The following is a 111706-nucleotide window of genomic DNA, read 5'->3' on the forward strand; positions in this document are numbered from 1 at the left end:
GTCCGTCCTCGGAACGGCGCGGAATCGGTTGCCTTTCGAGGTGCTCGTGTTGACGCGCCAACCGCTGCGGGCGGACACCCCCCGACACGGCCCCTTGCCGCCGTACGCCGGTGCGGGAGCGTACGCCTTGCGACGCCGGTCGCGGCCGGGCGGGGGGGCCACCTCTCGACCTACCGAGTCGGGTGGTGGGGGGATGGGTTGGGGGTCTGGGGGCGGAGCCCTCAGCAGGGGCTCGTACCGGCGCCGGGGTGCTGGTCGCTCTCGAACATCCGCGCGTCAGGAGATAGCCTCCGGCCATGGCAAACGGGCAGTGGTATCCACCGGAGTGGCCCGAGCGTATCCGTGCCCTGGCGGATGGCACGCTGACGCCGGTTGGTCCCAAGCGGGCGGCCACCGTCATGCTTCTGAAGGACACCGACGCCGGCATCGCCGTGCACATGCTGCGCAGGCGCGCCTCCATGGCGTTCGCAGGAGGTGCGTACGCGTATCCGGGCGGCGGTGTGGACCCCCGTGACGACGACCGTCACGTCCGGTGGGCGGGCCCCACGCGCGCGTGGTGGGCGGACAGGCTCGGCGTGGACGAGACTTCGGCTCAGGCGATCGTCTGTGCGGCCGTGAGGGAGACGTACGAGGAGGCGGGCGTCCTTCTCGCCGGCCCGGCCCCGGAGTCCGTGGTCGGCGACACCACGGGCGCGGACTGGGAGGCGGACCGGGCCGCCCTGGTCGACCGTGAGCTGTCCTTCGCCGAGTTTTTGGACCGGCGGGGACTGGTGCTGCGCTCGGATCTGCTGGGTGCGTGGACGCGCTGGATCACCCCTGAGTTCGAAGCCCGGCGCTATGACACGTGGTTCTTCGTCGCCGCCCTGCCGGAAGGCCAGCGCACGCGCAACGCCTCCACTGAGGCCGACCGCACGGTCTGGATCCGGCCGGGGGACGCGGCAGGCGGGTACGACAAGGGCGAGCTGCTGATGATGCCGCCCACGATCGCGACGCTGCGCCAGCTGGTGGCGTTCGGCAGCTCTTCCGAGGCACTCGCCGCGGCCCCCGAGCGTGATCTCACGCCCGTCCTGGCGCGGGCACGCCTCGAGGAAGGCGAGATCGTGCTGTCCTGGCCGGGACACGACGAGTTCACCAAGCACATCCCGACCGACCTCCCGACCGGTGGAGCCCCCGCATGACGGACGCAGCAGCCCTTCCCGGCCAGCCACGGGGCGCGGTCCTGTCCGGTCCCGCCACCCCGCGCGCCATCAACGTCCTCGCGCCGAACCCGTCCGCGATGACCCTGGACGGGACCAATACCTGGATCGTGGCGGAGCCCGACTCCGAGCTGGCCGTCGTGATCGATCCGGGTCCGCTGGACGACGACCACCTGCGCAATGTCGTCGACCTGGCGGACAAGGCCGGCAAGCGCGTCGCCCTCACTCTCCTCACCCACGGCCATCCCGACCACGCGGCCGGCGCCGCCCGCTTCGCCGAGCTGACCGGCACGAACGTGCGCGCCCTGGACCCGGCGTTGCGGCTGGGGGAGGAAGGGCTGGGCGCCGGGGACGTGATCCGGGTCGGTGGCCTGGAGCTGAGGGTCGTCCCGACTCCCGGGCACACCGCGGACTCCCTGTGCTTCCATCTCCCGGCCGATCAGGCGGTCCTGACCGGTGACACGATCCTGGGCCGCGGTACGACCGTCGTGGCGCACCCGGACGGTCGCCTCGGCGACTACCTGGACTCCCTGCGGCGCCTCAGGTCGCTCACGGTCGACGACGGGGTCCACACGGTGCTTCCCGGCCACGGGCCCGTCCTGGAGGACGCCCAGGGCGTCGTCGAGTACTACCTCGCCCACCGCGCCCACCGCCTCGCCCAGGTCGAGACGGCCGTGGAGAACGGCTACAGCACGCCTTCCGAGGTCGTCGCCCACGTGTACGCCGACGTGGAGCGCTCCCTGTGGCCGGCGGCGGAATTGTCGGTTCGGGCGCAGATGGAGTACCTGGAGGAGCACGGGCTCATCTAGGGCCGGGGAGCTTTGACGCCGTGCACGCGCGCGTACTCCTCGTCGAGCCACGGCCCCAGGTCGTCCACGTACGACCGCAGGACGGCCGGGTCGCCGCTCGGGTCGTACCCGAGCACGGCTGCCGACCGCATCTGTGCGGCCCGCTCGGGGTAGTACGCGGCGAACGCCTCCGCCATCTCCCTGAGGTCGCTCGTCCAGCCGTTCCAGCGGGGCATGACGAGCGTGAATCCGGTGCGGACGAGGTGCCGGGACATGAAGCGTACGAGAGGGCGGCGGGCCTCGTCGGTGGCGGCGGTGGCGGCGATCCGCTCACGCCAGCGACGCAGGAACAGCGCGAGGTCTCCGTTGGTCTCCCGGGCCAGCAGTGAGTCGGGCCGGTAGCGCGGCAGGTACTCGGCGAGGTCGTCCCCGAGCAGCGGCGTGCAGAGGCAGGCGATGAACCACCCCAGGTCGTACCTCTCCAGGTCGCTCAGCGCTCGAGCGCGGCTCACCAGTAGGGTTCCGCCCCCGTCGATCTGCGGGAAGTCCTTGTCGAGGGTCTCGTCGATGGTGCGGGCGTCGGCCCGGTCGGCGTCGGTGGGCTCGGCGCGCAGCGCGATCAGCAGGTCGAGGTCACTGCGCCCCACGCGCGCGGTGCCGCGCGGGATCGACCCGTAGAGGTACGCGCTGTGCAGCCGGGCCCCGAAGGCGTCCAGTAGACGGTCGCGGGCAGCGGCGACCACGGGGCGGAAGGCGTGCGGAACGCGTGCGAGGGAGCCCTCGCGGGCGATGAAGCCCTGTGGGTCGAGCCCTCGGGACGGCTGCCCTTCGGCGGGGAGTGGGGCGGTTTCGGCCATGGGGTCACTGTGCCGTGAAGGGGGCGGCCCGAGCCGCTCATTTACGGGGCGCGCCTCCCGGCGGTCATGACAACGGCCCCGCCTCACCAGAGAGGAGACGGGGCCCGTCGTCGTATGCCCTGGGGTCTAGCGCGAGCGCTTGGCGAGCCGCTCCACGTCCAGGAGGATCACGGCGCGTGCCTCCAGGCGGAGCCAGCCGCGGCCCGCGAAGTCGGCCAGCGCCTTGTTCACGGTCTCGCGGGACGCGCCGACCAGCTGGGCCAGCTCCTCCTGCGTGAGGTCGTGGACGACGTGGATGCCCTCCTCAGACTGCACGCCGAAGCGGCGGGAGAGGTCCAGAAGGGCGCGGGCCACGCGGCCGGGGACGTCCGAGAAGACCAGGTCGGACATGGCGTCGTTGGTGCGCCGCAGGCGGCGGGCGACGGCGCGCAGGAGGGCGGTGGCCACCTCGGGGCGGACGTTCAGCCAGGGCTGGAGGTCGCCGTGGCCGAGGCCCAGCAGCTTGACCTCGGTCAGCGCGGTGGCGGTCGCCGTACGCGGGCCCGGGTCGAAGAGGGACAGCTCGCCGATGAGCTCACCGGGGCCGACGACGGCCAGCATGTTCTCTCGGCCGTCGGGGGAGGTGCGGTGGAGCTTCACCTTGCCCTCGGTGACGACGTAGAGCCGGTCGCCCGGGTCGCCCTCGTGGAACAGGGAGTCGCCACGTGCGAGGGTCACCTCACTCATGGAGGCGCGCAGTTCCGCGGACTGCTCGTCATCGAGCGCCGCGAAGAGCGGGTTGCGCCGCAGAACGTCGTCCACGAGTTCTCTCCTTGTCGACCTGCTCAGGGGATCTTGCTCCCCTGCGTACCAGGGGTCCGTGTTCCCCATTTTGCCGGACGGTCCAAACAGTGTGATCTGTCACAAGGATGCCGCACAGGTGTCCCGGGGTAAGCGGCAGGGGTCCAATTGGGGGCTGATCCTCAGGGTCCGGGGCGGGATGTCAGTGCCGGGCTCTAGGCTGGCCGGGTGTCCAAATCGCCGGTGAGAGCACAGGCCAAGGGGGCTGGGCGGGTGGTTGTACGTCGAGATTCCGCCGTGGGCGAACAGGGCCCCGCCGGCGGAAAGAAAACGGCAAAAGCGACAAAGAAGGTTGCGGTGAAAGCGGTGGCTCCGACCGGACCGGTGAAGGCGAATCCGGTGAAGAAGAGCGAGTCGCGTACCGCCCTGGTCCGCCGGGCCCGCCGCATCAACCGCGAACTCGCGGAGGTCTACCCGTACGCCCACCCCGAGCTGGACTTCGACAACCCCTTCCAGTTGGTCCTCGCCACGGTCCTGTCCGCCCAGACCACCGACCTCCGGGTCAACCAGACGACCCCCGCCCTCTTCGCCAAGTACCCCACTCCGGAGGATCTGGCCGCGGCCAACCCGGAGGAGGTCGAGGAGATCCTGCGCCCGACCGGATTCTTCCGGGCCAAGACCAAGTCGGTGATAGGGCTGTCGAAGGCCCTGGTGGAGCAGTTCGGGGGAGAGGTCCCCGGGCGGCTCGAAGACCTCGTCAAGCTGCCCGGCGTAGGCCGCAAGACCGCCTTCGTCGTCCTGGGCAACGCGTTCGGACGGCCCGGCATCACTGTGGACACGCACTTCCAGCGGCTGGTGCGGCGCTGGCAGTGGACCGAGCAGACCGAGCCCGAGAAGATCGAGGCCGCCGTCGGCGCGCTCTTTCCCAAGAGCGAGTGGACGATGCTCTCGCACCACGTGATCTTCCACGGCCGCCGTATCTGCCACGCCCGCAAGCCGGCCTGCGGTGCCTGCCCCATCGCCCCGCTCTGCCCGGCGTACGGCGAGGGGGAGACGGATCCGGAGAAGGCGCAGAAGCTCCTCAAGTACGAGAAGGGCGGCTTCCCCGGCCAGCGCCTGAAGCCCCCGCAGGCATATCTGGACGCGGGCGGGAAACCCGCGCCGCCGCTGGGGGCAGGATGACACGCCCTCGGGGCCGCCTGTGGGTACGTTCCCAGGAACGATCTCGGGGTCGTCGGGCGTTGGATCCAGCAGGACGACGGGGGTGGCGATGACGCGCGCGAGCAACACACAGGGCGGTTCGGTGACGCTCAGCAAGGAAGGTCTGCCGGCCTGGCTCGACCCGGTGGTGCACGCGGTGGAGACGGTCGAGCCGCTGCAGCTCAGCCGCTTCCTGCCGCCCAAGGACGGCGCGGGGCGGCAGTCCGCCGTCCTGGTCCTCTTCGGCGACGGCGACGGCGAGCGTGGCCCCGAGCTGCTGCTCATGGAGCGGGCGAGTTCGCTGCGGTCCCACGCCGGCCAGCCCTCCTTCCCCGGCGGCGCACTCGATCCGGAGGACGGCGACCCGAAGGGTGACGGACCCCTGCGGGCCGCCCTGCGCGAGGCCGAGGAGGAGACCGGGCTCGACCCGGCCGGCGTCCAGCTCTTCGGCGTGCTGCCCAAGCTGTACATCCCGGTCAGCGGCTTCGTCGTGACGCCGGTGCTGGGCTGGTGGCGCGAGCCGAGCCCGGTGGGGGTGGTGGATCCGAACGAGACCGCGCGGGTCTTCACCGTCCCCGTGGCGGATCTCACGGATCCCGGCAACCGCGCCACCACCGTGCACCCCAGCGGCCACCGAGGCCCGGCATTTCTGGTCGAATCGGCCCTCGTGTGGGGGTTCACGGCGGGAATCATCGACCGGCTGCTCCACTTCTCGGGCTGGGAACGGCCTTGGGACCGCGAGAAGCAGGTCCCTCTCGACTGGCGCGCATGACAGGGTGTCTGCCGTGCTGTGCAAAGTGATGAGGCGAGGCTCGAACCGGTGAACGTGCTGGACATCCTGTTGCTGCTCGCCGCCGTCTGGTTCGCGATCGTCGGCTACCGCCAAGGCTTCGTCGTCGGCATCCTGTCGGTGATCGGCTTCCTCGGCGGCGGTCTCGTGGCCGTGTATCTGTTGCCCGTCGTCTGGGACGCGCTCACCGACAACGCGGAGGTCAGTACGACCGCCGCCGTCGTCGCGGTGGTCGTCGTCATCGTCTGCGCCTCCGTCGGCCAGGCCCTGACCACCCACCTCGGCAACAAGCTGCGCCGGTACATCACCTGGTCGCCGGCCCGCGCCCTGGACGCGACCGGCGGGGCCCTCGTCAACGTCGTCGCGATGCTCCTGGTCGCCTGGCTGATCGGCTCCGCCCTCGCGCAGACCACGCTGCCGACGCTGGGCAAGGAGGTCCGCAGCTCCAAGGTGCTGCTGGGCGTGTCGGAGGCGCTGCCCAGTCAGGCGGACACCTGGTTCAAGGACTTCACCTCCGTCCTCGCGCAGAACGGCTTCCCGCAGGTCTTCAGCCCGTTCTCCGACGAACCGATCAAGGAGGTCCGGCCCCCGGACCCGGCCCTCGCCAACAGCGCCGTCGCCACCCGCGCGCAGCGCTCCATCGTCAAGGTCATGGGCACCGCCCAGAGTTGCGGCAAAGTCCTGGAGGGCACCGGCTTCGTCTTCGGCCGGCGCCGCGTCATGACCAATGCGCATGTCGTCGGCGGCGTCGACGAGCCCACCGTCCAGATAGGCGGCGAGGGCAAGAAGTACGACGCGACGGTCGTCCTGTACGACTGGGAGCGTGACATCGCCGTACTCGACGTGCCGGACCTGAGCGCACCCGCGCTGAAGTTCACGACCGGGGACGCGAGCAGCGGGGACGGCGCGATCGTCGCCGGCTTCCCGGAGAACGGGGCGTACGACGTCCGTGCCGCGCGCGTGCGCGGGCGCCTCACGGCCAGCGGCCCGGACATCTACCACCGCAGCACCGTGCGCCGCGACGTGTACTCGCTGTTCGCGACCGTCCGCCAGGGCAACTCCGGAGGCCCGCTGCTCACCCCCGAAGGCAAGGTGTACGGCGTGGTCTTCGCGAAGTCCCTCGACGACGCCGACACCGGGTACGCGCTCACCGCGGACGAGATCCAGGAGGACATCACCAAGGGGCGCATCGCGAACCAGCAGGTGGACAGCGACAGCTGCGCGCTCTGAACCCGGGGTTTCGGGAGAACCCGAGCCCGGGTGCAGAAAAAAGGGGGGCGTCAGCCTCGCGGATGACGCAGGCGTACCGAGACCCAGCGGGCTCGGCGACGCAGAATGCGCGGAATGCCCACCCTCAGGTCCGTGCCCGCCATTTGCGGGGGACCGCCTCGTTGGTGGGAGCTCAGGCCGCTGCCCGAGCGTCGATTGCGTGCTGCGTCACTGTAGTCGTGCGTCCAGCCCATACCCCGACGTGTGCCCCTGCCTCAAGGTCGATAACCGCCCCCAGGCCCCCCAATTGGCCTATGCGCCGGGCAAGTGGCCGTTCGTAGGACACGTGTTCAGGCCCGGACGTCCGGGTCCGGATACCGGGCGCATCGGCACGGTCACCGATCGGGTTCGGGATCCTTCAGCCAGTTGATGAGCTCGGTGGAGAACGCCACCGGATCCTCCTCGTGCGGGAAGTGCCCCAGCCCGTCGAACAGCCGCCAGCGGTACGGCGCTTCGACGTACTCGCCGGAGCCGGCCGCGCTCCGCGTCCGCATCACGGGGTCGAGCGAGCCGTGCAGGTGGAGGGTCGGTACTCGCACCGGCCGCTTCATCCGCCGGTTGAACTGGATGCCGTCGGGACGCGCCATCGACCGCACCATCCAGCGGTACGGCTCGATCGAGCAGTGCGCGGTGGAGGGGATGCAGATCGCACGGCGGTACGTCTCCACCGCGTCGTCGTCCGGCAGGCCCGGACCCGACCAGTCCCGGATGAGACGGGCGACGAGCGCGCCGTCGTCGGCGGTGAGCTGCCGCTCCGGGATCCACGGCCGCTGGAACCCCCAGATGTAGGAGCCCGCGGTCGTCTGCTTGACGTCCGACAGCATCGCCGAGCGCCAGCGCCGGGGGTGCGGCATCGAGGCGACCGCGAGCCGCCGTACGAGCTTCGGGCGCATCGCGGCCGCCGTCCACGCCAGGTAGCCGCCCAGGTCGTGGCCGACCAGCGCGGCGTCCGGCTCGCCGAGGGAGCGGATCACGCCGGTGATGTCGAGGGCGAGGTTGGCCGGGTCGTAGCCCCGCGGGGTGCGGTCGCTGCCGCCGACACCGCGCAGGTCCATGGCGACGGCCCGGAAGCCGGCGTCGGCGAGGGCGGGCAGCTGGTGCCGCCAGGTCCACCAGAACTGGGGGAAGCCGTGCAGCAGCAGCACCAGCGGCCCGTCGCCCATCTCCGCGATGTGGAAGCGCGCGCCGTTGGCGGCGACCTCCCGGTGCGTCCAGGGGCCGTCCGGTCGTACGACCGAGGCCGGCTGGGACGAGGGTGTCGCGGGATCCGTCATGAGGATGAGCGTGCCACAGCCTCGATGGCCCTGGCGTCCGGGAGCCCGTCCTCCAGGGCCGCCGGGCGGGGGTGCGGCTTGGCGTTCTGCAGCACGCCCGCCGACTCCTTCATGGAGGCGGCGACCTTCTGCGGGCCCTTGCCCTTCTTGGCCTTCTTCGCGAAGACGACGCCGATCAGGGCGAGGACGAGCGCGACGAGCACGTTCGCCGCGAAGGAGAGCAGGAAGCAGACCGCGAGGTTCCAGTCGGTCCAGGTGCGGATGCCGTACGCCAGCGCGAAGTTCAGCATGGGCAGTGAGAAGACCAGGATGGCCCCGGCCACCGTGAACGCGCCGCCGCTCGTGGCGCCGCGCTTCACGTCCCGCTTCAGCTGCGCCTTCGCCAGCGCGATCTCGTCGTGCACCAGCGCGGACATCTCGGTCGTCGCCGAGGCGAACAGCTGGCCGATGCTGCGTTCGGCGCCGACCGGGCTGCCGTCGGGTGCGCTCATCGCGTTCTCCCTTTTCTGCTGTGTGCCTGACTGATGTGCCTGACTGGGAACGGTCCTTTTGTGCCGTCCCGTCAGATCATGCCGGACGACCGTGCTCATCGCCTGCCCCGCCCGCCACTTCGGCAAGCGCGTGGCGCTCGGCGGCCTTCACTTCGGCGATCCGGCGGTGCTCGGCGGCCTTGCGGTCGTAGATCGCGGCCATCCGCAGGTGGTACTCCGGATCGTCCTCCTCGTAGATGTCCGGGATCCCGTCGAGGTCGTCGTCGCGCTCCTCGGCCTCGCACAGTCGCCGGTACTTGGCGTTCCGTATCTTCAGCAGCACGGTCGCCAGCAGGGCCGCGATGACCGATCCCATGAGTACGGCGGCCTTGACCTCGTCCGTCAGTGTCGCGTCGCCGCCGAAGGCCAGCTCGCCGATGAGCAGCGACACGGTGAACCCGATGCCCGCCAGGGTCGCCACCGCGAACACGTCGGCCCACTCGAGGTCGTCGCTGAGCGAGGCCCGGGTGAAGCGGGCCGTCAGCCAGGTCCCGCCGAAGATACCGAGGGCCTTGCCGACGACCAGACCGAGGACCACGCCGAGCGTCTCCGGCTTGGTGAACACGTCGCCCAGCGCGCCCCCGGAGAGCGAGACACCCGCGCTGAACAGGGCGAACAGCGGCACGGCCAACCCGGCCGAGAGTGGACGTACGAGATGTTCGATGTGCTCGCCGGGGGATTGCTTCTCACCCTCGCGGGTTGTGCAGCGCAGCATCAGGCCCATCGCGACGCCCGCGATGGTGGCGTGGACGCCGCTGTTGTACATCAGCGCCCAGATGACGAGCGCGAGCGGGACGTACACGTACCAGCCGCGTACGCCCTTGCGCAGCAGCAGCCAGAAGACGGCCAGGCCGACGACGGCGCCGCCGAGCGCGGCGAAGTCGATGCTGTCGGTGAAGAAGACCGCGATGATCAGGATCGCGAAGAGGTCGTCGACCACGGCGAGGGTGAGCAGGAACGCGCGCAGGGCGCTCGGCAGGGACGTGCCGATGACGGCGAGCACGGCGAGCGCGAAGGCGATGTCGGTGGCGGTGGGCACCGCCCAGCCCTGGAGCGAGCCGCCGCCGGTGACGTTGGTGAGCGTGTAGACGAGCGCCGGTACGGCCATCCCGCACAGGGCCGCCACGACGGGCAGCGCTGCCGCCTTGGGGTCCTTGAGGTCACCGGCGACCAGTTCGCGCTTGAGCTCGATGCCGGCGACGAAGAAGAAGATCGCGAGGAGTCCGTCGGCCGCCCAGTGCTCGATCGACAGGTCCAGGCCGAGGGCCGCGGGGCCGAGGTGAAAGTGGCTGACGCTCTCGTAGCTGTCGTGTATCGCCGGGACGTTCGCCCAGACCAGCGCGGCGACCGCGGAGACGAGCAGCAGGACACCGCCGACGGTCTCGGCACGCAGCGCGTCCGCGACGAAGGTCCGCTCGGGCAGGGAGAGCCGGCCGAGGGCCTTACGCGGGGCGGTGGGGCGGGGCGCGGTCACGGGGGCCTCCGGTCGGTGGGCAGCATGGAGCACTTGCCGACCAGACTTCCCGGCGCACCTGTTCCTTCAGCCTATCCAAAGTGCGCGAGGAGGAATCCGGCGATCCCTACGTTAGGTGTGAAAAGGGCACCCGGCGCGCTCGTCGCCGGGTGCCCCTGATGGCCGAGCTCAGTCCTCGCTGGGAGCGGCCGGGAGCTTCCTCTGGATGAGGTCCATGACGGTGGAGTCCGTCAGGGTGGTCACGTCACCGAGCTGGCGGTTCTCGGCGACGTCCCGCAGCAGGCGGCGCATGATCTTGCCGGAGCGGGTCTTCGGCAGCTCGGCCACCGGCAGGATCCGCTTCGGCTTGGCGATCGGGCCGAGGGTGGCGCCGACGTGGTTGCGCAGGTCGGCGACGAGGTTCTCGTCCTCGGCGTTCGCCGTGCCGCGCAGGATCACGAAGGCGACGATCGCCTGACCCGTCGTCTCGTCCGCCGCGCCGACGACGGCCGCCTCGGCGACCGACGGGTGGGAGACGAGGGCCGACTCGACCTCGGTGGTGGAGATGTTGTGGCCCGACACGAGCATCACGTCGTCCACCCGGCCCAGCAGCCAGATGTCGCCGTCGTCGTCCTTCTTCGCGCCGTCGCCGGCGAAGTACTTGCTCTCGAACCGCGACCAGTACGTGTCGAGGAACCGCTGGTCGTCGCCCCAGATGGTGCGCAGCATCGACGGCCACGGCTCGGTGAGCACGAGGTAACCGCCCCCGCCGTTCGGCACTTCCCGGGCCTCGTCGTCGACGACGGTCGCGGAGATCCCCGGCAGCGGCGTCTGCGCGGAGCCCGGCTTGGTGGCCGTCACGCCGGGCAGCGGCGAGATCATCATCGCGCCGGTCTCGGTCTGCCACCAGGTGTCGACGACGGGCGTCCGGTCGGCCCCGATGTGCTTGCGGTACCACATCCAGGCCTCGGGGTTGATGGGCTCACCCACGGAGCCGAGGATCCGCAACGAGGACAGGTCGAACTTCGCGGGGATGTCGTCGCCCCACTTCATGAACGTACGGATCGCGGTGGGCGCGGTGTACAGGATGGTCACCCCGTACTTCTGCACGATCTCCCAGAACCGGCCCTGGTGCGGGGTGTCGGGCGTGCCCTCGTACATGACCTGCGTGGCGCCGTTCGCCAGCGGGCCGTAGACGATGTACGAGTGCCCGGTGACCCAGCCGACGTCCGCGGTACACCAGTAGACGTCGGTCTCCGGCTTGAGGTCGAAGACGGCGTGGTGGGTGTACGCGGTCTGCGTGAGGTAGCCGCCGGAGGTGTGCAGGATGCCCTTCGGCTTACCCGTCGTACCGGACGTGTACAGGATGAAGAGCGGGTGCTCGGCGTTGAACGCCTCCGGCGTGTGCTCGGCGGACTGCCGCTCGACGATCTCGTGCCACCACACGTCGTGCGCGTCGTTCCAGGCGACCTCCTGGCCGGTACGGCGGACGACGAGGACGTGCTCGACGTTGTCCACGCGGGCGACCGCGTCGTCGACGGCCGGCTTGAGGGCCGACGGCTTGCCGCGCCGCCAGCCGCCGTCGGTGGTGATGACGACCTTGGCGTCGGCGTCCTGGATGCGGGTCGCGAGGGCGTCCGCCGAGAAGCCGCCGAAGACGACGGAGTGCGCGGCGCCGATCCGGGCGCACGCGAGCATCGCGATCGCCGTCTCCGGAATCATCGGCATGTAGACGGCGACCCGGTCGCCCTTCTGAACTCCCAGCTCCAGCAGGGCGTTCGCGGCCTTGGAGACCTCGTCCTTGAGCTCGGCGTAGGTGATGGCGCGGCTGTCGCCGGGCTCGCCCTCGAAGTGGATGGCGACCCGGTCGCCGTTGCCCGCCTCCACATGCCGGTCCACGCAGTTGTACGCCACATTGAGCTCGCCGTCCTTGAACCACTTGGCGAACGGCGGGTTCGACCAGTCCAGCGTCTCGGTCGGCTCGGTGGCCCAGGTCAGCCGACGGGCCTGCTCGGCCCAGAAGCCGAGCCTGTCAGCCTTGGCCTGCTCATACGCCTCCGCGGTGACGTTGGCGTTGGCCGCCAGGTCCGCTGGGGGCGCGAACCTGCGCTCCTCACGAAGCAGGTTGGAGAGGGAAGGATTCTCGCTCACTGTTCCCTCTCCTTCCTCAGCAGGTTGGCCAGGCTTTCGTTGCTCACGACATCTCCCATTCTCAGGATTGTCCGCTGTGTCCCAGGCCACAGCTCATCAGACCCGGGGGTCCGGTGACAAGGGTCGACGGAAAATTGGTTTAGACCTGTGTGTGCGTGCGGCGTGCGTGTCAGCGTGCATGTCGGTGTGCGCCGGTGTACGTCGGTTTCGGCAGCCGGGGTCACCCGTACCCACGGACGACGACCAGGCAGAGTTCAGCACTTGTAACGCCTTTCACACTCCGGCCCGAGCGCGGGTGAAGCGCCATGGAGATCGAGGGGCGGGAGACCGGGCGGAGGGATACCCGGCTGCGGGATACGGGGCAGAGGGGGGCGGCTCGCTCGGCCCGCACCTCCGCCGCACGGCGCCGCCTGGTCACGGGCGGCCGGTGGCCCTCGGCGCCGGGCCGTCGCCCCGGCGGAGTCTTCCCGCCAGTGGCAGGTCACGCTGCGTCCGGGCCATTCCCTGGGCATCGAGAACATGACCCGCAAGGACGGCACAGGGGTGTCGAGCGAGCCCTTCTGCGCCGTCAAGGTCGAGATCAAGCCCCTGCGAACCGGAGTCCGCTACTCAGGCGCGTCGCGGACGGGCGGATGTGCACCCGCCCGCGACGCGCCCCGGCGTCACACCGGCACATCCGCCGCCCGCACATGGTCGAACACCTCGTCCGCGCCCGCTCCGGTGAGCAGGTACGCCTGGGCCTCTCCCACGTGGAAGTACATCCCGTGCAGTTCCAGCGCCCCTTCCCGCAGGGCCCGCGCCACCGACTCGTGGGCGGACAGATGCTCCAACTGCTGGACGACGTTGGTCAGACAGAGCTGCTCGACCGCGTCGGCGGGCTCCCGTCCGGCCAGCCGGGGCCACGGCCGGTCGTCATCGGCCATGCGCTCCAGGCTCGGCAGCCCGTGCCGCAGCCACCGCTTGAGCGGCGTCTGGGCGCCCCCGGGTTCGGAGTTGAGCAGCGCCTGCATCGCCCCGCATCCGGAGTGCCCGCACACCGTGATGGAGCGCACCTTCAGCACGTCCACCGCGTACTCGATCGCGGCCGCCACCGAGTCGTCGCCGCTCTCCTGGCCGGGCAGCGGAACGAGGTTGCCCACGTTGCGCACCACGAAGAGGTCGCCCGGACCACTGGAGGTGATCATCGACGTGACGAGGCGTGAGTCGGCACAGGTGAGGAAGAGCTGCGACGGCCGCTGGCCCTCACGCGCCAGCCGGGCCAGCTCACCCCGCACGTGCGGTGCCGTGTGGCGCTGGAACGCGCTGATGCCACGCGCCAGATCGTGCCCGCTCGCCCCACCGGGCGTGCCGGGTGCGCCGGCTCTTCCTGTTCGCCCGTCGTGGGGTGGCGGAGCCTGCGGGCGGTCGCACTGGTGGTTGCGCCAGGGCGTCCACGGGCGACAGCGGCAGCCGGCGCCGGTGGTCGGCTCGTCGTCGGCGGCCTCGGCGCGGAGGTCGGCCGCGCTTGAGGGCTCGCCGGTCCGGACCCCGGCGCGGCGGCCGGTGAGCTCGACGGAGCCACCCCGCGCGGTGTGCGTGTTCTGCCAGTCCTGCAGTGACTCGTACGCCGCGTGGTCCATGAACGACCCGCCCAACTCCACGACGACCCGCGCGCCTTGGGGCACGAGATGCAAGGTCCGGCTGAGCCGGGGCACCGCGAGGAAGGTCAGTTGTCCTCGTACGTGTACGTGATGGACTCCTTCCTTCTCCTCGTGCGTGATGTGGGTGCGCGTGAGGCGGTGCAGGGCCACGGCGACAGCCACGGCGATGCCGAGTGTGACGCCCTCCAGGACGCCGAGGAGGACCACGCCGAGTGTGGTGACGGCGTACACCGGCACTTCTCGGTGGCGGGTCACCGTGCGGATGTGGTGCAGGGACACCATCTGGATGCCGACGGCCATCACCAGGGCGGCGAGCGAGGCGAGCGGGATGAGCTCCAGGATCGGGACCATCAGCAGTGCGGCGGCTACTACGAGAACGCCGTGCAACATCGTGGAGTTCCGGCTGACGGCGCCGGCTTGGACGTTCGCCGAACTGCGCACGGCGACGCCCGCGACCGGCAGTCCGCCGAGCGAACCGGAGACGATGTTGGCGGCGCCCTGCCCGAGCAGTTCGCGGTTCAGGTCGGATCGACCGACGCCGGCGGGCAGGCCGGGGCGGCCGGCCACCAGCTTGTCGACGGCGACCGCGCCGAGCAACGACTGCACACTGCACACCAGCGTGGTGGTGAGCACGGCGGCGACCAGGCCGAGCATCGGCCCTTCGGGAAGTCCGGCCAGGGCGTGGCTGCGCCAGGACGGCAGGTCGACCTTGGGCAGGGTGAGCCCGGCGAGCGAGGCGGCGGCGGTGGCCCCGGCGACGGCGACGAGCGCGGCCGGGATCCTGCGCAGCAGGCGCCCTGCCCGGCCGGGAATCCGGGGCCAGAGCAGGAGCAGGACCAGGGTCAGCGCGCTCACCGACACGGCGGCCGGATGCAGGCCCGCCAACTGGGCGGGCAGCGCACGCAGATTGTCGAGGACGGAACTCTGCGGGGTGCCGCCGAGAACGATGTGCAACTGGGCGACGGCGATGGTGATGCCGATGCCGGCGAGCATGCCGTGCACGATCGCGGGGCTGACGGCGAGGGCACCGCGGGCCACGCGCAGGCAGCCGAGGCCGAGTTGGGCGAGGCCCGCCAGGACGGTGATGGCGCAGGTCGTCCGCCAGCCGTAGCGCTGGATGAGGTCGGCGGTGACCACGGTGAGCCCGGCAGCCGGGCCGCTGACCTGGAGCGGGGCGCCGCCGAGCCGGCCGGCGACGATGCCTCCGACAGCGGCGGCGACGAGTCCGGCCTGCAGGGGCGCGCCGGTCGCGAGGGCGATGCCCAGGGACAGGGGCAGGGCGATCAGGAAGACCGCGATCGAGGCCGACACGTCGGCGCCCGCGACTCGGAAGCGACGGGACGGGGACGGCGGCGGGCTGTGGGGTGGGCGGGTGCTCTTCGGCCGAGTCGAGTCGGCGGCGCGAGTGGGGACGCAGGCTGACATATTTCCCGTCTCCTCCGGGGCAGCGCGGTCGCGATCTGGTGGTCCCCCGATGGCGGGGGGTCGGGTCGGCGGCCGTGGGTCACGGCGTGCAGCGGCGGGATGAATCAACGCTCAGTAAATGGATCGTAATGCAGAGTAAAGGGCGAGCATAGTTTTTCCAGGCAAATGGGTGAATAGGTAACTCAGGGGAGTGAAGCAGCCCTTTGATCGGCTTGTCGTACTAATTCCTTCTCGGTCCCGTGCGAGCTTGGCGGCCACAACACGCCCTCACCGGCGTCGGCCCGAGAGAAGGAAGAAGGTGAGCGGATCATGGCCGCCACCCAGAGGATCGCCGCGGGCGCCGTGGTCGCCGCGGTCTGCGCCGCGTCCCTCGCCGGCTGCACGATCGGCACCGACGGTTCCGAGGAGGCAGCGCCGGGGCCGCAGAAGGCGAAGCCGGTCCAGGCGCCGCCCAAGAGCGTGGTCCGCCTGATCGGCGACGGCTCCACCTCGTACACCGGACCGCAACCCCACCTGCCCAGACCCGAACGCCTCAAGCCGGGTCAGAAGCCCCCGCAGTTCGTGGTGTTCTCCTGGGACGGTGCTGGCGAGGACGGCCAGAAACTGTTCTCCCACTTCCGCAAGGTCGCCAAGGCGAACAACGCGACGATGACGTACTTCCTCAGCGGCGTGTACATGCTGCCGGAGGAGAAGCGCGACCTGTACAGACCACCACAGCACTCCCCGGGCCGCTCCGACATCGGCTTCAACGACGAGCAGGGCATCGCCGAGACCGCGAAGCAGCTGCGCATGGCGTGGCTGGAGGGCAACGAGATCGGCACCCACTTCAACGGCCACTTCTGCGGCAGCGGCGGCGGGGTCGGCGAATGGTCGGTGGAGGACTGGAAGGACGAGATCGCCCAGGCGAAGCACTTCGTGAAGTCCTGGAAGACCAATGCCGGCCTGAAGGACGCCGCCTCACTGCCCTTCGACTACGACAAGGAGCTCATCGGCGCCCGCACGCCCTGCCTGGAGGGCCAGAAGAACTTCATGAAGGCCGCCCGCGAACTGGGCTTCCGCTACGACACCAGCGGTGTCAACGACCAGGTCTGGCCGAAGAAGAAGGAAGGCCTGTGGGACCTGTCGATGCAGCTCGTGCCGTTCCCTGGGCACTCCTACGAGCAGCTGACGATGGACTACAACTTCATGGTCAACCAGTCGGGTACCAGGACCCAAGGTGACCCCGCCAAGCACGACTTCTGGGGCGACCAGATGCGCGACGGTCTTCTCGAAGGCTTCCATCGGGCCTACGACGGCAACCGCGCGCCCCTGATCATCGGCAACCACTTCGAGTCCTGGAACGGCGGCACCTACATGCGGGCCGTCGAGGAGGTCATCGAGCGGGTCTGCAACAAGTCCGACGTGCGCTGCGTGTCCTTCCGGCAGCTCGCCGACTGGCTGGACGCCCAGGACCCGAAGACGCTCGAGAAACTGCGCTCCCTGACGGTCGGCGAGGCCCCGAAGCAGAGCTGGGCGTCCTTCCTGTCGGGCGGCCGCCCGGCCCCGGCCCCCAAGGGCGTGCCGGGGGCGCCGACGGCCAAGCGGCAGTAGTCGTCGGACGGTTCGGCAGTGGTGGTCAGGCGGCTCGGCAGTAGTGGGCGGTTCGGCAGTGGTGGTCAGGCGGTTGCCACGACACTCTCACCGAGGACGAAGGAGGGGTCGACCTGCGCTGCCAGGTCGGCCCCGGTGCGCTCGTTGCCCCAGGTCTGGGCGTTCTTCAAGTGGAAGTGCACCATCTGGCGCGTGTAGCGCTCCCAGTCGCGCAGTTCGTACGTCGCGTCGGCGGCCGACCGCAACCGGCTCAGGGCGCGGCGGTTGGCGTCCTCAAGCAGCTCGAAGCGGGGCGGCCGGCCCTTCTCCAATGCGCGCACCCAGTCCGAATGCCCCACCGTCACGAGCAGGTCGTCCCCGACCTCGGCGCGCAGGAAATCGAGATCGTCGTCGCCCTGCACCTTGTTGCCGACGACCTTCAGGGTGACGCCGAAGTCACGGGCGTACTCCTTGTACTGGCGATAGACGGAGACCCCCTTCCGGGTCGGTTCGGCGACGAGGAACGTGATGTCGAAGCGGGTGAACATGCCGGAGGCGAAGGAGTCCGAGCCTGCCGTCATGTCCACCACGACGTACTCGTCGGGGCCGTCGACGAGGTGGTTCAGGCACAGCTCCACCGCTCCGGTCTTGGAGTGGTAGCAGGCGACCCCCAGGTCGGCGTCCGTGAAGGGGCCGGTGACCATCAAACGGACGGCGCCGTCGTCGAGTTCCACCGGCCGGGCGCAAGCGTCGTACACCGGGTTGTCCTCGCGCACCCGCAGCAGCCGTGAGCCCTCGCCGGGCGGGGTCGTCTTGATCATCGTCTCGGTCGAGGCGATGCGGGGGTTGGAGCCGCGCAGGTAGTCCTTGATCAGCGGCAGCCGCTCACCCATCGCGGGCAGCGCGGCCGCCTCCGCCTCGTCCAGGCCGAGGGCCGGCCCCAGGTGCTGGTTGATGTCGGCGTCGACGGCGACGACCGGCGCCCCGGTGGCCACGAGGTGGCGGATGAAGAGGGAGGACAGGGTGGTCTTGCCGCTGCCGCCCTTCCCGACGAAAGCAATTTTCATGTTCACCAAGCGTAGTGGTGCAGTAGCTGTACGTGGCAGGTGTGCGTGAAGAAGACCACTCCTTCGTGGGGTGGGCGCCCAGGCTGCGTAGGGTCGTACTTATGAGTACGTCAGGGGCGACCGCCGATCCGCTCGCTGCCCTGGGCTCGCTGCCCGGTGTGGCCGAGTCCGTGGAATCCATGCGCAAGGCCGTGGACCGGGTCTACGGACACCGGGTCATGCGACGCCGCAGCAACGAGATCACCTCCGAGGCCGCCCTGCGCGGCGCGCGCGGCTCGGGGGCGCTGTCCGGCGCGGACTGGGCCCTGGAGGAGGTGCGCCGACGCACCGACTTCAGCGGCGACGACGAGGCGCGCGTCATGGGCGGCGCCCTGCGGCTGACCGCCGAGGCGGGGCAACTGCTGTCCATCTGGCGGCAGTCGCCGCTGCGGGTGCTGGCCCGGCTGCACCTGGTGGCCGCGGCGACCACTGGCGACGAGGTCGGGCGACCGCGTCAAGCGGGCGAGTCGGTCGACGAGCCGCTCATCGAGCTGCCGCTGCCGAGCGCGGGCGAGGTCTCCGGCCGCCTCGAGGGGCTCTCCGAGCTGGTCATCGCGGGAGGTTCGGCACCCGCTCTGGTCACTGCGGCCGTCGTCCACGGCGAACTCCTCGCCCTGCGCCCCTTCGTCTCCCACAACGGTCTGGTGGCGCGCGCGGCCGAACGCATCGTCCTGGTCGGCAGCGGCCTGGACCCGAAGTCCGTCTGCCCGGCGGAGGTCGGTCACGCCGAACTGGGCCGCGCGGCCTACGTGGCGGCGCTGGACGGCTATGTCTCCGGCACTCCGGAGGGCATGGCCGCCTGGATCGCCCACTGTGGCCGGGCGGTCGAACTGGGGGCCCGCGAGTCGACGGCTGTGTGCGAGGCACTGCAGCGCGGAGCCGCGTAGGAAGTCCCTGGAAAGCCCCGGGAAATCCGGGAAAAGGGTTGCGGCGGTACGAGAATTCGTACCGCCGCTGGCATGTCCACCGGGGTACCAAGCGTCCTCGAATGTTACCCATCAGGTCGGGAACTTTGCCCGTCCCTGGTGCGGCTGGCCCGTAATCGACGGGTCGACGTCGCGTGGGTGCCCGGTGTCCATGCTCGGTCCGTGGGGCCAAATTGCGTTCTTAAGGTGATCCTTTCGGATGTCCTTGGTCTCGCGGGCCGTTAACCCCTTTGTACTCCTGGACCGGAGCAAGCGGAAGCCCGGGCAGCACTTCTTTACTTTTAGGATCAAAGAGACATTAAGCAGGTGCTGGCATGGTCAGGCCGGAGTCGCACGGCGTCGGCTGGCGTACCAGACGAGGCCGGCGGTGGCCGCCGCGGCGCCTACCGCCGCGACCGCGACGAGCGCCGGACGGGGCGGCACGGAGAAGGCGGGGAGCCGCTTCTTGAGCCGGACCGGGCGGTGGAAATCCAGAATCGGCCACCCGCGCGCGAGTGCCTCGCGGCGCAGTGCGCGGTCGGGATTCACCGCGTGCGCGTGACCGACGGACTGCAGCATCGGCAGGTCGGTCGCCGAGTCGCTGTAGGCGTAGCAGCCCGCGAGGTCGTACCCCTCGGACTCGGCCAGTTCCTTGATCGCCTCGGCCTTCGTCGGACCGTACGCGTAGTACTCCACCTCTCCGGTGAAGCAGCCGTCGTCGCCCACCACCATGCGGGTGGCCACGACGCGGTCCGCGCCGAGCATCTCGCCGATCGGCTCGACCACCTCGGCGCCCGACGTGGACACGATGACGACGTCACGTCCGGCGGTGTGGTGCTCTTCGATGAGGGAGGCGGCCTCGTCGTAGATGATCGGGTCGATCAGCTCGTGGAGCGTCTCGGCGACGATCTCCTTGACCTGCTGGACGTTCCAGCCGCGCACGAGCGCGGACAGGTACTCGCGCGTCCGCTCCATCTGGTCGTGGTCCATGCCACCCACCAGGAAGACGAACTGGGCATATGCGGTACGCAAGGCGGCCCTGCGGTTGATCAGCCCGCCTTGGTAGAAGGACTTGCTGAAGGTGAGCGTGCTCGACTTCGCAATGACCGTCTTGTCCAGGTCAAAGAAGGCCGCTGTGCGGGGCAAGGAGTGGTTTTCCACAACCATGAGCATAGGCGCAGCCCATTCGGCGTAAGGTGGGCGTGTGGGTTTGCCTGAGAGGGCTCTCGGGTACACCATGGAAGTCACGGATCGTTCGCGACCGTGCTAACCCGGTCCGACTCCTCCCCCCCCGAGTCGGCCGTGGAGACGACCCCCGCTCTCCCCCCCGGCGGGGGTCGTCGCATGTCCGGGTGGGTTTTTCCCCTTCAGTAGCGGCTGCAGGGCCGTGTCGAGGCGGCTGTGGCCGCCTCTTCCGCATGCCCGTGATCCGTCACTCTGTGTAGCCGTTGCGCTGCTCTGCGGAAGTCGCACAGCGGGTGGTACAGCGGTCACCGGTTTGGGTGACGGCGATATTCACAGCCGTTGAGTTGTCCACAGTTATCGACCAAGATCCACAAGATTTCCGGGATCCCTGCACCGTGATTCCCAGGCGCCCGGCTCGCACCGAGTTCATGGCTGGTTCCGGTTTGTCGGGCGCGTTTGGCCGGTCGGTATCGGCCGTTCATATGGAGGCCGGTTGCCGGTTCTTCACACGTTTGGGAATCGCGGGGCCGTGGTGGCTCCGCGGAAGGGGGATGGACACCGTGGCCGCAGCCGTCACACACGATCCGCCACCCGCCGCCGGAGGGCGGCAGGGCAAGCCGTTGATCGTCACGGAAGACGCCGAACTGCTCGACGACCTGCTCCGCCTGTGCGCGGCCGCCGGCGCCACACCAGAGGTCCACCACGGGGTGCCGGACAACAGAGGCAGCTGGGAGGCCGCGCCCCTGGTGCTGGTCGGCGACGACGCCGCACGGCGCGTCCGCGGAGCCGCACGCAGGCGCGGAGTGGTGCTGGTCGGCCGCGACCAGGACGACCCCGGTGTCTGGCAGCGGGCCGTCGAAATCGGCGCCGATCACGTCCTGATGCTGCCCGACGGCGAGCAGTGGCTGGTCGACCGCATCGCCGACGTCGCCGAGGGCATCGGCCGGCCCGCCCTCACTGTCGGCGTCATCGGCGGCCGGGGCGGGGCCGGTGCGTCCACGCTCGCCTGCGCGCTCGCCGTCACCTCCGCGCGCGAGGGCCTGCGCACGCTGCTCGTGGACGCCGATCCGCTCGGCGGCGGACTCGATGTACTCCTCGGCGGCGAGAGTGCCGAAGGCCTGCGCTGGCCCGCGTTCGCCGCCTCGCGCGGCCGGGTCGGAGGCGGCGCCCTTGAGGAATCCCTACCGCGCCTGCACTCCCTGCGCGTGCTGAGCTGGGACCGCGGCGACTGCGTCGCCGTCCCGCCCCAGGCCGTACGGGCGGTGCTGGCCGCGGCCCGGCGCCGGGGCGGCACGGTCGTCGTCGACCTTCCACGCCGTATCGACGACGGTGTCGCCGAGGTCCTCGCCCAGCTCGACGTGGGGCTCCTCGTGGTCCCCGCGGAGCTGCGCGCCGTCGCCGCGGCGGGCCGGGTGGCCTCCGCCGTCGGGATGGTCCTGCGCGATCTGAGGGTCGCCGTCCGCGGGCCGTACACACCCGGGCTCGACGACCGCGAGGTGGCCCGGCTGCTCGGACTGCCCCTGGCCGGTGAGGTGCCGGTGGAGTCCGCGCTGCAGCACCCGCACGGGAGCCAGACGCCTCCCGGCGCGGCCGCACGGGGGCCGCTCGCGCGCTTCTGCAAGGAGTTCTTGGAGCGGGCTTTGGCCGAGGAGGGTGCCGCGTGAGTGCGTTTTCCGGGTTTGACGGGGCCGCCCCTTGGTCGGGCGTCGGCTCGGTGGGTGGGGCGGCCGAACCGGGGCTGTCTGGCGGGTCTGCGTCCCGGCGGCGTATGTCAGGTGGGGCTGCGTCCGAGCGGTGGGCGGCCGGTGGGGCTGCGTCCGAGAGGTTGCCGGGCGGCGGGTCTGGGCCCGAGCCGGGGTCGGCCGGTGGGGTTGCGTCGGCGCGGTGGCCGGCCGATGGCACGGCTTCCGCCGGGGCGAGCGGTGCGGATCTGTCGCCGGGGCTGCTCGACGGGGTGCGGCAGTGGCTGGTCGAGAGCGGGGCCGAACCGACGCCCGCGCGCGTGGCACAGGCGTTGCGGGAACAGGGGCGGGTGCTCGGAGACGCGGAAGTCCTCGGCGCCGCGGAGCAGTTGCGGTCCGAGCTGGTCGGCAGCGGCCCGCTGGAACCGCTGCTCGCCGACCCGTCGGTGACCGACGTACTGGTGTCGGCCCCCGACCGGGTCTGGGTGGACCGTGGCGGCGGTCTGGAGCTGACCAACGTCTCCTTCCCGGACGCGGCTGCCGTACGACGGCTCGCGCAGCGCCTGGCCGCGGTGGCCGGACGCCGGCTCGACGACGCGCGGCCCTGGGCCGACGCCCGGCTGCCCGACGGGACGCGGCTGCACGCGGTGCTGCCACCGGTCGCCGTCGGTTGCACCTGCCTGTCCTTGCGGGTCGTACGGCCGCGGGCGTTCACGCTCGACGAACTCATGGCGGCGGGCACCGTGCCGCCGGGCGGGGACCGGTTGCTGAGGGCGATGCTTCGGGCCCGGCTGTCCTTCCTGATCAGCGGCGGCACGGGCAGTGGCAACCCCAATGTGTCGCTGTGACGCCTCTATAATGATCTTGCCCTGACCATCTTTCCCGCATGGGAAAAATGGCCTCTGACCTGCGGTTTTGCAAGCTAATTCCAGCCCGCGCGTGATCGCCTTCGAATCAAAGGTGAGGACATGGAGCGGCCCCGGCCGGATCGGCGTCCGGCCGGGGCCTGGTCCCGCCCGCCCCATCGGGGGCGTAGGAGCGGGCGGGGGTCAGTGGCGCCTCAGGTAAGGCGTGCTCTGGTGGGGCACCGGCTTGCACGGCACCTTGTGGAAGTAGAGCGTCGTGCCGGCGCCTGAGTTCGACGTCTTGGGGACGGCCTTGGCTTCGTCGTCACGCATCGGCTTGTCGCAGCTCCTGCAGATCTTCACTGCTGGACCTCCTCGCGCCAGAGGCCGAACCAGACGCGGTACAGCTCGCCTGCCTCCGTGCACTCGCGCTTCACCTGCGGGCGTTCCGGGTCGGGCCGGCAGTCGGGGCAGGCGACGCAGTGCTCGGAGAGCTCGACGAACGCCTCCTTCGCCGGGGTCAGTGTCAGTGTGGTCACCGGTTTCCCTCCGCCTCTCCGTCGAGCTCGGCCCAGACGGTGTCGGTCGTGTCGGTGCGGGCATGTCCGTACCGGTCGGCAATCGCGAGGGCGGTGAGGATCGCTGTGCGTGTGGTGGGGGTGAGTTCGTCGGGGAGCTCGGCTTCGATGCGGAGCGCCCCGGTGTCGGTGTGCGCGGTACGCGGCTCGCCGCCGGTGGCTGCGGCGAGCATGCCGACGAGTGCGGCAGCCTGCGCTTTCTTAGTGCGCACAGCTCTCCCCTGGTGAGCGTTCGATCACGCCTCGTGATGCTGAGTATTCAGCTTCGACCTGATGGGTTAGCTTTGTCAATGTCGATGCTCGACCCCCGGAGCGGCCCAAATGCCTCGTGAGACTCCCTACTTGCAGGTCGCCGATGCCCTGCGCGTCCGCATCCAGGCGGGCGAATGGGCAGTGGGCGACAAGCTGCCGTCCCGGGCCCGCTTCGCCGAGGAGTACGGCGTCGGGCAGAGCGTCGCCCAGCGCGCCATGGAACGCCTCATCATCGAAGGGCTCCTCGAGGGCCGCGCCGGATCCGGAACCTACGTGCGCCGGCCGCGCGAGCGCCTGCGCATGGTCCGCTCCCGACACCGCGAGCGCCGCGGCGGGTCGCCCTTCCGCGCGGACATGAAGGAGCAGGGCCGCGCCGGTACTTGGGAGTCCCGCAGCGCCGCCCGGACGCCTGCCCCGGAGCACATCGCGGAGCGCCTGGCCATCGAGCCCGGCGACCTGTGCGTGGTGACGAACTACGAGTTCCTCGCGGACGGGCAGCCGGTGCAGCTGTCGGAGTCGTGGGAGCCAATGGCCATCACGGACGGCACGCCGATCGTGCTGCCGGAGATGGGGCCGCATGCGGGCGCGGGTGTCGTCGAGCGGATGCGCTCTATCGGTGTCGTCATCGAGACGGCCGTCGAAGTGCCCCGACCCGCGAGGGCGAGCCAGGCGCAGGCTAACCTGCTCGGCATCAGCGTCGGCGACCTGATCAGTGAGATCGAGCGGACGTACTACGACACCGAGGGCAGGCCGGTCGAGACTGCGGACATCGTCGTGGCCGATGTGCGGTGGGAGATCGCCTATGAGATCGGCATCGAGCAGCCCGACGACTGAGGGGTACTCAGATTGTGAGTACCCCTGGACGCACGAAAGCGGCCCCGCCCTCCCGGAGGAGAGCGGGGGCCGCTGAGTGCCCGTCACGGGTATGTGACCGCAGAAGTGGTGCCGCCCGTTGGCTGGCCGCGGCTACGGGACGGCACCACCAGGGCTTTCCGGCCGCAGATCCGACGCAGGAAAGAACCGGAAAGCCCCAGGCACACAGCATCGCCCACGGAACCATCAAGCGGGCCAGTGACTCGCCTCCAAACGTGTGAACCCCCGCAGCACAGACGAAGGCCCCCTCCCGCCCGAAGGCGGGGCCGCTGACCGCAAGAGTGGTGCCGCCCGCTGGCGCCAGTGGCAGCGGGCGGCACCAGGGTTTCCGGCCTCAAGGCGACAGGTCAGGTACCGGAGAACCCCGTGTACACAGCGTGGCCCGCGGAACAATCCCAGGCCAGCGATGCGCATACAAACGCGTGAACGCCCCCTGCACGGCCCGTGATGGGGCCGTGCAGGGGGCGTCTTCATGGGTACTGGCGGCGGGTCGGGTCGAGGCCGGCGGAGAGCAGGCCGCCGTTGCCGTTGTCGGGTTCCGGGTCGGGTGCGCCGTCCTTGCGGCAGACGAGCGCGTCGGGGTCGTAGCTCGGGGCCTGCGGGCTGTAGCCGTCGGGGCAGGCCGGGCCGGGCGGCCCCTGCTCGCCTCGGGGACCTTGTTCGCCCTGTGTTCCCTGCTCGCCCTGTGGGCCTTGTTCACCTTGTGGGCCTTGGGCGCCTGGCTCGCCCTGTGGTCCTTGCGCGCCGTCGGTGCCGGGCGTTCCGTTCTGGCCTGGATCACCTGGGGCGCCGGTCTCGCCGTCGGTGCCCGGCGCACCCTCCTTCCCGGGGTCACCGGGGTCGCCCTTCGGGCCGGGGATCGGCACCGGTACCTCGGCTCGTGCGGGTAGGTCGTCGACCGCGTCGGATGGATCCGGTGCAACGGGCGTCTCACCTTCGCTCTTCACCTGTGTGCGTAGCTGCCGCACGTCGGTGGCGAGCGTTGAGACAGCCTCGCCGCGCCGGTCGGCTTCGGCGGCGAGGCTGTCGGCGCGGCTGGCTTCGGCGTCGATGCGCCCCCACACGATGACGACCGCGCCGGACAGGGCGATCAGCCAGCACAGCAGCGCCAGCGGGCGCCAGCGGCGGGCCAGTGCCCGTTCTGCACGGGTCTCTGCACGGGTCACGGATCGCCTCCCAAGTTGACGACTTTCACACGGAGGCGGGCGATCTCCACCTGGTCGGCGACGCGGTGCTCGAGGAGCCCTTCGATCTTCTGGTCTCGGGCGGCGAGCTGCTCGCGGAGCTTGTCGCGCTCCTCTTGGATCTGGTCAAGTTCCGAGTTCATGCGGGTGGTTGCGTTCTCGCCCCGCTTGCCGAGGTACGCCACCACTCCGCCGACAACCGCGCCCACGCCTACGAGCAGGCTGCCGATGGTGGTGGCGTCCAAGGGTGGCTCCTACAGGTCGCGCGGAGTGGGGCTCGCCTGCCGGTTGGGCACGGCCCACGTGAAGCCGAGCGCAGCCAGGACGGCGATCAGTGCCGCCCAGCCCTCGGCTGCGGTGACGGTGTCGTCGGTGACGGCGACCGACAGCGAACCGGCGCCGGCGGCCACACCCGACACGGCGGCCTTGGCGTACTTCGAAATCTTCATGGTCATCCCTTCTCCAGCGCGGTGACGCGCTTCTCCAGAGCGGTCAGCCGCTCCTCGGTCGTGGGCGGCTTCGGCTTCGGAGCCGGCGCCGGAGTGCTACTCGGCGGCGACCAGCTCGCCGCGTGCTTCAGCCGCTCGGCGACACGTGCGCGGATGTCGGGCATGCTCACCCCTGGGCCGCGCGGGTCGACCTTCCCGGGCTGCCACTCCTTGTGGCCGATCACGGACGTGTTGCCGTCCTTGCCCCAACCGTGCGCCCGGCACAGGGCGGCGGCCGCGCGCACCATCGCCTCCACCTGGACGGCCGGCCACAGGTCTTTGTTGTCGCCGAAGTTCTCGCACTCGAAGCCGTAGAAGCGGGCATTGCCGTCGGTGTTCGACTCGTTCGCAGCGGGCAGGGGCTTCTCGGCGATGACCGCGCGCAAGACGTCGTCGTCGCCGAGCCCGGCATGGTTGGTGCGGCCGTAGCCGACGAGATGGATCGTGCCGTCCTTGGCGACCACGCCGTGGCACAGGGGACCAGGCAGTTCGGAGTGCCCGTCGCGGCAGATCCTCACCGTGACGGCGGTCCCCTTGGTGACGGTGTGATGGACCATCACGCCGTGCACCTCACCCCACGCGCCCTTGCTGTTGCGGTTGTGCGTCTTCCAATTGCCGACCTCGACGACTTTGACGCCCTCGGCCTTCAGCGCGGCGAGGAACTTGGCAGCGGACAGCGGATCGGCCATGGGGCCTCCAGACATGAGGAAAGCCCCGGCCAGAAGGGCGCGGGGCGAGCAGGTGAGGGAAGGTCAGGCGGTGGGCGTCATCGACTCGGAGTATGTCGACGTGCGGCCCGCCGACCGAAGGACGAAGTCCGGCGACGAGGCGATCAGGTCGACGAACTGCTGTACGACCTCGGGCACCCCTTCCGCGTCGATGTTGTCGGTGGACACGGCGACGTCGAAGGTGACCGGGTACTCGCCGATCTTGTCGACGCTGTTCGCGCTGACCGTGTACCGGGCCTGATAGGGGCCTTCTGGGCTGCTGAGGGGCATGGATTCCTTCTGGTGTAGGGGTTAGCCGGTCGCGAAGGCGGCACCGAACTTGACCGTCTGCGCGGCGACGAGGGTGGACGTCGGGTACATCGAGGTGATCTGGCACTGGCCGTTCGTGAGGAAGCGGACTGATCCGGCCGTGACCCCGGACACCTCGAACAGCCCGGGGGTTTCCGCCCCCGGCCTGCAGTCGGCGGGCAGGGTGCAGACGGTGACGTCGCCGATGTTGCCGGTGCTGCCTGCGGTGATCGTGGCTCCGCTGTACGTCAGAATCACCGACCACTCGGTGACGCCTCCGGCCTTGCGCCCGGCGAAAGTGCTCACCGCGAAGTTCGTGCCCGCTGTCGGGCTTGAGGTCAGTGCGACGGGCGTGAAGTCGTTGAGCCGTGCCGCGGTGATGCGCATGCCGGGCTGCCACAGAGTCACAGCGGTTCTCCTTACAGGGCGACGGTGGTGGGGTCGGCCAGGCGCACGTCCGTGGCGGTGGTGTGGCTCTTGACGACGCTGTTGCGGGAGCGGACGACCGTGAACCGCTGCGGGTTGATGATCTGGAGGTTGTCGAACCGCAGCTGCGGGTTGACCGGTGTCGACCCGGTGTTGGCGAAGCACCTGATGCCGACGTTGGCGGCCGCGGTCAGGGCGGTGTCGGTGACTTCGAGGTGCCAGGCGCTCGGCTCCTGCGCGGCCGGCAGCCAGATCCGGGCTTTCAGCGCCGACCCGATGACCTGGAAGCGGACCCGGTAGAAGGCGCCGGCCGTGTGTGTCAGGCCGCTGGTGTACGTCCCGAGCTGCGTCTCCGTGCCGGTCACGCGCTTGCGGAGCGTCATCACGACGCCCGCCGAGGTGTTGAAATCGAGCCGGGCCGCGTAGTGGTTGTTGTTGTCGACCGCCCGCACGATCGGCCCCGCGAACAGGCTCGCGCCCGCGGCGAGGACGGATGATGCGACGTCGACGACCAGGTCGACGTCGGCGGTCGGCGCGGGCGCCAGGGCCAGGTGCGCGATCCCGGTGGCGGGCTGGTTGGCCGCCGCATATCCGCTGCCGACGCTGTAGTCCGCTGCGGTCCCGACAACCGTCCAGGCCTGCCCAGTGTCCGCCGTGCCCCAGCCGGACGCCACGGTGCGGTTGAAGGTGTCCGCGACCGCCGGAGTGATCGCGTTGACGGTCATCACCTCCCCGCCCGCGCGGATGTCCATCGGGAAGTCGGAGGGGCTGCCGCCTGCTTGGCGGAGGGTGATGTGGTCGCCCCACAGCAGGTCTGTAGCGGGCGGGAAGTCGGGCACGGTGGCCGCCAGGTTCGCGGTGAGCGCTGTGGCCGGGGCCGTCGCGGTGAGCTCGAACCATGTCCAGGTGTTCGCCGGGATCGTCACGTCGTTGGAGGTGGTCGACAGGTAGGCGCCCGCCGCCGCGAACCAGTTGATGTTCAGCGCGACGCCCCGGGCGGTGGCGGAGCGCAGCCAGCCCGAGGCTACGTACTGCTGGCCGACGACGACCGGCATCGTCGTGCTGCCGGCGTTGGGGAACTCGGCGATCCCGTTCGGGGTGAACAGCAGCGACCAGTCCCCCGTGAACGGGGCCGGCTGCGGGGTGGCGACGCGGGCGATGGTGCCGCCGGATCCGTTCCAGCCGGTCAGGTTCGTCTCGAAGTCCCAGTTCGAGTTGAGTGCCGGGTTGGCGGTGATCCAGGGGAGGTCGGCGGTGGTGGTCACCGTCAGGATCGTGTCGTCGCTGTCGACGGGCGCGGCGAGCTGGCTGCCGGCGGTGTCGGCCCGCCCGTAGAGCGCATCTTCGATGGCGCCGACCTGCCACGGCTGGCCCGGGGAGCAGTTGAACGTCACCTCCCACCGCTGCAGGCCGGCCTCGTGGCGGATGCCTTCGACGATCAGGTCGACGTCGCCGAACCCGACGTACTTGGGCAGGCCGGTGATGCGGATGAGGTCGCCCTCGGTGAGCGCGAGTACCTGCGGGATCAGGTTCGGTGCCTTGTGCAGCAGCACCTTCACGGTCGGATACCGGGGCCCGTCGAAGGTGCCCTGGTGCAGGCGCCAGTAGGCGATGGGTTCGGTCTGGGCGTCGTCGTGCAGGGACAGGGTGACCGCGTCGTCGTACTGGCCGATCCCGTCGGGCGGGTCCAGCACGGACAGCGGGCCCTCCTCGAGGAACGCCCGCCCTTCGCTGCCGCCGTCGCGGACGACCGTGCGGTCGTTGCGGGTGGCGGTGTCGTCGTCGACCGGCTCGAGCGGTGCGGCCAGGCCGGGCGCGCCGCTGTAGGACAGGGTCAGCTTGGGTTCCTGGCTGTACATGCTGGAGCGGTCCCGGTACAGCAGGCCGGGCCGGGTGCGGTCTTCCAGGAGCAGTCCGCCGTCGGCGTCCGCGGCGGCCTGCAGCAGTGTCAGCAGCGTGTCCGGGGTCTGCGGTCCGACGAGCTCGGTTGTCTCGGTGCCGAGGATGCGGGCCAGCGGCAGGTTTTCCTCGGTGGCCAGGCGCCGCATGCGCTGGTCGGCGCTCTCGCCGGTGAACCCGATGTCGGCGCTGTTGTAGATGAACGTGGGGGCGGTGGTGAACACCGCGAGGTGCCCCAGGGCCGTGCCGTCCAGGTCGCCGGAGTGCCCGCCGTCCGGGCCCTTCAGGCCGGAGATCCGGCCGACCGTTCCGGCGTAGCTGGTGGTGACCAGGCCGGTGCCCGCCCCGCCGATGGGGACGAACCGCAGGGACCAGTCGACGTTGGCGCCGTTCTGCACGGCGAACAGCTGCCAGCGGCACCACGTGTTGAACACGCCCAGCCCGGTCAAGTCGAGCAGCGAGGACGTCACGACTGCGTCGTCGGCGTCGTAGCCGAGCACCTGGGAGCCGTTAGTGGTCAGCATGAGCCGCCACCGCTTCACCGTGCCGGTGCCCAGCCACTGCAGCACCGTGCGGGCGGTCGCGGGCCCGCTGTTGGGCACGTTGAAGATGAACTCGGTGTGCCACTGCGTGGGGCTGCCGGACGGGGCGGGGACGGTTCCCGAGATGAGGGAGCCGTCCCGGATGGTGGGCAGCGCGGACGATCCGGCCAGGGAGTCTTCCGCGGCCATTGTCATCCCGCTGGTACGCAGCGGCCGTACCCCAGTGATGGGGCTGTAGAACTGGGTGGCCGTGCGGCCCTCTTCCAGCGGCCAGTAGGCCACCGGATTGCCGGAGGGGAGGCGGCGGCGCAGCGTGGACTGCAGGGCCTTCTTGCCCTGGCCCATGCGGCGCAGGATGCCGGCGCCCTCGATGGACACCCACGCATCCGAGCCGTCCGGGCGCCAGCTCTGCGGCCACTCGGGCACCTCGGCGACGATCAGATCCTCGCGGTCGCGGATGACGGCCGCCCCGGACAGCGTCCAGGTGCGGCCCGCGCTGTCCGCGAAGGCGGTGGTCCCCGCAGGCTGGGCGGTGAAGTCGGGGGCTGCGACGATCGTGCCATCGATGCCGTTACGGACCTCGGCCTTGTAGACGCGGCCGGCCATGGCGCGGCGCGGGATCGCAACGTCCAGCTGCTCGGGAGCGATCGTCAGCGGGGAACTGGCACTGGTGATGGTCAGCGTGCCGCTACCGGAGACGTCCTCTCCGATCTGTGTCCACGGCCCGGCGATGGACTCGGCCCAGTACAGGCGGAAGGTGTGCCCGCCCGCACCGTTGTTGACGTCCACCGTGCCGCGCAGTGCCGCACGCTTCGGCAGCGCCGGCAGTTCCCAGGACGCCACGTTCCCGAGAATGCCGTCGGTGGCGACGTGCAGGTACAGCGATCCGTCCTGGAGACGAAGGTGATAGCTGCGGATACCTGCCGCACCCCACTTGCCGATGAGGATGTGCCCATCGGAGTCGTACCAGCTGGCCTCGCCCTCCCACCGCAGATCGAGGTCGCCGGTGATGTCGAGGCTGGCGTGATCGGGAGTCGACGCGTAGTTCGCCGGGTTGCCGTCCAGCTCGAGGTAGGAGACGGTGCCGGGCACCGAGAGCCGGCCGCGGGTGTTGCGGCCGATCTTCCCGAACAGATCGCTCTCCGGGTTGCGGGGGCTAAAGCGTCCGTCACGGTTGTTGATGACCACCTGCAGGCTGCCCGGGTCGGTCTGGGATCCCATGTCCGGGCGGCCGTGCTCGACGACGATGCCGCCCCGCTCGTAGGTCGGAACCGGGATCCAAGCCCCGTCGACGAGCAGCTCGAACAGGGGGTTCAGCGGGGTGTCGGGGAACGCCACGACGGCGGCCTCCTTACTTGGTGCCGAAGGTGTCGTCGGTGTCGCCGCCGCGGCCGGTGGTCTGCACGATGCGGCGGATGAGGCGCTTCATATCGGCGGGGCCGGCCAGCTCGATCCGCAGGCCGGGCGCCTGGGCGGCGAGCTGGGTGCGGCGGCCGCTGTTGACGGCACTCAGGCCGGGCACGCTGGCCATACCGTCGAGGGCGGACTGCACGCCCGGGACGCCGTCGGTGATGCCCTGCCCGAAGGCTTCGGCGATCGCCCGGCCGGAGTACAGGGTGTAGCCCTTGCCTGCGAACGGGCCTTCTTTCGCCGGGGAGAAGGGGAAGAAGTCCCGGGCGGCGGAGACGACGGACGATGCGGCGTTTCTGACGTCGCCGATCATGTTCTTGATGCCGTTGATGAAGCCCTGGATGAGGGCGCGTCCCGCACCGGTCAGGACGTTGCCGAGGTTGCCCAGCCCGGACCTGACCCGCCCGGGGATGCCCTTCACCCAGTTGATCATCTCGGTCGCCTTGTTGACCGTGGCCCTCTTCATCGCCGACCAGTGCTTGATCAGCAGGCCGAGCGCGGTCCAGTTGAGGAACGCGTTGTAAATCCATCCGGGGATCTTCCGTACCCAGCTGACCACGGCGTTCCAGGCGCTGACGGTGGCGTCCTTGATGGCCGACCAGTGCTTGATGATCAGCCCGAGGAGCGTCCAGTTGAGGAAGAACTGCCAGATCTTGTCGGCCGCCGACTTGATGAAGGTCCAGACGGCGTTCCAGACGGCGATCGTGAAGGCCTTGATCTCGTCCCAGTAGGCGATGATCAGCGCGACCAGGGCGATGACGGCGATGATGATCCAGCCGATCGGGCCCATCGCGATCAGCCACTGAGCGGCCATGGTCGCCGCCCAGATCACCGCCCGGGCGGCCATCATCACGAACTGGCGGATGGTGACGGCGGCGATCCGCAGCATGCTGGCCAGCCACGTCACGGTCGCACGCGCGGCCGCGGCCACCCACGCGCCCGCGGTCCGCGCAGCGTTCACCGTCGCCGAGGCGGCCATCCGTAGCCCAGCCCTGACGCTCGTCGCCGCGGTGGTCACCCACCGTCGTGCGACCTGGCCGAGGCGGGAGTTCATCAGGTCGGAGGCTGCGTCGACCGCCGTCGAGGCCGCGCTGAACGCCTTGAACGCGACGACCGCGCCGAGGATCGCGAACGCCAGGGCCTGCACCACGCTGGGAGGAAGGGCGTTGATGAGCTCGGCCAGATGCAGGGCGATCGTGGCCGTGACGCCGATCAGCGGGGCGAGCGCTACGAGCAGTTTCAGGGCGGTCGTGGCGAGGGTGCTGAGGGTCTGTCCGCCCTGGCGGGCGAGGTCGATGAACTGGGCGAACCCTTCGCTGTCGCTGAGGCCTTGGCCCCACTTGGCGAACGCGGCCGTCGACTCCTCGAACCCGCCGGACATCGTCGTCGACAGCGGCAGGAACGCTTTGATCACACCGCCGATCCCGACCGCGATGTTCTTCAGGCCGAACAGGAAGCTCTTGAGGTTCTGCCCGGCGACCTTCGCCATCGAGTCGGCGAAAGTCTCCAGGCCCTTGCCCTTGGTGCTGCGGTCGATCTCGTCGACGAACTCACCGAACGCACCGGCCGCCGCCTTCACGAACGGCGTCAGCAGCGGCAGCAGACGCCGCACGACCTGCAGGCCCTTGGTGAAGACGGGCATCGTCGTCGAGCTGAGGCTGTCGGACCACTCGCGCTGGTCCTTCTTGAGGCCGATGAACTCCTTGGCCATCGCCTGCGTCGCGGGCGGGAGGTCCTTGAGGGCGTCGTTGTAGGCCTTCTGCTTCTCGGCGGCGTCCTCGGCGCCGGCCGCGGCTGCCTTCTCCGCCTCCTCGGCCAGGCCTGCAACCTCGGCGACGTCCTGCATCTGCGGGCCGACCGCCAGCTGGAACGCCTTCGCGGCCACCCCGGCGGAAGCGAACGCCGCCGCCAGGCCGCCGACCCCGGCAGCCACCGCCGCGGCGGCCGGCACTCCTATGCCGAGCCCTGCCACGGCCTTGCCCAGGCCGCCGAGGATGCCCTTGGCGCGGTCGGCGCCCTCGCGCACGGCGTCGGTGTCGATGCCCAGGCGCACCGTCATGGAGGCGAGCGTGGCCACAGGCCATCACCCCCTCGTCGGGACGCAGTCCCCTATGGAGTTGTGGTGTTGAAGGTTCCGCCGAGCGCGGCGTTCGCCGCCTGGGCGACCCGGAACAGTTCTTCCGGGCTCTTACGGACGCGGCCCTTGTCCCAGCGGGGCATGAAGTCGGAGATCTTCGGTGCCCGCTGGCCCTTGCCGCGGTTCACGCCGGCGATGACCGAGGCGACCATCGCGGCCTGGACGTCGCCGCGGGCCCCGCCGAGCGGGCCGGTCAGCTGCTCATACGCGCGCCACTCGGCGAGCTCGGCCGATCCCATGTCGGCGAGCAGGTGGCGCACGGAGCGGGCGCCGAGGTGTGCGGCCAGGCGGAAGTAGAACTGCCGTGCTGGCCGCTGCCTCAGTTTCCCGCGAGCTCCTTGACGTCCTCGTCGCTCATCTTCGACAGCCGCATGGCTACGTCGCACACCCGCTGCAGGGCCTTCGCCGACTTCTCCCCGAGCCGCTTGACCTCGGCAACGGACCGGAACATCTGCTTGCCGTCGGCGTCCACGATGGTCGCCGCGGCGAGGCGGGCGCGGAAGCCTTCCAGGCCCTCGGCGCGGACGGACGCGCCGTCCTTGCCGACGAAGTGGGACTCGAACTTGTCGCGTTCGGTGCCGGGCATCTCCCGCACGCGCACCGTGCCGCCCCACTCGGGTACCTCGACGTCCTCGTAGCCGAGGTCGTCGGTGCCCAGGATCTGCTCTGCGGACAGGTAGGTCGTCATCAGGCGGTCGTCTCTTCCTCGTTGTGCAGATAGTTGACGACGTCCACCCGGTCGGCGAACAGCGCCAGGTGGACGGTGGGCCTCTCGTCCGGGTCGACGGGCACGGTGACCGAATCCCGGGAGATGGAGAACGGAAGCGGCTCACCGTCGATGAGCACGCGGCAGGTTGCGCCGTGGCGGATGACCTCGATGCGCTGAGGACGGTGGTCCATCAGGTGCCCGGGGTCAGGACGGGCTTGCCGGACACCTTGAAAGTGGCGGTCGCGGCGAGCTTGTCGTCGTGCGGGGCCTCGGGCTCGAAGTTCGTGATCAGCGCCTTGAAGGCCCACTCTCCGAGCGTGCCGGGCCATACGACCTTGTAGTTGCGCGGGTTGGCGTCGCTGAAGTCGGAGACGAGCGAGTCGTGTTCGCGCGGGTCGTAGTTGAGCTCGATCTCGACCTCGCCGCCGTCCTTGAGGCCGCCGATGAACTCCCGCCAGGCGTCCTCGCTGTCGTGCGCCGTGACGTCGTAGGTCTCCCGCTCCAGACCGGGCGGGGTGATGTCGGTGACGTTCGCGATCGCCGTGAACGTCTCCACTCCGGCCCCGTCGCCGCGCTGCAGCTGGGTACCGAAAGCGTCCAGACCAGCCATGGCCTGTTCTCCTTTACGCCTTGGTCAGCCACACGCGATAGCTGACGTTGATGTGCCTGATGTCGGGGTCGGGGTCGCGGAGCTCGGTGTGCTGCTGGTGCGCGATCGACACGTCGGTGAAGCCGGCCACCGTGAGCGGCTGCCGGTCCAGGGCGGCGTCGAGGGCGGCCAGGATGGTCGCGGCCTCTTTGAAGCCGCGATACTTCGACCACACGTGCAGCACCACGGCGGCCTCCAGGCCGCGCTGGTTGTGGGCGTCATCGACGGTCTCGGTGACCGAGCCGAGCGTTACGTAGGGATGCGACGCGGCCTCGGGGACCTCGTCGTACACGCCGCTGACGAGGGCCATCAGCGGGGCGTTGCCGGTGAGCTTGGCGTACACGGCCTGCTGCAGCGGCCACAGAGCGGCCGTCACGGGTCACTCACCTCCGCCCACATGCCGGCGGAACGCGGCCCGGTAGGTGCGGGTGACCTGCCGTCGGTGCTCGTCGAACGCGGGCACGAGGTAGGGCTGGTCGGCCATGGAGCTGGTGCCCTTCTCGACGTACAGGGCGTACTCCAGCTCGTCGGCCTCCCACACGCCGACCTCCGCGCGCCCGTACTGCTCGCTGACACGCTGGTCGATGGCCTGGAACAGGTTGCCCTTGTCGCGTGGAGACCGGTCCTTGGCGGTGGACTCGACGCTGTCGGCCCACTCGTGGAGCGTCTCCGAGCGGGCCTCGTTCATGGCCTCGGGCACCCGCTCGATGGCGCGCAGTGCCCGCTGCAGGCCGTCCAGCCTGATGCGACCGGCCATGGGTCAGGGCAGCTGCAGGACGGCGACGGTGACCGAGGTGACCGCGCTGTAGGTGATAGCCGCCCGCCCGGTCGCAGGGTCGCGGAATGCGGCCTTGAGCGGGATGAAAGCGCTCCCGGCAGCGGGGATGACCTGCGCGGCGTCGGCGACGGCCAGGTCCCCGACGGTGCCCGAGGTGGCGACGGTGACGGTCTTGGCGCTGGCATCGCCGTTGCGGACGTGCAGCACCAGCTTCTCCCCGACCGGCGCCTGGTCGCCGCCCCCGGCGGCGCTGGCGTAGGTGGGCTGCAGCCCCGACAGGGGCGTCCTCTGTGCGGACAGGATGGCCATGGGTTCCTCAGCTTTCTGTGGGCTGGCGGAGCGTGCAGTCCGCCCGCAGGTAGGTGCCGGGCTCGGACGGCTCGAACGTGGCGATGACCTCCAGCACCCGCCCGGCTGGCCGCAGTTCGTCGCCGCGGCGCACGTCGGTGCCGGGGTGGAAGTACCAGGTCTCGTCCAGCTGGGCGCCGGCCTGGTCGGCGGCCTGCCGCTCGCGAGCGGACGGTTGGGACCGCCGGGCGCGGGCGGTGCCGGTCTGGGACCAGGTGGATTCCTGGCCGCCACCGCCGTCGTCGACCGTGCTCAATCGCCAGATGGGGACGGATGTGTTGAGCAGGCGTCCGACGCGGCTCACCGGGTCTTCACCACCGCGACGCCGCCGCCGAACCGTGCACGGAGCTGGTCGCGCAGGTACTCGGGCAGTTCCATCTCGGTGATGCGGCCGCCGTCGCCGTACTGCACGGAGTAGTCGCCGATCCGCTCCGAGCGGACATCCTTCGCGGCCAGGCCCTCCCCGTCGGGCTGCGAGCGGGAGGCGATCAGCGCCGCAGCGGCGATCCGGCACACCAGGTCGACGATGTCGGAGGGGACGGTGGGCAGGCCGTGCGTGTAGGTCACGTCGACCTCGGAAGGCTCGAAGGGATGCGACCAGCCGCCCGCCCGCCACAAACGGCTGGAACGGAGTTTCCAGTCGCTGGTGTCCAGGGTGTCGCCGTCGAGGATCACCGTGGCCACGGACTGCACGGGCGGGCCGGGCAGAGACAGCCACTGCGACACCTCGCCCTCAAGGCTGACGGTGGACGTGACCTGGCTGATGGGGACACCGGCCGCAGTGCGGACGGCGGCAGAGGCGACGTCGAGGTAGACGTTCACCTTGGCGGTCTCAGCCGCCTCGACGGTGACGCCGCGGGCCGTCAGGTCGGCCACCGTCGCCAGAGCGGTCAGTGCCACGGTGGCCTCCCGTCACTCGTCGGACTTGGGCTTGGCCGCCGTCTTCTTCGCGGCCGGCCTGCGTGGCGCCTGCTTGGGCTGCGGCCCATCGACCGGCGTCCACTCGCCGGAGTCGATGCGGGCCTGGATGGTCCGCTCGTCGAATGCAGCCCCGACCGTCACGACGAACTCCGCCCCCGCGGGGCCACGGAAGCGGAGCGTGTCACCGGCCTTCATCAGGCGACGATGACGTCGACGGCCGCGAGACCAGTCGGGCGGACGACCTTGGAGCCGTACAGGTGCAGGCCCTTCACGATGTCCGCGAAGCCCTTCTCCTTACGGGTCGCCTCGGTCTTGTTGATCTGCTCGGCGTAGGTGACCGCACCGGAGTAGCCCGCGATGACGAGCTTGCCCGCGCCCGCGCCCGGACCGTTCGGCGCGTTGTTGGACTTGTGGATCGTGAACCCGGCGGCCTGGCCCACGACACCGTTCGTGCGGACCTGAGCGGCCTGCGCGTCGCCCGCCGCGATGAACCGGGAGTCCTTCAGCAGCAGCCCGTAGAAGGCGGGGGTGACGACCACCCAGCGGCCCTCGTCGGGCACGTTGTCGTTGTCGAGGATGACGCCCAGGTCGACGAGCTGGTCGTAGGCGCCCGCGGCGGTGTTGATGGTCTTCTCGGCGACCAGGTTGCCCGCGTCGACGCCCGCGGCCATCAGGCCGGCCACGTACTGGTCGGCGACGTCGCGCAGCTTGTACGCGGCCTTGCGGGCCTGCTCGGTGAGGACGGCGCCGCCGTTCATGGCCTGCCGCTTCTCGATGTCGTCGACCTCGAACGCGAAGTACTTCGACTGGTCGATGACGAGCGTGGAGTCGGTGTCGTCGACGTCCTCGATGGTGATGTCGACGTGCGGGGTGTAGGTGCCGACCGTCGGGTCGGCGAGGCCCACGATGTGGACGGTGTCGCCGTACTGGGCGATGTCGCCCTCGTACTCCCGGTTCACGACGCCCGGCGCTGCGTAGATCAGGGACTTCTCCAGGGTGACCAGAAGGTCGGCGTTCCAGACTTCCGGCTTGAAGGCGCTGATGGCCATGTCGTGTCTCTCCTGTCAGGGGTTACTGGGAGCGGAGGTAGTCATCGAGGCGGCCGTCGTTCCGGGCCTGGACGATCTCCGCGTGCTTGCCAGCTGCGGACAGACGCTTGACGTCCGCCTCGGTGAGCTGGGCTGGCCGGCCAGTCCCCTTGCGGGCGCCGGAGTCTGCGGTCCCTTCGAACCGCGGCTTGGGGGTGCCGCTTTGCGCGGCCAGGTAGGGCTTGGACTGGATCAGGTCGGCGATCGCGTCGCCGATCTCGTCGGCGTCGACGTTGCCGTCGTCGTCGACCTCGAACTGCGCCAGGTCCAGGAAGCGGTAGGCGTCGGCGGGGTCGGCGAGCTTGCCCGCGGCCGCGGCCTTCACCTCGGCGCGGATGATGCGGGCGTTGGCCTTGGACAGGGCGGCCTGCTCGGCCTGGCGCACGATGGCCTCGGGGTCGGGCTGGTCGCCGTCGGCGGGCTTGTCCTTCGCGGCCAGCTTCGCCTCGAGCTCGCGCCGCTTGTCGCGCTCGGACTTCCATTTGTCCTTCATGGAGTCCAGCGCGCGCTTTCCGGCGTCGCCGAGCTGGTCGGCTCCCTCCGGGTCGTCGTCGGGCTGGCCGTCGACGACCTCGCCGATGCCGTCGGCAGGCTCCAGGGCGTCGACGGGCTCTGCCGGGTTCGGGTCGGCGGGCACGTCGGAGACAGGTGTGGGCGTGCTCATGGATCTCTCCCGTTGCGGGTTGAGGGCCGGGCGTTGCGCCCGGTCAGACGATGTAGCCGTTGCGCTTGAGCAGGCGGATGGCGTGCTCGCGGTCGCCGTCGGCGAGGCGGTAGATCTCCTGCGGCATCAGCCGCACGGCCGTTGCCCGGTTGCGGGCCTTGGTGTCCGTACCGAAGCGGACGCCGGCGGCCTTCTCGAACTTCGCTCGCCGCGAGCCGTACAGGCCGCGTCGGGTGGTGCCCTCGGTGGTGGTATGCACGGTGCGCCGGTAGCGGGTCGCGGTGGTCATGCCGCGGCGGGCGTTGACCACCTGCGCGATGTCCGAGCCCTCACCGATGGCCTGCACGGCGGCCTCACCGAACGCGCGCCGCTGCTGGGCGGGGGTCATCTGCTCGAACAGCGACTCCGGGGAGGCCAGTTGCCAGGTGTCCCCGGGCCGGCGCGGGGCCAGCGTGCAGTCGCAGCGCGGGTGCCGCAGGAAGCCCTCTGACAGCGTGTACTCGCGTCCGGCGAGGATGATGCACCGGGCGCACGCGGGCAGTTCGACCACGCGCACGTAGGACACCACGCGCGGGCGGGCGATCATCCCGGCCATGTCGGCGATCCGGCCCGCGTCCGCGACGAGGGAGCGGGTGACCATCTCCAGGAAGTACGCGCCGGACAGGATCGACATGGCGGTGGTGAAGCCGCGGCCCAGCCGGTTCAGGGCGATGATCAGCGGATACAGCAGCGGAATGCCGAGGTCTCCGGCCGCTTCCACCGCCGTCTCGGGATTGACAACACCCTGACCCTGGCCGATCTCCTGGACCAGCCACGGTTCGGCTGTCGACGCGGCCGCCATCTGTCCGCCCCGGATCAGTTCAGCGACCAGCGCCGCCCGCGCCAGCCACGACGCCTCCAGCCGGTCGGGGTCGACGGTGCTCCACACCTGGCGGACAGCGGCCGCCGTGGTCGCCGCCGTCGCCGCTCGCTGCTGCTGGTGGTCCTGCGCGGTGGGCGGCGTGCTCACGCCGTCTCCTCGGCCAGCAGGTCGCCCTCGAGGGCCACCGCGTCTTCGGCGGGTGCGGGCCGCTGCGCCATCATCGCGGCGGCCGCGCCGAGCGGGTCGAGCTGGTTCTCCCGCTCGATCATGGCGAGCAGGTCGACGACCTCGGCCGGGGTCAGCCCGTAGCGCAGGGCCAGGAACTCGAAGGGGAAACCGATCTGCTTCAGCTTCAGCAGCGCGTCCGCCAGCTGCGCTTGGGAGCGGGACTCCGCATCCGCCCACAGCATGTAGCCCGAGCGTAGGTCCCTGCTCTTGCTGTCCTCGCCGCGCGCCAGCGCGATCAGGGCGAACACCTCACGGATGGCCTGGCCGTACCAGAGCTGCTTTTCCTCCACCCGCTTGACCAGACCGGTCTCGGCAGCGAGCAGCGCATCGGCGCTGAGGTTGGCCATTTTGCCGATCAGGTAGTGCTGGGGGGTGCGGGTCTGGGCGGCGATGTGCCCGACGGCGACCTCGATCACCTTCGTGTAGGCCTCCAGGTTGGCCGCCGTCCATTCGGCGATCTTGGCGTTCTCGCCGGAGAAGAACGCGATCCGGTCCGCGGCCAGCTTCTCCAGGTCGAGCGGCCTCTCCCCGACGACCTCGCCGGCGGCGTTCAGGATCGGGATCATCGGGCGTTCCGCGCCGAGGACCACCCGCTGCGGGAAAGCGGCGTAGTCCGAGGCGGTGAACAGTTGCGCCCACAGCAGGTTCACGGCGTCCTGCATCGGCACAACGCCGGCCACATCAGAGATCGGATCGTCGACCAGCAGGGGCCGGTTGAGCAGCTCCACCACCGGCACGACACCCATCGGGTTGGGCTGCGGGTTCGGCTCGTCGCGCATCTCCCGCGGCCGCCAGCCGTCGAGCTGTCTGTCGACGTCCGCCATGTCCTCGGTCTTCGTCCGGCGATCCACCGGCCGCTCGAACTTCCACACCTCGCCGGGCAGATACAACACGGCCATGTACGTGTCGCCGTCCTGCCAGCGCCGCAGGGCCGCCCGCCGCATGCGCCGGCTGCCAGGCTCGTAGGCGACGATGCAGCTGGAGGCGTCCTCGAACGTCACCACCGGGGTTTCGTCGTCGCCCGGGTCGCCCCACACCAGGGCGAACGCCCTAGCCGAGGTGACCGCGCCAAGGAACCCGAGCTGGCTGTCGGCATCCAAGCCGTTGGCCTGCCACACCCGCATCGACTCGCCGTCGGCCTTGTCCGCGCCATACGGCTTGATGCCGGTCACGGTCAGCCGCTCCACCGGGGAATCGGACACGACCTGCACCCAGTTGTCCGCGAAGTCGCGGTACCGGGCCCCGTGGTACTTACGGAACTCGTCCGAGGCGAACTTCAACGGCTGCTCGCCCCGGTAGTACGCCTTGTAGACGTCGATCGGCGAGCACCGTGCGGACAGTTCCCGCTCCAGCGTCTCGACGAGGGCCTTCGCCTTCTGCAGTTCCTGCTCGTCGGCCATGCCAGGCCCCCTCTCAAGCGCCGTAGTAGTAGTTCTTCTTCGGGGCGGCCAGGCCCGCCGCGATGGCGTCGCCAGCCGCCTCGTGCGCCAGCACGGACGTGACACAGGCGTCGATCTTCTGGGCCTCGGATGCCTTGGTCAGCACGTAGCGCTTCTGCGGCCGTGCGGCTGCACGCGTGTTCTCCACGTGCTCCGTGGTGATTGAGCAGCCGTCGTGCGTGAAGGTGGTGTCCTTCTTCGCCACGTCGGTCTTCAGGCGCTCGCAGGCCGCGTGCATCTGCACCACGCGGCGGGTGTACCAGCGGATCACCTTGCGCTCGCCGTGCTTCTCCGACCAGCCGTCGACCTCGGTCTCCCAGTACGGTGGATCCGCGTACAGCAGCACCACGTTGTAGGTCTTCATGACCTCGTCCATGGCGGCCTGGACCTCCAGGCGCGGTACCTGCCCGCCGTAGTCCGCCGGATTCCACACGGTGGGCAGCTTGTCCGGCCCGTAAGTGGGCGTGAACTGGTAGCCGTCCAGAGTCTCCAGACGGATCGCGGTGTGGTCGTCGATGTCCGAGCCGTCAAAACCGCCCACCACCGTGGTGCGCGGCTTCACCACGCGCGGCTTCGCACGGGCCTCCCACAGAGCGCCGTCCAGCCACGTCGACGTACCCGACACCACGCGGTTGCCGTAGAACCGCTCGGCCTGCGCGGGGTCGTGCTCCATCAGCTCGGCGGCCTCAGCCTCGATCGCGTCCAGGTCGACGTGCGCCGAGCCCGCATAGACGATCGTGTGGATCTTCCGGCGCTGCCGCTTGTCCTTGTACGACAGGGACTTCGGGGCCTGCGGGTGGTAGCGGAAGATGTCCCGGCGCTTGGACGCCGCGGTGGTCTGCGCTACCGAACCCTCCGACGGATCCCACGTGTTCGTCGTCTCCATCGACCGGCCGCCCATACCGGCCGCGCCGCGCCGCTGGTTCTCCGCCGCTTTCCGCAACTTGTTCGCCGCGGTGTACAGGCCGGTCTCGTCCTGCATCGCGAAGATGATCGGGTTGCCCAGCCGGGACAGCGCAGACGACGTGACCGTTTCGATCTTGCCGTCATCGCCGACCCGGGTGAACTCCTCGCCCACCTTCATCCGCTCGGACAGCGGACCGCGCTTCACCATCGACTGAAGTGGCCGGTAGATGTTGTCGACCTGCGCCTCAGACGTGGCCATCAGCTGGAGCAGCGGAGTAGGCCACGGTCGGCCCATCGGCTCGCCCGGCTCATACTCGTACCACCAGCCGCACGGGCAGTCGTGATCAGCGCACCGGTAGCGCTCTCCGCCCTTGGCCCAGCCGTTGAAGACGACAGGGCCTGCAGCCTCGGCCAGCGCGATGGTCGCCGACCACGGCCCCTTGCCCGTCTTCTGCGGTGCGACGATTTGCGAGCGGCGGTAGAAGAACGCCGGCGCGAGCTGGCCCATCGTCGCCTCGGGGCGCACGCGGTAGTGGTTGACCGTGCACCACAGCTGCCACGGGTACAGCTCCATGTCCTCGCCCGCATGGAATCCGTCCGGGACGGGGCAGTGCGCTTCGATCCAGTCCGGGACCACCCACAGGGTGGGGAAGTCGACGACGAAGCCAGGGTCAGGCGCCTTCGCCACTGGGCACGACCCTTAGCCGGTCCCGCGCGCTCGGGCGCCGCACGGGTGTGGCCGTGGGCGCGGCCTGCTCTTCCGCCTCGGCGGCCGGGGCGACCTTCCACCGGTTGCGCAGCATGCCCGCGACGCTGAGTCCGAGACTGTCGAGATAGCTGCGGACCATCTTCTTCACGTCGACCCGGCAGTCCGGGCGTTCAGCCTCCGCCAGGGTCCGACAGAACAGAGCGACCTCGAGGGCCTGCTCCAGCTCGTCCCACGCGACGGCCTGCGGCTTGGCCCACAGGTCTTCCCACAGCACCGCCTCACGGTCGGTCTGCTCGGTCAGCGGCCACTCCGGCGCCGGACCGGTGCGGCCCTCCGCCGGCAGCGTCGTCCAGCCGCCAGCCTGCACGGACTTCGCGGACTTCAGCGAGTTGGGGTCCGGCGGCGGACCGGATGCGGCGTGTCCCCCACGGGGCATAGCGATCACTCCTCCGAGCTGCGTTGCGCAGCATCGACGACCGCCACGTTGCGTGACGGCGCACAGTTGATCAAGGACCCTCTGACCCGGCGGACCTCTCAGAGCCCTCCCCGGCGTTCCGGACCCCCTAGACCGAAGGGGTCACCCCCCACCCCTCTGACCTGCGCATTTGATCTCGAAAGGGCCTCTGACCTGGGGTTTTACCTTCAGGTCACTCTGGGCGATCGTTCCAGCCTCCGGGCTGCTCCTTCGCGGTGTGCCTGGAGTGGTGGGCCTTGGTCATGGCTTGCAGATTGGTCCAGTCGTGGCCGCGTGGTCCGAGGGGGCCGAGGCCGTCGCGGTGGTTGACCTCGGTGGCGCGGGGGCGAAGCAATGGAGGCATGGCCTCGCACTCGTCGCACTCGCAGTAGGGGTGGGCTCGGAGGTAGGCGGCTCGGGTGCGGGCCCAGCGGGTGTCGTAGCCCTTGGTAGCTGCGCTGGGGCGCCGGCGTTGCGCCTTGGTCTGGCAGGCGTCGCAGCGTCCGCTGGCGGTGAGGGTGGGGCAGCCAGGCGTAGGGCAGACCTGCAGGGCTCGGCTGGGCATGGGGCTAGGGGCGCCAGCCGCGGAGGTGGCTGAGGGCGATGATGCCCAGGAAGATGCACACGAGGATCTCGAACAGGGTCATGGCTTCTGTCCTCCGGGGAACGGGAGCCCTGCGTGCTGGTAGCCGAGGCGGCCGGCTTCGGTCTTGTCGACGAGCCCGGTGTTGAAGCCGCAGGGGCAGGTGGCCCAGCCGTGGTTGGTGGTCTCCTGGCAGGCCCATCCGTCCTGGGGCGGCAGGGTCTGGATCTGCCGGGCGATGGTGACGGGGTGCGGCGCGGTGTCGAGGGTCAGCATGCGTTCTACCTCCTGGACACGACGAGGCCCCAGCCGGGGGGATTGGCTGGGGCCTCGTCATGCGTCTGTGGTGCCGGTTGAGGGCACAGTTGTACACCCGGATCGTGACACGGCGCTGACCTGCGGTCAAGCCGCGTTGGTGGTGCGCCTGTCGGCGGCGAGGGCGGCGACGTCGGGGACGGCGTACCAGGGCTGTCGGGGGCTGCCGCCGGAGCGGGTGAGCTTGCCGCGCTGGACAAGCTTGCGGACGCCGCCGAGGCCGATGCCGAGCTGCTGGGCGGCCTGGTGGGCGGTGAGGTGCCCGGGCCGAATGTTGAGCGACTCCATGCCCCCATGATGCGGCAGTGAGTGAGGCCGTGGTGGATGCCGAAGAGGCCGCTTCCGGGGGCACTTGCGGGTCCCTGGAAGCGGCCTCACTGCCTCACTTGATCGCCATTTGCGCTGATCAACGCCAGTGAGGCGGGGCAGTGACCTTCGAAGTGGAAAGTCACTGCCCACTGCCGGGTCACTGAGCCTCGGCGAGCTCCTCCGCGCGCCGTTCGAGGGCCCTCTCGACGCTCTCCAACTTGACCACGGGATAGCCGTCGCTGAGTCCCGGCTCTTCCCCGTACTCGGCGAGCAGGGCCTTGAGGCGGGCGCCGTTCCAGTGCTCGTAGATCGCGTGGTTGCGCTTCTTGAGCCGGTGGATGACCTCGGTGGTACGGACGCGCTTCTCGCGGCCGACGACGGTTGCGAGGTCGGCGAGGTGGTCGACGGCCTGGACGACTTCGAGCTTGTGGACGGTGGCGACGTCCTGGCGGCGGGCCTTGGCGCGGTCGGTGAGGACGATGGCGTCCTCGCCGGAGATGAAGTGCGTGCGGACGGTCACGGACGACTCTCCGGCTTCCAGGGGGATGCCCTCGCCTGCGACGACCAGCGTGCCTCGGTCGCGGCCGCGGCGGAGCTTGTGGGGGGCGGCGCCGGCGTCGACGGGGGCCTCGCCGAGCGCCATCTTGGCCTGGGACTCGGTGCCGAGGACGAGGGAGCCGCGGATGTGGTTGCCCTCGCGGGACCGCTTGGGCAGGTTCTCGTCGGTGGGGTCCTGGGTGCCTTCCCAGATGGTGACGTTCACGGCGCGGCCCTGGTCGTGGATCTTCTTGACGGCCTGGAAGTAGCGGCTGGTGGCCTTGCTGCCGCCGTAGGGGCGTCCGTCGGGGCTCTTGGCGCCGCAGCCGTAGGCGACCTGCGCCTCGTCGACGATGAGGACGACGGGGCGGAAGCGGGGGTCGGTGCGGGCCATTTCCCTGGTCACGCCGTCGGTGGCGCCGGACTCTTCGAGCAGGGCGATGCGCTTCTGCATCTCCTCGACGCCCCACTCGACCATGTCGGTGGCCTGGGCGACGTGGTCGTCGGTGGGGCCTTGGATGAGGACGTGGGCGAGGCCGAGGAAGCCACGCCAGTCGCCGACGCCCTTGAGGTCGGCGATGTAGAAGTCGACGGTGGCGTCGAGGGCGAGCCACAGGGCGAGGGCGCGCAGGGCGGCGGTCTTGCCCTGGTTGGAGAGGCCGGTGATGAGGATGTGCCGCTGGAAGACGCTTACGCCGGCGGCGTCGCCGCGCAGGTTTTGCCCCCAGGGGGCGGAGCCGGTGTAGTAGTCGGCGGTCGCGTCCTCTTCGAGCATGAGCGGCGAGGGGCCGATGGGCTCGTCGAGGGCGCCGGAGTCGGCGATCCACAGCCGCACGGTGCGGGGCTGTGGCGGGATGGTGATGAACACTTCGTGCTCGTGCCGGTTGAGGTTCTCGGCGAGCTTGCGCCGCTTGCTCTGGATCTCCTCGGTGGAGACGCCGGAGGGCAGGTGTACGTCGACCTCGACGCCGCATCCGGCGATCTTGATGGGCGACAGCATGGCGGCGCCGATGTCGCCCATGCCGTCGATGGCCTTGCGCAGGGGGGAAATGCCCAGGTCACGGAAGGCGACGACGACGATGGACGGGGTGATGGTGTCGCCGAAGGTTCGGGCGCTGGCGGGCAGGGCCCACTGCGGGGCGGCGTGCTGGTGGCGGCCGACGGCCCACACGGCGGCGAAGCAGATCCACGGGGCGGCGAACAGGAACGGGTCCCAGATGACGCCGCCGAGGAAGGCGAGCAGCTGCACCAGGTCGATGACGGTCTCGATGGGGGTGAGGACGTCTCGGACTTCGCCGCTGCCCCAGGCGAGCAGGATGCCGAGCATGAGCAGGGTGCCGGCGGCGCCGAGGGTGGCGAGGGCGATGGCCTTGGGTGCCTGGATCATCAGCTGGAGCATGTCGAGTCGGCGGCGGTGCCGGGCGGCCCGGTAGGCGGAGGCGCGGGCCTCCCACTCCTTGACCTCTTCGAGCAGGCCGGCGGCTTCGGCGGCGCGGATCATGCGCTCGTAGCGGGAGGAGCTGCGGGAGTCCCAGACGCGGCGGGCGACGACGCGCGTCCCGCCGAGGACGTAGGACGTGTGGCGGACGGCGATGCGTCCTGTGGTGCGGACGCGTTCGTCGGCGAGGGCCGCGGCGGCGATGCGGCGGTAGCGGGCGCGGCGACGTTCGGGACGCGTCGAGGACGCTGCGAGGGTGGCGGCGTCCTGGGCGTCCTGCGGTGCGTCCTCTGGCGGTTTGATCAGGGTGACGGTCATGCTGGGGCTTCCTGCCTCTTGCTGGGGTATGGAGGCCCGGGGACGGCGAGCTGCTTGGCCGTAGGACGCCGTCCCCGGGGCGTTACTGGTAGCGGCGCAGCTCGCGTTCGATGCGGCGGGCGGCGGCCTCGTGGTCCTGCATCTCACGGCGGGCCGTGGCGCGGTCCTTGCCGCTGCTGGTCCGCATGGTGGCCTTGGCGGCCGCGGCTGCGTCGCGGGCCGCGCTGAGCTTCCGCTGCAGGGCCTGCACCTCACGTTCGCCCCGGTCGGCGGCCCGCTCCTCGATGCGGTCCATCTCCGCCTTGAGCCGCGGGTTGATGGTGTCGACCTGGCGGTCGCCGGCCATGGACTGCTTGGCGGCCTTGATGGCGAGCCAGGCGATACGGCGCTTCTCGGCTCCGGTGTACGAGCTGGGCATGGGATCCCCTTCGGTCAGCGGTTGCTGAGGTAGTCGCGCCACATCGAGCGCAGGATCAGGAAGCAGCCGGTAGCGCAGGTGCCGCCGATGGCGACCGCTACGGCGGCGAGGGCGAACGCCATGGCGAGGGCGCAGGCGACGCAGCCGCCGACGATGGCGAGGCCGCCGATCGTCCACCACTTCTTCGCGTCGAACTGCTGCTGCGGCGTGTGCTCGCAGCCCTGGTGCTGCGGCTGCTGCTGGGCGGCCTTCGCCAGCTCGACGGCGGCGAGGGCCAGTTGCACGACGGCCGTGTTGGTCTCCGCTGCGCTGACGGCGGCCTCCGCCTTGTCGAGGGCGTCGCTCATCGCGTCCACCTCCGGACGCGGCGGGCGAGGGCGGGACGCGTCAGGACGCCGAGGACGAACGCGAGGACGGCGGGCTGCGCGCACACGGTGACGGCCTGCGCGGTGACGTCGAGGGCGGCCGGCCAGAGCAGGAGGACGCCGAGCAGGGCGCCGAAGATGATCGCCTTCATGACGGCACCACCGATCCGGAGATGACGGGCAGCTGGTCGGGGTGGAACAGGTTGCGTCCTCGGCCGTCCTTGGAGTGGACGGTGAGGCGTCCTACGTGGACCCAGGAGCGGACGGTGGACGGGTCGATGCCGTAGTGCCGGGCGACGTCGTTGGACGTCATCAGGGGTGGCTCGGGCGGTGGTCCGTCGTCGGCGTCCTCGCCCGTCCCGGCTTCCAGTTCCGGCGTCCGGTCGGCGTCCTGGGCGTCCTCGCGTTCGAGGGTCACGGTGGGCCGGGGGCGAGAAATGAGGGGCAGCAGCCGGGCCCCGGCGGGTACCACCTCGGGGGTGGGGCGGACGCTCGGGACGGGCGAGGACGCGGGGGCGTCCTCGGCGTCCTGCGCCAGGCGCTCGTGCAGCTGCCGCATGAGGGCACCGAACGCTACGAGCGCGGCGGAGGGCGGGACCGCGGCCACGATGTACTCCATCGGGTCGGCCCCGTATCCGACGCCAGCGACGTTCAGCGCGATCGAGCCGAGCGACCCGAACGCGGCAAGGGCGACGGCCCACCAGTCCATACCGCGGCGGGCCAGCGACGCCCGGAGGATGAGGAGCTCCCCGGCGACGATGAACAGGTCGACGGTGGCGGGCCACGCCCAGGCGCGGGCGTCGTCGAGGCCGTTGCCGTCGGCGACATCGTGGAGGTGCTCGTAGGACAGCCAGAACGCGGCTGCGGTGAGCAGGATCGTGACGGTGGCCGCGCCGACGGCGAGGCCGTCGCGGGCGTTGAGGCGGCTCATCGGCCTTCACCTCGCAGGCGGGCGACCTCGGCGAGGGCGCGGTCGATACGGGTGGAGGCGACGCGGAGGGCGCGGGTGAGGTGCCGCCCGTCCTCCGGACCGAAGGACTCGTGGAGGTCGAGGGCGACGTACAGGGTGGGGTGGGGCTCGCGCTGCTGCACGCCGTGGGGGGCGTGGCTGATGAAGCCGCGCATGACCTCGAGCTGCCCGTGTTCGGCGGTGACGGCGGTCGCGGTGATGGCCGGCCCGTTGTGGGTGAGGTCGGCGAAGCGTCCGACTGTGTCGTCGTCGTGGCCGGTGCACCAGGCGGGTTCGCCGACCGTGACCTCGCCGTGGTCGAGTGTCTGCAGGGTGACGGTGCCGTCGCCGTAGCGGGGGTCCTGCGGCTGGTCGGGCCTGGGCTCGCGCCTGGTGTAGGCGCGGTCGATGGCGGCGTCGAGTTCTGCGGCCAGCTCCGGGGAGATGCGGGCGGTGGCCGCTTCCTGGTCCGTGCCGATGACGGCTGCGGCGGCGAGGTAGCCCTCGACTTCGCGGCGGACGTCGAGGATGTCCAGCTCGTGGAGCGGCGGCTGGCCGGCCTGCTCGGCGTGGCCGATGGCGAGGGCGGCGCGCAGCTGCTCACGGGAGACGACGAGGTCGAGGCGGACGGTCGCGAACGCCTCGTGGTCGTCGTCGCAGGGGATCGGGTCGGTGGGCCCGAACGCGGGCGGCGGGGTGCTCACTGGCCCGCACCCCGCTCGGACGCGACGGCGTCGGACAGGGACCGCAACCGCATCATGAGGCCGGTCGCGGTACGGATCATGGCCGAGTGGTCGTGGATGTTGGCGCCGCTGGCCTCGTCGAGCAGTTGGCCCGCGAGCTCCAGCTCGCTAGCCACGGGCAGCGGGATCAGGTCGTTGTCGTCCGGGGCACGCAGCGGGTCGTAGGACTTACTGGGGCTGGCCGGGCGGGGCTCGGTGTCGAGGGCCCGCAGCAGCAGGCGCAGGGCCTCGCGGAGGGGGAGCACCTGGTCGCTGTCGAGCAGCTGCCGGGCGACGCTGATCGCGACGTCGAGGTCGCTGGGCTCGGTGATCAGCGCACTTCCGGGCGCGCTAATGTGCTGGTTGTCCATGAGGAGCTTGCTCTCTCTCGTGGGAAGTGGTGGTCCCCGGCGGCCGGTAGGGTCGGCTAGCCGGGGGCTGCCCGCTGTACGGGCCTATTCGGTTGTGGTCGGGGAGTCGGGCGGCCGTAGGGTGGCCGGCCCGTACTCGCGGATGGATCTCCTGACTGCGCTGACGTCGATCCCGATCTCTCGGGCGACAGCCGACTTGCTGCCGAGTTCTCGGACGCCCTCTTCGAACGCTTCCGCTCGCCTTCGGGCGCTGGCCGCGATCTCCGCTTGCAGCTCGCGCTGCCGCCTGTTCTCGGCATCAACGCGTTCGCGCCAATTGGTGGTTGGCACGCAGACCACAGTACTAGGACCCAGTGTCCTAGGCAAGGCATTCACTCATCCCCCTTGCCGCGCCGTGCCCGCTGGAATGCCGCGTGGATGAGCCGCTGCGCCTCGGCCAGATGCCTGGCGCAGATCTTCAATTCGGCGCCCGGGTCGACGGCCTCACCGGTGCACTGGCTGCCACGCCCGGACAAGACGCGGCAGGTCACGATGCGCTCGGGCACGACTCCTCCTTCGGCTGGAAGCGCTGGAGATCCAGCCAGTCCTGCGGGGTCGCGTAGGTGTAGCTACACCAAGAGCATCGGACGCGGGTCTGTCCCGGCATCCGCTTGATGACGGCGCCGCACACCACGCCCTCGACGTCGACGGCGACGCACGTGCCGAGCCGCTGCAGACGTGGCGCCGGATCCCCGACCATCGACCGCATGCCGACCTCGAGCGTCCTCACCTCGCGGGCGAGGTCACCAGCGGCCGGATACTCGACGGCGATCCAGTCGAGTTCCATGGCCAGCCAGCGGGCCGTGACCGCCACACGGCGGGCCATGACGCCCTCGGTGGGCGGCGCCCCGTGGCTGGGCCAGCGCACCCGCTGTACGTCCGCCCGCCACAGCTCCAGCACCTCGGCCACGTGGCCGCCGTCGACCAGGTCGAGGACGTCCTCGTCGAGCGGGGACCGCGGTCCGGCTACGGCCGCCGTGACGTACTCGGCGGGACCCGACCGGCGGGGCACCAGGCATTCCGTCAGCTCGTCGAACAGGGCGGGCAGTTCCTCCAGCCGCTTGGCCAGCTGTACCGCGTCCTTCGTGCACAGGTAGCCGGCCGCGATCTCGTGCTCGCAGAGTCCGCACTGGTTCACGTCTTCGGCTCCTTGCCGTCGAGGATGTCCTCAACGTCGCTGAGGGCGGCCGCGTATCCGTAGTCGCTCCGGTCCCAAGAGTCGTAGGCGCCGACGTCTGGCCCGGCATCCACGAGGGCGCGCACGCGGTCGAGCGTGTCGAGAGCTCGGCCGAGGTCGCCCATCGCTTGCAGGTACATGGCCTCCATGACGGAGGCCATGCCGTCGATGACGGACTCGGCGGGAACCCGGGTGAAGCCACCGTCGACCCGGTTGAGCGTCGGCATCGTGTCGTCGTCGGGGTCGATGAAGGCTGCGAGCTTCAGGCGCAGGGCGTCGCTCAGCTCCTCGCCGCCGCTCATGCCCGGCTCCGGTGCTGCAGCCGGTACAGGCGGAAGCTGCTCATGAACTGGTCGCCGGCCGCGCGCTTCAAGACGGCACGGGACGCGGCCCCGCTGCGGCGGACGTCCCGCATGTCCCACACCATGTGCGTCACGGCCATGCCCTGGGCGCCGAGGGCGATGCCGACCAGGAGCATCTGAATCTCGTTCGGGGTCATGCTGCAAGTCCTTCCGTGTCGGGCCACTGGCATCCGTCGAGGCCGCGGCGGTGACTGTCAGGCGGTACAGCGAGAGGCCAGCCGAGGTGGTGCAGGCCCATCGCGAGCAGGGTGTAGGCGTCGGCCTGGTCGTACCGGCCGGGGCCGTCGCACTCGATGCCGTAGCGCTCCCGAACGGCATCGCGGACGGCGCCCTTGGAGCCGGAGCCCTTGCCGGTGGCGTACAGGGCGCGGCAGCTGGGCGGGACGACCGCGTAGGGAATGCCTCGGCGCCAGCAGGCGTGGCGGACCATGACGCGCAGCCCGGCGAGATCCTCGTGCCGGTGTGCGACGCCGCCGCCGAAACTGGGGCCTTCGATGACGACCAGCTGGGCGTTGCGGATGTGGGTGGCGACCTGCTCGACGATGAACGCGAGCCGGGGGTGGCCGCGCAGTCCGGCCTTGGGGCGGATGATGTCCGTCCAGCCCTCCCCTGCCACGCCGGTACAGGTGAGGCTCAGGTCGAGGCCGATCACCCGGGGAGCTGTTGCTTTCTGAGCAACGGCTGTGACCGTGTCGGTCACGGTCGGATGGTCGAGGAGTTGGGTGTTGACGGCGCCGCCGATGCTGACCCACAGGACGTGGGCCTGGGCGCTGGTGAAGTCGCGGCGGCGGGCCTGGTCTTCGAGCTCGGCGTAGGTAAGGCCGAGCCGGGCAAGCGAGGTACGGACCGCCGTGTGGAACTCGGCCTCCGTCACCTCGATCACCACGTCGTCCGTGTCGGCAACCGTGACCGTCTCGGTCACGGTTGTGGGGGACGCGGTGTCCTTCGCAACCGTGGTGCTCTGACCCACAGTTGTGGGCGGCTGGCCCACATCTGCGTGGCCTGCTGCACCACGCAGGTCGTGAACCGTGGGGATATCCCCGCGGCTGAAGTCGTGCTGCACGTCGAGCTCCCGGTCGTTCATGCGGCGGCCATGACGTTGAGGCGGTTGAGGATCGTCGTGAACTGGTGCACGGCCTGCAGGTCGGAAACCTCGCCGGCGGTACTGCCTGGCGGCACCGAGATGCGCGCCATCCGGCAGAAGTTGAGCTGCTTGACGCTCGCCGGCTTGTTGCGCCAAGGAGCTGCGCGGGTGGCAAGCCACCGGCTGCCCATGGTCCGGGCCTGCTGCTCCAGCCACGCCTTGGCCGGAGCCAGCGGCATCGGCACGTCGTGCTTCGGGCCGACGATGCCGTTGTTGATGTCGAAGCGGCGCAGCCAGTACGTCCGGTCGACCGGGTTGCGGACCAGGAAGACGTAGACCGCGTCGGCGACCGGTATGAACCACACCCCCGACTCGGTCTTCAACCACCGGACAGACGAGCCGTGGAACAGGTCGATCTCCTCGACCTGGACCCGGGACAGGTCCAGCTTGCGCTGCGCCTTCTCCTCCGCCTCGCGCACGGCCTCCCGCAGCGTCTGGTCCTCGTCCTGCATCACGACCTCGCGGCCCGTCAGGTCGACGATGGACGCCAGCTTGTGGCGGGTCGAGGCGCCCATCACGTCGAGGATGAGCGCGTCCTTCTTTCCGTCAAAGAGACGGAGAGCGCGCCCGGCCATCTGGCAGTACAGGCCGGCCGACTTCGTCGGGCGGGCGATCACCGCGCAGGATGTCCACGGGGCGTCGAACCCTTCGGTCAGCACCATGCAGTTGGACAGCACCTGGATGTCGCCGCGCCGGTAGGCGTCGAGGGTGGCGGCGCGGTCATCGCGCGACATGTCGCCCCAGACGGCAGCTGCGGGGATCCCCGTGGCCGTGAACGCCTCGGCCATGGACTGGGCGGTGGCCACGGTCGGGGTGAAGACGACGCCCGCCCGGCCCGCCGCGTGCTGCTGGTACGCCTCGGCCACGACCTGGGCGGCGCCGGAGTCATCGAGGGCCTGGCCAAGTTGCCCATCCTGGAGGTCACCCCCGCGGGTCTTCACGATGTCCAGGTCGAGGCCCTCGACGATGACGCGCTTGCCGCGGACGTCGCACAGGTAGCCGTCCTCGATCATCTCCAGGATGTCGAGGGTGAACACGACCTCTTCCCAGACGTCGGCGAGACCACCGTCGGTGCGGGTCATCGTCGCGGTGAAGCCCGCGACAGGCAGGCCGCGCCAGGCGCCGAAGTGCTCGAGGACCGTCATGTAGCTGCGGGCAGCTGCATGGTGGCACTCGTCGACGATGACGACACCGATGTTCTCGATGGCCTGGCGGCGGCGCTCGACGGCCAGCGTCTGGATGCTGGCGACGATGACGTCCGCCTCCTGGTGCTCGTCACGCTCGGCCTTGACGACGCCCACTCGCAGGTCAGGGCGGACGGCGCGGATCTTCGCGGCGGCCTGCTCGATGAGTTCCTCGCGGTGCGCGATGACCAGCGCTCGGCGGCCGTCCATCTGGGGCAGCAGCTCGTCGATCAGGTTGGCGAAGACGACGGTCTTCCCGGCGCCGGTCGGAAGGACCACCGCGAGCCGGTTGTTGGCGCCCTGCCAGCCGGAGATCAGGGCCTTGATGGCCTCGGCCTGGTACGGGCGGGGCGTGAACGTCTCGGGCGTATCAGACATGCCGGTCACCTCGGCTCGCAGTTGCGGGGATGTTCGGGGATGCTGCGGGGATCTCTGCGGGAATGTCGCCGGGCATCCAAACCAGCTCTGAGCTGGCGTTAAGCAGGCTTTGCGGGGTTCTCCGGAATGTTTTGGAGGTCTGCACATATAGAGACCGGAGATTTTTTGTGTGACGCACTGCGCCGTGTGTTGCACACGATGTGTGTGATGCGTCCCCTATATGGGTGAGGGGGCGCCACTCCCCGCAATTCCCCGCAACCCCGTAGACGCGCAGGTCAGCGCCACTTTTGACGCTGCGGGTAAACCCCGCGGATTGCGGGGTTTTCCTCGCCGCGGTCACCGCTCGGCCCTTCCGGTGCCCTTGTCGACGTGCTGCTCGACGCGCCAGGTGTTCTGCTTCAGGTGGCTGTCGTAGACCAGGACGACCTTGAGGTCCTCGAAGTAGCGGCCTTGTCGCGCCTTCAGCCAGTGGCCCAGCTGCTTGCCGGACGGCAGGTCACCGTTGTGTAGCTGCGGCACGGTGTCCTTCAGGCCGAGCAAAGCCTTTGTGGTGACCGGCTCGGTGCCGATCTTCCTGTGCCAGTCCGTCAGGAATGCCGCCCACTCCTGGGCCTCGTCGTCCAGTGCCGCGCTGGCCTCACCGCGGTTGGCGAGCCAGCCGGGCACCTTCAGGTAGTCGAGGATCCCGGCGATGACGGACGCCCATTGTGAGTAGTCCCCCATGCGGGTGTTGATGGTTTTGGCGCCGGCCGCGAGCCAGCCGCGGACCATGGTGACGAGGGCGGCGACGATGGTGGAGGCATTTTCGGCGAGCCAGACGCGGAGGTCGCCGACCTTGAAGTTGCCGCGCTGGTCCGGGTTGGGGCAATCAGGGTCGAGGCGAACCCAGAGGGTGCGGCGGCCGTTGTCCCCGCCGGTGCGCAAGTTGTTGCCGGTCAGAATCCACAGCCGGTCGTTCGGCATGCTGACGCTGCTGCTGCTGCCGAGGAGCCGGTCGCTCCAGATGGCGCTCGTGACGAGGGACGACAGGATGGGGCTCTTGATGATGTGCCCGTTGGGCAGGTTGTCCATGGCGATGACCGGGTCACCGCAGTCCCACATTTTGGCCGTGATGGCCTTGCGCAGCTCGGCGTCGTTCTCGGCCCAGGGGGTTTCGGCCAGTCCGTACAGGCGCCCGAACACGTCCTTCAGGAGGGTCTTGCCGGAGGCCTGCGAGGTGCCGGTGATGACGACGAGCGGTGTGGGTCCGGGAACGTAGTGGCGGATGATCGGGGAGAGCAGGGCGCCCAGGTACTGCGCCCGGTCGGAGTCGTCGACGAAGGGGAAATCGGCGAGCATCTGCCCGAGGACGATCTCCTTCGCTCGGGTTACGGCGTCGTCGGTGACCTGCGGCTGGAGTCGGCGTAGCGGCACCCGGGGGTGCATGTAGAGACCGGTGGCCTTGTCGTACTTGGGTGCCTGGATCAGGGATCCGTCCGGCCGGACGACGGGCGAGGTGACGATTCCCCGCAGCGTGAGCAGCGGCCAGTCTTTGCGGCCGAGGATCGTGCCGCAGGTCTTCGGCATCAGCAGTTCGCGGACTTCGTCAACGACCTCGGTCAGCGGATTCCTGACCATTTGATAGGTCATGACGTGGTCGGCGAGGTAGGCCCGAAGGTTGTCTGTGGCCAGCTGCTTGATGAGCGGGTTGCCTTGGTCGTCTTGGTACACCCAGCAGGGCCCGCCGGACCGCTTGTAGAGGTCTGGCAGCTGCTCGCTGGCCATGATGTCGAGGATGCCGTCGATGGCGTCGGCCTCGTTGGTGACGTTGAGCCGGGGCTTGCTGGTGACGACGCGAAGGTCAGGCCTCGTCTGCCCTTCCTCGCCCTCGTCGCTGACCGGCTCGGCGTCGAGGGCGGACGACCCGTCGCTGAAGTCCCTGGCGGCCGCGGGCGCGGGGCCGACGCGCTGGTGCTGCGTGCCGAAGCCTCGCCTGCGGAGCGCTTCCGCGGCCCGCTTGAAGGCCAGGGCGTCTGTGCCGCCCTGGGTCAGGTGCGTGTATGCGGCGAACTTGTCGTAGGGCGTCTCCGTCTCGAAGACGGTTGAGGTGCTGAAGACGTACAGCCGGTCTCGGTCGGAGGCGTGGCCGGTGGTGGCGGAGATGCCGCGCTTCTTGCCCTTGCGTCGCCAGTAGGTGGTGCTGCCCCGGGTGAAGATGGGGTCGAGTTCGTCGCCGATGATGTCCGGCCAGTCGACCTTGTTCTCGAAGTCGTCGCCGGGGCGGATGAATCCTGCGGGAAGTTCGCGCTTGGGCCGGGGGGCGGTCTTTGCCTTCTCCTTGGCTGGCAGCGTGTCGAACATGCGAAGGACATCGCGGATCGCAGTTATGACGTCCGAGTCGACCGTGGGGATCGTGGCGGGGCTGCCGGCGATGCGGACGTAGGGCTTGCCGGTGGCGTGGACGGTGCCGCCCGATGGCTCGACGAGGCCGTAGCCACCCTCACCGCGGGTCTCGGCCTGCACGCGAATGATCTGGGCGTTGGGCTTTTCGAGGAGCCGCTGGCGCTCCTCCGGGGTGTATTCGTCCTCGCGCGCCAGGCGGCTGGCGAGCTTGGTGTTGCCGGGGACGGGCGCGCCGTCCACTCGAACGCGGAAGTGGCGGCCGCCGCTGGGCGATTCGGTGGCCCAGCCGGTGAGGATGGCGTGCCATTCTTCGCCGAGCCCGGATGCTTCCATGACTTCGGTGACCTCGTCGAGGAGCCCGTCCTTGATGGCGTGGCCCTCGAACTCGTACATCTCGACGTTGCCGGAGACGGCGCCGTAGACGACGGCGAGGCCGCCGGGGCGCCCCCCGCCGAACCACTGGTCGTGTTCGGCGGGGGTGGAGCGCTGGACCTTGTAGGGGCTCCAGCTGCGGAGGGCTGCGGCCTTGCTGCCGTCCGCCTTGATCGGGATGACGCACAGGCCGGCGTCGTCCAGCTCGCGAGCGGGAGCCCGGAGGTCTGGGGTCTGCTCGTCGTTCACGAACGCTGCTCCTGGCGGAAGATGGGCCAGCCGGGGCCGGGCGGGTTTTCGGGCTTGCCCTGCAGGGCGTTCGGGCTGTGGGCGGGGCAGCGCAGGCCGGGCAGGTAGTGACGGACGCCGTCGACTTCCTTGCAGTGGCGGCCCTCGGCACCGATCCAGTGGCCGCAGGCGGGGCGCGTCTCGTCCTTCACGCTGCCTCCCGTGCTGCGGGCTGGTGGAAGGCGGTGCGGATGATCGCGCGCTGCTCGTCGCTCAGCGGGGGTGCGGCGTCGACGATGCGGTCGATGCGCGCCCAGTAGGCGGCGTTGCGAGCCGGGTCGTCGAAGCGGACGGGCCGGTTGCGGCGGGCCGGGCGGCCGGGGGTGCCCACGAGCTGCGCACCCCCGGCCGACTCGGTGCTCTGCTGGATGCTCACGCCCGGCTCCGGTACGCGGCGCGGAGCTCGATGAGCCGGCGGTGTGTCTCCCGCATCTGGCCGAGGCGCTCAGCGAACGTGTTGATGAGCGTCTCGTAGCCGTCGGGGTCGAGGCCGTCGATGAAGTGGTCGTCGATGAGCTCGACGACGGCGAACGGCAGACGCTCGGCGAGCTTGTCCGACCAGGGCTCGACCTTTATGACGGTCGAGAGGATCCGGAACTCTTCCGGGGTGCCGTTCTCGTTGACCGGCAGGGTCAGGGACTCGTCCCAGAACCAGCACCAGACGTCTTCCGGGAAGATGTCCCGGCCGATCTCGTGGGAGTGGTCGAGGGTGCAGCCGTCCATGCACGTGTAGGTGACCGGCTCGCCGGTGCGGCGGTTGATGAACGTCCACGTGCGGGGTGCGTCGGTGTTCTCGTTGCTCTGTCCGTTGATGGCAGGCGGCGTCGTCGGCGCCTCGGGCTGTACCGTTGCGTTCACGAGCGTTCTTCCGATCTCATTGCGTGGGTTCGTGGATTGCTCGACTGGCGCCGCCGGCTGGACTCCGGCGGCGTCGCCGTTTTAGGCGGCCGACCCCGACTGGACTTCGGGATCGGCGCCCTGCGCCTGGCGGTCGACGAGTTCGTCGAGGCTCAGGCCGTAGGTGGCGGCCAACGTGAGCAGCGTCTTCGTGGCTGGCGCTGCCACCCCGCGGCAGATCCGCGAGAGCGTGGTCTGGTTCAGGCCGGTGCGCTTGGCGATCGCGTAGTTGCTGTGATCACCCCTGGCAGCTGCAGCCTCACGGAGGCGTGCGCTGCGCAGGCGGTAGCTGGACATACGGTCTCCTTGCTTGCTGGCTCGGGAGCTATTAACTCCTGCCGTGCAAGCAACTTACGCCTCAAGTTGCGCGCGTGCAAGCAAGCATGCGTAACAACGCCCGTTACGCGCCGGTGACGACCCGCTCATTGACCGGTATGTGCTGGTGTGCAAGCGAGTACTTGCTTGCTAGCGTGTAGGTATGCCGACAACGGAAGCCGACCCTGCGGCGCAGATCAGCAGGGAAGCGCGGTTTGTGCGCTACGTCCGGGAGGCCGCTGGCCGCGCCGGTTACGACATTGATAGTCCGCGAGGCGGAGGCAAGAAGGCGATCGCCAAGGCGACCGGCATGTCACCGTCGAGCGTCGGCCGCATGCTGGCCGGCCAGACCATCCCGAGCCCTCCGCAGCTAGAGAAGCTGGCCGAGGCCCTGCGGGTGCCTCTCATTGACCTCCTGGTCCTATCAGGCGTGGTCTCTGAGCGGGCCAAGGGCAATGTGGGGGCTACTCAATCCGGTCCCCCCGCATCCCTCTCGATTGAAGAAGCTGCTTTCGCGCTGGGGATCCGCAGCGCCGATCGAGTCCGCATGTTCAAGGCCATGGCGTCCACACTGATCGAGCAAGAGCGACTCGATGCCGAGTCGGCGGGGAGAGGTATCTAAGTGGCTGTTCGTCCGTGGCGGGAACAAGGGCGTCCGCGAATTACTGCAGACCGGCTCTGGGGCGTCCTGGCTGGTGCTTACGTGCTGAGTGTGGCGACCCTCCTCATTATCAGCACTGCGATGACCTTGCTCGTAGCAGATAGGCAAGAGGTGATCGAGGCGCTGAAAGAGGCGGGGGTTTCCAACAGCGACTTTCTGAGGGCCCTCTTCTTGGGCACCGCAGTGGTGATATCACAGGGCTTGTTCGTGATTGTCATCGTGGCCAGGCGCAGGGCTCAAGGTCCGAGGTCGTCGGCAGGCCTCTCGACCGTCGAGCGCTTGCTCTTCGGGATATCTGACAGGCGGTTTCGTCAAAAAAGCATGGAGATGGAGAAGGACGCCTGGCGGAACCAGATCATCCGAGAGACCTACGCGCAGGTACTCGAGCAGCAGGAGCGCGGCCTCCTGTGCCCCAATTGCAAGGGGAAACCAGGCGGGTAGGACGAACGTCTTTAGCTGCCTCGCTTCCAGTTAAACGCCACCGCCTCGTAGTCGAAGTACCCGCCGTCGGGCATGCGCCCGGGGCGCGGCGTCTTCAGCGTGACCGTGACGAGGGCCCGTAGCAGGTTGCGCTTCCGGTCCAGGTCGAGCGCCTTCCACACCTTCCGCACGTCCGGTGCCCCCACCAAGTCGACGAGCGGATCCTTCGTTGCCGCCCGGGCCAGCTGCATCGTGATGCCTTCCAGCTGCTTGCGCGCGATGTCGGTGCCCTCGGTGAACGCGAGCATCTCGATCTGCCCGGCACCGAACATGCCGCCCAGATCCTTCATTCGCCGCCGCGCCTTCTCTGCCTCGGCCTGCAGGCCAGCCACGTCCACGTCGTCCGTGCCGGGCAGCAGCAGTTCGTGCGCGTCGTCCCGTGAAAGCCGCTCGACGATCGAGTCTTCGACGTACTGGTCGACGACCTCGGCGCGCCGGCCTCCACCGTGCCCGGTCTGGCACCGGTAGCTCGGGAAGGATCGGCCGCCGGACTGGGTGACGTACACGAACTGCGGGCAGTCCCCTCGCCCGCATCGGTACAGCAGCGAGCCCAGCCACTTCGGCGTCGCTCCGGGCGTCGTCTTACGCGACGGGTCCGACAGGATCGCCACGACGGCCCGGTACTTCGCCTCGTCGACGATCGCTTCCCACTGCCCGCGGCCGACTTCCTCGCCCCTATAGATGGCGATCGCGGCGTTCCTTGGGCGGATCAGCATGGCCCGCATGTCCTGGTGGGTGACCGGGTTCCCGCGGGTCGTGGTCACGCCCTTGTCGGCGCACCACTTCACGAGCGACCGGATGGACGCGCCGGAAAGGACCTCGTTCGTCCAGAACCGCAGCGCCTCGGCTTCCTCGGGCACGGCCTTCATCATGTCCAGCTCGGGCACGTCGACCTCTTCGCCGGTCTTCCGGTCGACCTTCTTGCGCATCGCCCCGGTGGGCATGCCCCACCCGAACGGGCGGATGCCGCCCATCCACTCGCCCGCCAGGGCTTTCTGCCGACGGGCGCGGGCGACGCGCTCGCCTTTGTGCTCAGACTCGTGCCGGGCCACATTGCCCAGCATCCGGGCGACCAGACGCCCGCCCGACGTGGCGAGGTCGAGCGAGCCGGCTTGGACGGTTTGCGTGGTCACTCCGCGCCGCTCGCACAGGTTGATGTACTCCTCCAGTTCGGTGGGGGAGCGATGCAGCCGGTCGGTGTGCCAGGTGATGACGACCGTGGCCTTGCCCTCGTCGAGGTCGGCAAGCATCTGCCGGTAGCGCTTGCGCAGCTTCCCGGAGAACGCGCTCACGTCGTTGTCGACGTACACCTCGACGACCTGCCAGCCGTTACGTTCCGCGAGGGCTTCGCAGTCCTCGCGCTGCCGGTCAACGCCAAGGTGGGCGCCGGTGCGGTCCTGGCTGATGCGGCAGTAGATGACCGCGCGGGTCTTCCCGCCTGCGGCAACGTCAACGGCGGAGCGGAGAGTTGGGCTCATGCCCCCGAGTTTGCACCTCTAGGGGTGTCTCTGTCTCAGGTTCGGGAAGACGACTTTGCTGAGCGCCCTGTTGGGGCTCGTCGGGCCGGACGAGCGGATCGTGCTCGCCGAGGACTCGGCGGAGCTCAGGCCGGAGCATCCGCACGTCGTACGGCTGGAGAGCAGACCCGCCAACCAGGAGGGCGCGGGCCTCGTCACGCTCGAGGACCTCGTCCGGCAGGCGCTGCGGATGCGGCCGGACCGGCTGGTCGTCGGTGAGGTGCGCGGGCCCGAAGTGGTCCATCTGCTGGCCGCGTTGAACACCGGCCACGAGGGCGGCTGCGGGACCGTGCACGCCAACGCGGCCGCCGATGTGCCGGCCCGGCTGGAGGCGCTGGGTACGGCCGCCGGGCTCGACCGGGCCGCCCTGCACAGCCAGTTGGCGGCAGCGCTGTCGGTCGTACTGCACCTCGCGCGAGACCGGACCGGGCGGCGCCGGATCGCCGAGGTGCACGTGCTGGAGCGGGATCCGTCGGGGCTGGTGCGGACGGTGCCGGCGCTGCGATGGGGCGTGGAGGGGTTCGCGTACGAGCGGGGGTGGGAGCGGTTGCGGGGGTTGATTCGGGATGAGTGCGGCTTGCGCGAGGCCGGGAAGGCGTGTGGCCCGTCCTGGGCGAGGAGGGACGGGTGCGGCGAGTGTTTCGGGCGGGGTGAGGGGGCGCTCCGAGGCGCGGATCGTCGGGTGGGTTGACGGGCGGGTCGACGGACGGGCTGTGGAGGGTGGAGGGACGCGGTGATGAACGGGATCGGTGGGATGGGTGAGATGAACGGGATGTCGACAGGGGCGGCTGTGACCTGTATCGGCGCTGCTGTCTGGCTGCTCGGTGGGCGGCACCCGGGCGCACGGCGGGCTCAGTTGCTGTTCGCGGGTGGCGGAGTGGTGGAGGCGGGGCCGCCCGCGTGGCGGCAACTCGCCGGAGGGCTGCGGCGGATTCGAGGGCGGTTGCGCGCCGAGTGGTGGGCGGTCGTCGTCGGGCTGGCGCTGGCGGTGCTGGGCTCCTCTGTGCTGCCGGTCGTCGCGGGGGCAGTCGGGGTACCGCTGCTGCGGCGGGTGCGGCTGGCCGGGGAGGCGCGGCGCGCGCGGGAGCGTCGAGGCGACGCGGTGATCGCGTTGTGCGGGGCGCTCGCCGGGGAGGTGCGGGCCGGACGGCAGCCGGGGGAGGCGCTGTTGCGGGCGGTTCAGGAGGCCGGTGGGCTTGGTGACGTGCGGGCGGGGGTGGTGCGGGATCTCGGCGGGCTCGGTGACGTGCCGGCCGGGGTGCGAGGCGTCGGCGGGCCTGGTGACGTGAGGCCGCGGGTGCGGGGTTCCACAGGGTTCGCTCACGGGCAGGCGGGGGTGCCGGACTTCGGTGGGCTCGTGGGCCTCGGTGGGCTCGGTGACGCTCAGGCGGCGGTGTTGGCGGCGGCGCGGTTTGGCGGCGATGTCCCGGCCGCGCTCGCTGGAGCCGCGCGAGAGCCGGGTGCCGAGGGACTGTTGGGGCTTGCGGCTTGCTGGCGGGTCGCGGTGGACCAAGGTGCGGGACTCGCGGCCGGACTCGACCGGCTCGAAGGGGCATTGCGCGCCGAGCGCGATCAACGGGCCGACCTGCGGGCGCAGCTGGCGGGCGCCCGGTCGACGGCGGTGATGCTCGCGGGCCTGCCGGTCCTGGGCCTCGCTCTCGGTACGGCCCTTGGTGCGGATCCGCTGCACGTACTGCTCCACACCGGGGCGGGAGTGGGGTGCCTGTTGGTCGGCGGCCTGCTGGATGGGCTGGGGATGTGGTGGGCGACGCGGATCGTGCGGAGCGCGGAGGCGGTGTGAGGGATACGGCTGAGGGAGCGGGCGGCGGGACGCACCGGATACGGCGGGCGGGAGCCGGGCGAGGAGCGCGCGAGGGCGGGCGGCGCGGCGCCGACTGGGCGGGCCGGCCGGGTGGCGGGGGTGTCTGCTGGGCCGGGGATGGGAGCCGGCTGAGGACGGACGTGATGGAAGCGGGAGTCGGTGGAGGTCTCGGAAGGGAGGCGGCGGCGTGAGTGCGGAGGTTGTCCACAGGCTGGGGGTGGCTGTGGGGATGGTGCTCGTCCTCGGGTGGCTGGTGCGGTGGCTGGAGTCGGTGCGACGGGAGCGGAGGGTGCGGCGGCGGTTGGCCGAGCTGTTGGCGACGGTCAAGGAGCCGTCCGAGGCGCCGCGCATCAACGTGCGGGACATCGCTCGACGATGGCTGCCGATGGTGGGGGTGGCGTGTGCCGGGTGGGTTCTGGTCGGTGGGGTCGCCGGTGCGGCGGTGGGGTTGGTTGCCGCGGTCGGGTTGTGGCGGTGGCGGCTCCGGCAGGCGGCCGCCGGCACCGAGACGGAGTCCGACGCCCGAGAGGCAGCTCGACAACTCCCCCTCGCCGCCGATCTCTTGGCGGCCTGCATCGCGGCGGGCGCCGGTCCGGTGATGGCGGCGCAAGCCGTCGGTGAAGCCCTCGGCGGTCCTGTCGGAGAAGGGCTGGCGCGCGGCGCGGCGGAGGTACGGCTCGGCGGCGAACCGGGCGAGGCCTGGCGAAGGCTCGCTTCGACCCCGGGCGCCGAAACCCTGGCGCGGCTGCTGGAGCGGGCCGGCGTCTCCGGGCTCCCCGCGGCCGGACCGGTAGCCAGGCTCGCCGCGGACGCTCGCGCCGACTGGACACGCGAGGCGACGGCACGGGCACGGCGGGCGGCCGTCATGGTCGCCGCGCCGGTGGGGCTGTGCTTCCTGCCCGCGTTCATCGCGGTGGGCGTGCTGCCCGTGGTGATCGGGCTGGCGGGCGGGGCGCTTGGAGGAGGTGGTGGATGAGGAGAGGCGGGATCGACGGCAAGTAGGGGGCGTGGGCCGCGAGTGGTCGACGCACAGCAGGTAGTCAGCTGGTCAACGGTACGGAACCTCACGGGGGTCGAGATGTACAAGGCGGTACGGGCGCGGCTGTGTGCCCTGGTGTGCAGGGCACGGACGGCGCGGAGGGACGCGGGGATGGTCACCTCCGAGTACGCGATGGGCATCGTCGCAGCGGTGGCGTTCGCGGTGGTGCTCTACAAGGTGGTGACGAGCGGCCAGGTCAGTGCGGAGCTGCAGAGCATCGTGCAGCGGGCCCTCGATGCGCAGGCGTGAGCGGGCGACGGACCGGGGGTTCGTCACGGCGGAGTCGGCCATGGTGCTGCCGGTGCTGGTGATCTTCGCGATGGCGCTGGTGTGGGGGCTGCTCGTGGTGGCCGCGCAGATCCAGTGCGTGGACGCGGCGCGGACCGGCGCCCGCGCGGCAGCCCGACAGGACCCGGCCGACGCGGTCGCCGAGATCACTCGGGAGACGGCACCGCGCGGTGCGAAGGTCACCGTAAGCCGGGAGGGGGACCAGGTGCGTGTCGCGGTAGTGGCGAAGCCGCCGGCGCTGCACGGACTGGCCTTCGAGGTGCGGGAGGAGGCCGTGGCGTTGGTGGAGGAGACGGTGGTGGAGGGGAGATGAGCGGCCGTTCTCAAGGGCAGGGGCAGGGGCAGGGGCAGGGACACGGGCACGGGGAGGAGGACGGGCAGGGGGCCGGCGCTTGGCGGTCCGATCGTGGTTCCGCCACCGTTTGGAGCGTCGGGATGATCGCCGTGCTGTGCGTGGTGTTCGGGGTCGTTCTCGCCATGGGGCAGGTCGTCGTGATCCGGCATCGCGCGGCCGGCGGTGCGGATCTCGCGGCGCTCGCGGCGGCGGACCACTGGTCGGACGGCGGCACGGCGGCCTGCGCTGTGGCGGACCGGGTGGCGCGAACCCAGGGCACGCGGCTTGTGCGGTGCGTGATCGTGGGCGAGACGTCGGATGTGACGGCGGCGTCGGGACGGGGTCCCTTCGCGGCGGAGGTCAGGGCGCGGGCGGGACCTGCGGGGCCGCCGGTTCCACCGACGCTCCCAGCTCCCCGAACCCCTCCGGAGCAGCACCCGCCGAACCAGCCTCCCCGGTCTCCCCTGTCCCCTCCGGAGCAGCACCCGCCGCAGCAACCTCTCCGGCCTCACCACGGCCCGCCGCAGCAACCTCCCCCGCCTCCCCAGGTGCCCCCCGCAACAGCACGGTGAGCAACCGCACAGCGCCCCTCTTGTGCAGCGGATCGTTGCCGTTGCCGCACTTGGGCGACTGGATGCAGGACGGGCAGCCGGAGTCGCACTCGCAGGAGGCGATGGCCTGGCGGGTGGCGGTGAGCCACTCGCGGGCGGTGTGGAAGGCGCGCTCCGCGAAGCCCGCACCGCCGGGATGGCCGTCGTAGACGAAGACGGTCGGGAGGAGGGTGTCGGGGTGCAGGGGGACGGACACGCCGCCGATGTCCCAGCGGTCGCAGGTGGCGAAGAGGGGCAGCATGCCGATCGATGCGTGCTCGGCGGCGTGCAGGGCGCCGCCGAGGATCTCCGGGGTGATGCGGGCGGCGTCCAGCTGGTCCTCGGTGACCGTCCACCACACGGCACGGGTGCGCAGCGTACGAGGAGGGAGGTCGAGTTTCGTCTCGCCCAGGACTTCGCCGGTGATGAGTCGCCGACGCAGGAAGGAGACCACTTGGTTGGTGACTTCGACCGAGCCGTAGCACAGGCGGCCCTCGCCCCATGGGATCTCGACGTCCGTCTCCAGGACGGAGATGGAGGTGGTGTCGCGGGCGACCGTCGAGTACGAGGGGCTCGCCTGCTCGACCAGGGCGACGGAGTCCTCCAGGTCGAGTGAGCGCACCAGGTACGTACGGCCCTGATGCAGGTGGACCGCGCCTTCGTGCACGGTCGAGTGAGCGGCACCTTCGTCGACCGTGCCCAGGAGGCGGCCGGTGCCGCCCTCGACGACCTGGATCGGCGGGCCGCCCTCCCCGCGGATGTCGGTCAGGTCGGCGGCCCGCTCCCGGCGCGTCCAGTGCCAGGCCTTCGTACGCCGGCGCAGCAGCTTCGCGGCCTCCAGCTGCGGGAGCAGCTCCTTGCACGCCGGACCGAACAGCTGCAGGTCGTCGTCCGTCAGCGGCAGTTCCGCGGCTGCCGCGCACAGGTGCGGGGCGAGCACGTACGGATTGTCGGGGTCGAGGACGGTGGACTCGACGGGTTGGTCGAACAGGGCCTCGGGGTGGTGGACGAGGTAGGTGTCCAGCGGGTCGTCCCGGGCGACCAGCACCGCCAGCGCCCCCTGCCCGGCGCGACCGGCGCGGCCCGCCTGCTGCCACAGGGAGGCGCGCGTGCCCGGGTAGCCGGCGATGAGGACGGCGTCGAGGCCGGAGACGTCGATGCCGAGTTCGAGTGCGGTCGTCGCGGCGAGGCCGAGGAGTTCGCCGGAGTGGAGGGCCTGCTCGAGGGCGCGGCGCTCCTCGGGGAGGTAGCCGCCGCGGTACGCCGCGACACGCCGGGCCAGGGAGCGGTCGACCTCGGCGAGGCGTTCCTGGGCGATCACCGAGATGAGCTCGGCGCCGCGCCGGGAGCGTACGAAGGCCACCGTGCGTACGCCCTGGACGGCGAGGTCGGTCAGCAGTTCGGCGGTCTCGGCGGTGGCGGTACGGCGGACCGGCGCGCCCTTCTCGCCCTGCATCTCGGTGAGCGGGGGCTCCCAGAGGGCGAACACCAGTTCGCCGCGCGGGGAGGCGTCATCGGCGACCTCGACCACCGGGAGGCCGGTGAGGCGGCCGGCGGCGACCGAGGGCTGGGCGGCGGTCGCGGAGGCCAGCAGGAACACGGGCGAGGCGCCGTAGCGGGCGCACAGGCGGCGCAGGCGGCGCAGCACCTGGGCGACATGGGAGCCGAAGACGCCGCGGTAGGTGTGGCACTCGTCGATGACGACGTACTTCAGCGACTTCAGGAAGGAGGACCAGCGAGGGTGTGACGGGAGTATGCCCCGGTGCAGCATGTCGGGGTTGGTCAGGACGTAGTTGGCGTACTGCCGGACCCATTCGCGTTCTTCCACCGGCGTGTCGCCGTCGTAGACCGCGGGACGCACGGAATGGCCGAGCGGTTGTGAAAGTTTTTTCACCGAACGGCACTGATCCGCTGCAAGGGCCTTTGTGGGGGCCAGGTAGAGGGCGGTGGCCCCCCGGCCGTTCGGAGCCTCGGAGCCTCCCAGAAGGGCTGACAGCACCGGGACGAGGTACGCCAGGGACTTCCCGGAGGCCGTGCCGGTGGCGACGACCACGGATTCGCCGTCCAGGGCGTGTTCGGCCGCCCGAGCTTGGTGGGCCCAGGGGTGTTCGATGCCGCAGGCCTGCACCGCGGCGATGACCTCCGAACGGATCCGGTCCGGCCAGACGGCATGGCGGCCCTCACGTGGGGGCAAGTGCTCCGTATGAGTGATGCGCGAAGCCCGGCTCGGCCCCGCGGCGAGCCGGTCCAGGACCGTGCTCGGCGAGAGCCGGGAGACGGGCTGCGCCGAGGATCGATCGGATCGGTGATTCTTGGCCATCGGCACCGAGTGTGTCACTGGCGTGACGGACAATGGGACCAAGGCGTCGTGCACGCCTGCCGGTAAGTGATTGAATGCCATCGCGGCTGGCGAACCGTCCTGGGGGCTTCAAGCCGAGGTGTCCCAAGGGGCGACCGCTCGATAGCAAGGTGCTGGAGGATCCGTGGACCTGTCTCTGTCGACCGAGACCATCGGCGATCGCACGATCGTCAGGGTCGGTGGCGAAATCGACGTATATACCGCGCCCAAGCTGCGCGAGCAGCTGGTCGAGCTGGTGAATGACGGCAGTTTCCACCTTGTCGTCGACATGGAGGGCGTGGACTTCCTCGACTCCACCGGGCTCGGCGTACTGGTCGGCGGACTGAAGCGGGTGCGTGCCCATGAGGGCTCGCTGCGCCTGGTCTGCAACCAGGAGCGCATTTTGAAGATCTTCCGTATCACCGGCCTCACCAAGGTGTTCCCGATTCACACCTCGGTCGAGGAAGCGGTGGCGGCAACCGACTGACCACCGATCCGGGTGCGGGCCCAGGTCCGCACCCGGGACGGCAGAAGTTGACAAGGGGGTCCGGGCGTTCGGCAGCCCGGTCCCCCCACAGCACGCCCGTAGTTCCGAGGGGGATGCATGGCCACCGTTGAGCTCCGCTTCAGCGCGCTGCCCGAGCACGTCCGGACCGCCCGACTGGTGGCGGCAGCGGTGGCGCGCAGGGCCGGAGTGGACGAGGCCGTTCTCGACGAGGTCAGACTCGCTGTCGGCGAGGCCTGCACCCGTGCCGTCGGACTGCACCAGAACGGTGGCATCACGGCGCCCGTGAAGGTGGTGCTGATCGAGGAGGAGAAACAGTTCTCCATCGAGGTCGGCGACGAGGCGCCACGCCACGCTCCCGGCGACCGGCCACCCGGTGCCGCCGGCGAGGAGATGGACGCCGAGATCGAGGAGGACGAGATGGGCCTAGCCGTCATCAGCGGCCTCGTCGACGACGTGGAGGTCACCGCCGGTGAGCACGGCGGATCGATCCGTATGACCTGGCCGACCACACCGTCGGTCGTGGTGCTTCCCTGACGCCACATAGTCACAGACGTCACTGACGCACCCGTAACGCTTCACTTCCGAGGGTCCTGCCGAGCAGGGCCCTCGTTGGTTTTTCAAGAGCATTCTGAATTCGTGAAGTAATTCACGATCAATTTCCGATCATCCGATCGGGTGAAAATGCTTTCGAGGCGTTACCGAGGTTTGTCAGATTCCGTTTCCCACGTACTGTTTTGATCAGGAACAGATCTCTAGAATCCGTCCACATCTTGAGCTCAGCCCAAGCGTCAAGGAGGACGAATGGCGGGGCTTTCTTCCCCAGACCAGATTGATCACTCCACAGCCCTCGCGGCGGCGGTACTGACCGACGGAAACCGAGTTCTGGTGTCGGTCATCGGCGTCGTGGCCCTGGCCGCCCTCGTGGTGGCAGGTCTCCTGGTGCGCCAGGTACTCGCGGCGGGCGAGGGCACCGAGAGCATGAAGGAGATCGCGAAGGCGATCCAGGAGGGCGCGAACGCCTATCTGGCCCGGCAGCTTCGCACGCTTGGCGTATTCGCCGTCGTCGTGTTCTTCCTGCTCATGCTGCTGCCCGCGGACGACTGGAATCAGCGCGCAGGCCGATCGGTGTTCTTCTTGATCGGCGCGGCGTTCTCGGCAGCCACCGGATATATCGGCATGTGGCTCGCCGTACGGAGCAATGTGCGTGTCGCCGCCGCCGCACGCGAGGCGACACCGGCGGAGGGTGAACCGGAAAAAGATCTCACCGCCGTATCGCACAAGGCCATGAAGATCGCTTTTCGTACGGGCGGCGTCGTCGGCATGTTCACGGTGGGGCTCGGTCTGCTGGGCGCCTCCTGCGTGGTGCTGGTGTACGCGGCCGACGCGCCGAAGGTCCTTGAGGGTTTCGGTCTCGGCGCGGCGCTCATCGCGATGTTCATGCGAGTCGGCGGCGGCATCTTCACCAAGGCCGCCGATGTCGGTGCCGACCTGGTCGGCAAGGTCGAGAAGGGCATTCCGGAGGACGATCCGCGCAATGCCGCGACCATCGCCGACAACGTGGGCGACAACGTCGGCGACTGCGCGGGCATGGCGGCCGACCTCTTCGAGTCGTACGCAGTGACCCTGGTGGCGGCGCTCATCCTGGGCAAGGCGGCCTTCGGCGACGCCGGACTCGCCTTCCCGCTGCTCGTCCCCGCGATCGGCGTGATCACCGCGATGATCGGCATCTTCGCCGTGGCCCCGCGCCGTGCCGACCGCAGCGGCATGTCCGCGATCAACCGCGGGTTCTTCATCTCCGCGGTGATCTCGCTCGTGCTGGTGGCGATCGCCGTCTTCGTCTATCTCCCGGGGAAGTACGCCGACCTCGACGGCGTCACCGACGCGGCGATCCAGGGCAAGGGCGGCGATCCGCGGATCCTCGCCCTTGTCGCGGTGGCGATCGGCATCCTGCTGGCCGCTGTCATCCAGCAGCTGACCGGCTACTTCACCGAGACCAACCGCCGGCCGGTCAGGGACATCGGCAAGAGCTCACTGACCGGCCCGGCCACCGTCGTTCTCGCCGGGATCTCGGTCGGGCTCGAATCGGCCGTCTACACGGCCCTGTTGATCGGCCTCGGCGTGTACGGGGCGTTCCTGCTGGGCGGTACGTCCATCATGCTGGCGCTGTTCGCGGTGGCGCTGGCCGGTACCGGCCTGCTCACCACGGTCGGTGTGATCGTCGCGATGGACACCTTCGGACCCGTCTCCGACAACGCGCAGGGCATCGCGGAGATGTCCGGCGACGTCGAGGGCGCGGGCGCGCAGGTGCTCACCAACCTGGACGCGGTCGGCAACACCACCAAGGCCATCACCAAGGGCATCGCCATCGCCACCGCGGTTCTGGCGGCGTCGGCGCTCTTCGGGTCGTACCGTGACGCGATCATCACGGGCGCGGAGGACGTCGGCGAGAAGCTGTCCGGCGAGGGCGCGCCGATGAGCCTGATGATGGACATCTCGCAGCCCAACAACCTCGTGGGTCTCATCGCGGGCGCGGCGGTCGTCTTCCTCTTCTCGGGGCTCGCGATCAACGCCGTGTCGCGATCGGCGGGTTCCGTGGTGTACGAGGTGCGGCGGCAGTTCCGCGAGCATCCCGGGATCATGGACTACAGCGAGAAACCGGAGTACGGCAAGGTCGTCGACATCTGCACCAGGGACGCCCTGCGCGAGCTCGCCACGCCCGGACTCCTCGCCGTGTTGGCGCCCGTTTTCATCGGGTTCACGCTCGGTGTCGGCGCTCTCGGCTCGTTCCTGGCCGGTGCGATCGGGACGGGCACGCTGATGGCGGTGTTCCTCGCCAACTCCGGAGGCGCCTGGGACAACGCCAAGAAGCTCGTCGAGGACGGTCACCACGGCGGCAAGGGCAGCGAGGCCCATGCCGCGACGGTGATCGGCGACACGGTCGGCGACCCCTTCAAGGACACCGCCGGTCCGGCGATCAACCCCCTGCTGAAGGTGATGAACCTGGTGGCGCTGCTCATCGCGCCCGCGGTCATCAAGTTCAGTTACGGCGACGACGAGAACCTCGGCGTGCGGATCGCGATCGCGGTCCTGGCGTTCCTGGTGATCGCGGGCGCGGTCTACGTCTCCAAGCGGCGCGGGATCGCCGTGGGTGACGAAGACAACGCCGAGGAGTCGCCCAAGTCGGCTGATCCGGCGGTCGTTTCGTAGCCGGTTCCACCGGGGCCCAGCTCACAGGGGCGGGCGGGAGGCGCGCGTTGGCGTGTCGACCGCCCGCCTTTCTGCGTTCACGCCGTCATCGTGAGCCTTCTCTCGCCGGTTCATAAGGCAGCAAAATGCACAAAATGGTCATCTGTTATACAGCTGATTCCCTCATGGCGTGTAAGTTCCGGGGCCGAGAGCCATGGAAGGGACCAATCCGGTGAACAAGAAGCTCGCGGCCGCACTGTCCGGCGGTGCGGTACTGGTACTGGCGCTGTCGGGATGCAGCAGTGACGACAGCAGCGAAAAGCTGAACTCCTGGGCCAAGGAGGTCTGCGACGCCGTGCAGCCGCAGGCCAAGAAGATCGAGGCCGCCAATGCCGCGATCCAGAAGGAGACCTCGGACAACAGCACCCCGGAAGAGGTCCAGAAGACCGACGCGCAGGCCTTCCAGGACATGTCGGACGCCTACAAGGCGATCGGGGCCGCGGTGACCAAGGCCGGGGCGCCGGACGTCGACAACGGCGAGAAGAAGCAGCAGGACGCCGTCAAGGAGCTCGACGGCATCTCCACGTCGTACGCCTCCCTGAAGAAGCAGGTCGACGAGCTCGACACGAAGGACCAGGGGAAGTTCGCGGACGGCCTCAAGGACGTCGCGACCGCCCTGGACAAGCTGAGCACGAGCGGGAACGACGCCCTGAAGACCCTCGAGGAGGGTGACGTCGGCAAGGCGATGGCCGAGCAGGAGAGCTGCAAGAGCGCGGCCGCCACGGCGCCGGCCACGACGAGCTGAGGTTCGCGGCGGCTCACGGGTCGCGTTTCCGCGACGGTTCGCGGGTCACAATGGGGGCGTGAGTACCTCCAGCCTGCCCGCCCTGCCCTTTTCCGATCGCCCCGACATCGCCGCCAGGCTCCGGGACGCCCTGCTCGGGGCCTCGTTCACGGCCGACGGGCTGCTCGAGCTGCTCGGTGCGCCCGCGTACGCGGCACTCGCCCGGAGCGAGATCGTGCCCGCACTCCGGGCGACACGCGGAGACACGCCGCTGGAGATGCTCGTACGGCTGTTCCTGTTGCAGCAGCCCGTGCCGCACGCGCGCGTGGAGGGCGTTCTGCCCGTGGACGCCTGCCTGGAGAGCGGGTGGCTGGTTCGTGTCGACGGGGACGAGGTGGCCGCGACCGTGGACGTGCGGCCGTACGGCGGGCCCGGTGGCGAGGACTGGTTCATCGTGTCCGACCTGGGATGTGCGGTCGGCGGGGCGGGCGGCATCGGCGGCCGAGGCCGCCAGGCGGACACCGCAGTCGTCCTGGGTGTCGGAGGCGCCTCCACGACCCTGGCCGGCATCACCGTCCGCAGGTCCGCCGCCGCCGCCCTCGACCTCGGCACCGGCTCCGGGATCCAGGCGCTGCACGCCGCACAGCACGCCACGCGCGTGACGGCGACAGACCTCAACCCGCGTGCGCTGCACATCACCGCGCTCACGCTGGCGCTGTCCGGCGTGCCCGCCGCCGACCTGCGCGAGGGGTCGCTGTTCGAGCCGGTCCGGGACGACGAGACGTACGACCTGATCGTGTCGAATCCGCCCTTCGTGATCTCGCCGGGGGCGCGGCTGACGTACCGCGACGGCGGAATGGGCGGGGACGATCTGTGCCGCACGCTCGTTCAGCAGGCGGGGGAGCGGCTGAGCGAGGGCGGCTTCGCGCAGTTCCTCGCCAACTGGCAGCACGTGGAGGGAGAGGACTGGCAGGACAGGCTCAGGGCGTGGGTCCCGCGGGGGTGCGACGCGTGGATCGTGCAGCGCGAGGTGCAGGACGTCACGCAGTACGCCGAGCTGTGGCTCAGGGACGCCGGTGATCACCGCGATGACGTGGCCGAATACCAGGCGCGGTACGACGCGTGGCTGGACGAGTTCGAGGCGCGCAAGGTCAAGGCCGTGGGCTTCGGCTGGATCACGCTGCGCAGGACGGACGCCGCGGAGCCCTCGGTGACCGTGGAGGAGTGGCCGCACCCGGTCGAACAACCGCTCGGTGACACGGTCCGGGCGCACTTCGAGCGCCTCGACTACCTGCGGGCGCACGACGACGCGGCACTGCTCGAACACCACTTCAGGCTCGCTGCCGAGATCGTGCAGGAGCAGGTCGGGCTGCCCGGCGCCGAGGACCCCGAACACGTGGTGCTGCGTCAGCACCGGGGGATGCGCCGGGCCACCAAGGTGGACACGGTCGGCGCGGGCTTCGCGGGCGTTTGCGACGGCTCGCTGAGCGCGGGCCGCATCCTGGACGCGATCGCCCAATTGGTGGGGGAGGATCCGGTGTTGCTCCGCGACCGTACGCCGGCGCAGATCCGTCTGCTGGTGGAGCAGGGGTTCCTCGACCCGGCCGAGTGACGGCCCGGCGACGTCCTCTGCGTCACGGGTGAGGCGCGCGCACGGCCCTGAGTCGCATGTGTCCGCTCTGGCAGGATTGCTCCGGAAAAGGTCTCCTGTCAGTGGTGCGGGCGAAGCTACCTTCTAGGGACGAACTTCGCGCGTTCTCGGGGGAGGCGCGCTGTCTCGGGGGAGGCGTGATGGCGGGGGAGACACCGGATCAGGGCGAAGGCAGGATCATCAACGGGCGGTACCGGCTGCTGCGGACGCTCGGAGCGGGCGGCATGGGCCGGGTGTGGCTCGCGTACGACGAGGAGTTGGCCTGCGAAGTCGCGGTGAAGGAGATCGCGCTTCCGGACGTGCCGATGGACGCGGCCGAGCCCGCGCAGCGCATCGCACGAGCCCGCAGCGAGGCCCGGCACGCGGCCCGGCTGCGCGGCCATCCGCACGTGGCCACGGTGCACGACGTGGTGGTGCACGAAGGGCTGCCGTGGATCGTCATGGAGTACGTACCGGACGCGGTCGACCTCCAGGCGGTCGTACGGCGTTCGGGGCCGCCCGCGCCCGCGCAGGTGGCCCGCGTCGGACTCGCCGTCCTCGACGCGCTCACCGCGGGGCATCGCATCGGCATCCTCCACCGGGACGTGAAACCGGCGAACATCCTTCTGGCACCGGACTCTTCGGGCGATCCGTATGCGCGCGTGCTGCTCACCGACTACGGCATCGCCCTCCAACCCGAGTCCCGGGAACCCCGACTCACCGCCACGGCCGGCATCCTCGGGACGCCGGGCTACCTGGCCCCCGAGCGGGCCCGCGGTGAGCCGCCCACCCCGGCCGCCGACATGTTCTCGCTGGGCGCCACGCTGTACGCCGCCGTGGAGGGCCGCGGCCCCTTCGACCGCCACGGCGACTACGCGACTCTCACGGCCCTGCTCGGCGAGGACCCGACCCCACCGGTGCGGGCGGGCGAACTGACCCCGGTACTGCTGGGGTTGCTCGTCAAGGATCCGGTGCGCAGGTTCTCGCCGGAAGCGGTCGCTCGGGGGCTGGAGCGGGTGGTGCGAGGGGGTGCGGCACCGGTGACACCGCCTGGTTGGGGTGCGGCTCCGGTCGCGGAGGCGGGGCAGGCGGGGTTCGCCTCGCCACCGGGAGGCTTCGGGCCACCTCCCGAGGGGTTCGGCACGGAAGCCGCGGGTGCGGGGCGGTCGCCCGAGGGTCACGGGGCGGCCCTGGGGAGTCACGACGCGACGCCGCGGGGTCATGGCGGGTCGCCGGGCCAAGACGCCTCGCCGGGAGGCGCGGCGGCTGATGGTCCGCCACCCGGGTACGTCGTGAGCACACCGCCCGGGTACGTCGCGAGCACACCGCCCGGATACGTCGGCGGCTGGGAGGGGGCTCGGCCGACGCCGGGTGCGCCGCCGACCCCGAACACTCCCCACACCCAGGCGGGCGGCCATGGCGCGGAAGGCCCGGCCACGCCGGGGTTCAGCGGCTTGGGCGGTGGAAGTGGAGGGCAGGGCTCCGGTGGTGCCGCGACGCCCGGCGGGACGCCCGGCCCGTCGCCGTACGACCCGTGGCGGCAGCCCGCCGCCCCGGCGCCGGATGCCGGCAACCCCTATGCGCGGGCGCCCGGTTCGCCGTACGAGAGCGGAAGCGGCCCGTCCCCCTATGCCGGCGGGGGTGTCCGGTCGCCTTACGGCGGCGAGCAGTCGCCGTACGGAAGCGCTGGCGCTCAGCCGCCGTACGGCAGCGGCAGTTCGCAGCCGGGCTCCGGAGGCGGCGCTCAGTCGGCGTACTCCGGTGGTTTCCCCTCGCGGTCCGGGTACGGCGGCCCGGGTGTGCCGACCGCTCCTGGTGGCCGGCCTCCACCCCCGCCGTCTCCCGGGAAGAAGCGGCTCGCTCTGGTCGCCCTCGTCGTGGCCGCCGTTCTCGTCATCGCCGGTGGTGCCTGGGGAATCGTCTCGTTGACCGGGGACGACGGGGACAAGAAGGGGGCCGCGACGAAGGGGTCGGCCTCGCCGCGCGCGAGCGCGTCGCAGGGGTCGGCGTCGCCGGCGGGGCCCGTGCTGCCGTACGGCGATGTGGTCGGCCTCGGGGATCCTCTGGAGCCGGGGGACTGTGTGCAGGCGGTGTGGTCGGGGACGCCGTTCAAGTCGGAGCCGAACCTGGGGCTGGTGGACTGCGCCGAAGACTGGCCCGACGGGCAGGTCGTGGCGATCGACACCGCCACCGACCACGCCGACGCCCGCGCACAGGGCGCGAAACGCTGCGAGAACCAGACCCGGACGCTCGTCGACGCGCTCCCGGACGCGGCCGGCTACGCCGTCGTACCGACCGAGGAGGGCTTCACCGCGGCGGGTGGCGGCACGGCATGTCTCGTACTTGGCCGCCATGCCGCGATAGGCGGTGAGGTCGGCCGTTTCCGCGACGCGGGCACGGACCTGTGGGTCGGCCAGATGAGCGTCGGCGACTGCTGGGACTACGAGGAACAGGAGGACAGCTACAACGCCCCGCTCACCGACTGCGCCAAGCCGCACACCGACCAGGTCATAGGCACCGTCCAGGCCCCCGCCGGAATGACCTACAAGAAGGGCACCGACAACGCGTCCAAGCTGTGCGGCAACAAATTCGAGTCGACCTGGGCACCGGGGCCGGAGCGGACTGTGTACGGCTGGGTCGCCGACCAGGACGACTGGGACGAGGGCTTCAACAAGATCGTGTGCACCCTCAGCCGGGCCGACAACAAGAAGACGACCGGAAAAATACCCGTGCCCGGCGCGGTCTGAGGCCGGCCGGGAGGTGCGGGCCGGGGAGGCCACCGCCGCGTCGGTCGGCCGTTCACCCGGGGTTCGCCTGTCCGCCGTCCCCGCGTGCCAGTCTCCACGGGCTGAGCACGCGGGGACGGGAGAAAAGCCATGGAAAGCGGACCAGCGATCTTCGCGGGAGTGGTGTTCGCCCTGTTCGGAGGCGGGCTGCTGGTGTGGACAGCGGCCCGGGTACGGCACCGGGAACCGGTCGCCCTCGGTGTGAGCCCTGTCGCATCGGCTACCGTCGCAAGTGGCGTCGCACTGATCGCGCTGGCCCTCGGAACCTGGTGCCTCACGCGGGTGTGAGTACCGCGCGAGAGCTGCGGTTCAGGTAACTGGGAGATCACCCTCCGGATGGGCTCGAAAAGGCCGGTGGGTACTCCGGGCGGCAGGAATGGCGGGAGTCGGGTTACCGTTCGAGTGGCCGTTGCGAGCTTTTCCCGTTTGACACGGGGGCGGGATGTACCGTCACACTCCGCAGCGTCAGCATGACCCGACCCCGGGAACCAAGGCCGGGGGAGAGACCCCAGCGCCGACCGGAGAGAAGAGCGAAGTTGTCCCCGACCAGCGAGACCGCACAGGGCGGCCGCCGACTCGTCATCGTCGAGTCGCCTGCCAAGGCGAAGACGATCAAGGGCTATCTCGGCCCCGGATACGTCGTCGAGGCGAGCGTCGGGCACATCCGCGACCTCCCCAACGGCGCCGCGGAGGTGCCGGAGCAGTACACCGGCGAGGTCCGCCGGCTCGGCGTGGACGTCGAGCACGACTTCCAGCCGATCTATGTGGTCAACGCCGACAAGAAGGCCCAGGTCAAGAAGCTCAAGGACCTGCTGAAGGACTCCGACGAGCTCTTCCTCGCCACCGATGAGGACCGTGAGGGCGAGGCGATCGCCTGGCACCTCCAGGAGGTGCTGAAGCCCAAGGTCCCGGTCAAGCGGATGGTCTTCCACGAGATCACCAAGGCCGCGATCCAGGCCGCCGTCGCCAACCCGCGCGAGCTGAACCAGAAGCTGGTCGACGCCCAGGAGACCCGTCGCATCCTCGACCGCCTCTACGGCTACGAGGTCTCGCCGGTCCTGTGGAAGAAGGTCATGCCGCGGCTGTCGGCCGGCCGTGTCCAGTCGGTCGCCACCCGGCTCGTGGTGGAGCGGGAACGCGAGCGCATCGCGTTTCGTTCTGCCGAGTACTGGGACCTGACGGGCACCTTCGGTACCGGCCGCGCCGGGGATTCGTCGGACCCCTCGTCGCTGGTCGCCCGCCTTCAGAGCGTCGACGGCAGGCGGGTCGCGCAGGGCCGCGACTTCGACTCCCTGGGACAGATCAAGAGCGCGAACACCCTCCACCTCGACGAGGCCAACGCCCGCGCGCTGGCCGTCGCCCTGGAGAACACCCAGTTCTCGGTGCGGTCCGTCGAGTCGAAGCCGTACCGCCGCTCGCCGTACGCCCCGTTCCGTACGACCACGCTCCAGCAGGAAGCCTCGCGCAAGCTCGGCTTCGGTGCGAAGGCGACCATGCAGGTGGCTCAGAAGCTGTACGAGAACGGCTTCATCACCTACATGCGTACGGACTCCACGACCCTCTCGGAAACGGCGATCACCGCCGCCCGCGCCCAGGTCACGCAGCTGTACGGCGCCGACTACCTGCCGGCGCAGCCGCGGACGTACGCCGGAAAGGTCAAGAACGCGCAGGAGGCGCACGAGGCGATCCGTCCCTCGGGTGACCGCTTCCGCACGCCTGCCGAGACCGGACTGACCGGCGACCAGTTCAAGCTCTACGAGCTGATCTGGAAGCGGACCGTCGCCTCCCAGATGAAGGACGCGACCGGCAACTCCGTCACGGTGAAGATCGGTGGCACGGCCGCCGACGGCCGCGACGTCGAGTTCAGCGCGTCCGGCAAGACGATCACCTTCCACGGCTTCCTGAAGGCGTACGTCGAGGGTGCCGACGACCCGAACGCCGAACTGGACGACCGCGAGCGCCGACTGCCCCAGGTCAGCGAGGGCGACGCGCTCAGGGCCGAGGAGATCACGGTCGACGGGCACGCCACCAAGCCCCCGGCCCGCTACACCGAGGCCAGCCTGGTCAAGGAACTCGAAGAGCGCGAGATCGGCCGCCCGTCGACCTACGCGTCGATCATCGGCACGATCCTCGACCGCGGCTATGTGTTCAAGAAGGGCACGGCCCTGGTGCCGTCCTTCCTGTCCTTCGCCGTGGTCAACCTCCTGGAGAAGCACTTCGGGCGGCTCGTCGACTACGACTTCACCGCCAGGATGGAAGACGACCTCGACCGCATCGCCCGCGGTGAGGCGCAGGCCGTGCCGTGGCTCAGGCGCTTCTACTTCGGCGAGGGCAGCGGCGGGGGCGGTGCCGCCGACGCCGGCAACGGCGACGGGGACCACCTCGGCGGCCTCAAGGAGCTGGTGACCGACCTGGGCGCGATCGACGCGCGTGAGGTGTCGTCGTTCCCCGTGGGCAACGACATCGTGCTGCGGGTCGGGCGCTACGGCCCGTACGTCGAGCGCGGCGAGAAGGACTCCGAGAACCACCAGCGGGCGGACGTGCCCGAGGATCTGGCCCCGGACGAGCTGTCCGTCGAGCTCGCGGAGGAGCTGCTGGCCAAGCCGAGCGGCGACTTCGAGCTCGGTGCCGACCCGGCGACGGGCCACCAGATCATCGCCAGGGACGGCCGCTACGGCCCGTACGTCACCGAGGTGCTCCCCGAGGGCACCCCGAAGACCGGCAAGAACGCCGTCAAGCCGCGTACGGCCTCGCTGTTCAAGTCGATGTCACTCGACACGGTGACGCTTCAGGACGCCCTGAAGCTGATGTCGCTGCCGCGCGTCGTCGGCAAGGATGCCGAAGGCGTGGAGATCACCGCGCAGAACGGCCGCTACGGTCCGTACCTGAAGAAGGGCACGGACTCGCGCTCGCTGCAGACCGAGGACCAGCTCTTCACGATCACCCTCGAAGAGGCGCTGGAGATCTACTCCCAGCCCAAGCAGCGTGGCCGGGCCGCCGCCAAGCCGCCGCTGAAGGAACTGGGCGCCGACCCGGTCAGCGGGCAGCCGGTCGTCGTCAAGGACGGCCGCTTCGGGCCGTACGTCACCGACGGGGAGACCAACGCGACCCTGCGCTCCGGCGACAGCGTCGAGGAGATCACCCCGGAGCGCGGCTTCGAACTGCTCGCCGAGAAGCGGGCGAAGGCGCCCGCCAAGAAGACGGCGAAGAAGGCGCCCGCCAAGAAGGCTCCGGCGAAGAAGGCGACGGCCGCGAAGAAGACCGCCGCCAAGAAGACGACCACGGCTGCGAAGAAGACGACCGCCAAGAAGACCACCGCGAAGAAGGCGACGGCTTCGAAGACGGCGTCCGAAGACTGAGCCGGTTCGGCTCCATCGGGTTCGCTTTCCCCGCCGCTTCCCCAAGGCGGCTTCGCAAAACGAACGCCCCGGCATCACTTTGGTGTCGGGGCGGGCGTACGTTCGGACGCGCGCCCCGGCCTGTCGGTGGGTCCCGATAGGCTGAAAGCATGACCCCAGCGGAGCAGCCAACGGCCCCTCACCCGGCCCCCGACGACGCCCTGGTCGCGGACTCCCGCGAGCGCGCCGTCCGCGCCCTGCTGCGCCGGCCGCAGCTGAAACGGCTGTGGAGCGCACAACTCGTGGGCGGTGTCGGTGACACCCTCGCTCTTTTGGTGTTGGTCGTCCTCGCCCTCCAGGCGGCGATCGCCGAGGGCTCCTTCGGCGGCGGCTACCGGGGCGTGGCGTTCGCAGTGGCGACCGTTTTCGGGGTGCGCATTCTCGCGACCCTGCTCTTCGGAGCGGTTCTCCTCGGCCCGCTGACCTCGCTCACCTCTCACGACGGCCCGCTCGACCGCCGCTGGACCATGGTCGGCGCGGACGGGCTGCGGGCCGCGGTGCTCATCGTGGCGCCCCTGTGGATCGACTGGACGCCCGACGACGCGCTGGCCGTCCTCCTGGTCACCGCCTTCGTGACCGGTGTCGCCGAGCGCTTCTGGACGGTGTGTCGCGAGAGCGCGGCGCCCGCGCTGCTGCCAGCCCCGCCCCCGGAGGGCGCGACGGTACGACCGCTGCCGGACCACATGGACGCCCTGCGCCGCCTCTCGCTGCGGACGACCTTCGTGGCGATCCCGCTCGCGGCCGCCGTCCTCGTCGTCGCGAGCCTGCTCAACAACCTGCTCGGCTCGGGCATCGCCTGGTTCGCCCAGCACCAGGCGGCCCTCGCCTCGTACGTCGCGGCCGGACTGTTCGCCGCGTCCCTGTCCGTGGTGACCTTCCTGGAGCTGCCCGACACCCGCACCCCGCGCGCGCGTTCGCCGCTGGAGGGGCTGCGCCGGCCCAAGACGGGCGCCGGCGTCGACAAGGGCCGCACCGGGGCGATCCCGCTGCTGATCCTCGCCTGCGCGGCGATCGCCGGGGCGGTGGCGGCCGCGGTCGCCGTGTCCGTGCTGCACGCCAAGGACCTGGGCGGCGGGCCGGTGATGTACGGCCTGCTGGTGGGCGCGCTGACCGGCGGCGTGGTCGTCGGCATCCGTACGGCGCCTTCCCTGCTGCCGACGCTGTCGCGGCGCCGCCTGCTGGCGCTGGCCCTCGCCTTCACCGGCGTCGCCCTGCTGGCCGCCGGGCTCGTCCCGGACGTCACCAGCGTGGTGCTGATCCTCCTGCTGGCGGGCGCGGGCGCGGGCGTGGCCGCCAACACCGGCCACACGCTGCTCGACCAGGAGGCCGAGGAGTACCGGCGGGCGCGCATGACCGAGCATCTGCACGCGGTGGTACGGGTGTCCGTGGCCCTCGGTGCGCTGGTCGCGCCCCTGGTGGCGGCGGGGATCGGCCCGCACCGCCTGGAGAACGGAAAGTTCGTGTTCGCGCACGGCGGCGCGGCCTTCACCCTGATGCTGATCGGCGCGCTGCTGCTGCCGGTGGCCGCGCTGGTGCTGGCCAAGGTCGACGACCGCTCCGGGGTACCGCTGCGGCACGACCTGCGGGACGCGCTGCTCGGCGGCGACGACCCCGTGACGGCACCCGCCGACACCGGTTTCTTCATCGCCCTGGAGGGCGGCGACGGCGCCGGGAAGTCCACCCAGGCCGAGGCGCTCGCCGAGTGGATCCGGGCAAAGGGCCACGAGGTCGTGGTGACGCGCGAGCCGGGGGCCACTCCCGTGGGCAAGCGGCTGCGGTCGATCCTCCTGGACGTGTCCAGCGCGGGACTGTCGCACCGGGCGGAGGCGCTGCTGTACGCGGCGGACCGCGCGGAGCACGTCGACACCGTGGTGCGCCCCGCGCTGGAGCGCGGCGCGGTGGTCGTCTCCGACCGGTACATCGACTCTTCGGTGGCCTACCAGGGGGCGGGCCGTGACCTGTCCCCGACCGAGATCGCGCGGATCAACCGCTGGGCGACGGACGGGCTCGTGCCTCATCTGACGGTGCTGCTGGATGTCTCGCCGGAGATCGCCCGCGAGCGGTTCACCGAGGCGCCGGACCGGCTGGAGTCGGAGCCGGCCGAGTTCCACGCACGCGTGCGGTCCGGTTTCCTGACGCTGGCCGCGGCCGACCCGGGGCGTTACCTCGTCGTGGACGCGGGCCAGGAGCCCGAGGCCGTCACGACCGTCGTACGGCACCGGCTCGACCAGATGCTGCCGCTGTCCGAGGCCGAGATCCAGGCCCAGGAAGAGGCCCGCCGGAAGGCGGAGGAGGAGGCCCGGCGCAAGGCGGAGGAAGAGGCCGCCCGCAAGGCCGAGGAGGAGCGCCTGGAGCGCGAGCGCCAGGAGCAGCTCGAACGACTGCGCGCCGAGGAGGAGGAGCGCAAGCGGCGCGAGCTGGAGGAGGCGCAGCGGCGCGAGGCCGAACGGCAGGCGGAGGAGGCCCGGGTGCGGGCCGAGGAAGCGCACCGACGCGCCGAGGAGGAGCGGGCCCGGCTGCTCGCCGAGGAGAAGGTGCGGGCGGAGGCAGAGGCCCGCCGGAAGGCCGACGAGGACCGGCGTCGCAAGCAGGCCGAGGAGGAGGCGCGACTGCGTGCCGAGGCCGAGGCGCGGCGCCTGGAGAAGCAGCGGAAGGCCGAGGAGGCGTTGCTGCGGGCCGAGGAGGCCCGGCGGCTGGCCGAGCAGGCGGCGGCCGCGGCGGAGGCGGGACCCAAGTCGACGGGTACGGGTACGGGGACTCGGCCGAAGGCCCCCGGCCCCACGCCGGACGCGGCGACCGTGGCGACGCCCATGGTGACGCCGACGAACGCGTCGGGCGGGCCGGTGGACGAGACGGCCGTACTGCCCAGGGTGGCGCCGAAGGCCGCGGACGACGAGACCACCGTGCTGCGTCCCGTACGGGATGAGCGGGCCGAGGGACGGCCTTCCGGGGAGGCCTCCAATGAGCCCGATGCCGAGGTGACCACCGAGCTGCCGCAGCCGCCGGTTCCGCCGGGGGCGGCGGACGAGACGGCGGTGCTGCCGCCGGTTCCGCCTGCTGGTGCGGCGGACGAGACGGCCGTACTGCCTCCGGTACGGGACGAGGCTCCTGGGGATCGGGTTCCGCCGGGGTACTTCCGGGAGGGTCAGGCCGGGTCCGGATCCGGGTCCGGGGCCAGGTCTGGGGCGCGGCCGGACGGGACCGAGGACCGGACGCGTGAGATGCCGCAGGTCGACGAGTCCGGGGTGCCGCGGCGACGGGCGCGGTCGGACTGGGCCGAGGAGACGCCGCTGGACGATCTGCCGACGTTGGCGGACGAGCTGCTGGGCCCGCGCGGTGACGAGGAGGCCGACGAGGGGCGGGGGCGGCGCGGGCGCGGTCGGCGGGACTGAGCTCGGTTGCTGGTTGCCGGTGGCCCGGCTGCCCGGGTCGGCGGCCGGTCAGGGTCGTACGGGCGGGTGGGTTCTGCCCGCCCGGGCTTGCGGCGGGCGCGGCCGCGGTACACGGGCCGCTTCGCCCGCGTTGTCAGTGCCGGCCTTCACAATGGGATCCGTAACGCGAAACGTGACGAAGGGGCGGGGTGAGGGATGAGCGTCTGGGACGACCTGGTCGGGCAGGAGAGGGTGAGCGAGCAGCTCGGTGCCGCCGCTCGGGATGCCGACGCCCTGGTCACCGCGGCCGCCGCCCACGTGCCGCCGCCCGAGGCGTCGAAGATGACGCACGCCTGGCTGTTCACGGGGCCGCCCGGCGCGGGGCGGAACCAGGCGGCGCGGGCCTTCGCCGCCGCCCTGCAGTGCGTCAGCCCCGACCGGGCTCTCGGCGGAGTCCCCGGCTGCGGCTTCTGCGACGGCTGCCATACGGCACTGATCGGCACCCACGCCGACGTCTCCACCGTCGCCGCCGTCGGAGCGCAGATCCTCGTCGACGACATGCGGGACACCGTCCGCAAGTCGTTCACCTCGCCGGCGAACGGCCGTTGGCAGATCATCCTCGTCGAAGACGCCGAGCGGCTGAACGAGAAGTCGGCCAACGCCGTCCTCAAGGCGGTGGAGGAGCCGGCTCCGCGCACCGTCTGGCTGCTGTGCGCCCCCTCCATCGAGGACGTCCTGCCCACCATCCGCTCCCGCTGCCGTCACCTGAACCTGTCGACGCCGTCGGTCGACGCCGTCGCCGACATGCTCGTACGACGGGAGGGCGTCGAGCCGGCCGCCGCCATGGCCGCCGCGCGCGCCACGCAGGGGCACGTCGACCAGGCCCGCCGCCTCGCCACCGACCCGGCCGCCCGCGCGCGCCGGGCCGCGGTGCTGAAGCTGCCGTTGCGGGTCGAGGACGTCGGCGGCTGCCTCAAGGCCGCCCAGGAACTCGTCGACGCGGCCTCGGACGACGCCAAGCAGCTCGCCGAGGAGATGGACGGCAAGGAGACCGAGGAACTCAGGAACGCGATGGGAGGCGGCCAGGGCGGCCGGATGCCGCGTGGCACCGCGGGCGTGATGAAGGACCTGGAGGACAGGCAGAAGCGACGCCGGACGCGTACGCAGCGCGACAGCCTCGATCTCGCCCTGACCGACCTCACCGGCTTCTACCGCGACGTCCTCGCCCTTCAGCTCGGCTCCCGCGTGGCGATCTCCAACGCCGACGCGGAGGACGCCCTGGAGCGGCTCGCCCGCGCCGGCTCCCCGGAGTCCACGCTCCGCCGCATCGAGGCGATCGCCGCGTGCCGCGAGGCTCTCGACCGCAATGTGGCTCCGCTGCTCGCGGTGGAGGCGATGACGATGGCGCTGAGAGCGGGCTGACGTAACGGGGCTTTCACCCGCCCACGCCTGACAGGCTCCACCGCAGGAAGTTGACCATGTCACTCGTACGAGCCACGACATGCACGGAGGGCGTTCGATCGGCTGCACAGAGTTACGCTCGGTCGATGCACATCAGGCGCAGCTTCCGCCCCCTCCCGGCGGGCCAGACCGATCCGCCCGTCCGGCACTCCCCGGCGCGCAGAGCCCGTACCGGCGGTGTACTCCTCGCCGCCGCACTGTTCGTCACCGCCTGCTCGCCCGGCAGCGCGACGGGTTCTGGCAGCGCGGGGGCGCAGGCGGCGCTCGCCGCGTTGCCGCAGGCCACGCCGGCCGCCCTCGCTCCGTACTACGGACAGAAGGTGAGCTGGCGTTCCTGCGGAGTCTCCGGCTTCGAATGCGCCACGCTGAAGGCGCCGCTCGACTACGCGAAGCCGGACGGCGGTGATGTCCGGCTCGCCGTCACCCGCAAGAAGGCCACGGGTCCGGGCACGCGACTCGGGTCGCTGCTGGTCAACCCGGGCGGGCCGGGCGGCTCGGCGATCGGTTACGTGCAGGCGTACGCCGGGATCGGCTACCCGGCAGAGGTCCGCGCCCGTTACGACATGGTGGCGGTCGACCCGCGTGGCGTCGCCCGCAGCGAGCCCGTCGAATGCCTCAGCGGGCGCGACATGGACGCTTACACGCAGACGGACGCCACACCCGACGACGAGCGGGAGACCACCCAACTCGTCAACGGGTACAAGGAGTTCGCGGAGGGCTGCGGCGCCCGCTCGCCTCGGTTGTTGCGCCATGTGTCCACGGTCGAGGCTGCCCAGGACATGGACATCGTGCGGGCGGCACTGGGCGACCCGAAGCTGAACTACGTGGGGGCGTCGTACGGGACGTTCCTCGGGGCGACGTACGCGGGTCTCTTCCCGGAGCGGTCCGGTCGCCTCGTCCTGGACGGCGCGATGGACCCCTCGCTGCCCGCACGGCGGATGAACCTCGACCAGACGGCGGGCTTCGAGACGGCGTTCCAGTCCTTCGCGAAGGACTGCGTGCAGCAGCCGGACTGCCCGCTGGGCGGAAAGGGCACGAGACCCGACCAGGTCGGCCGGAACCTGAAGGCGTTCTTCGAGAAGCTGGACGCCCGCCCGATCCCCACCGGCGACGCGGACGGCCGTAGGCTCGGCGAATCCCTCGCCACCACCGGCGTGATCGCGGCGATGTACGACGAGGGTGCCTGGGCGCAATTGCGCGAGGCCCTCACCTCGGCGATGAGGGAGAACGACGGCGCGGGCCTGCTGGCACTGTCCGACAGCTACTACGAGCGGGACGCCGACGGCCGCTACCAGAACCTGATGTTCGCCAACGCCGCCGTGAACTGTCTCGACCTCCCGGCCGCCTTCGACACCCCGGACGAGGTACGCAAGGACCTCCCAGCCTTCGAGAAGGCTTCCCCGGTCTTCGGCGAGGGCCTCGCCTGGGCCTCCCTGAACTGCGCGTACTGGCCGGTCGGGGCGACGGGCGAGCCGCACCGCATCGAGGCGAAGGGCGCGGCCCCGATCGTCGTGGTCGGCACCACCCGCGACCCGGCCACGCCCTACCGCTGGGCCCGAAGCCTCTCCGCCCAGCTCTCCTCCGCCCGCCTCCTCACCTACGAGGGCGACGGCCACACCGCGTATGGCCGGGGCAGCACCTGCATCGACTCCACGATCAACGCGTACCTGCTCCGCGGAATCCCTCCGACGGACGGAAAACGCTGCTCATAACCCCGCCGACCGGCCCCGGGGATCCTGCCTCCGGGGCCGGTACGGAGCACCCTCGGAAACTGTGTAGACTTTCCTCCGTTGCTGATCGCACCATGGTGCGGACGGCGTGCCGCCTTAGCTCAGATGGCCAGAGCAACGCACTCGTAATGCGTAGGTCTCGGGTTCGAATCCCGAAGGCGGCTCTGTGGAAGCCCCAGAACTCACTCGCCGTGATCTGGGGCTTTTGCTTTTACGCCGAGGCGAGGGGCCCAGCAGCCGCCGGGTCCCCTCGCTCCAGTCCGTGACGGTGCCGTGGGGCTGATAGTGGCCGTGGCGGCTCCGGTGCCCATCCGTGCTCAGTCCGCGCCGGGCGTGTCACTCATGGTCCTCAACTGGTCCTCAACGTGCCCGCCGCACATGAAACGGACAAGACGGACTTGGTCGCGTGGGCGGCGTGGCCAAGACAGGGCTCGTCAGGTGCCGATCCTTGCGGCGATGATTGGTGCGAGACGGTCGGCGATGACCCGGTGGCCCTGGTCGTTGGGGTGCACCGAGTCCGTGAGGTCGCCGGAGCTCAGCCAGCCCGTGGTGTCGACGAAGGAGACCCGGGAGTCGCCGCCCTGAACCGCCGCGCCGACGGCGGCCTCGGTCTGCGGGACGTACCGTCCGCGGAAGGTCTCCAACGCGAAGATCCAGGCCTGCGGGTAGGCGGCGCGCACCTTGCGCAGCAGGCTGGTGTAGGCCGCCTGGAACTGTGTCGAACTCACCGCGTGTCCGACGTCGTTGGTGCCGAGGTTGATGACGACGGCGTCGGCCCGGTAGCGGGAGAAGCTCCAGTCGGGTGTCGACGCGTTCGGGTTGAGCTTGGTGAACCGCTGCTCCAGGCCCACGCACCCGTCCGCGGCGGCGACGAGGCAGGCGCCGCCCTGGGCGATCTGGGTGTGCTCGGTGTTCAGCCGTTCCCCGATCAGCCAGCCGTAGGCGGTACGGGCGTTCTGCGAGGTCGTCGTGCCCACGGTGATCGAGTCGCCGACGAACTCGATCAGCTTGCCCGGGGCGGGCGGCGCGAAGGTCGTCGCGCCGCTGTCGAGGGCGAGCCCCTGGAAGACGGCGTCACCGCGGTAGGAGCCGGCGACCACCTGGTAGTTGACCTGGAGCGTGTGGCGGCCGGCCGGCAGGGTCGTCGGGGTCAGGTTCACCGTTCCCTTGACGTCGTCGTAGAACTTCACGGGCCCGTCGTCGATCCGCGCCCAGAAGTCGATCGTGTTCCGCTGCTTGAGCTTGACGGTCGTGCCGGTGAAGCCGACGCGGTAGTACGCGCCCGCCCAGTACGGCGTGTAGGCGGTGGTGGAGCTGGTGGTGTCCCAGCGTCCGACGAACTTGATGTTCGGGTCGCCGGGCTGGCCGGGAGCCGCCGCCTTGGTGGACAGGGCCGTGGCGGCGCCGATGACGGGGGCCAGACGGGCCGCGAACTTGGTGTGGCCCGCCTCGTTGGGGTGTCCGTTGCCGTCCTCGTAGTCGGCGCCGTCGGTGAGCCAGCCCGTCGTGTCGACGTAGCGCACCTTCGTGTCACCGGCGGCGGTGCGGGCGCTGACGGCCGCCCTGGTCTCGGTGACGTAGCGCTTCTTCAGGGTCTGCACCGCGAAGAGGGTCGCGTTCGGGTACTTGGCGCGGACGTCCCGCAGGAACGTGGTGTACGCCGACTGGAACGCGGCGCCGGTCACACCGTGCCCGATGTCGTTGGTGCCGAGGTTGATGACGACCGCGCTCGCCTGGTAGCGGGAGAAGTCCCAGTTCGTGCCGCCCGTGCTGGCCAGCCTGAAGAACTGGCTGCTCAGGCCCGTGCACCCGGACTGGGCGACGAGGCAGTAGCCGGAGCGGGCGACCTGCGTGTGCCGCATCCCCAACTGCTCGCCGGTCTTCCAGGCGTACGAGTCGAGCGCCAGCCGGTCGGTGAGGGCTCCGGCGGTGATGGAGTCGCCGACGAACTCGATCAGCCCGGCCGACGTGTTCGGGGCGACCGTGCGGGCGCCGGAGTCCAGGACCAGGCCCTGGAAGGCGGTGTCTCCGGAGCGGTAGGAGATCCGCAGGGTGTGGGTTCCCGAGGGGAGGGGCTGGGGGGTGAGGTTCACCGTGCCGCGCACGCCCGCGTAGAAGACGTCGGGCTTGCCGTCGATGCTCGCGTAGAAGTTAACCGCGTCTCTGGTTTTCACCTTCACCGTGGTGCCGGTGAAGGATGTCTGCACGTAGGCGCCGGTCCAGTTGGCCACGGCCGTCGTGGCCGAGCTGGTGTCCCAGCGTCCGACGTAGGCGATGTTGGGGTCGGACACCGAACCGTCGCCGGGCGCGGCGTGGGCTCGGGTGACGCCGGTCATGGACAGCAGGCAGGCGACGAGTACGGCCGTCAGGGCGGCGGCCAGGGCTCGTGCGGCTGTGCGGGGGGCGGCCGGGTGGGGGGAGGTCTGCATGGGGGTTCCTCTCGCACCGGATGTGGGAGCGCTCCCATGAACCCATCATGCCAAGTACACGTCAAGACATCGCGCAGACTGCTCTCGCCCGGTCGACGGCGGCGGAGTCGTCGGGCCACCCGCAAGGGTGACTTCGGCGTGTCTGGAAGCACCCGGACCACGACGTCCGTAATCGCTGCGCCGGGCTCGTTGTCACGGTCGTGAAGGGACCCGGTGCCGCAGGCGTACTTAAGAGGTCCTTATCGTGAACGGCTAGCATCGCGAGCGCGATTGTCGGCCGGGACGGGGTGAGGACGTGCGGGAACCGAGGATCGGTGTCGCCGTGGTGACCATGGGCAACCGGCCCGCCGAAGTGGACGCGCTGCTGGAGTCCGTGGCCAAGCAGGATCTCGCTCCGGCACGCATCGTGATCGTCGGCAACGGCTGCCGGCTGCCCGACTTCGGCGCGCGGCTCTCTCTGCCCGGCGAGGTCACCACCATCGACGTCGAGGAGAACCTCGGCTGCCCCGGCGGACGGAACGTGGCGCTGGCGCGACTGCGCGAGTTCGGGGACGTCGACGTCGTCGTGGAACTCGACGACGACGGGCTCCTCGTCGACGCCGACGTGCTGCGCCGCGTGGCGGAACTGTTCGCCGCCGACCCGCGCCTCGGCATCGTCGGCTTCCGCATCGCCGACGAGAACGGGGAGACCCAGCAGCGGCACGTCCCCCGCGTCGGCTCCGCCGATCCGATGCACGGCGGGTACGTCACCGGGTTCCTCGGCGGCGGACACGCCTTCCGCATGGCGATGCTCGCCGAGATCGGCGACTGGCCCGCCGAGTTCTTCTTCGCCCACGAGGAGACCGACCTGGCCTGGCGGGCCGCCGACGGCGGCTGGCGGATCCTGTACGCCCCCGAGCTGCTGCTCCAGCACCCGAAGACCTCGCCCGCCCGGCACGCCATCTACTACCGGGTGAACGCCCGCAACCGCGTGTGGCTGGTCCGCCGCCGGCTGCCGCTCGCGCTGATCCCCGTGCACCTGGGTGTGTGGACGCTGCTCACGCTGCTGCGGGTGCGGTCGGCGGCCGGACTGCGCGCCTGGTTCGGCGGATTCCTCGAAGGCGTACGGGAACCTGCCGGCGAACGTCGGCCGATGCGCTGGCGGACGGTCTGGCAGCTCAGCCGACTGGGACGGCCCCCGGTCATCTGACGCCGGTCGGACGGGGTTGCGCCCGGGGCACGACACACGGCGCCCACCGGGGCCGGTCACCGCCGGGCCCGTCGTCGCCTGGGCCCGTGACCGCCGGGCGCCCCGATCGCCGGGGCTCGTCACCGCGGGGCCCGCGACTACTGAACGCCGCGCCCGCCTGGGCCCGTGACCGCCGGGGCCGTGCTCGCGAGGCCCCGTGCCCGCCAGGCCCCGTCACCGCGGGGACCGCGATCGCCGGGGCCCGCCACCGTCGAGGCTCCCGCCCGCGAGGCCCCGTGCCCGCCAGGCCCCGTCCCCACCGAGGGCGGTCGCCGCTGGGGCCCGCCACCGTCGAGGCGCGTCGCCGCCTGGGCCTGTCACCGCTTGGGCCCGCGATCACCGATCGCCGCGACCGCCGACGCCCCGCACAGCCGAGCGGTGCGGCGCCGAGCCCGCGGCCGCCGGGGCTGGTCACCGCCCTCGGCCCGCCACCGTCCAGGCCGCCTCCGTTGAGCGCCGCGATCCCAGACCGCCCGCGACCGCTGAGGTCCCGCCACCGTCCAGGCCGTCACGGCCGGGGTCCGCCTCCACCGAGACCCGCGACCGTAGAGGCCCACCAAGAGCCGTCGATCACTTGGCGTCCGCATAGCACTCCACCACCGCCGTGGTGAACGGAAACCGCACCGGCGTCTCGCCGAAGGTCAGCCGACCCGCCAGGTCCGATGCCTCCCGGATCGCGGTCACGACCGTCTCGGCCTCCGCCTCGGGACAGTGCACGATCACCTCGTCGTGCTGGAAGAAGACCAGCTCGGCCGCCATGCCCGCGCAGGCCTGCCGCAGCGCGGCGAGGAGCAGCAGCGTCCAGTCGGCGGCGCTGCCCTGGACGACGAAGTTGCGGGCGAATCGGCCCCGGGCGCGGGCGTTGCTGGAGGCGTACCCGGGCACCCACTGCCGGTCCCCATCGGACTCGTCCTCCGCGAGGGGGATGCCGGCCTCCTCGGAGGCGTCGTCGCCCGTTCTCGCCGCCGGTGGGCAGGTCCGGCCGAGCCAGGTGCGTACGAGCCGCCCCTCCTCGCCCGCGCGGGCGGCGTCGTCGACGTACGCCACCGCCTTGGGGAAGCGGCGTCTGAGGGCGGCGAGGTTCTTGAGGCCGTCGCCGGAGGTCTGGCCGTAGACCGCGCCGAGCACGGCGAGTTTGGCCTGGGCGCGGTCGCCGGAGAAGGCGCGCTCGGAGACGGACTGGTACAGGTCGCTCTCCCGGCCGGCCACCTCCATCAGGCCGGGGTCACGGGAGATCGCCGCGAGGACGCGCGGCTCCATCTGGTCGGCGTCGGCGACGACGAGCCGCCAGCCGGGGTCGGCGACCACGGCTCGCCGGATGACCTTCGGGATCTGGAGCGCACCCCCGCCGTTGGTCACCCAGCGGCCGGTGACCGTCCCGCCCGCCTGGAACTCGGGCCGGAAGCGGCCCTCGCGCACCCAGTCCTGCAGCCAGGACCAGCCGTGCGCGACCCAGATGCGGTACAGCTTCTTGTACTCGATCAACGGTTTCACGGCCGGATGGTCGACCGACTCGATCTCCCAGCGCCGGGTCGACTTCAGCTTGATGCCGTCCTGCGCGAACGCCTTGACGACGTCGGCGGGCAGGTCGGGGCGGACCCGGCGGCCGAAGGCGGTGGACACCTCGTCGGCGAGTTCGGCCAGGCGGCGGGGTTCACCACCGCCCGCGTACCGATCGCCGAGCAGTTCGTGCAGCATCCGGCGGTGCACCTCGGCGCTCCACGGCAGTCCGGCCCGGTTCATCTCGGCGGCCACCAGCATCCCCGCCGACTCGGCCGCCGTCAGCAGCCGCATCCGGTCCGGGTGCGCGGTGGCGTCGTGCCGGCGCTGCTGCTCGGCGTACACCTCTACGAGGTCCGTCAGCGGCAGGTGCACGTACTGCGGCTCGAAGAGAGGGGACTGCGAGCCCGGTTCGGCGGAACGCTGCGGCGGATCCGGCGGTACCGGGCCGCCGCGCAGCCGGGCCAGGGCGGCGGCCGCCGAGCGCGGTTCGCCGGAGCGCCCCTCGTGGCCCAGCAGGAGCGTCTCCGCGTCCTCGACGTCGTAGCACCGCTCCACTCGCACCCCCGTGGCGAGCAGACGCGGATACGTCTCGGCCGTCGACCGCCACACCCAGCGCGGGACGTCCGGCAGGCTCCGGACCGCCTCGGCGGGGTCCGCCGCCCGTCGCACCGGCCCGGCGAGCAGCCCGCCGGGGCCGAGGGGGGCGATCTCCACGCCACCGTCCTCGGCCGGCGCGAGAGCCCACCGGTCGGCCATGACTGCGAGTGTGGCAGGAGGGTCTGACAACGGCCTCCGACCTGCTCGGACCGGTCCGGCCCTGCTCAGTCCTGCTCGTCGAGCTTCCCCTTGATCGTGGCGAGCGCGGCGGTGACGTTCTCCTCCGCCGCCTCCTTGGTGATTCCGAGGCCCGAGAGCACGCCCTGGCCGTTCTCGAACTCCAGCAGGGCCAGCAGGATGTGCTCGGTGCCGATGTAGTTGTGGCCGAGGCGGAGGGCCTCGCGGAAGGTGAGCTCCAGGACCTTCTTGGCGTCGGAGCCGTAGGGGACGAGTTCCGGGACGTCCTCGGCCGCAGGCGGCAGTGCGGCGGTGGCTGCCTGGCGTACGGAGTCCAGGAGGATGTCCTGCGCGGTGATCGCCTTGGCGGCCAGGCCCTCCGGTTCGGCCAGCAGGCCGAGGACCAGGTGCTCGGGGCGGCCCTCGGCGTTGCGGGCCGCGATGGCCTCGTTGTGGGCGGCCATCACCACGTTGCGGGCGCGTGGCGTGTAGCGGCCGAAGCCCTGGCTGGGATCGAGGTCCGCGGTCTCCTTGGGCACGAACCGCTTCTGTGCCGCCTGCCGGGTCACGCCCATGCTCTTGCCGATCTCGGTCCAGGACGCGCCCGAGCGCCGGGCCTGGTCCACGAAGTGACCGATGAGGTGATCGGCCACCTCGCCGAGATGGTCGGCGGCGATCACCGCGTCCTGGAGCTGGTCGAGGGCGTCCGTGTGGACCTTCTTGATGGCCGCGATGAGGTCGTCGAGGCGTACGGATGACGTGATGTTCGGGTTCGTCGTCATGCGTCAACCGTAGGTTGACAGGGAGGTGGTGTCAACCTCAGGTTGACACTACTTCGGCGTCGCCACGAGCCGGACCGCCAGCCCCGCGAAGACCGTCCCGGAGAGGACGTTCAGCCCCCGGTTCAGCCGCGCACTGCGGCGCAGCACCGACGCCAGTCGCCCCGAGAGCAGGCCCACGAAGCCGTCCCACAGGAAGCCCATCACCACGATCGTGAAGCCGAGCAGCAGGAACTGACCCTGGACGTGCCCCAGCGACGGATCCACGAACTGCGGCAGGAACGCCACGTTGAAGAGGATCACCTTGGGGTTCAGCAGATTGGTCGCCGCGCCCTGCCAGAAGGCCCGCCGCAGTCCCGAACCGGCCCCCGCGGCCCCCTCCTCGCCCGGCACCGACCGGTCCCGGAACGCCTTCACCGCCAGGTAGAGCAGATAGGCCGCGCCCACCCAGCGCAGCACGTGATAGAGCGTCGGCAGCGTCAGGAAGAGCGCCGACAGGCCGAGCGCCGCGGCCACCGTGTGCACGAGCATGGCGCAGGCCACGCCGAACGCGGCCATCACCCCGGCTGTGGGCCCACCCCGGCCGCCCATCGCCACGATGAACATCATGTCGGGACCGGGCGTGACGCAGAGCGCGAAGGCGGCGACGAGGAAGGCCGCGTAGAGAGACATGTCCACCATGCGGCCATGCTCGAAGCCCGGACACACGGCGGCGATCGAGTTTCGGGGGATGAGACGATCGCCCGGTGACCAGCACCGTCGAACGCGCCTTCCAGGCCGCCCTCTACGCCGACACCGACTCCGCCCTGGACACCGGCGCCTCCCTCCTCGCGGCCGATCCCGCGGCGGACGCCGAACTCGACCGGCGGGGCCAGGAGTTCGTGGCGACGGCCTGGCGGCGCGGCTGGCAGCCCGCCGACGTCGTACGGATCGTGCGGCGCGAGCTGGACGACCTGCACGCGCGCGTGCTGTCCGTGCTGATCCGCTCCCAGGCGTCGTACGACCGTCCCCGTGGCCCCCGCTGGACGGCGCAGCTCGACGAACTGGCCGCCGAAGCCGCCGAGGCGCCGTCCCGCACGGACCGCTTCTCCTACGCCACCACCGTCCTGGAGCTGTACCGCCTCCTGCTGAGCCTGCCAGGCATCGAGCCCCTGGAGGAGCCCGCCGCCCGGCACCACCCCACATCCGACTCCCGCATGCTCACCCGTATCCGCGCCCTCCTCGCCAAGGCGGAGGCGACCGGTTTCCCGGAGGAGGCCGAAGCGCTCAGCGCCAAGGCGCAGGAGCTGATGGCCCGGCACAGCGTGGACGAGGCGCTGCTCGCGGCCGGGGCGCCTGCGGCCGACGCGCCCGGCGCCTGCCGGGTCGGTGTCGAGCCGCCGTACGAGCAGGCCAAGGCGGTGCTGCTGGACGCGGTCGCCGCGGCCAACCACTGCCGGGCCGTGTGGAACGAGCCCCTCGGCTTCTCCACCGTCGTCGGGTTCGAACCGGACCTGGAGGTGGTCGAGCTGCTCTACACCTCACTGCTCGTCCAGGCCCAGTCCGCGATGGCGAAGGCGGAGGCGGCCCAGCGCGCGGGCGGCCGCAGGCGGACCAAGACCTTCCGGCAGTCCTTCCTCGCGGCCTACGCCCACCGCGTCGGCACCCGCCTGGCCGCGGCCGCCGGCACGCAGGTGAGCGACGACCTGCTCCCGGTCCTCGCCACCCGCGAGGTCGCCGTCACCGACCGCATGGACCGCATGTTCCCGGAGACCACCACCACCCGCCTGCGCGGCGTCAGCGACGAGGCGGGCTGGACAGAGGGCTCGCAGGCGGCCGACCGTGCCCAGGTACGGGCGCGCCGGCCGCTCGGCTGAACCGGCCTCGCGCCGGTCTGCCAGGTCAGTCGCCGACCTGCTGGAGCCCGCTCACCGAGGCGTCGAGCTCGCGCCCGTAGCTCTTGAGCGCGAGGTCTCCGTATTACTGACCCGGCCTCGCACCGTCCGCCAGGTCAGTCGCCGCCTGCTGGAACCGCTCGGCGAGGCGTTGAGTTGACGTCCGTAGCTCTTGAGCGCGACGTCGCCGTACGACTGACTTGGCCTCGCATCTGTCGGCAGGGTCAGTCGAACCCGGCCTCGCGCCGGTCTGCCAGGTCAGTCGCCGACCTGCTGGAACCCGCTCACCGAGGCGTCGAGCTCGCTCCCGCCGCTCTTGAACGCGACGTCGCCGTACGACCAGGTGAAGCCGTGCGTGGCCGTGGCCCCGGGCAGGCTGAACTTTCCGGTCTTCGCGGCCAGGCTCTTCGCACCGCCGGACTCGCCCCGGACATAGGTGATGGTGAAGGACAGGGCCTGGTCCTTCGCGAGGGTCAGCTTCTGGGAGGAGTCGGCGGCCGGGTCCGCGGGGACGTTCTTCGAGGTGTCGCCCGCGGAGAGGTCGACGGTGGGGAGGCCGTCGAGCGTGCAGGCGGCGCCGCTGTTGGTGATCGTGACGGGGACGCTGCCGGTGTCCCCGGCGGCAGGGGCGGCGTTGGCGGGACCGACCTCGACGGCCACCTCGTCGATCTTGCAGGCGGTGCTGCCCTGACTGGTCTTCGTGTCGTCCTTTTCACTGCCGCTGCCGCCGTCGTCACCGCAGGCGGTGAGGAGGAGGGCGGCGGCGAGGGCGGTGACGGCGAGGGCGGGGGCGGTGCGCATGAGGGTCCTCTGGGGAGTGTGATGCCGATGGTCCGGTGCATGGATCATCACGCATGAGAACCGTGGAGCGGTTGCCCGCCCCTCCGGGAGACGGCGGTCAGGACCCCAGGCTCGCCGTCGGCAGGTCGCTCGGCAACTGTCCGCCCTCCGACCTGGTGTACGTCTCCTTGCCGAGACCGCTCTTCCAGGTCACCTCGAGCGTCGACTCGCCGATCGAGTCCACCGTCCCCTCGGCCCGGTCCTTGCTGCCGTCCGAGCACGTGAGGCGGATCATCTCCGCTCCCGACTCCTTGCCGGCGGTGCCGCTGCACACGGCACCGCCGGTCGCGAAGAGCCCGGCCTTGGTGCCGGTGACGACCAGCGCCACGGCGTCGCCGTCGGTGGTGGCGAGCCAGCTGCCCTCCAGGCCGTCGGACGCGACCGTGGCGCCCTCGCTGCCGCCGCTCGTGCCGCCGGTGTCCGCGCTCGCGCTCGCGGTCGTGCTGGGTTCGGCGGAGCTCTCCTCGCCGGAGCCGCCGTCACCGCTGCACGCGGTCAGCGTGAGCACACCGGCCAGGGACGCGGCAGCCGCCGCGCTCCGCATCCACCGCCGCGCCGCGGTACGCGAGAAGGTCGCAGAAGTCACTGGAAGCTCCCAAGCTGTAGCCGGTCGCCCCGCCGGCCGGGACGGCCGGACGGACCGCAGCAAGCTACCAGTGCGTAACGGGGCCTACCAGGACGACTTGCGAACGCCCGGCAGGTACCCCGCGTGCGCCTGCTCACGCAGACCCACCCGGGACAGCCCGAAGGCACGGAAGTAGCCGCGGGGCCGCCCGTCCACCTGGTCGCGGTTGCGTACCCGCGTGGCGCTGGCGTCCCGCGGCTGCCGGCGCAACTCCCGCTGCGCGTCCAGCCGTTCCGCCTCCGTCGAGGACGGCCGCCGGATGATCTCCTTCAGCTCGGCCCGGCGAGCGGCGTACCGCGCGACGATCTCCTGCCGCTGCTCGTTCCTCGCGATCTTGCTCTTCTTCGCCATCAGACCTTCACTCCTCGGGCCCGGATCCGGGCCACGGCCGCTTCGACGCCGATCGTGTCGACGGTCTTGATTCCCTTGGTGCTCAGCCGCAGCCGTACGTGCCGGCCCTCGCTCGGCAGCCAGTAGCGCTTGGACTGGATGTTCGGGTCGAAGCGCCGCGAGGTGCGCCGGTGGGAGTGGGAGATGCGGTTGCCGAAACCGGGCCGGGCGCCGGTCAGCATGCAGTGGGCGGACACGGGTGATGCACCTCTCTCGAAGCGGTGATGTAAATGGAATTCATTTTCAGTAAGGTACCAGCATGGCTCGCAACGAACTCCGCCCGGTCATCAAGCTCCGGTCCACCGCCGGGACCGGTTTCACCTATGTGACCCGCAAGAACCGCCGCAACGACCCGGACCGCATGACCCTGCGCAAGTACGACCCGGTCGTCGGCCGCCACGTCGACTTCCGAGAGGAGCGCTGACCACCGCCATGCGCAACGGAATCCACCCCCAGTACGGTCCCGTCGTCTTCCGTGACCGGGCCGCGAACTACGCCTTCCTCACCCGCTCGACCATGACCAGCGAGAAAACGGTCGAGTGGGAGGACGGCAACACCTACCCGGTCGTCGACGTCGAGATCTCGAACGTCAGCCACCCCTTCTACACGGGCACCGCCCGCGTCCTGGACACCGCCGGACGCGTCGAGCGCTTCGAGCGCCGGTACGGAAAGCAGGGTTAGGAAGGTGGCTGTGCCTTCTGCGCTCCCCGTCGTGATCGTCGGCGGGCTGCACGCCGACGCCCGCCAGGCGGCCGTCGACCAGCTGCTCGCCGACGTGCCCGGCAGCGTCGTACTCCACCACGACCTGGCCACCGCCGCGGCCGGCACCGTCGTACGGACCATCCGCGACGCCTCCGGCATCCTGTCCGCCGGCGAGGCGCCGCTCGTCAACGACTGTGCGTGCTGTGCGCTCCGGGAAGACCTGGTGCCGGAGCTGCGCCGGCTCGCGGAGGCAGGTCTGACGCGCCTCGCGGTCGTCGAACTGTGGGACTCCGTCGAGCCCAAGGCCATGGCCGAGGTGGTCACGTCCGGCGGGCTCACCGTCACCGGCGTGATCACCGCCGTCGACCCGGCGCTCGTCCTGCCGTACCTCGCCAACGGCGACGACCTGGCCGAGCGCGGCCTCGCCGCCGCGGCCACCGACCAGCGGACGGTCGCCGACACGTTCGCACGGCAGCTGGAGTACGCCCCCGTCCTCGCCCTCGCCGACTCCCCGGAGGCCGACGACGAGGACCGGGAGCTGCTGGCCCAGCTGCATCCGACGGCCCGTCAGGTCGTGCTGGGCCACGGCGACCCGGCGGGCGCTCAAGGGGAGCTCGCCCGCGCCGCCCTCGCCGGCTTCGACGTGGAAGCCGCCGCGGCCGCCCAGCACCCCGCCTGCGCCCTGCTGCCCGCCGAGGCCGACGCGCACGGGGTCGCCACCCTCGTCTGGCACCGGCGCCGCCCCTTCCACCCGGAGCGCCTGTACGAAGCACTGGAGGACATCACCTGCGCCGCGGCCCGCAGCCGGGGCCGGTTCTGGCTCGCCGACAAGCCGGACTCGCTGCTGCACTGGGACGCGGCCGGCGGGGCGCTGTGCGTGGAGAGCGTCGGCCCCTGGCTCGCCTCCCTGCCGGACGCGGCCTGGGAGATGGTCCCTCCGGTGCGCCGCGCCGCCGCCGCTCTGGACTGGCACCCCGAACACGGCGACTGCTGCCAGCACCTCGTCTTCACGTCCCCGGGCCTCGACCGCCACGGACTCGAGGCGCTGCTGGAGTCCTGCCTGCTGACCGACGCCGAGTACGCCGCCGGGCGCGACGCCTGGAAGCGCCTGCCGCCCGCCTTCGACACCTTCCTGGAGGTCTGACCCGCCATGCCGCCCCGCAAGATGGACCGCAAGCCCGCCAAGAACCGGCCGAATCCGCTCGACCAGGCCGACATCACGTACGTCGACTACAAGGACACCGATCTGCTGCGGAAGTTCATCTCCGACCGAGGCAAGATCCGCAGCCGTCGGGTCACCCGCGTCACCGCCCAGCAGCAGCGACAGCTGGCCCGCGCGATCAAGAACGCGCGGGAGATGGCACTCTTGCCGTACTCCAGCCGCTGACGTCTGCTTGCCGGCACCGCTCCACCACCCACGGCCGGGCGGCGGCCCATTTCCGGCCAACGCCCGGCCGATGGAACACGAATGCCGCGGGATGCGTCTCTTTCTAAGGCAGGCCTTGGCGCATGTTCCAAGACAAGCCTCGGCGCACGCGGCATCGGCAGGACGTCCGTCAGAGCTGTAATCGCAGGAACACCCCGCGTGCACGTGCATCTGCAGATGCATCCGCCCATGCGTCTGCACATGAACAGGGCTATGATCCGGGTCAAGTTGACCACTGCATCAATGGCCTCACCAGCCAGTGCACCACCGGGGAGCGACCTGTGGACCACGACGTGTACGACGTTGAAGACGCGTCCGGCGTGTACAACGGCATGCCGGCCCCCCGACTGGACGGCGCGGCCTGGCAGAAGAGCCGGCACAGCAACTCGCAGGGCTCCTGCGTGGAGTTCGCCCGTCTTCCCGGGGGCGAGGTGGCCGTACGCAACTCCCGCTTCCCCGAGGGCCCGGCGCTCGTGTACACCCGCGCCGAGATCGAGGCGATGCTGCTCGGCATCAAGGACGGCGAGTTCGACCACCTGATAGCGAGCTGAAGCGGGCCGCGCCGGACCGTAATGTCTCGGTTGCACCCCGTAACGCGCGTAGACAACCGGCGTCAGAAAACGCCTCGGTGCGTCACTCGTGAGACGGCGGCTGGGGGAGCCGGAACAGTGCCCAGACCACCTTGCCGCCGAGCGTGCCCGCCAGCGGGTGCCAGCCCCAGCTGTCGCTGAAGGAGTCGACGAGGAACAGTCCGCGGCCGGACTCCGCCGAGAAGTCGTCGGTCTCGCGGGCGACGGGACTGTCCTGGCTGGGGTCGCGCACCGCGCACACCAGCCGCTCGGTCCACCGCATCAGGTGCAGCCGCACGGGCGGGCTCTGCTCGGGTACGCGCGGGGTGTTGGCCGGCAGCGCGTGCCGCAGCGCGTTCGTCACCAGTTCGGAGACGACCAGGCAGACATCGTCGAAACGCTCGCCCAGCTCCCACCCGTCCAGCGTCCTGCGGGTGAACTTCCGTGCCTCGCGCACCGCTTCGTAGCGGGCGGGCAGAGCACAGGAGGCGGCGCTGGACACAGCCGCGGGGTCCAGCGGCGGAAGGCCCTGCCGTAACGGCTCGAGCATGGTCGATCCATTCGTCCCCATGCGAGGCACTCCCGGGAGTTCGCGGTCGTTGCGATGCAGCGGTTGCGCGGGACCATGGTTTCGGATGCGTACAGCAGATGCAAGGGCAGATGCACGTGCAGGTGACCGAATTGGACCCTCCCGTACCGCTTGTTGGCCAATTTTTCCGCCATCTTCTCCCCCTCTTCTTGCCCAGTCCTTCCCAGAACCTGTCCATCCGCTGTGTGGATGAAGTGACTTCTTTCCATCTCTGTAATCGGACGAGTACTGCTCGGAGTGTTTTAGTGGCAGACTTCGGCCCCTGAAGACGGTTGGGGAGGCTGACGAACGTGAGCGCGGGAGAGCCCGGATCGGTGGTGCGGCGGATGCTGCTCGGCTCGCAACTCAGGCGACTGCGTGAGGCGCGCGGGATCACCCGTGAGGCCGCGGGTTACTCGATCCGCGCCTCCGAGTCGAAGATCAGCCGGATGGAGTTGGGCCGGGTGAGCTTCAAGACACGGGACGTGGAGGACCTGCTGACGCTGTACGGCATCACGGACGAGGCGGAACGCAACTCGCTGCTCTCCCTCGCCAAGGAGGCCAACGTCGCGGGCTGGTGGCACAGTTACTCGGACGTGCTGCCGAGCTGGTTCCCCACCTACGTCGGCCTGGAGGGCGCGGCGTCCCTGATCCGCGCGTACGAGGTCCAGTTCGTGCACGGCCTGTTGCAGACCGAGGCGTACGCGCGCGCGGTCGTCCGGCGCGGCATGAAGGGCGCGAGCGCGGAAGACGTCGAGCGGCGCGTGGCACTGCGTCTGGAGCGGCAGAAGTACCTCCTCGATGACGCCGCCCCCGAGTACCACATCGTCCTGGACGAGGCCGCCCTGCGCCGCCCGTACGGCGACCGCGAGGTGATGCGTGGCCAGTTCCAGCACCTGATCGAGATCTCCGAACGCCCCAACGTCCGGCTGCAGATAATGCCGTTCGGCTTCGGCGGACACTCCGGCGAGAGTGGCGCGTTCACGATCCTCTCGTTCCCGGAGTCCGACCTGTCCGACGTCGTGTACCTGGAGCAGCTCACCAGCGCGCTGTACCTGGACAAGCACGAGGACGTCGCCCAGTACGAGAAGGCGCTGAAGGAACTCCAGCAGGACAGCCCCGGCCCGGACGAGAGCCGGGATCTCCTCCGGGGTCTCCTCCAGCTCTCCTAGGGATCCAGGCCGGCTTTCCCGGTCTCCTCCGGCGGCTTTCCCGGGGTTCTCCCCAGAAGATTGCTCTCCGTCCCCAACTCGCTTGCGGCGCAAGTACGATGACGTGTGATCAGACCGTGACGTTGATCGTGTGTCTGCTAGTGATTTGGGGATCACATGTCGTCCTACTTCACCGACCTGGCTCAGCAGTACATCGACGGTGAGTGGCGCCCGGGCACCGGTTCCTGGGACATCATCGACTTCAATCCGTTCGACGACGAGAAGCTGGCGTCGATCACCATAGCCACGGTCGACGAGGTCGACGAGGCGTACCAGGCGGCCGCCCGTGCCCAGAAGGAATGGGCGGCGACCAACCCGTACGCCCGTCGCGGGGTCTTCGAGAAGGCACTCCGGCTCATCGAGGAGCGCGAGCAGGAGATCGCCGAGGTGATCATCGCCGAGCTCGGCGGCACCCGGCTGAAGGCCGGCTTCGAACTGCACCTCGCCAAGGAGTTCCTGCGCGAGTCGATCAATCTTGCGCTGCGTCCCGAGGGCCGGATCCTCCCGTCGCCGGTCGACGGCAAGGAGAACCGCCTCTACCGCGTCCCGGTCGGCGTCGTGGGTGTGATCAGCCCCTTCAACTTCCCGTTCCTGCTGTCGATCAAGTCGGTCGCCCCGGCGCTCGCCCTCGGCAACGGCGTCGTCCTCAAGCCGCACCAGAACACGCCGATCGTCGGCGGCTCCCTGGTCGCGAAGATCTTCGAGGACGCGGGCCTGCCCGGCGGTCTGCTGAACGTCGTCATCACGGACATCGCGGAGATCGGGGACGCCTTCATCGAGCACCCGGTCCCCAAGGTCATCTCCTTCACCGGCTCGGACAAGGTCGGCCGGCACGTCGCCACCGTCTGCGCCGCCAACTTCAAGCGCTCGGTCCTCGAACTGGGCGGCAACAGCGCGCTGGTGGTCCTCGACGACGCCGACATCGACTACGCGGTCGACGCGGCCGTGTTCAGCCGGTACGTCCACCAGGGCCAGGTCTGCATGGCCGCGAACCGTGTCCTCGTGGACCGTTCGGTCGCCGAGGAGTTCACCGAGAAGTTCGTCGCCAAGGTCAAGACCCTCAAGGTCGGTGACCCGCGCGACCCCGAGACCGTCATCGGTCCGGTCATCAACTCCTCCCAGGCGGACGCCCTTTCCGCCGTCGTCGAGCAGGCGATCGCCGAGGGCGCCACGGCGCTCGTGCACGGCACCACGACCGACAACCTGGTCGAGCCGTCCGTCCTCACCGACCTCCCCGCCGACTCCGCCCTGCTCCGGCAGGAGGTCTTCGGCCCGGTCGCCTTCCTCATCCCCTTCGAGGGCGAGGAGGAGGCCGTACGCATCGTCAACGACACCCCGTACGGCCTGAGCGGCGCCGTCCACACCGGTGACATCGAGCGCGGCGTGAACTTCGCCAAGCAGATCGACACCGGCATGTTCCACGTGAACGACGGCACCGTGCACGACGAGCCGCTCGTCCCCTTCGGTGGCGAGAAGCACTCCGGCATCGGCCGCCTGAACGGCGACACGTCGGCGGACTCGTTCACCACGCTGAAGTGGATCTCGGTGCAGCACGGGCGGAGCGGGTTCCCGTTCTGAGAACTGACGCTCCGCCGAGGCTGCCGCCCCGCCCGAGGCCGCCGCTCTGTCCGAGGCTGCCTGCAACTGAGGGCCGGCGTCTTGTCCGCAGGACAGCCACGGCCGAGTCGGCGACCGGGTCATGCGGCCCGCGTCGCCGGCTTCGTCGCTCAGGGCCGGCCGGCCTCAGGTGACGGCCCTGGCGATGACGTAGGCGACCAGGGCGGCCAGCGTCAGGGAGCCCGGGACGAGGAGCAGCCGGCGTCCCGTGCGGCGGGGCGGCGGCTTCAGCCGCTTGGCGAACGCTGCGAGCGAGCCGGCGGTGATGACGGTCAGACCGCCCAGGGCGAGGGCCGACCAGCCGGCGACCGCGGCGGGGCCCACGGTCTCCAGTGAGCCCAGGGGCATTACTTGGACCGGGGTCGCCCGGTCCAGCGTCAACTGCGCGCTTATGGAGGCGTACCGTGACGGCCGGCGCGGGGCGACCAGGTTGCCGGCGCAGGCGACGTGGCGGTTCTTGCCGGTCCCGGTCACCGCGCAACTCGTGGCGGTGAAGACGGCGCGGTGCCCCACCAGGCCGACGGCCCCGGCCAGCATGTAGCCGCCGCCGAGGAACGGCAGCAGCCCGAAGAACAGGACGAAGAACGCCACGGCGACCGGCGCCCCGAGCGGCGACTCCGATCTGACCAGCCGGGGAGGATTGAGCGGCTTCCTCGGCGCAGCCGGACCCTTGCCCGGCTTCTTCTTGCGCGGGTGCCGCTTCTTCGATCCCTTGCCCACGGTGTCCTCCCCTGCTGGTCTGCCGCCATGATCCTCGCCGAGCGGCGCGCATCGACCGCGGCCCCCGCTTCTCCGCAGCCCTCTCGGCCGATTGCGGACAGAAGCTGACCGCAAGGGTCCGTAGCTTGGTCGGTGTCAGGAGGCCTTCGAGGCCCCGATCCCGACGAAAGGCGGCCGGTCATGGTCACTCACGTTCGCGCGGAAGCCCAGGGCGACGAGCGCGGCGCACTGCTCTCCTTCCTGGCCGAGCAGCGCGGCGGCATCCGGCGGGCACTGCTCGGGCTGACGGACGAGCAGGCCTCGTCGCGCCCCAGCGCCAGCGAGTTGACCCTGGCCGGCCTGCTCAAGCACGTCGCCGAAACCGAGCAGGGCTGGGTGGCCCGCGCCAAGGGCGAGGCGCCGGCGGTGAAGCGCGACGAGTCGAACTGGCACGAGTGCTTCCAGCTGGTGGGTGACGAGAGCGTCGAGTCGCACCTCGCGTACTGGGAGAAGGTCGCCGCCGACACGGAGGCGTTCGTCCGCGCGGTCCCGAGCCTCGACGACACCTTCCCGCTCCCGAACGAGCCCTGGTTCCCCCCGGACGAGGCGGTCTCCGTGCGCTGGCTGGTCCTGCACCTGATCCGCGAGACGGCCCGGCACGCGGGCCATGCCGACATCATCCGCGAGTCCCTGGACGGGGCGAGTGCCTGGGACCTGGTGGCCAAGGAGCAGGGCACCTCCTGGGAGTGACCCCGGCGCGGCCTAATCTGGACCGCATGTCAGCGATCCGTCTCCTCGTGCTCGGCGCCGTGCGCCAGCACGGCCGGGCCCACGGCTACCAGGTGCGCAACGACCTGGAGTACTGGGGCGCGCACGAGTGGTCCAACGCCAAGCCGGGCTCGATCTACCACGCCCTGAAACAGATGGCGAAGCAGGGGCTGCTGCACGCGCACGAGATCGCGCCGTCCACGGCGGGCGGCCCGCCGCGTACGGAGTACGAGATCACCGAGGCCGGCACCGAGGAGTGCTTCAGGCTGGTACGCGAGGCGCTGACCTCGTACGACCAGAAGATGGACGTCAAGTCGGCGGCCATCGGCTTCATGGTCGAGCTGCCGCGCGCCGAGGCCGTGGCGCTCCTGAAGGAGCGGATCCGGCGCATCGAGGAGTGGCGCTCCGGGGTCACCGCGCACTACGTGCCCGAGGACGGCCCGGAGCAGCTCGGCCACATCGGCGAGATCATGAACCTCTGGATCCACACGGCCGACGCGGAGGCCGAGTGGACCCAGGGGCTGATCGCCCGCATCGAGGGCGGCGCCTACACCTTCGCCGGTGAGGGCGAGCCCTTCCTCGGCATCCTGGCGGAGGGGCAGGAGAACCCGTACGCGACGGGGGACCGGCATCCGGGAGATGCAAGCTAATCAAGTTTGACCAATCCGGTTTCGGGCATTACCCTCCTCGTGTAGTCAAGTTTGATTAGAGAAGGGTGGGTCAGTGGCCGACACGGCGATCACCGTCGAAGGCGCACACAAGAAGTACGGCGACAAGAAGGCACTGGACGGCCTTGACCTGCTGGTCGGGCGGGGCACGGTGCACGGCGTGCTCGGGCCGAACGGCGCGGGCAAGACGACCCTGGTCAGGATCCTGTCCACCCTGCTGCGGCCCGACGCGGGCCGCATCGAGGTGGCGGGTCACGACCTCGTGACCCAGCCCCAGGAGGTGCGCTTCCGCATCGGCTTGCTCGGGCAGCACGCGGCCCTCGACGAGGAGTTGTCCGGTCGCCAGAACCTGGAGATGTTCGGCCGCCTGTACCACCTGGGCGCCCGGCACGCGCGCGTGCGTGCCGGCGAACTCCTGGAGCGCTTCGGCCTCACCGACACCGGCCGCAAGCCCGTCAGTGCCTACAGCGGCGGCATGCGGCGCCGCCTCGACCTGGCGGCCTCCCTCATCACCGAACCGGAGGTCCTCTTCCTGGACGAACCCACGACCGGCCTCGACCCGCGCGGCCGCGCCGAGGTGTGGAACGCGGTCCGCTCCCTTGCCGGTGCCGGTACGACGGTGATGCTGACCACGCAGTACCTGGAGGAGGCCGACCAGCTCGCCGACCGCATCTCGGTCGTCGACCGGGGCCGGGTCATCGCGGACGGCACGGCGGACGAACTGAAGGCGATGACCGGGGGCGACCGGATCGACGTGGTCCTGCGCGACGCGGGCCAACTGGGCGCGGCCGTCGCCCTGTTGCCGCTCGCCGGCACCGGCGTGTCCGTCGACACCGACCGCCGGCTGCTCAGCGCCCCGGTCACCGACCGCATGGCGGCCCTGTCCGGGGTCGTGCGCGCGTTGGAAGAGGCCGGGATCGAGGCAGAGGACGTGGCCCTGCGCCGCCCGACGCTGGACGAGGTGTTCCTGCACCTCACCGGCGACGACCGAGTGGGCGACCACCGAGCGAAGGAGACCGCGTGAGCACGTACGCACTGACCGATTCCTGGACCATGACCCGGCGCGAACTCGCCCACTGGGCGCGGCAGCCGGTGCAGGTCGCGGTCAACCTGGTCTTTCCCGTGATGCTGCTGCTGATGTTCGGCTACCTCATCGGCGGCGGGCGGGAAGTCGAAGGGGGCTACGTCGACTACCTGATCCCCGGCATGCTCGCGCTCACCATGGCCTTCGGCCTGGAGGGCACCATGCTCGCCGTCACGCAGGACCTCAACAAGGGCGTGATCGACCGCTTCCGGTCCATGCCGATGGCCAACGGCGCGGTGCTGGTGGGCCGTTCGGTCGCCGACATGCTCCAGTCGGCGCTGAGCCTGACGGTGATGATCGGCGTCGGTCACGCGATCGGCTGGCGGACGCACGGCGGGGTCTCCGGCTTCCTCGGAGCCGTCGGGCTGCTCCTGCTGTTCCGTTTCGCGATGCTGTGGATCGGCATCCACCTGGCGATGGTGGCCGGCAAGCCGGAACTGGTGCAGGCCGTGCAGATCCTGGTCTGGCCGGTCGGCTTCCTCTCCAACGCCATCGCGACCCCCGAGTCCATGCCGGCGTGGCTGGGGACGGTGGTCGAGTGGAACCCCATGTCCCAGACGGCGACGGCGGTACGGGACCTGTTCGGCGGGCCGGGCGGGGAGCCGGGACATGTGTGGGCCGCGGTGGTGTGGCCGTTGGTGCTGGTGGGGGTGTTCTTTCCGTTGGCGGTGCGGAGGTTCGGGGCGTTGAGCAAGTAGGGCGGGGCGGCCCGGAAAGTCGTCGCGGGGAAAGGGGCGGTCCGGAAAGTCGTCGCGGGGAAAGGGGCGGTCCGGAAAGTCGTCGCGGGGAAAGGGGCGGTCCGGAAAGTCGTCTCGGGGATATGGGAACCCGGGCGCGGTGAGCGGTGTACCAGAAATGACAGTGCATCGCGGCCGGGCGGATCCGGTGGTCGGGGGGTTCCCATGAGTTGGGGCAGGGGCAGGGGCAGAGGCAGGGGCAGGGCGGTGGTGGCCGCCGTGCTGGGCGTGCTGGCGTTGACGACGGCGTGCGGGGACGCGGGGGCGGGCGGGCGTGCGCCCGGAAAGGCGGAGTTCACGCCTCCCCGTATCCCGTCGGCGCGGGAGCTCCCCGGCTTCGTGGCCGGCATCGGCTTCGCGTCGGACGGCAGTGGGTTCGCGCTGCTCGCGGAGTGCGGCAAAACACGGTGCCGGCAGAGAGTCGCCGTGCTCGACCGGGGCGCCGACGCGTGGCGGCTCGCCCGTTCGCCGCTGCCGGACGTGACGGGTGACCTCGGGATCACGGCGGGCCTGGTCGTCCTGGGGCCCGGCCGGGCGCTCCTCACGGACGGCACCTGGCCGCCCCCGGACGGGACCTGGTTCACGGGGGACGCGGGTCGCAACTGGCGGCGGGGCTCCAGCGAGCCCTCGGGGTCGACAGCGGTCGTGCCCGAAGGCGGTGCGCTGGTCGAGGACTGCCTGCGGACGGACCCGGAGGGGAACGGCTGCGAACGATCCCGCCTGGTCGCGGTTCTGCCGGACACGGGGGAGTACAAGGCCCTGGCCGGCCAGCCTCCGCTGGAGGGCGCGGTGCGGCCGGCGGGCGCGGTCGCGCCGGAAGCCGAGAGCGGCCTGGTCGGCGCGTCGGCCGAGGAACTGCTGTTCGCCTCCGGCAGTGACCCGGGCTCCGGTCGGCCCGCCCTCGCCGTCAGCGAGGACCGGGGGCGCAGCTGGCGGCTCTCCCGGCTGCCGGGGACGGCGGAGCACGGCTCGGGCGTGCACGTGGTCGGTGTCGCCCGGTCGACGCTGCTGTACGCGGTCCGGCCGGGCCTCCCGCCCGACGAGGACGACGTGAAGAACGGCCTGCTCGCCCTGTACCGCAGCACCGACGGCGCCCACACCTGGGAGCGGGTCTGGAAACACCGCAAGGGCGTCGAACCACGCTCGTCACTCGGCACCCCGGTCGCCGCCGCCGACGGCAGCCTCACGGTCCACGGCGAGGCCGGCGCCTGGCGAAGCGTCGACGGCGGCCGTTCCTTCACGGGGTCCGGCAGCCGGGGACTGGCCGGCTCGGTCACCCGGACGCCGCTCGGTTACCTGTGGAGCGACAGCTTCGGCGCCGGGAGCTTTCGCATATCCGCCGACGGGGTCCACTGGGCGTCCTTCGAGCTGGGCGACGGGAACTGACAGGGACGCACCGCACAGCGGACTCGGTGAGGGAAACCGGTGGCCGCCCCTTGGCGAACCAGGTCGGCGGCATGTCGGAGGTCCCGCCCGAGCACCGCCTCCCGGAGACTTTCCTGCCGCCCACGACCGCCTGGCATGGGCGGGTCTCCTTGCCTGATCGGCGGGTTCAGGTGACCGGGGTCCCGTCCTTGTGCAACTGCATCTGCGGCCGGCCCGTCACCAGCAGCCAGGCCGGCAGGGAGGCGATGCAGAGCAGGGCGAGGATCGCGGGGGAGGCCACCAGCACGGCGGCCGTGAACAGGCTCACCCAGCCCTGCCGGGTGATGGCGAGGAGCATGCCGAGGACGCCCGCGGCGACACCGAGCGCCGGATGGACGGCGGGCACCAGGGCATGGGCGCCGAGCCCGAAGGCGGTGCCGACGAACACCGCCGGGAAGATCCGCCCGCCTCGGAAGCCGCAGGACGCGGCGACGAGCAGCGCGGCCAGCTTCACCACGGTCATCGTCGCGAACTGCCCCGCCGACCAGCCGTCGGGGTCGCGGGCCAGCTCGCCGACCTCGTCCAGCCCCTTGAAGAGCGTCAGATGGCCGCCCAGGGCCGCCAGCAGGCCCAGCACCAGCCCGCCGGCCGGAAGGGCCAGTATCGGGTGGCCGAGCCGGGCGAAGGCGCCGTGGACGTACGGGAAGGCGTACACGGCGATCATGCCGAGCAGCGCTGCCGCCGAGGCGACCACCAGCGCCGCCAGCAGATCGCCCCAGCCGGGCTGCCCCAAGGCGGGCAGACGCAGGTCGAAGGTCGGTTCGTCCACCAGGGCGGTTGTCAGGGCGCCGGCCGCGGCGGCGACCAGCGGCGCGAAGACGCTGTCCCACAGCGCCCCCTTCAACTGCTTCCCGGCCAGCGCCTCGGAGATGACCAGCGCCGCCGCCACCGGCGTGCCGAACAGCGCGCCGATCGTCGCCGCTTCCGCCAGCGCCGGCCACAGGCTGCCCGGAACGCGGGGGAGCAGCCGACCGCCCAGCCAGAACGCGAGCGCCACGTTCACGGCGATGATCGGGTTCTCGGGACCGAGACTCGGCCCGCCCGCGAGCATGAGCCCGGTCGCCAGCACCAGTCCCGGCAGCACGGCGGGCGGGAGGACGGGGGCATCGAGCCCGGTGGTGGCCGGGTCGGGCCCGGCGTGCCCGGGCACCTTCCACACCACCAGCCCGACCACCACGCCCGTCGCGGTGAGCACGACGAGCATCCAGAGGACGGAGTACCGGCCGATCCCCAGCGCGTCCGGCAGGTTCTGCCACAGCACGTCCTGGAGTTCCTCGGCCGCCGCGCTCACCCCGAGGAGGATCAGACTCGCGCCCGCACCCACCACGAGAGCGGGGAGGACCAACGGCAGCAGGGCGCGCGCCGGGGTCGCCGGGGCGGTGGGCGCCTGCTGCGCGGGGTCCTGGGCCACGCGCTCACGATAGGGGGACAAAACGGACTGAACATCCGGAGGGAGCCGGCCGGGGGTCCGCCGCCCGGGCCCCGCCGGAAATTCGGCTTGCACCTCACGTCGCGTGAGGACCCACCGTGGAGGGCGTACCGGGAAGGGAGCGGACGAAGTGAGCTATTCCGTGGGACAGGTGGCGGGTTTCGCCGGAGTGACGGTGCGCACACTGCACCACTACGACGACATCGGCCTGCTCGTCCCGAGCGAGCGCAGCCACGCGGGCCACCGGCGCTACAGCGACGCCGACCTCGACCGGCTGCAGCAGATCCTGTTCTACCGAGAGCTCGGCTTCCCGCTCGAGGAGGTCGCCGCCCTGCTCGACGACCCGGCCGCGGACCCGCGCGCGCACCTGCGCCGCCAGCACGAACTGCTGACCGCCCGGATCGAGAAGCTGCAGAAGATGGCGGCGGCCGTGGAGAACGCCATGGAGGCACGCAAGATGGGCATCAACCTCACGCCGGAGGAGAAGTTCGAGGTCTTCGGCGACAAGGATCCCGAGCAGTACGCCGAGGAGGCGGAACAGCGCTGGGGCGGCACGGAGGCGTACGCCGAGTCGCAGCGCCGCGCCGCGAGTTACACCAAGGACGACTGGAAGCGCATGCAGGCCGAGGTCAACGACTGGAGCGAGCGCTACGACGCCCTGATGGCCGCCGGCGAACCGCCGACCGGCGAGGCGGCGATGGACATGGCCGAGGAACACCGGCAGCACATCGGCACGTGGTTCTACGAGTGCTCGTACGAACTCCACCGGAGCCTCGGCGAGATGTATGTCACCGACGAGCGCTTCAAGGCGTTCTACGACTCCATGCGCCCGGGTCTCGCCGAACACCTGAGGGACGCGATCACGGCGAACGCGACCCGCCGCACCTCCTGAATTCCCGGCCCGGGAGTCTCACTCCCGGGCCAGGACCACCGCCGTCCCGTAGGCGCACACCTCGGTGCCCACGTCCGCGGCCTCCGACACGTCGAAGCGGAACATCAGCACGGCGTTGGCACCACGCGCGCGTGCCTGTTCCACCAGCCGCTGCATCGCCTGGTTCCGGGTCTCCACCAGTGTCTTGGTGAGCCCCTTGAGCTCACCGCCGATCATCGACTTCAGACCCGCGCCGATCTGACTCCCGAGGTGCCGGGACCGTACGGTCAACCCGAAGACCTCTCCGAGGACCTCCTGGACCCGGTGGCCGGGCACGTCGTTCGTGGTCACCACGAGCACGTCCGGACGGGGCTCCTGGCCACCGCCGTATTCTTCGATACCCATGGTCCACAGCTTTGTCCCAGACGGACCACAGTGCATCCTGGGGGCGCCCATGGAACCTGGGCCACGACGGCTGCGTTGATACTTTTGGCAGCCAGCCCAGCCCGTCCCCCACACGCAGGAGCCACAAACCCGTGACGACCACGCTCGCGCTCGGCCCCGAGTGGATCAGCCCCGACTATCTGATCGAGACCTTCAGCCTGCCCGGCATCCTGCTGATCGTCTTCGCGGAGTCCGGGCTCTTCGCGTTCCTGCCGGGCGACTCGCTGCTGTTCACGGCGGGCCTGTTCGTGGCCGAGGGCAACTTCATCAGCCAGCCGTTGTGGCTGGTCTGCACGCTGATCGTGCTCGCCGCGGTGATCGGCGACCAAGTGGGCTACATGATCGGCAAGTTTTTCGGTCCGAGGCTCTTCAGCCGCCCCAACTCCAAGCTCTTCAAGCAGGAGAACCTGGAAAAGGCCCACGAGTTCATGGAGAAGTACGGCCCGAAGGCGATCGTCCTCGCCCGCTTCGTGCCGATCGTGCGCACCTTCGCCCCCATCGTGGCGGGCGCCGGTCGAATGAAGTACCGCACCTTCCTCACGTACAACATCGTCGGCGGCGTGTTGTGGGGCACCGGCGTCACCCTCGCGGGTTACTGGCTCGGCCAGATCGACCTCATCAAGAAGAACGTCGAGGCGATCCTCGTCCTGATCGTGATCGTCTCCGTGGTCCCGATCGCCGTCGAGTACCTCCGCGAACGCTCCAAGAAGAAGCGCGCCGCCGCTCAGCCCCCGGTCGCCGCCTACCAGCCCCCGGCCATGGACGACGCGACGACCCAACTCCGCCGCATCCCCCCGACCGACCAGCAGGACACCCAGGGCGAGCAGCAGTACGGCTACGACCAGCACTACGGCCAGCCCCAGCCCCAGCAGCAGCCGTACGCCCAGCAGTACCCGCAGAACTACGGACAACAGCCGTACGGCTCCCAGCAGAACGAGCAGTACCCGCCCCAGCAGGGCTACTGACAGCCGGACCAGGGGCGCGGGGAACTGCGCGAGCAACCACGACGAACCCGCGGCCGCCGTCCGCCGGAACCCTCCGTCCTCGCGGGCACC

At 70.6% G+C, this 111706-nt stretch carries 114 protein-coding genes, 1 tRNA gene and 3 pseudogenes; 46 read left to right on the forward strand and 72 right to left on the reverse strand.

The genetic code is table 11. The features are described 5' to 3' along the window. Window positions 1–296: 296 nt before the first annotated feature. The gene (locus ACFWWR_RS11265) at window positions 297–1178 is read left to right on the forward strand and encodes an NUDIX hydrolase (RefSeq protein ID WP_383864702.1); all 882 of its coding nucleotides are present in this window, start codon (window positions 297–299) and stop codon (window positions 1176–1178) included. Next, window positions 1175–2005, forward strand: coding sequence for an MBL fold metallo-hydrolase (locus ACFWWR_RS11270; protein ID WP_383864700.1), 831 nt, complete (start codon window positions 1175–1177; stop codon window positions 2003–2005). The genes ACFWWR_RS11265 and ACFWWR_RS11270 overlap by 4 nt, the downstream gene beginning before the upstream one ends. Here ACFWWR_RS11270 and ACFWWR_RS11275 read toward each other — a convergent pair. Together ACFWWR_RS11275 and ACFWWR_RS11280 are read right to left on the reverse strand one after the other, a co-directional pair. Then, on the reverse strand, window positions 2002–2841 hold the full coding sequence (locus tag ACFWWR_RS11275; protein WP_384302937.1) for a nucleotidyltransferase domain-containing protein: 840 nt from the start codon (window positions 2839–2841) through the stop codon (window positions 2002–2004). The genes ACFWWR_RS11270 and ACFWWR_RS11275 overlap by 4 nt on opposite strands. 126 nt (window positions 2842–2967) lie before the next feature. Continuing rightward, entirely contained in the window at window positions 2968–3642 is a 675-nt protein-coding gene (locus tag ACFWWR_RS11280) for a Crp/Fnr family transcriptional regulator (RefSeq protein WP_030043265.1), read from the reverse strand. Between the two features lie 252 nt (window positions 3643–3894). Between ACFWWR_RS11280 and nth the strand changes: the two genes are divergently transcribed. The 3 genes from nth to ACFWWR_RS11295 all read left to right on the forward strand — a co-directional run bounded on the left by nth (window position 3895) and on the right by ACFWWR_RS11295 (window position 6841). Next, a complete protein-coding gene (gene nth, locus ACFWWR_RS11285) occupies window positions 3895–4803 on the forward strand; it encodes an endonuclease III (protein WP_383864694.1) in 909 nt (302 codons plus the stop codon). Window positions 4804–4891: 88 nt separating this feature from the next. After that, on the forward strand, window positions 4892–5593 hold the full coding sequence (locus ACFWWR_RS11290) for an NUDIX hydrolase (RefSeq protein ID WP_383864691.1): 702 nt from the start codon (window positions 4892–4894) through the stop codon (window positions 5591–5593). 48 nt (window positions 5594–5641) lie between these two features. Then, a complete protein-coding gene (locus ACFWWR_RS11295) occupies window positions 5642–6841 on the forward strand; it encodes a MarP family serine protease (protein ID WP_384302939.1) in 1200 nt (399 codons plus the stop codon). 50 nt (window positions 6842–6891) lie between these two features. Here ACFWWR_RS11295 and ACFWWR_RS11300 read toward each other — a convergent pair whose 3' ends face one another. From ACFWWR_RS11300 to ACFWWR_RS11325, 6 genes are all read right to left on the reverse strand, one after another. Then, the gene (locus ACFWWR_RS11300) at window positions 6892–7074 is read right to left on the reverse strand and encodes a hypothetical protein (RefSeq protein WP_384302941.1); all 183 of its coding nucleotides are present in this window, start codon (window positions 7072–7074) and stop codon (window positions 6892–6894) included. A gap of 141 nt (window positions 7075–7215) precedes the next feature. Then, entirely contained in the window at window positions 7216–8154 is a 939-nt protein-coding gene (locus ACFWWR_RS11305) for an alpha/beta fold hydrolase (RefSeq protein ID WP_384302943.1), read from the reverse strand. Further along, complete coding sequence (locus ACFWWR_RS11310) at window positions 8151–8645, reverse strand: phage holin family protein (RefSeq protein ID WP_383864679.1); 495 nt, start codon at window positions 8643–8645, stop codon at window positions 8151–8153. The genes ACFWWR_RS11305 and ACFWWR_RS11310 overlap by 4 nt, the downstream gene beginning before the upstream one ends. Before the next feature lie 76 nt (window positions 8646–8721). Further along, window positions 8722–10158, reverse strand: a complete 1437-nt coding sequence (gene nhaA, locus ACFWWR_RS11315) for a Na+/H+ antiporter NhaA (RefSeq protein WP_383864676.1) — start codon at window positions 10156–10158, stop codon at window positions 8722–8724. A 168-nt stretch (window positions 10159–10326) separates the two neighbouring features. Beyond that, window positions 10327–12288: an acetate--CoA ligase gene (gene acs / locus ACFWWR_RS11320; protein ID WP_384302945.1), complete on the reverse strand. Its 1962-nt coding sequence runs from the start codon at window positions 12286–12288 to the stop codon at window positions 10327–10329. A gap of 662 nt (window positions 12289–12950) precedes the next feature. Further along, complete coding sequence (locus ACFWWR_RS11325; RefSeq protein WP_384302947.1) at window positions 12951–15353, reverse strand: bifunctional SulP family inorganic anion transporter/carbonic anhydrase; 2403 nt, start codon at window positions 15351–15353, stop codon at window positions 12951–12953. A 309-nt stretch (window positions 15354–15662) separates the two neighbouring features. On the opposite strand from ACFWWR_RS11325, the gene ACFWWR_RS11330 reads away from it, so the two are divergent. Further along, window positions 15663–16943 (forward strand): hypothetical protein, encoded by a 1281-nt coding sequence (locus ACFWWR_RS11330; RefSeq protein WP_384302949.1) that lies wholly within the window; start codon window positions 15663–15665, stop codon window positions 16941–16943. A 65-nt stretch (window positions 16944–17008) separates the two neighbouring features. Here the strand turns inward: ACFWWR_RS11330 and ACFWWR_RS11335 are convergent, their stop codons facing one another. Further along, complete coding sequence (locus ACFWWR_RS11335) at window positions 17009–17989, reverse strand: ATP-binding protein (RefSeq protein ID WP_383864664.1); 981 nt, start codon at window positions 17987–17989, stop codon at window positions 17009–17011. A 101-nt stretch (window positions 17990–18090) separates the two neighbouring features. Here ACFWWR_RS11335 and ACFWWR_RS11340 point away from each other — a divergent pair, with 101 nt between their 5' ends. Next, window positions 18091–18915 carry an oxidoreductase gene (locus ACFWWR_RS11340; protein WP_383864661.1) on the forward strand — a complete coding sequence of 275 codons (825 nt, stop codon included), beginning with the start codon at window positions 18091–18093 and terminating at the stop codon, window positions 18913–18915. 357 nt (window positions 18916–19272) lie between these two features. Here ACFWWR_RS11340 and ACFWWR_RS11345 read toward each other — a convergent pair whose 3' ends face one another. Further along, the gene (locus ACFWWR_RS11345) at window positions 19273–20106 is read right to left on the reverse strand and encodes an HAD family hydrolase (RefSeq protein WP_383864658.1); all 834 of its coding nucleotides are present in this window, start codon (window positions 20104–20106) and stop codon (window positions 19273–19275) included. 563 nt (window positions 20107–20669) lie between these two features. Here ACFWWR_RS11345 and ssd point away from each other — a divergent pair. Next, window positions 20670–21782 carry a septum site-determining protein Ssd gene (gene ssd, locus ACFWWR_RS11350; protein WP_383864655.1) on the forward strand — a complete coding sequence of 371 codons (1113 nt, stop codon included), beginning with the start codon at window positions 20670–20672 and terminating at the stop codon, window positions 21780–21782. 104 nt (window positions 21783–21886) lie between these two features. Beyond that, a pseudogene (locus ACFWWR_RS11355) lies at window positions 21887–22627 on the forward strand (ATPase, T2SS/T4P/T4SS family); the annotation flags it as partial. Between the two features lie 222 nt (window positions 22628–22849). Here ACFWWR_RS11355 and ACFWWR_RS11360 read toward each other — a convergent pair. From ACFWWR_RS11360 to ACFWWR_RS11370, 3 genes are read right to left on the reverse strand one after another with little or no spacing between them, the layout of a single operon-like run. Then, a complete protein-coding gene (locus ACFWWR_RS11360) occupies window positions 22850–22978 on the reverse strand; it encodes a hypothetical protein (protein ID WP_384302951.1) in 129 nt (42 codons plus the stop codon). Window positions 22979–23004: 26 nt separating this feature from the next. Beyond that, on the reverse strand, window positions 23005–23184 hold the full coding sequence (locus ACFWWR_RS11365) for a hypothetical protein (protein ID WP_384302953.1): 180 nt from the start codon (window positions 23182–23184) through the stop codon (window positions 23005–23007). Then, window positions 23181–23435, reverse strand: a complete 255-nt coding sequence (locus tag ACFWWR_RS11370) for a hypothetical protein (protein ID WP_384302955.1) — start codon at window positions 23433–23435, stop codon at window positions 23181–23183. The genes ACFWWR_RS11365 and ACFWWR_RS11370 overlap by 4 nt, the downstream gene beginning before the upstream one ends. 109 nt (window positions 23436–23544) lie before the next feature. Here ACFWWR_RS11370 and ACFWWR_RS11375 point away from each other — a divergent pair, with 109 nt between their 5' ends. Next, complete coding sequence (locus ACFWWR_RS11375) at window positions 23545–24309, forward strand: GntR family transcriptional regulator (protein WP_384302957.1); 765 nt, start codon at window positions 23545–23547, stop codon at window positions 24307–24309. Window positions 24310–24818: 509 nt separating this feature from the next. Here the strand turns inward: ACFWWR_RS11375 and ACFWWR_RS11380 are convergent. The 45 genes from ACFWWR_RS11380 to ACFWWR_RS11600 all read right to left on the reverse strand — a co-directional run bounded on the left by ACFWWR_RS11380 (window position 24819) and on the right by ACFWWR_RS11600 (window position 58050). After that, complete coding sequence (locus ACFWWR_RS11380) at window positions 24819–25514, reverse strand: collagen-like protein (protein WP_384302959.1); 696 nt, start codon at window positions 25512–25514, stop codon at window positions 24819–24821. Then, window positions 25511–25777, reverse strand: coding sequence for a hypothetical protein (locus tag ACFWWR_RS11385; protein ID WP_384302961.1), 267 nt, complete (start codon window positions 25775–25777; stop codon window positions 25511–25513). The genes ACFWWR_RS11380 and ACFWWR_RS11385 overlap by 4 nt, the downstream gene beginning before the upstream one ends. 9 nt (window positions 25778–25786) lie before the next feature. Beyond that, complete coding sequence (locus ACFWWR_RS11390) at window positions 25787–25981, reverse strand: hypothetical protein (RefSeq protein ID WP_384302963.1); 195 nt, start codon at window positions 25979–25981, stop codon at window positions 25787–25789. A gap of 2 nt (window positions 25982–25983) precedes the next feature. Further along, window positions 25984–26709, reverse strand: a complete 726-nt coding sequence (locus ACFWWR_RS11395) for an N-acetylmuramoyl-L-alanine amidase (protein ID WP_384302965.1) — start codon at window positions 26707–26709, stop codon at window positions 25984–25986. A gap of 63 nt (window positions 26710–26772) precedes the next feature. Next, window positions 26773–27018, reverse strand: a complete 246-nt coding sequence (locus ACFWWR_RS11400; protein WP_384302967.1) for a hypothetical protein — start codon at window positions 27016–27018, stop codon at window positions 26773–26775. A gap of 21 nt (window positions 27019–27039) precedes the next feature. After that, complete coding sequence (locus tag ACFWWR_RS11405) at window positions 27040–27444, reverse strand: hypothetical protein (protein WP_384302969.1); 405 nt, start codon at window positions 27442–27444, stop codon at window positions 27040–27042. A gap of 11 nt (window positions 27445–27455) precedes the next feature. Next, complete coding sequence (locus ACFWWR_RS11410; RefSeq protein WP_384302971.1) at window positions 27456–31241, reverse strand: hypothetical protein; 3786 nt, start codon at window positions 31239–31241, stop codon at window positions 27456–27458. Between the two features lie 13 nt (window positions 31242–31254). Then, entirely contained in the window at window positions 31255–33372 is a 2118-nt protein-coding gene (locus ACFWWR_RS11415; RefSeq protein ID WP_384302973.1) for a hypothetical protein, read from the reverse strand. A gap of 50 nt (window positions 33373–33422) precedes the next feature. Beyond that, entirely contained in the window at window positions 33423–33689 is a 267-nt protein-coding gene (locus ACFWWR_RS11420; protein ID WP_384302975.1) for a DUF4035 domain-containing protein, read from the reverse strand. Window positions 33690–33769: 80 nt separating this feature from the next. After that, complete coding sequence (locus ACFWWR_RS11425; RefSeq protein WP_384302977.1) at window positions 33770–34138, reverse strand: hypothetical protein; 369 nt, start codon at window positions 34136–34138, stop codon at window positions 33770–33772. Further along, window positions 34138–34350 carry a hypothetical protein gene (locus tag ACFWWR_RS11430; RefSeq protein WP_384302979.1) on the reverse strand — a complete coding sequence of 71 codons (213 nt, stop codon included), beginning with the start codon at window positions 34348–34350 and terminating at the stop codon, window positions 34138–34140. The genes ACFWWR_RS11425 and ACFWWR_RS11430 overlap by 1 nt, the downstream gene beginning before the upstream one ends. Next, window positions 34350–34769 (reverse strand): phage tail tube protein, encoded by a 420-nt coding sequence (locus ACFWWR_RS11435; RefSeq protein WP_384302981.1) that lies wholly within the window; start codon window positions 34767–34769, stop codon window positions 34350–34352. Before ACFWWR_RS11435 ends, ACFWWR_RS11430 begins: the two co-directional genes overlap by 1 nt. A gap of 13 nt (window positions 34770–34782) precedes the next feature. Next, window positions 34783–35184, reverse strand: coding sequence for a DUF3168 domain-containing protein (locus tag ACFWWR_RS11440; protein WP_384302983.1), 402 nt, complete (start codon window positions 35182–35184; stop codon window positions 34783–34785). A gap of 3 nt (window positions 35185–35187) precedes the next feature. Further along, entirely contained in the window at window positions 35188–35565 is a 378-nt protein-coding gene (locus tag ACFWWR_RS11445) for an HK97-gp10 family putative phage morphogenesis protein (protein ID WP_384302985.1), read from the reverse strand. A gap of 3 nt (window positions 35566–35568) precedes the next feature. After that, complete coding sequence (locus ACFWWR_RS11450; RefSeq protein ID WP_384302986.1) at window positions 35569–35895, reverse strand: hypothetical protein; 327 nt, start codon at window positions 35893–35895, stop codon at window positions 35569–35571. Window positions 35896–35902: 7 nt separating this feature from the next. Next, window positions 35903–36238 carry a head-tail adaptor protein gene (locus ACFWWR_RS11455; protein WP_384302988.1) on the reverse strand — a complete coding sequence of 112 codons (336 nt, stop codon included), beginning with the start codon at window positions 36236–36238 and terminating at the stop codon, window positions 35903–35905. Continuing rightward, entirely contained in the window at window positions 36235–36834 is a 600-nt protein-coding gene (locus ACFWWR_RS11460; protein ID WP_384302990.1) for a hypothetical protein, read from the reverse strand. Before ACFWWR_RS11460 ends, ACFWWR_RS11455 begins: the two co-directional genes overlap by 4 nt. Window positions 36835–36846: 12 nt before the next feature. Further along, a complete protein-coding gene (locus tag ACFWWR_RS11465) occupies window positions 36847–37050 on the reverse strand; it encodes a hypothetical protein (RefSeq protein WP_384302992.1) in 204 nt (67 codons plus the stop codon). Further along, window positions 37050–37904, reverse strand: a complete 855-nt coding sequence (locus ACFWWR_RS11470; protein ID WP_384302994.1) for a N4-gp56 family major capsid protein — start codon at window positions 37902–37904, stop codon at window positions 37050–37052. Before ACFWWR_RS11470 ends, ACFWWR_RS11465 begins: the two co-directional genes overlap by 1 nt. 22 nt (window positions 37905–37926) lie before the next feature. After that, window positions 37927–38607, reverse strand: coding sequence for a hypothetical protein (locus ACFWWR_RS11475; protein ID WP_384302996.1), 681 nt, complete (start codon window positions 38605–38607; stop codon window positions 37927–37929). A gap of 43 nt (window positions 38608–38650) precedes the next feature. Further along, the gene (locus tag ACFWWR_RS11480; protein WP_384302998.1) at window positions 38651–39616 is read right to left on the reverse strand and encodes a hypothetical protein; all 966 of its coding nucleotides are present in this window, start codon (window positions 39614–39616) and stop codon (window positions 38651–38653) included. Then, window positions 39613–41097, reverse strand: a complete 1485-nt coding sequence (locus ACFWWR_RS11485) for a phage portal protein (protein ID WP_384303000.1) — start codon at window positions 41095–41097, stop codon at window positions 39613–39615. The genes ACFWWR_RS11480 and ACFWWR_RS11485 overlap by 4 nt, the downstream gene beginning before the upstream one ends. A 13-nt stretch (window positions 41098–41110) precedes the next feature. Then, on the reverse strand, window positions 41111–42730 hold the full coding sequence (locus tag ACFWWR_RS11490; protein WP_384303002.1) for a hypothetical protein: 1620 nt from the start codon (window positions 42728–42730) through the stop codon (window positions 41111–41113). After that, the gene (locus tag ACFWWR_RS11495) at window positions 42714–43187 is read right to left on the reverse strand and encodes a hypothetical protein (protein WP_384303004.1); all 474 of its coding nucleotides are present in this window, start codon (window positions 43185–43187) and stop codon (window positions 42714–42716) included. The genes ACFWWR_RS11490 and ACFWWR_RS11495 overlap by 17 nt, the downstream gene beginning before the upstream one ends. Before the next feature lie 211 nt (window positions 43188–43398). Then, window positions 43399–43770: an HNH endonuclease signature motif containing protein gene (locus ACFWWR_RS11500; RefSeq protein ID WP_384303006.1), complete on the reverse strand. Its 372-nt coding sequence runs from the start codon at window positions 43768–43770 to the stop codon at window positions 43399–43401. Between the two features lie 78 nt (window positions 43771–43848). Next, window positions 43849–44064, reverse strand: a complete 216-nt coding sequence (locus ACFWWR_RS11505; RefSeq protein WP_384303008.1) for a hypothetical protein — start codon at window positions 44062–44064, stop codon at window positions 43849–43851. Window positions 44065–44190: 126 nt separating this feature from the next. Then, window positions 44191–44391: a hypothetical protein gene (locus ACFWWR_RS11510; protein ID WP_384303010.1), complete on the reverse strand. Its 201-nt coding sequence runs from the start codon at window positions 44389–44391 to the stop codon at window positions 44191–44193. A 178-nt stretch (window positions 44392–44569) separates the two neighbouring features. Continuing rightward, window positions 44570–46705, reverse strand: coding sequence for an FtsK/SpoIIIE domain-containing protein (locus tag ACFWWR_RS11515; protein WP_384303012.1), 2136 nt, complete (start codon window positions 46703–46705; stop codon window positions 44570–44572). A gap of 82 nt (window positions 46706–46787) precedes the next feature. Next, window positions 46788–47123, reverse strand: coding sequence for a hypothetical protein (locus ACFWWR_RS11520; protein WP_384303014.1), 336 nt, complete (start codon window positions 47121–47123; stop codon window positions 46788–46790). 14 nt (window positions 47124–47137) lie between these two features. Continuing rightward, window positions 47138–47470 carry a hypothetical protein gene (locus ACFWWR_RS11525; protein WP_384303016.1) on the reverse strand — a complete coding sequence of 111 codons (333 nt, stop codon included), beginning with the start codon at window positions 47468–47470 and terminating at the stop codon, window positions 47138–47140. After that, complete coding sequence (locus ACFWWR_RS11530; RefSeq protein ID WP_384303018.1) at window positions 47467–47640, reverse strand: hypothetical protein; 174 nt, start codon at window positions 47638–47640, stop codon at window positions 47467–47469. The genes ACFWWR_RS11525 and ACFWWR_RS11530 overlap by 4 nt, the downstream gene beginning before the upstream one ends. After that, window positions 47637–48419: a DUF2637 domain-containing protein gene (locus ACFWWR_RS11535; protein ID WP_384303020.1), complete on the reverse strand. Its 783-nt coding sequence runs from the start codon at window positions 48417–48419 to the stop codon at window positions 47637–47639. The genes ACFWWR_RS11530 and ACFWWR_RS11535 overlap by 4 nt, the downstream gene beginning before the upstream one ends. After that, entirely contained in the window at window positions 48416–49141 is a 726-nt protein-coding gene (locus tag ACFWWR_RS11540; RefSeq protein WP_384303022.1) for a DUF6907 domain-containing protein, read from the reverse strand. Before ACFWWR_RS11540 ends, ACFWWR_RS11535 begins: the two co-directional genes overlap by 4 nt. Beyond that, window positions 49138–49530, reverse strand: coding sequence for a hypothetical protein (locus tag ACFWWR_RS11545; RefSeq protein ID WP_384303024.1), 393 nt, complete (start codon window positions 49528–49530; stop codon window positions 49138–49140). Before ACFWWR_RS11545 ends, ACFWWR_RS11540 begins: the two co-directional genes overlap by 4 nt. Before the next feature lie 371 nt (window positions 49531–49901). Beyond that, entirely contained in the window at window positions 49902–50075 is a 174-nt protein-coding gene (locus tag ACFWWR_RS11550) for a hypothetical protein (protein WP_384303026.1), read from the reverse strand. After that, window positions 50057–50707, reverse strand: coding sequence for a hypothetical protein (locus tag ACFWWR_RS11555; protein WP_384303028.1), 651 nt, complete (start codon window positions 50705–50707; stop codon window positions 50057–50059). Before ACFWWR_RS11555 ends, ACFWWR_RS11550 begins: the two co-directional genes overlap by 19 nt. Then, complete coding sequence (locus ACFWWR_RS11560; RefSeq protein WP_384303030.1) at window positions 50704–51048, reverse strand: hypothetical protein; 345 nt, start codon at window positions 51046–51048, stop codon at window positions 50704–50706. The genes ACFWWR_RS11555 and ACFWWR_RS11560 overlap by 4 nt, the downstream gene beginning before the upstream one ends. Next, window positions 51045–51245, reverse strand: a complete 201-nt coding sequence (locus ACFWWR_RS11565) for a hypothetical protein (protein WP_384303032.1) — start codon at window positions 51243–51245, stop codon at window positions 51045–51047. Before ACFWWR_RS11565 ends, ACFWWR_RS11560 begins: the two co-directional genes overlap by 4 nt. Next, window positions 51242–52030: a hypothetical protein gene (locus tag ACFWWR_RS11570; protein WP_384303034.1), complete on the reverse strand. Its 789-nt coding sequence runs from the start codon at window positions 52028–52030 to the stop codon at window positions 51242–51244. Before ACFWWR_RS11570 ends, ACFWWR_RS11565 begins: the two co-directional genes overlap by 4 nt. A gap of 158 nt (window positions 52031–52188) precedes the next feature. Further along, the gene (locus ACFWWR_RS11575) at window positions 52189–53814 is read right to left on the reverse strand and encodes a DEAD/DEAH box helicase (protein WP_384303036.1); all 1626 of its coding nucleotides are present in this window, start codon (window positions 53812–53814) and stop codon (window positions 52189–52191) included. Between the two features lie 336 nt (window positions 53815–54150). After that, window positions 54151–56817, reverse strand: coding sequence for a bifunctional DNA primase/polymerase (locus ACFWWR_RS11580; RefSeq protein ID WP_384303038.1), 2667 nt, complete (start codon window positions 56815–56817; stop codon window positions 54151–54153). Then, entirely contained in the window at window positions 56814–57008 is a 195-nt protein-coding gene (locus tag ACFWWR_RS11585) for a hypothetical protein (protein ID WP_384303040.1), read from the reverse strand. Before ACFWWR_RS11585 ends, ACFWWR_RS11580 begins: the two co-directional genes overlap by 4 nt. Continuing rightward, window positions 57005–57232 carry a hypothetical protein gene (locus ACFWWR_RS11590; protein ID WP_384303042.1) on the reverse strand — a complete coding sequence of 76 codons (228 nt, stop codon included), beginning with the start codon at window positions 57230–57232 and terminating at the stop codon, window positions 57005–57007. Before ACFWWR_RS11590 ends, ACFWWR_RS11585 begins: the two co-directional genes overlap by 4 nt. Then, on the reverse strand, window positions 57229–57714 hold the full coding sequence (locus ACFWWR_RS11595) for a DUF6907 domain-containing protein (protein WP_384303044.1): 486 nt from the start codon (window positions 57712–57714) through the stop codon (window positions 57229–57231). Before ACFWWR_RS11595 ends, ACFWWR_RS11590 begins: the two co-directional genes overlap by 4 nt. A gap of 81 nt (window positions 57715–57795) precedes the next feature. Further along, window positions 57796–58050, reverse strand: a complete 255-nt coding sequence (locus tag ACFWWR_RS11600) for a helix-turn-helix domain-containing protein (protein WP_384303046.1) — start codon at window positions 58048–58050, stop codon at window positions 57796–57798. Between the two features lie 181 nt (window positions 58051–58231). Between ACFWWR_RS11600 and ACFWWR_RS11605 the strand changes: the two genes are divergently transcribed. Continuing rightward, window positions 58232–58690 carry a helix-turn-helix domain-containing protein gene (locus ACFWWR_RS11605; protein WP_384303048.1) on the forward strand — a complete coding sequence of 153 codons (459 nt, stop codon included), beginning with the start codon at window positions 58232–58234 and terminating at the stop codon, window positions 58688–58690. Between the two features lie 90 nt (window positions 58691–58780). After that, entirely contained in the window at window positions 58781–59170 is a 390-nt protein-coding gene (locus ACFWWR_RS11610) for a hypothetical protein (protein WP_384303050.1), read from the forward strand. An 11-nt stretch (window positions 59171–59181) separates the two neighbouring features. Here ACFWWR_RS11610 and ACFWWR_RS11615 read toward each other — a convergent pair whose 3' ends face one another. Beyond that, window positions 59182–60687 carry a recombinase family protein gene (locus tag ACFWWR_RS11615; RefSeq protein ID WP_384303052.1) on the reverse strand — a complete coding sequence of 502 codons (1506 nt, stop codon included), beginning with the start codon at window positions 60685–60687 and terminating at the stop codon, window positions 59182–59184. Window positions 60688–60730: 43 nt separating this feature from the next. On the opposite strand from ACFWWR_RS11615, the pseudogene ACFWWR_RS11620 reads away from it, so the two are divergent. The 6 genes and pseudogenes from ACFWWR_RS11620 to ACFWWR_RS11645 all read left to right on the forward strand — a co-directional run. Further along, window positions 60731–61417: pseudogene (locus ACFWWR_RS11620) on the forward strand (CpaF family protein); the annotation flags it as partial. Window positions 61418–61480: 63 nt separating this feature from the next. Next, window positions 61481–62527 carry a type II secretion system F family protein gene (locus tag ACFWWR_RS11625; protein WP_384303098.1) on the forward strand — a complete coding sequence of 349 codons (1047 nt, stop codon included), beginning with the start codon at window positions 61481–61483 and terminating at the stop codon, window positions 62525–62527. A 208-nt stretch (window positions 62528–62735) separates the two neighbouring features. Continuing rightward, window positions 62736–63524 (forward strand): type II secretion system F family protein, encoded by a 789-nt coding sequence (locus ACFWWR_RS11630; protein ID WP_383864648.1) that lies wholly within the window; start codon window positions 62736–62738, stop codon window positions 63522–63524. A 102-nt stretch (window positions 63525–63626) separates the two neighbouring features. Beyond that, entirely contained in the window at window positions 63627–63836 is a 210-nt protein-coding gene (locus ACFWWR_RS11635) for a DUF4244 domain-containing protein (RefSeq protein WP_383864646.1), read from the forward strand. Beyond that, window positions 63823–64188 (forward strand): TadE family type IV pilus minor pilin, encoded by a 366-nt coding sequence (locus ACFWWR_RS11640; RefSeq protein WP_383864643.1) that lies wholly within the window; start codon window positions 63823–63825, stop codon window positions 64186–64188. The genes ACFWWR_RS11635 and ACFWWR_RS11640 overlap by 14 nt, the downstream gene beginning before the upstream one ends. A gap of 122 nt (window positions 64189–64310) precedes the next feature. Then, window positions 64311–64610 (forward strand): annotated as a pseudogene (locus ACFWWR_RS11645) (Rv3654c family TadE-like protein); the annotation flags it as partial. Here ACFWWR_RS11645 and ACFWWR_RS11650 read toward each other — a convergent pair. Beyond that, window positions 64570–67200, reverse strand: coding sequence for a DEAD/DEAH box helicase (locus tag ACFWWR_RS11650; RefSeq protein WP_383864640.1), 2631 nt, complete (start codon window positions 67198–67200; stop codon window positions 64570–64572). The pseudogene ACFWWR_RS11645 and the gene ACFWWR_RS11650 sit on opposite strands and share 41 nt — an antisense overlap. Window positions 67201–67282: 82 nt before the next feature. On the opposite strand from ACFWWR_RS11650, the gene bldG reads away from it, so the two are divergent. The 12 genes from bldG (at window position 67283) to ACFWWR_RS11710 (ending at window position 86155) form a co-directional block, all read left to right on the forward strand. Further along, the gene (gene bldG / locus ACFWWR_RS11655) at window positions 67283–67624 is read left to right on the forward strand and encodes an anti-sigma factor antagonist BldG (RefSeq protein WP_024885807.1); all 342 of its coding nucleotides are present in this window, start codon (window positions 67283–67285) and stop codon (window positions 67622–67624) included. Window positions 67625–67741: 117 nt separating this feature from the next. Then, window positions 67742–68179, forward strand: a complete 438-nt coding sequence (locus ACFWWR_RS11660) for an ATP-binding protein (RefSeq protein WP_383864636.1) — start codon at window positions 67742–67744, stop codon at window positions 68177–68179. Between the two features lie 267 nt (window positions 68180–68446). Then, on the forward strand, window positions 68447–70852 hold the full coding sequence (locus ACFWWR_RS11665) for a sodium-translocating pyrophosphatase (protein WP_383864633.1): 2406 nt from the start codon (window positions 68447–68449) through the stop codon (window positions 70850–70852). A 193-nt stretch (window positions 70853–71045) separates the two neighbouring features. Next, window positions 71046–71636: a small secreted protein gene (locus ACFWWR_RS11670; RefSeq protein WP_383864630.1), complete on the forward strand. Its 591-nt coding sequence runs from the start codon at window positions 71046–71048 to the stop codon at window positions 71634–71636. 58 nt (window positions 71637–71694) lie between these two features. After that, window positions 71695–73227 carry a methyltransferase gene (locus tag ACFWWR_RS11675; RefSeq protein WP_384303054.1) on the forward strand — a complete coding sequence of 511 codons (1533 nt, stop codon included), beginning with the start codon at window positions 71695–71697 and terminating at the stop codon, window positions 73225–73227. A gap of 179 nt (window positions 73228–73406) precedes the next feature. Further along, window positions 73407–75992, forward strand: a complete 2586-nt coding sequence (locus ACFWWR_RS11680) for a protein kinase (RefSeq protein WP_384303056.1) — start codon at window positions 73407–73409, stop codon at window positions 75990–75992. Between the two features lie 129 nt (window positions 75993–76121). Further along, on the forward strand, window positions 76122–76319 hold the full coding sequence (locus ACFWWR_RS11685; RefSeq protein WP_383864621.1) for a hypothetical protein: 198 nt from the start codon (window positions 76122–76124) through the stop codon (window positions 76317–76319). Window positions 76320–76567: 248 nt separating this feature from the next. Further along, on the forward strand, window positions 76568–79390 hold the full coding sequence (topA, locus tag ACFWWR_RS11690; protein WP_383864618.1) for a type I DNA topoisomerase: 2823 nt from the start codon (window positions 76568–76570) through the stop codon (window positions 79388–79390). Between the two features lie 149 nt (window positions 79391–79539). After that, complete coding sequence (gene tmk, locus ACFWWR_RS11695; RefSeq protein ID WP_383864615.1) at window positions 79540–82821, forward strand: dTMP kinase; 3282 nt, start codon at window positions 79540–79542, stop codon at window positions 82819–82821. Between the two features lie 195 nt (window positions 82822–83016). Continuing rightward, on the forward strand, window positions 83017–84222 hold the full coding sequence (locus tag ACFWWR_RS11700; protein WP_383864613.1) for a DNA polymerase III subunit delta': 1206 nt from the start codon (window positions 83017–83019) through the stop codon (window positions 84220–84222). 125 nt (window positions 84223–84347) lie between these two features. Beyond that, complete coding sequence (locus tag ACFWWR_RS11705) at window positions 84348–85973, forward strand: alpha/beta hydrolase (RefSeq protein ID WP_383864610.1); 1626 nt, start codon at window positions 84348–84350, stop codon at window positions 85971–85973. Window positions 85974–86081: 108 nt separating this feature from the next. Beyond that, window positions 86082–86155 (forward strand) — tRNA-Thr (locus tag ACFWWR_RS11710). 270 nt (window positions 86156–86425) lie between these two features. Here the strand turns inward: ACFWWR_RS11710 and ACFWWR_RS11715 are convergent. Then, window positions 86426–88420: a GDSL-type esterase/lipase family protein gene (locus ACFWWR_RS11715; protein WP_384303058.1), complete on the reverse strand. Its 1995-nt coding sequence runs from the start codon at window positions 88418–88420 to the stop codon at window positions 86426–86428. 295 nt (window positions 88421–88715) lie between these two features. On the opposite strand from ACFWWR_RS11715, the gene ACFWWR_RS11720 reads away from it, so the two are divergent. Next, complete coding sequence (locus tag ACFWWR_RS11720; protein ID WP_384303060.1) at window positions 88716–89609, forward strand: glycosyltransferase family 2 protein; 894 nt, start codon at window positions 88716–88718, stop codon at window positions 89607–89609. A gap of 609 nt (window positions 89610–90218) precedes the next feature. Here ACFWWR_RS11720 and ACFWWR_RS11725 read toward each other — a convergent pair. The 3 genes from ACFWWR_RS11725 to ACFWWR_RS11735 all read right to left on the reverse strand — a co-directional run bounded on the left by ACFWWR_RS11725 (window position 90219) and on the right by ACFWWR_RS11735 (window position 93385). Continuing rightward, window positions 90219–91907 carry a bifunctional 3'-5' exonuclease/DNA polymerase gene (locus ACFWWR_RS11725; protein ID WP_384303062.1) on the reverse strand — a complete coding sequence of 563 codons (1689 nt, stop codon included), beginning with the start codon at window positions 91905–91907 and terminating at the stop codon, window positions 90219–90221. Between the two features lie 65 nt (window positions 91908–91972). After that, window positions 91973–92707, reverse strand: coding sequence for a Clp protease N-terminal domain-containing protein (locus tag ACFWWR_RS11730; protein WP_383864599.1), 735 nt, complete (start codon window positions 92705–92707; stop codon window positions 91973–91975). A 48-nt stretch (window positions 92708–92755) separates the two neighbouring features. Then, entirely contained in the window at window positions 92756–93385 is a 630-nt protein-coding gene (locus tag ACFWWR_RS11735) for a LysE family translocator (RefSeq protein ID WP_383864596.1), read from the reverse strand. A 65-nt stretch (window positions 93386–93450) separates the two neighbouring features. Between ACFWWR_RS11735 and ACFWWR_RS11740 the strand changes: the two genes are divergently transcribed. After that, on the forward strand, window positions 93451–94560 hold the full coding sequence (locus ACFWWR_RS11740) for a DUF2786 domain-containing protein (protein ID WP_383864594.1): 1110 nt from the start codon (window positions 93451–93453) through the stop codon (window positions 94558–94560). Between the two features lie 276 nt (window positions 94561–94836). Here the strand turns inward: ACFWWR_RS11740 and ACFWWR_RS11745 are convergent, their stop codons facing one another. The 4 genes from ACFWWR_RS11745 to rpmB all read right to left on the reverse strand — a co-directional run bounded on the left by ACFWWR_RS11745 (window position 94837) and on the right by rpmB (window position 96630). Continuing rightward, complete coding sequence (locus tag ACFWWR_RS11745) at window positions 94837–95379, reverse strand: DUF4232 domain-containing protein (protein WP_384303064.1); 543 nt, start codon at window positions 95377–95379, stop codon at window positions 94837–94839. A 97-nt stretch (window positions 95380–95476) separates the two neighbouring features. Next, window positions 95477–96004, reverse strand: a complete 528-nt coding sequence (locus ACFWWR_RS11750; protein ID WP_383864588.1) for a hypothetical protein — start codon at window positions 96002–96004, stop codon at window positions 95477–95479. 84 nt (window positions 96005–96088) lie between these two features. Next, complete coding sequence (rpsN, locus tag ACFWWR_RS11755) at window positions 96089–96394, reverse strand: 30S ribosomal protein S14 (protein ID WP_383864585.1); 306 nt, start codon at window positions 96392–96394, stop codon at window positions 96089–96091. Further along, the gene (gene rpmB / locus ACFWWR_RS11760) at window positions 96394–96630 is read right to left on the reverse strand and encodes a 50S ribosomal protein L28 (RefSeq protein WP_383864582.1); all 237 of its coding nucleotides are present in this window, start codon (window positions 96628–96630) and stop codon (window positions 96394–96396) included. Before rpmB ends, rpsN begins: the two co-directional genes overlap by 1 nt. A 62-nt stretch (window positions 96631–96692) precedes the next feature. On the opposite strand from rpmB, the gene rpmG reads away from it, so the two are divergent. The 5 genes from rpmG (at window position 96693) to ACFWWR_RS11785 (ending at window position 99112) form a co-directional block, all read left to right on the forward strand. Further along, on the forward strand, window positions 96693–96857 hold the full coding sequence (rpmG, locus tag ACFWWR_RS11765) for a 50S ribosomal protein L33 (RefSeq protein ID WP_019753828.1): 165 nt from the start codon (window positions 96693–96695) through the stop codon (window positions 96855–96857). Between the two features lie 8 nt (window positions 96858–96865). Beyond that, window positions 96866–97114, forward strand: a complete 249-nt coding sequence (locus tag ACFWWR_RS11770) for a type B 50S ribosomal protein L31 (RefSeq protein ID WP_383864578.1) — start codon at window positions 96866–96868, stop codon at window positions 97112–97114. Window positions 97115–97118: 4 nt separating this feature from the next. Next, entirely contained in the window at window positions 97119–98279 is a 1161-nt protein-coding gene (locus ACFWWR_RS11775) for a CobW family GTP-binding protein (RefSeq protein ID WP_384303066.1), read from the forward strand. 6 nt (window positions 98280–98285) lie between these two features. Beyond that, a complete protein-coding gene (gene rpsR, locus ACFWWR_RS11780; RefSeq protein WP_383864573.1) occupies window positions 98286–98522 on the forward strand; it encodes a 30S ribosomal protein S18 in 237 nt (78 codons plus the stop codon). Between the two features lie 320 nt (window positions 98523–98842). Further along, window positions 98843–99112: a DUF397 domain-containing protein gene (locus ACFWWR_RS11785; protein ID WP_383864571.1), complete on the forward strand. Its 270-nt coding sequence runs from the start codon at window positions 98843–98845 to the stop codon at window positions 99110–99112. 82 nt (window positions 99113–99194) lie between these two features. On the opposite strand, the gene ACFWWR_RS11790 is transcribed toward ACFWWR_RS11785, so the two are convergent. Next, window positions 99195–99680 (reverse strand): ATP-binding protein, encoded by a 486-nt coding sequence (locus ACFWWR_RS11790; RefSeq protein WP_384303068.1) that lies wholly within the window; start codon window positions 99678–99680, stop codon window positions 99195–99197. 365 nt (window positions 99681–100045) lie between these two features. Between ACFWWR_RS11790 and ACFWWR_RS11795 the strand changes: the two genes are divergently transcribed. After that, window positions 100046–100870 (forward strand): helix-turn-helix domain-containing protein, encoded by an 825-nt coding sequence (locus tag ACFWWR_RS11795; RefSeq protein WP_383864713.1) that lies wholly within the window; start codon window positions 100046–100048, stop codon window positions 100868–100870. Window positions 100871–101026: 156 nt separating this feature from the next. Then, complete coding sequence (locus ACFWWR_RS11800; protein ID WP_384303070.1) at window positions 101027–102487, forward strand: aldehyde dehydrogenase family protein; 1461 nt, start codon at window positions 101027–101029, stop codon at window positions 102485–102487. Between the two features lie 165 nt (window positions 102488–102652). Here the strand turns inward: ACFWWR_RS11800 and ACFWWR_RS11805 are convergent, their stop codons facing one another. Beyond that, the gene (locus ACFWWR_RS11805; RefSeq protein ID WP_383864563.1) at window positions 102653–103246 is read right to left on the reverse strand and encodes a hypothetical protein; all 594 of its coding nucleotides are present in this window, start codon (window positions 103244–103246) and stop codon (window positions 102653–102655) included. A 180-nt stretch (window positions 103247–103426) separates the two neighbouring features. Between ACFWWR_RS11805 and ACFWWR_RS11810 the strand changes: the two genes are divergently transcribed. The 5 genes from ACFWWR_RS11810 to ACFWWR_RS11830 all read left to right on the forward strand — a co-directional run bounded on the left by ACFWWR_RS11810 (window position 103427) and on the right by ACFWWR_RS11830 (window position 107868). After that, entirely contained in the window at window positions 103427–103975 is a 549-nt protein-coding gene (locus ACFWWR_RS11810) for a DinB family protein (RefSeq protein WP_383864560.1), read from the forward strand. Window positions 103976–104001: 26 nt separating this feature from the next. After that, window positions 104002–104643, forward strand: a complete 642-nt coding sequence (locus ACFWWR_RS11815; RefSeq protein ID WP_384303072.1) for a PadR family transcriptional regulator — start codon at window positions 104002–104004, stop codon at window positions 104641–104643. Between the two features lie 73 nt (window positions 104644–104716). Further along, window positions 104717–105685, forward strand: a complete 969-nt coding sequence (locus tag ACFWWR_RS11820) for an ATP-binding cassette domain-containing protein (protein WP_383864554.1) — start codon at window positions 104717–104719, stop codon at window positions 105683–105685. Further along, window positions 105682–106443, forward strand: coding sequence for an ABC transporter permease (locus tag ACFWWR_RS11825; RefSeq protein ID WP_383864551.1), 762 nt, complete (start codon window positions 105682–105684; stop codon window positions 106441–106443). The genes ACFWWR_RS11820 and ACFWWR_RS11825 overlap by 4 nt, the downstream gene beginning before the upstream one ends. A gap of 246 nt (window positions 106444–106689) precedes the next feature. Next, window positions 106690–107868, forward strand: coding sequence for an exo-alpha-sialidase (locus ACFWWR_RS11830; protein ID WP_384303074.1), 1179 nt, complete (start codon window positions 106690–106692; stop codon window positions 107866–107868). 166 nt (window positions 107869–108034) lie between these two features. On the opposite strand, the gene ACFWWR_RS11835 is transcribed toward ACFWWR_RS11830, so the two are convergent. Beyond that, window positions 108035–109318 (reverse strand): ion channel protein, encoded by a 1284-nt coding sequence (locus ACFWWR_RS11835; protein ID WP_383864545.1) that lies wholly within the window; start codon window positions 109316–109318, stop codon window positions 108035–108037. Window positions 109319–109466: 148 nt separating this feature from the next. Here ACFWWR_RS11835 and ACFWWR_RS11840 point away from each other — a divergent pair, with 148 nt between their 5' ends. Continuing rightward, the gene (locus ACFWWR_RS11840; RefSeq protein WP_383864542.1) at window positions 109467–110228 is read left to right on the forward strand and encodes a MerR family transcriptional regulator; all 762 of its coding nucleotides are present in this window, start codon (window positions 109467–109469) and stop codon (window positions 110226–110228) included. Between the two features lie 18 nt (window positions 110229–110246). On the opposite strand, the gene ACFWWR_RS11845 is transcribed toward ACFWWR_RS11840, so the two are convergent. Beyond that, complete coding sequence (locus ACFWWR_RS11845) at window positions 110247–110612, reverse strand: YbjQ family protein (RefSeq protein ID WP_383864539.1); 366 nt, start codon at window positions 110610–110612, stop codon at window positions 110247–110249. A gap of 131 nt (window positions 110613–110743) precedes the next feature. Between ACFWWR_RS11845 and ACFWWR_RS11850 the strand changes: the two genes are divergently transcribed. Continuing rightward, window positions 110744–111616: a DedA family protein gene (locus tag ACFWWR_RS11850; protein ID WP_384303076.1), complete on the forward strand. Its 873-nt coding sequence runs from the start codon at window positions 110744–110746 to the stop codon at window positions 111614–111616. Window positions 111617–111706: the final 90 nt, after the last annotated feature.

The organism is Streptomyces sp. NPDC058678 (genome assembly GCF_042714835.1).
In the GTDB taxonomy this organism is placed as follows: domain Bacteria; phylum Actinomycetota; class Actinomycetes; order Streptomycetales; family Streptomycetaceae; genus Streptomyces.

Bases quoted from the DNA above. Each gene is read 5' to 3' on its own strand.
- ACFWWR_RS11265 (WP_383864702.1), top strand. From the start codon at position 297: ATGGCAAACGGGCAGTGGTATCCACCGGAGTGGCCCGAGCGTATCCGT.
- ACFWWR_RS11270 (WP_383864700.1), top strand. From the start codon at position 1,175: ATGACGGACGCAGCAGCCCTTCCCGGCCAGCCACGGGGCGCGGTCCTG.
- ACFWWR_RS11275 (WP_384302937.1), bottom strand. From the start codon at position 2,841: ATGGCCGAAACCGCCCCACTCCCCGCCGAAGGGCAGCCGTCCCGAGGG.
- ACFWWR_RS11290 (WP_383864691.1), top strand. From the start codon at position 4,892: ATGACGCGCGCGAGCAACACACAGGGCGGTTCGGTGACGCTCAGCAAG.
- ACFWWR_RS11300 (WP_384302941.1), bottom strand. From the start codon at position 7,074: ATGGGCTGGACGCACGACTACAGTGACGCAGCACGCAATCGACGCTCG.
- ACFWWR_RS11305 (WP_384302943.1), bottom strand. From the start codon at position 8,154: ATGACGGATCCCGCGACACCCTCGTCCCAGCCGGCCTCGGTCGTACGA.
- ACFWWR_RS11310 (WP_383864679.1), bottom strand. From the start codon at position 8,645: ATGAGCGCACCCGACGGCAGCCCGGTCGGCGCCGAACGCAGCATCGGC.
- ACFWWR_RS11325 (WP_384302947.1), bottom strand. From the start codon at position 15,353: ATGTCAGCCTGCGTCCCCACTCGCGCCGCCGACTCGACTCGGCCGAAG.
- ACFWWR_RS11330 (WP_384302949.1), top strand. From the start codon at position 15,663: ATGGCCGCCACCCAGAGGATCGCCGCGGGCGCCGTGGTCGCCGCGGTC.
- ACFWWR_RS11335 (WP_383864664.1), bottom strand. From the start codon at position 17,989: ATGAAAATTGCTTTCGTCGGGAAGGGCGGCAGCGGCAAGACCACCCTG.
- ACFWWR_RS11340 (WP_383864661.1), top strand. From the start codon at position 18,091: ATGAGTACGTCAGGGGCGACCGCCGATCCGCTCGCTGCCCTGGGCTCG.
- ACFWWR_RS11345 (WP_383864658.1), bottom strand. From the start codon at position 20,106: ATGCTCATGGTTGTGGAAAACCACTCCTTGCCCCGCACAGCGGCCTTC.
- ssd (WP_383864655.1), top strand. From the start codon at position 20,670: ATGGACACCGTGGCCGCAGCCGTCACACACGATCCGCCACCCGCCGCC.
- ACFWWR_RS11360 (WP_384302951.1), bottom strand. From the start codon at position 22,978: ATGCGTGACGACGAAGCCAAGGCCGTCCCCAAGACGTCGAACTCAGGC.
- ACFWWR_RS11375 (WP_384302957.1), top strand. From the start codon at position 23,545: ATGCCTCGTGAGACTCCCTACTTGCAGGTCGCCGATGCCCTGCGCGTC.
- ACFWWR_RS11390 (WP_384302963.1), bottom strand. From the start codon at position 25,981: ATGAAGATTTCGAAGTACGCCAAGGCCGCCGTGTCGGGTGTGGCCGCC.
- ACFWWR_RS11395 (WP_384302965.1), bottom strand. From the start codon at position 26,709: ATGGCCGATCCGCTGTCCGCTGCCAAGTTCCTCGCCGCGCTGAAGGCC.
- ACFWWR_RS11400 (WP_384302967.1), bottom strand. From the start codon at position 27,018: ATGCCCCTCAGCAGCCCAGAAGGCCCCTATCAGGCCCGGTACACGGTC.
- ACFWWR_RS11415 (WP_384302973.1), bottom strand. From the start codon at position 33,372: ATGACGGTGCGCCTGGGCATCGACACCGACGCCGTGCGCGAGGGCGCC.
- ACFWWR_RS11420 (WP_384302975.1), bottom strand. From the start codon at position 33,689: ATGGGATCGGCCGAGCTCGCCGAGTGGCGCGCGTATGAGCAGCTGACC.
- ACFWWR_RS11425 (WP_384302977.1), bottom strand. From the start codon at position 34,138: ATGACGACCTACCTGTCCGCAGAGCAGATCCTGGGCACCGACGACCTC.
- ACFWWR_RS11430 (WP_384302979.1), bottom strand. From the start codon at position 34,350: ATGGACCACCGTCCTCAGCGCATCGAGGTCATCCGCCACGGCGCAACC.
- ACFWWR_RS11435 (WP_384302981.1), bottom strand. From the start codon at position 34,769: ATGGCTGGTCTGGACGCTTTCGGTACCCAGCTGCAGCGCGGCGACGGG.
- ACFWWR_RS11445 (WP_384302985.1), bottom strand. From the start codon at position 35,565: ATGGCCGGTCGCATCAGGCTGGACGGCCTGCAGCGGGCACTGCGCGCC.
- ACFWWR_RS11450 (WP_384302986.1), bottom strand. From the start codon at position 35,895: ATGGCCATCCTGTCCGCACAGAGGACGCCCCTGTCGGGGCTGCAGCCC.
- ACFWWR_RS11465 (WP_384302992.1), bottom strand. From the start codon at position 37,050: ATGAAGGCCGGTGACACGCTCCGCTTCCGTGGCCCCGCGGGGGCGGAG.
- ACFWWR_RS11470 (WP_384302994.1), bottom strand. From the start codon at position 37,904: ATGGCCATCAGCGCCTTCAAGCCGGAAGTCTGGAACGCCGACCTTCTG.
- ACFWWR_RS11475 (WP_384302996.1), bottom strand. From the start codon at position 38,607: ATGAGCACGCCCACACCTGTCTCCGACGTGCCCGCCGACCCGAACCCG.
- ACFWWR_RS11485 (WP_384303000.1), bottom strand. From the start codon at position 41,097: ATGGCCGACGAGCAGGAACTGCAGAAGGCGAAGGCCCTCGTCGAGACG.
- ACFWWR_RS11495 (WP_384303004.1), bottom strand. From the start codon at position 43,187: ATGCCCCGTGGGGGACACGCCGCATCCGGTCCGCCGCCGGACCCCAAC.
- ACFWWR_RS11500 (WP_384303006.1), bottom strand. From the start codon at position 43,770: ATGCCCAGCCGAGCCCTGCAGGTCTGCCCTACGCCTGGCTGCCCCACC.
- ACFWWR_RS11505 (WP_384303008.1), bottom strand. From the start codon at position 44,064: ATGCTGACCCTCGACACCGCGCCGCACCCCGTCACCATCGCCCGGCAG.
- ACFWWR_RS11510 (WP_384303010.1), bottom strand. From the start codon at position 44,391: ATGGAGTCGCTCAACATTCGGCCCGGGCACCTCACCGCCCACCAGGCC.
- ACFWWR_RS11515 (WP_384303012.1), bottom strand. From the start codon at position 46,705: ATGACCGTCACCCTGATCAAACCGCCAGAGGACGCACCGCAGGACGCC.
- ACFWWR_RS11520 (WP_384303014.1), bottom strand. From the start codon at position 47,123: ATGCCCAGCTCGTACACCGGAGCCGAGAAGCGCCGTATCGCCTGGCTC.
- ACFWWR_RS11525 (WP_384303016.1), bottom strand. From the start codon at position 47,470: ATGAGCGACGCCCTCGACAAGGCGGAGGCCGCCGTCAGCGCAGCGGAG.
- ACFWWR_RS11530 (WP_384303018.1), bottom strand. From the start codon at position 47,640: ATGAAGGCGATCATCTTCGGCGCCCTGCTCGGCGTCCTCCTGCTCTGG.
- ACFWWR_RS11535 (WP_384303020.1), bottom strand. From the start codon at position 48,419: ATGAGCCGCCTCAACGCCCGCGACGGCCTCGCCGTCGGCGCGGCCACC.
- ACFWWR_RS11545 (WP_384303024.1), bottom strand. From the start codon at position 49,530: ATGGACAACCAGCACATTAGCGCGCCCGGAAGTGCGCTGATCACCGAG.
- ACFWWR_RS11560 (WP_384303030.1), bottom strand. From the start codon at position 51,048: ATGAGCGGCGGCGAGGAGCTGAGCGACGCCCTGCGCCTGAAGCTCGCA.
- ACFWWR_RS11565 (WP_384303032.1), bottom strand. From the start codon at position 51,245: ATGACCCCGAACGAGATTCAGATGCTCCTGGTCGGCATCGCCCTCGGC.
- ACFWWR_RS11575 (WP_384303036.1), bottom strand. From the start codon at position 53,814: ATGTCTGATACGCCCGAGACGTTCACGCCCCGCCCGTACCAGGCCGAG.
- ACFWWR_RS11600 (WP_384303046.1), bottom strand. From the start codon at position 58,050: ATGTCCAGCTACCGCCTGCGCAGCGCACGCCTCCGTGAGGCTGCAGCT.
- ACFWWR_RS11605 (WP_384303048.1), top strand. From the start codon at position 58,232: ATGCCGACAACGGAAGCCGACCCTGCGGCGCAGATCAGCAGGGAAGCG.
- ACFWWR_RS11615 (WP_384303052.1), bottom strand. From the start codon at position 60,687: ATGAGCCCAACTCTCCGCTCCGCCGTTGACGTTGCCGCAGGCGGGAAG.
- ACFWWR_RS11625 (WP_384303098.1), top strand. From the start codon at position 61,481: ATGGGTGAGATGAACGGGATGTCGACAGGGGCGGCTGTGACCTGTATC.
- ACFWWR_RS11635 (WP_383864646.1), top strand. From the start codon at position 63,627: ATGTACAAGGCGGTACGGGCGCGGCTGTGTGCCCTGGTGTGCAGGGCA.
- ACFWWR_RS11640 (WP_383864643.1), top strand. From the start codon at position 63,823: ATGCGCAGGCGTGAGCGGGCGACGGACCGGGGGTTCGTCACGGCGGAG.
- ACFWWR_RS11650 (WP_383864640.1), bottom strand. From the start codon at position 67,200: ATGGCATTCAATCACTTACCGGCAGGCGTGCACGACGCCTTGGTCCCA.
- ACFWWR_RS11660 (WP_383864636.1), top strand. From the start codon at position 67,742: ATGGCCACCGTTGAGCTCCGCTTCAGCGCGCTGCCCGAGCACGTCCGG.
- ACFWWR_RS11665 (WP_383864633.1), top strand. From the start codon at position 68,447: ATGGCGGGGCTTTCTTCCCCAGACCAGATTGATCACTCCACAGCCCTC.
- ACFWWR_RS11670 (WP_383864630.1), top strand. From the start codon at position 71,046: ATGGAAGGGACCAATCCGGTGAACAAGAAGCTCGCGGCCGCACTGTCC.
- ACFWWR_RS11680 (WP_384303056.1), top strand. From the start codon at position 73,407: ATGGCGGGGGAGACACCGGATCAGGGCGAAGGCAGGATCATCAACGGG.
- ACFWWR_RS11685 (WP_383864621.1), top strand. From the start codon at position 76,122: ATGGAAAGCGGACCAGCGATCTTCGCGGGAGTGGTGTTCGCCCTGTTC.
- tmk (WP_383864615.1), top strand. From the start codon at position 79,540: ATGACCCCAGCGGAGCAGCCAACGGCCCCTCACCCGGCCCCCGACGAC.
- ACFWWR_RS11700 (WP_383864613.1), top strand. From the start codon at position 83,017: ATGAGCGTCTGGGACGACCTGGTCGGGCAGGAGAGGGTGAGCGAGCAG.
- ACFWWR_RS11705 (WP_383864610.1), top strand. From the start codon at position 84,348: ATGCACATCAGGCGCAGCTTCCGCCCCCTCCCGGCGGGCCAGACCGAT.
- ACFWWR_RS11715 (WP_384303058.1), bottom strand. From the start codon at position 88,420: ATGCAGACCTCCCCCCACCCGGCCGCCCCCCGCACAGCCGCACGAGCC.
- ACFWWR_RS11725 (WP_384303062.1), bottom strand. From the start codon at position 91,907: ATGGCCGACCGGTGGGCTCTCGCGCCGGCCGAGGACGGTGGCGTGGAG.
- ACFWWR_RS11730 (WP_383864599.1), bottom strand. From the start codon at position 92,707: ATGACGACGAACCCGAACATCACGTCATCCGTACGCCTCGACGACCTC.
- ACFWWR_RS11735 (WP_383864596.1), bottom strand. From the start codon at position 93,385: ATGGTGGACATGTCTCTCTACGCGGCCTTCCTCGTCGCCGCCTTCGCG.
- ACFWWR_RS11745 (WP_384303064.1), bottom strand. From the start codon at position 95,379: ATGCGCACCGCCCCCGCCCTCGCCGTCACCGCCCTCGCCGCCGCCCTC.
- rpsN (WP_383864585.1), bottom strand. From the start codon at position 96,394: ATGGCGAAGAAGAGCAAGATCGCGAGGAACGAGCAGCGGCAGGAGATC.
- rpmG (WP_019753828.1), top strand. From the start codon at position 96,693: ATGGCTCGCAACGAACTCCGCCCGGTCATCAAGCTCCGGTCCACCGCC.
- ACFWWR_RS11770 (WP_383864578.1), top strand. From the start codon at position 96,866: ATGCGCAACGGAATCCACCCCCAGTACGGTCCCGTCGTCTTCCGTGAC.
- rpsR (WP_383864573.1), top strand. From the start codon at position 98,286: ATGCCGCCCCGCAAGATGGACCGCAAGCCCGCCAAGAACCGGCCGAAT.
- ACFWWR_RS11790 (WP_384303068.1), bottom strand. From the start codon at position 99,680: ATGCTCGAGCCGTTACGGCAGGGCCTTCCGCCGCTGGACCCCGCGGCT.
- ACFWWR_RS11795 (WP_383864713.1), top strand. From the start codon at position 100,046: ATGCTGCTCGGCTCGCAACTCAGGCGACTGCGTGAGGCGCGCGGGATC.
- ACFWWR_RS11800 (WP_384303070.1), top strand. From the start codon at position 101,027: ATGTCGTCCTACTTCACCGACCTGGCTCAGCAGTACATCGACGGTGAG.
- ACFWWR_RS11810 (WP_383864560.1), top strand. From the start codon at position 103,427: ATGGTCACTCACGTTCGCGCGGAAGCCCAGGGCGACGAGCGCGGCGCA.
- ACFWWR_RS11815 (WP_384303072.1), top strand. From the start codon at position 104,002: ATGTCAGCGATCCGTCTCCTCGTGCTCGGCGCCGTGCGCCAGCACGGC.
- ACFWWR_RS11845 (WP_383864539.1), bottom strand. From the start codon at position 110,612: ATGGGTATCGAAGAATACGGCGGTGGCCAGGAGCCCCGTCCGGACGTG.